The 115,343-nt window shown below is 44.3% G+C and carries 86 protein-coding genes and 3 pseudogenes (1 of these 89 running past the window's edge); 44 read left to right on the top strand and 45 right to left on the bottom strand.

Translation table 11 applies throughout. The annotated features are described in order from the left end of the window. Positions 1 to 150: 150 nt before the first annotated feature. On the bottom strand, positions 151 to 1,263 hold the full coding sequence (locus tag ACT7WV_RS13300; protein ID WP_445103351.1) for an FHA domain-containing protein: 1,113 nt from the start codon (positions 1,261 to 1,263) through the stop codon (positions 151 to 153). A 369-nt stretch (positions 1,264 to 1,632) separates the two neighbouring features. Here ACT7WV_RS13300 and ACT7WV_RS13295 point away from each other — a divergent pair, with 369 nt between their 5' ends. Both ACT7WV_RS13295 and ACT7WV_RS13290 read left to right on the top strand, forming a co-directional pair. Continuing rightward, positions 1,633 to 2,745 (top strand): AbrB family transcriptional regulator, encoded by a 1,113-nt coding sequence (locus ACT7WV_RS13295; RefSeq protein WP_445103350.1) that lies wholly within the window; start codon positions 1,633 to 1,635, stop codon positions 2,743 to 2,745. A 671-nt stretch (positions 2,746 to 3,416) separates the two neighbouring features. Continuing rightward, complete coding sequence (locus ACT7WV_RS13290; protein ID WP_445103349.1) at positions 3,417 to 7,700, top strand: choice-of-anchor I family protein; 4,284 nt, start codon at positions 3,417 to 3,419, stop codon at positions 7,698 to 7,700. A 76-nt stretch (positions 7,701 to 7,776) separates the two neighbouring features. On the opposite strand, the gene ACT7WV_RS13285 is transcribed toward ACT7WV_RS13290, so the two are convergent. Both ACT7WV_RS13285 and ACT7WV_RS13280 read right to left on the bottom strand, forming a co-directional pair. Beyond that, a complete protein-coding gene (locus ACT7WV_RS13285; protein WP_445103348.1) occupies positions 7,777 to 10,155 on the bottom strand; it encodes a PhoX family protein in 2,379 nt (792 codons plus the stop codon). A gap of 417 nt (positions 10,156 to 10,572) precedes the next feature. After that, on the bottom strand, positions 10,573 to 10,947 hold the full coding sequence (locus tag ACT7WV_RS13280) for a c-type cytochrome (RefSeq protein WP_463424256.1): 375 nt from the start codon (positions 10,945 to 10,947) through the stop codon (positions 10,573 to 10,575). A gap of 299 nt (positions 10,948 to 11,246) precedes the next feature. Between ACT7WV_RS13280 and petG the strand changes: the two genes are divergently transcribed. Continuing rightward, positions 11,247 to 11,363 (top strand): cytochrome b6-f complex subunit V, encoded by a 117-nt coding sequence (gene petG, locus ACT7WV_RS13275; RefSeq protein ID WP_445103346.1) that lies wholly within the window; start codon positions 11,247 to 11,249, stop codon positions 11,361 to 11,363. A gap of 9 nt (positions 11,364 to 11,372) precedes the next feature. Here petG and rsmD read toward each other — a convergent pair whose 3' ends face one another. Then, positions 11,373 to 11,921 (bottom strand): 16S rRNA (guanine(966)-N(2))-methyltransferase RsmD, encoded by a 549-nt coding sequence (gene rsmD, locus ACT7WV_RS13270; RefSeq protein WP_445103345.1) that lies wholly within the window; start codon positions 11,919 to 11,921, stop codon positions 11,373 to 11,375. A gap of 81 nt (positions 11,922 to 12,002) precedes the next feature. On the opposite strand from rsmD, the gene ACT7WV_RS13265 reads away from it, so the two are divergent. Beyond that, positions 12,003 to 12,161, top strand: coding sequence for a hypothetical protein (locus ACT7WV_RS13265; protein WP_445103344.1), 159 nt, complete (start codon positions 12,003 to 12,005; stop codon positions 12,159 to 12,161). Between the two features lie 8 nt (positions 12,162 to 12,169). On the opposite strand, the gene hisH is transcribed toward ACT7WV_RS13265, so the two are convergent. Beyond that, entirely contained in the window at positions 12,170 to 12,805 is a 636-nt protein-coding gene (gene hisH / locus ACT7WV_RS13260; RefSeq protein ID WP_445103343.1) for an imidazole glycerol phosphate synthase subunit HisH, read from the bottom strand. A 64-nt stretch (positions 12,806 to 12,869) separates the two neighbouring features. On the opposite strand from hisH, the gene ACT7WV_RS13255 reads away from it, so the two are divergent. Next, on the top strand, positions 12,870 to 13,409 hold the full coding sequence (locus ACT7WV_RS13255) for a pyroglutamyl-peptidase I family protein (protein WP_445103342.1): 540 nt from the start codon (positions 12,870 to 12,872) through the stop codon (positions 13,407 to 13,409). Positions 13,410 to 13,551: 142 nt separating this feature from the next. Here ACT7WV_RS13255 and ACT7WV_RS13250 read toward each other — a convergent pair whose 3' ends face one another. Next, positions 13,552 to 13,767, bottom strand: coding sequence for a hypothetical protein (locus ACT7WV_RS13250; protein ID WP_445103341.1), 216 nt, complete (start codon positions 13,765 to 13,767; stop codon positions 13,552 to 13,554). Between the two features lie 1,116 nt (positions 13,768 to 14,883). Here ACT7WV_RS13250 and ACT7WV_RS13245 point away from each other — a divergent pair. Together ACT7WV_RS13245 and ACT7WV_RS13240 are read left to right on the top strand one after the other, a co-directional pair. Then, complete coding sequence (locus ACT7WV_RS13245) at positions 14,884 to 16,248, top strand: DUF3370 domain-containing protein (RefSeq protein ID WP_445105641.1); 1,365 nt, start codon at positions 14,884 to 14,886, stop codon at positions 16,246 to 16,248. Positions 16,249 to 16,812: 564 nt separating this feature from the next. Then, positions 16,813 to 17,178 (top strand): hypothetical protein, encoded by a 366-nt coding sequence (locus tag ACT7WV_RS13240; RefSeq protein WP_445103340.1) that lies wholly within the window; start codon positions 16,813 to 16,815, stop codon positions 17,176 to 17,178. A 431-nt stretch (positions 17,179 to 17,609) separates the two neighbouring features. Here the strand turns inward: ACT7WV_RS13240 and ACT7WV_RS13235 are convergent, their stop codons facing one another. After that, positions 17,610 to 18,839 (bottom strand): RNA-guided endonuclease InsQ/TnpB family protein, encoded by a 1,230-nt coding sequence (locus tag ACT7WV_RS13235; protein WP_445101398.1) that lies wholly within the window; start codon positions 18,837 to 18,839, stop codon positions 17,610 to 17,612. Between the two features lie 308 nt (positions 18,840 to 19,147). On the opposite strand from ACT7WV_RS13235, the gene ACT7WV_RS13230 reads away from it, so the two are divergent. Beyond that, positions 19,148 to 19,666, top strand: coding sequence for a Ycf51 family protein (locus ACT7WV_RS13230; protein WP_445103339.1), 519 nt, complete (start codon positions 19,148 to 19,150; stop codon positions 19,664 to 19,666). 127 nt (positions 19,667 to 19,793) lie between these two features. Next, complete coding sequence (locus ACT7WV_RS13225; protein WP_445103338.1) at positions 19,794 to 20,954, top strand: iron-containing alcohol dehydrogenase family protein; 1,161 nt, start codon at positions 19,794 to 19,796, stop codon at positions 20,952 to 20,954. A gap of 103 nt (positions 20,955 to 21,057) precedes the next feature. On the opposite strand, the gene ACT7WV_RS13220 is transcribed toward ACT7WV_RS13225, so the two are convergent. Beyond that, positions 21,058 to 22,287, bottom strand: a complete 1,230-nt coding sequence (locus ACT7WV_RS13220) for an RNA-guided endonuclease InsQ/TnpB family protein (RefSeq protein ID WP_445101398.1) — start codon at positions 22,285 to 22,287, stop codon at positions 21,058 to 21,060. A gap of 89 nt (positions 22,288 to 22,376) precedes the next feature. Between ACT7WV_RS13220 and ACT7WV_RS13215 the strand changes: the two genes are divergently transcribed. From ACT7WV_RS13215 to ACT7WV_RS13190, 6 genes and pseudogenes are all read left to right on the top strand, one after another. Further along, entirely contained in the window at positions 22,377 to 22,718 is a 342-nt protein-coding gene (locus tag ACT7WV_RS13215; RefSeq protein WP_445103337.1) for a hypothetical protein, read from the top strand. Between the two features lie 570 nt (positions 22,719 to 23,288). Continuing rightward, positions 23,289 to 24,761, top strand: coding sequence for an MBOAT family O-acyltransferase (locus tag ACT7WV_RS13210; RefSeq protein WP_445103336.1), 1,473 nt, complete (start codon positions 23,289 to 23,291; stop codon positions 24,759 to 24,761). An 11-nt stretch (positions 24,762 to 24,772) separates the two neighbouring features. Continuing rightward, positions 24,773 to 25,930 carry a hypothetical protein gene (locus tag ACT7WV_RS13205; RefSeq protein WP_445103335.1) on the top strand — a complete coding sequence of 386 codons (1,158 nt, stop codon included), beginning with the start codon at positions 24,773 to 24,775 and terminating at the stop codon, positions 25,928 to 25,930. A gap of 905 nt (positions 25,931 to 26,835) precedes the next feature. Continuing rightward, complete coding sequence (locus ACT7WV_RS13200; RefSeq protein ID WP_445103334.1) at positions 26,836 to 27,135, top strand: ferredoxin; 300 nt, start codon at positions 26,836 to 26,838, stop codon at positions 27,133 to 27,135. Between the two features lie 335 nt (positions 27,136 to 27,470). Then, entirely contained in the window at positions 27,471 to 27,704 is a 234-nt protein-coding gene (locus tag ACT7WV_RS13195) for a hypothetical protein (RefSeq protein WP_445103333.1), read from the top strand. A 643-nt stretch (positions 27,705 to 28,347) separates the two neighbouring features. Beyond that, positions 28,348 to 29,673: pseudogene (locus ACT7WV_RS13190) on the top strand (IS701 family transposase). 21 nt (positions 29,674 to 29,694) lie between these two features. Here the strand turns inward: ACT7WV_RS13190 and ACT7WV_RS13185 are convergent. From ACT7WV_RS13185 to ACT7WV_RS13175, 3 genes are all read right to left on the bottom strand, one after another. Next, the gene (locus tag ACT7WV_RS13185; protein WP_445103332.1) at positions 29,695 to 30,396 is read right to left on the bottom strand and encodes a class I SAM-dependent methyltransferase; all 702 of its coding nucleotides are present in this window, start codon (positions 30,394 to 30,396) and stop codon (positions 29,695 to 29,697) included. Between the two features lie 718 nt (positions 30,397 to 31,114). Then, positions 31,115 to 32,839 (bottom strand): diflavin flavoprotein, encoded by a 1,725-nt coding sequence (locus ACT7WV_RS13180; RefSeq protein ID WP_445103331.1) that lies wholly within the window; start codon positions 32,837 to 32,839, stop codon positions 31,115 to 31,117. Between the two features lie 15 nt (positions 32,840 to 32,854). Continuing rightward, the gene (locus ACT7WV_RS13175) at positions 32,855 to 33,217 is read right to left on the bottom strand and encodes a hypothetical protein (protein WP_445103330.1); all 363 of its coding nucleotides are present in this window, start codon (positions 33,215 to 33,217) and stop codon (positions 32,855 to 32,857) included. A gap of 179 nt (positions 33,218 to 33,396) precedes the next feature. Between ACT7WV_RS13175 and ACT7WV_RS13170 the strand changes: the two genes are divergently transcribed. After that, a complete protein-coding gene (locus ACT7WV_RS13170; RefSeq protein WP_445103329.1) occupies positions 33,397 to 33,747 on the top strand; it encodes a hypothetical protein in 351 nt (116 codons plus the stop codon). Between the two features lie 108 nt (positions 33,748 to 33,855). Here the strand turns inward: ACT7WV_RS13170 and ACT7WV_RS13165 are convergent, their stop codons facing one another. The 3 genes from ACT7WV_RS13165 to ACT7WV_RS13155 all read right to left on the bottom strand — a co-directional run bounded on the left by ACT7WV_RS13165 (position 33,856) and on the right by ACT7WV_RS13155 (position 37,154). After that, a complete protein-coding gene (locus ACT7WV_RS13165) occupies positions 33,856 to 35,574 on the bottom strand; it encodes a diflavin flavoprotein (RefSeq protein WP_445103328.1) in 1,719 nt (572 codons plus the stop codon). A gap of 187 nt (positions 35,575 to 35,761) precedes the next feature. After that, positions 35,762 to 36,577: an alpha/beta fold hydrolase gene (locus tag ACT7WV_RS13160; RefSeq protein WP_445103327.1), complete on the bottom strand. Its 816-nt coding sequence runs from the start codon at positions 36,575 to 36,577 to the stop codon at positions 35,762 to 35,764. Positions 36,578 to 36,698: 121 nt separating this feature from the next. After that, positions 36,699 to 37,154 carry an NUDIX hydrolase gene (locus ACT7WV_RS13155; RefSeq protein WP_445103326.1) on the bottom strand — a complete coding sequence of 152 codons (456 nt, stop codon included), beginning with the start codon at positions 37,152 to 37,154 and terminating at the stop codon, positions 36,699 to 36,701. 347 nt (positions 37,155 to 37,501) lie between these two features. Here ACT7WV_RS13155 and ACT7WV_RS13150 point away from each other — a divergent pair, with 347 nt between their 5' ends. Next, entirely contained in the window at positions 37,502 to 37,729 is a 228-nt protein-coding gene (locus ACT7WV_RS13150) for a hypothetical protein (RefSeq protein WP_445103325.1), read from the top strand. 299 nt (positions 37,730 to 38,028) lie between these two features. Here ACT7WV_RS13150 and argH read toward each other — a convergent pair whose 3' ends face one another. The 8 genes and pseudogenes from argH to rpsF form a co-directional block, all read right to left on the bottom strand. Then, positions 38,029 to 39,417, bottom strand: a complete 1,389-nt coding sequence (argH, locus tag ACT7WV_RS13145; RefSeq protein WP_445103324.1) for an argininosuccinate lyase — start codon at positions 39,415 to 39,417, stop codon at positions 38,029 to 38,031. A 101-nt stretch (positions 39,418 to 39,518) separates the two neighbouring features. Continuing rightward, entirely contained in the window at positions 39,519 to 39,758 is a 240-nt protein-coding gene (locus tag ACT7WV_RS13140) for a hypothetical protein (RefSeq protein WP_445103323.1), read from the bottom strand. A gap of 141 nt (positions 39,759 to 39,899) precedes the next feature. Then, positions 39,900 to 41,360 carry a GAF domain-containing SpoIIE family protein phosphatase gene (locus tag ACT7WV_RS13135; RefSeq protein WP_445103322.1) on the bottom strand — a complete coding sequence of 487 codons (1,461 nt, stop codon included), beginning with the start codon at positions 41,358 to 41,360 and terminating at the stop codon, positions 39,900 to 39,902. Between the two features lie 601 nt (positions 41,361 to 41,961). Then, positions 41,962 to 42,063: pseudogene (locus ACT7WV_RS13130) on the bottom strand (DUF938 domain-containing protein); the annotation flags it as partial. A 276-nt stretch (positions 42,064 to 42,339) separates the two neighbouring features. Next, entirely contained in the window at positions 42,340 to 45,108 is a 2,769-nt protein-coding gene (locus ACT7WV_RS13125) for a family 10 glycosylhydrolase (protein ID WP_445103321.1), read from the bottom strand. A 158-nt stretch (positions 45,109 to 45,266) separates the two neighbouring features. Further along, on the bottom strand, positions 45,267 to 47,948 hold the full coding sequence (locus ACT7WV_RS13120) for a DEAD/DEAH box helicase (RefSeq protein ID WP_445103320.1): 2,682 nt from the start codon (positions 47,946 to 47,948) through the stop codon (positions 45,267 to 45,269). 131 nt (positions 47,949 to 48,079) lie between these two features. Then, on the bottom strand, positions 48,080 to 50,260 hold the full coding sequence (locus ACT7WV_RS13115) for a tetratricopeptide repeat protein (RefSeq protein WP_445103319.1): 2,181 nt from the start codon (positions 50,258 to 50,260) through the stop codon (positions 48,080 to 48,082). A gap of 252 nt (positions 50,261 to 50,512) precedes the next feature. Further along, a complete protein-coding gene (rpsF, locus tag ACT7WV_RS13110) occupies positions 50,513 to 50,839 on the bottom strand; it encodes a 30S ribosomal protein S6 (protein ID WP_445103318.1) in 327 nt (108 codons plus the stop codon). A gap of 209 nt (positions 50,840 to 51,048) precedes the next feature. Between rpsF and ACT7WV_RS13105 the strand changes: the two genes are divergently transcribed. Next, positions 51,049 to 51,840, top strand: coding sequence for a fumarylacetoacetate hydrolase family protein (locus ACT7WV_RS13105; protein ID WP_445103317.1), 792 nt, complete (start codon positions 51,049 to 51,051; stop codon positions 51,838 to 51,840). A gap of 81 nt (positions 51,841 to 51,921) precedes the next feature. Here the strand turns inward: ACT7WV_RS13105 and ACT7WV_RS13100 are convergent, their stop codons facing one another. After that, entirely contained in the window at positions 51,922 to 52,401 is a 480-nt protein-coding gene (locus ACT7WV_RS13100; RefSeq protein ID WP_445103316.1) for a Tic20 family protein, read from the bottom strand. 310 nt (positions 52,402 to 52,711) lie between these two features. Beyond that, the gene (locus ACT7WV_RS13095) at positions 52,712 to 52,909 is read right to left on the bottom strand and encodes a hypothetical protein (RefSeq protein ID WP_445103315.1); all 198 of its coding nucleotides are present in this window, start codon (positions 52,907 to 52,909) and stop codon (positions 52,712 to 52,714) included. A gap of 478 nt (positions 52,910 to 53,387) precedes the next feature. On the opposite strand from ACT7WV_RS13095, the gene glyA reads away from it, so the two are divergent. From glyA to aroQ, 5 genes and pseudogenes are all read left to right on the top strand, one after another. After that, positions 53,388 to 54,671: a serine hydroxymethyltransferase gene (glyA, locus tag ACT7WV_RS13090; RefSeq protein ID WP_445103314.1), complete on the top strand. Its 1,284-nt coding sequence runs from the start codon at positions 53,388 to 53,390 to the stop codon at positions 54,669 to 54,671. Positions 54,672 to 54,885: 214 nt separating this feature from the next. Continuing rightward, a pseudogene (locus tag ACT7WV_RS13085) lies at positions 54,886 to 55,116 on the top strand (undecaprenyl/decaprenyl-phosphate alpha-N-acetylglucosaminyl 1-phosphate transferase); the annotation flags it as partial. A gap of 7 nt (positions 55,117 to 55,123) precedes the next feature. Further along, a complete protein-coding gene (locus tag ACT7WV_RS13080) occupies positions 55,124 to 56,383 on the top strand; it encodes a competence/damage-inducible protein A (RefSeq protein ID WP_445103313.1) in 1,260 nt (419 codons plus the stop codon). Positions 56,384 to 56,703: 320 nt separating this feature from the next. Beyond that, positions 56,704 to 56,844: a hypothetical protein gene (locus tag ACT7WV_RS13075; protein ID WP_445103312.1), complete on the top strand. Its 141-nt coding sequence runs from the start codon at positions 56,704 to 56,706 to the stop codon at positions 56,842 to 56,844. Positions 56,845 to 56,853: 9 nt separating this feature from the next. Then, positions 56,854 to 57,330 (top strand): type II 3-dehydroquinate dehydratase, encoded by a 477-nt coding sequence (aroQ, locus tag ACT7WV_RS13070; protein ID WP_445103311.1) that lies wholly within the window; start codon positions 56,854 to 56,856, stop codon positions 57,328 to 57,330. Between the two features lie 85 nt (positions 57,331 to 57,415). Here the strand turns inward: aroQ and ACT7WV_RS13065 are convergent, their stop codons facing one another. Then, positions 57,416 to 58,441 carry a TIGR00341 family protein gene (locus ACT7WV_RS13065; protein ID WP_445103310.1) on the bottom strand — a complete coding sequence of 342 codons (1,026 nt, stop codon included), beginning with the start codon at positions 58,439 to 58,441 and terminating at the stop codon, positions 57,416 to 57,418. Between the two features lie 374 nt (positions 58,442 to 58,815). Here ACT7WV_RS13065 and ACT7WV_RS13060 point away from each other — a divergent pair, with 374 nt between their 5' ends. From ACT7WV_RS13060 to ACT7WV_RS13050, 3 genes are all read left to right on the top strand, one after another. After that, positions 58,816 to 59,769 (top strand): ADP-ribosylglycohydrolase family protein, encoded by a 954-nt coding sequence (locus tag ACT7WV_RS13060; RefSeq protein ID WP_445103309.1) that lies wholly within the window; start codon positions 58,816 to 58,818, stop codon positions 59,767 to 59,769. 576 nt (positions 59,770 to 60,345) lie between these two features. Further along, positions 60,346 to 60,537 carry a hypothetical protein gene (locus ACT7WV_RS13055; RefSeq protein WP_445103308.1) on the top strand — a complete coding sequence of 64 codons (192 nt, stop codon included), beginning with the start codon at positions 60,346 to 60,348 and terminating at the stop codon, positions 60,535 to 60,537. Between the two features lie 76 nt (positions 60,538 to 60,613). Then, complete coding sequence (locus ACT7WV_RS13050) at positions 60,614 to 63,157, top strand: HD family phosphohydrolase (RefSeq protein ID WP_445103307.1); 2,544 nt, start codon at positions 60,614 to 60,616, stop codon at positions 63,155 to 63,157. A gap of 82 nt (positions 63,158 to 63,239) precedes the next feature. Here ACT7WV_RS13050 and ACT7WV_RS13045 read toward each other — a convergent pair whose 3' ends face one another. The 7 genes from ACT7WV_RS13045 to ACT7WV_RS13015 form a co-directional block, all read right to left on the bottom strand. After that, positions 63,240 to 63,794 carry a 5-formyltetrahydrofolate cyclo-ligase gene (locus tag ACT7WV_RS13045; protein WP_445103306.1) on the bottom strand — a complete coding sequence of 185 codons (555 nt, stop codon included), beginning with the start codon at positions 63,792 to 63,794 and terminating at the stop codon, positions 63,240 to 63,242. A gap of 249 nt (positions 63,795 to 64,043) precedes the next feature. Further along, positions 64,044 to 64,988 (bottom strand): GDP-L-fucose synthase, encoded by a 945-nt coding sequence (fcl, locus tag ACT7WV_RS13040; RefSeq protein WP_445103305.1) that lies wholly within the window; start codon positions 64,986 to 64,988, stop codon positions 64,044 to 64,046. Positions 64,989 to 65,411: 423 nt separating this feature from the next. Next, the gene (gene gmd, locus ACT7WV_RS13035) at positions 65,412 to 66,491 is read right to left on the bottom strand and encodes a GDP-mannose 4,6-dehydratase (RefSeq protein ID WP_445103304.1); all 1,080 of its coding nucleotides are present in this window, start codon (positions 66,489 to 66,491) and stop codon (positions 65,412 to 65,414) included. Positions 66,492 to 67,000: 509 nt separating this feature from the next. Further along, on the bottom strand, positions 67,001 to 67,732 hold the full coding sequence (locus ACT7WV_RS13030) for an undecaprenyl-phosphate galactose phosphotransferase family protein (protein WP_445103303.1): 732 nt from the start codon (positions 67,730 to 67,732) through the stop codon (positions 67,001 to 67,003). 54 nt (positions 67,733 to 67,786) lie between these two features. Beyond that, a complete protein-coding gene (locus tag ACT7WV_RS13025; RefSeq protein ID WP_445103302.1) occupies positions 67,787 to 68,995 on the bottom strand; it encodes a glycosyltransferase in 1,209 nt (402 codons plus the stop codon). Positions 68,996 to 69,060: 65 nt separating this feature from the next. Further along, a complete protein-coding gene (locus ACT7WV_RS13020) occupies positions 69,061 to 69,513 on the bottom strand; it encodes a hypothetical protein (RefSeq protein WP_445103301.1) in 453 nt (150 codons plus the stop codon). Between the two features lie 114 nt (positions 69,514 to 69,627). Beyond that, positions 69,628 to 69,912, bottom strand: coding sequence for a hypothetical protein (locus ACT7WV_RS13015; protein WP_463424255.1), 285 nt, complete (start codon positions 69,910 to 69,912; stop codon positions 69,628 to 69,630). An 840-nt stretch (positions 69,913 to 70,752) separates the two neighbouring features. Between ACT7WV_RS13015 and ACT7WV_RS13010 the strand changes: the two genes are divergently transcribed. Beyond that, a complete protein-coding gene (locus ACT7WV_RS13010) occupies positions 70,753 to 71,442 on the top strand; it encodes a hypothetical protein (protein WP_445103299.1) in 690 nt (229 codons plus the stop codon). 228 nt (positions 71,443 to 71,670) lie between these two features. Here the strand turns inward: ACT7WV_RS13010 and ACT7WV_RS13005 are convergent, their stop codons facing one another. After that, on the bottom strand, positions 71,671 to 72,330 hold the full coding sequence (locus ACT7WV_RS13005) for an alternative oxidase (protein ID WP_445103298.1): 660 nt from the start codon (positions 72,328 to 72,330) through the stop codon (positions 71,671 to 71,673). 688 nt (positions 72,331 to 73,018) lie between these two features. Between ACT7WV_RS13005 and ACT7WV_RS13000 the strand changes: the two genes are divergently transcribed. From ACT7WV_RS13000 to ACT7WV_RS12990, 3 genes are all read left to right on the top strand, one after another. Continuing rightward, positions 73,019 to 74,764 carry an ABC transporter ATP-binding protein gene (locus ACT7WV_RS13000; protein WP_445103297.1) on the top strand — a complete coding sequence of 582 codons (1,746 nt, stop codon included), beginning with the start codon at positions 73,019 to 73,021 and terminating at the stop codon, positions 74,762 to 74,764. A 144-nt stretch (positions 74,765 to 74,908) separates the two neighbouring features. Then, complete coding sequence (locus ACT7WV_RS12995) at positions 74,909 to 75,535, top strand: fasciclin domain-containing protein (RefSeq protein ID WP_445103296.1); 627 nt, start codon at positions 74,909 to 74,911, stop codon at positions 75,533 to 75,535. 238 nt (positions 75,536 to 75,773) lie between these two features. Next, entirely contained in the window at positions 75,774 to 76,520 is a 747-nt protein-coding gene (locus ACT7WV_RS12990; protein WP_445103295.1) for a superoxide dismutase, read from the top strand. 95 nt (positions 76,521 to 76,615) lie between these two features. Here the strand turns inward: ACT7WV_RS12990 and murD are convergent, their stop codons facing one another. Further along, positions 76,616 to 78,007 (bottom strand): UDP-N-acetylmuramoyl-L-alanine--D-glutamate ligase, encoded by a 1,392-nt coding sequence (gene murD, locus ACT7WV_RS12985; RefSeq protein ID WP_445103294.1) that lies wholly within the window; start codon positions 78,005 to 78,007, stop codon positions 76,616 to 76,618. 446 nt (positions 78,008 to 78,453) lie between these two features. Between murD and ACT7WV_RS12980 the strand changes: the two genes are divergently transcribed. The 8 genes from ACT7WV_RS12980 to ACT7WV_RS12945 all read left to right on the top strand — a co-directional run bounded on the left by ACT7WV_RS12980 (position 78,454) and on the right by ACT7WV_RS12945 (position 89,447). Next, positions 78,454 to 80,946 (top strand): WD40 repeat domain-containing protein, encoded by a 2,493-nt coding sequence (locus ACT7WV_RS12980; RefSeq protein ID WP_445103293.1) that lies wholly within the window; start codon positions 78,454 to 78,456, stop codon positions 80,944 to 80,946. 252 nt (positions 80,947 to 81,198) lie between these two features. Beyond that, a complete protein-coding gene (locus ACT7WV_RS12975; RefSeq protein WP_445103292.1) occupies positions 81,199 to 82,428 on the top strand; it encodes an HMA2 domain-containing protein in 1,230 nt (409 codons plus the stop codon). 34 nt (positions 82,429 to 82,462) lie between these two features. Then, complete coding sequence (locus tag ACT7WV_RS12970; RefSeq protein ID WP_445103291.1) at positions 82,463 to 84,721, top strand: heavy metal translocating P-type ATPase; 2,259 nt, start codon at positions 82,463 to 82,465, stop codon at positions 84,719 to 84,721. 92 nt (positions 84,722 to 84,813) lie between these two features. Further along, positions 84,814 to 85,113 carry a DUF5132 domain-containing protein gene (locus tag ACT7WV_RS12965; protein WP_445103290.1) on the top strand — a complete coding sequence of 100 codons (300 nt, stop codon included), beginning with the start codon at positions 84,814 to 84,816 and terminating at the stop codon, positions 85,111 to 85,113. Between the two features lie 386 nt (positions 85,114 to 85,499). Further along, positions 85,500 to 87,971, top strand: a complete 2,472-nt coding sequence (locus ACT7WV_RS12960; RefSeq protein WP_445103289.1) for a heavy metal translocating P-type ATPase — start codon at positions 85,500 to 85,502, stop codon at positions 87,969 to 87,971. Between the two features lie 40 nt (positions 87,972 to 88,011). Further along, positions 88,012 to 88,293, top strand: a complete 282-nt coding sequence (locus ACT7WV_RS12955) for a DUF5132 domain-containing protein (RefSeq protein WP_445103288.1) — start codon at positions 88,012 to 88,014, stop codon at positions 88,291 to 88,293. Between the two features lie 104 nt (positions 88,294 to 88,397). Then, on the top strand, positions 88,398 to 88,700 hold the full coding sequence (locus ACT7WV_RS12950) for a DUF5132 domain-containing protein (protein WP_445103287.1): 303 nt from the start codon (positions 88,398 to 88,400) through the stop codon (positions 88,698 to 88,700). Between the two features lie 138 nt (positions 88,701 to 88,838). Next, positions 88,839 to 89,447: an HMA2 domain-containing protein gene (locus ACT7WV_RS12945; protein WP_445103286.1), complete on the top strand. Its 609-nt coding sequence runs from the start codon at positions 88,839 to 88,841 to the stop codon at positions 89,445 to 89,447. A gap of 23 nt (positions 89,448 to 89,470) precedes the next feature. Here ACT7WV_RS12945 and glyS read toward each other — a convergent pair whose 3' ends face one another. The 4 genes from glyS to ACT7WV_RS12925 form a co-directional block, all read right to left on the bottom strand. After that, complete coding sequence (glyS, locus tag ACT7WV_RS12940; protein WP_445103285.1) at positions 89,471 to 91,615, bottom strand: glycine--tRNA ligase subunit beta; 2,145 nt, start codon at positions 91,613 to 91,615, stop codon at positions 89,471 to 89,473. 222 nt (positions 91,616 to 91,837) lie between these two features. After that, positions 91,838 to 92,302: a BON domain-containing protein gene (locus ACT7WV_RS12935; protein ID WP_445103284.1), complete on the bottom strand. Its 465-nt coding sequence runs from the start codon at positions 92,300 to 92,302 to the stop codon at positions 91,838 to 91,840. 132 nt (positions 92,303 to 92,434) lie between these two features. After that, complete coding sequence (locus ACT7WV_RS12930) at positions 92,435 to 93,673, bottom strand: general stress protein (RefSeq protein WP_445103283.1); 1,239 nt, start codon at positions 93,671 to 93,673, stop codon at positions 92,435 to 92,437. 382 nt (positions 93,674 to 94,055) lie between these two features. Then, complete coding sequence (locus ACT7WV_RS12925; protein ID WP_445103282.1) at positions 94,056 to 94,262, bottom strand: CsbD family protein; 207 nt, start codon at positions 94,260 to 94,262, stop codon at positions 94,056 to 94,058. Between the two features lie 860 nt (positions 94,263 to 95,122). Between ACT7WV_RS12925 and ACT7WV_RS12920 the strand changes: the two genes are divergently transcribed. Next, a complete protein-coding gene (locus ACT7WV_RS12920; protein WP_445103281.1) occupies positions 95,123 to 98,725 on the top strand; it encodes a response regulator in 3,603 nt (1,200 codons plus the stop codon). A 7-nt stretch (positions 98,726 to 98,732) separates the two neighbouring features. Here ACT7WV_RS12920 and ACT7WV_RS12915 read toward each other — a convergent pair whose 3' ends face one another. The 4 genes from ACT7WV_RS12915 to ACT7WV_RS12900 all read right to left on the bottom strand — a co-directional run bounded on the left by ACT7WV_RS12915 (position 98,733) and on the right by ACT7WV_RS12900 (position 105,279). After that, complete coding sequence (locus ACT7WV_RS12915; RefSeq protein ID WP_445103280.1) at positions 98,733 to 100,223, bottom strand: hybrid sensor histidine kinase/response regulator; 1,491 nt, start codon at positions 100,221 to 100,223, stop codon at positions 98,733 to 98,735. A 489-nt stretch (positions 100,224 to 100,712) separates the two neighbouring features. Next, positions 100,713 to 101,606, bottom strand: a complete 894-nt coding sequence (locus ACT7WV_RS12910; RefSeq protein WP_445103279.1) for an ABC transporter ATP-binding protein — start codon at positions 101,604 to 101,606, stop codon at positions 100,713 to 100,715. Between the two features lie 263 nt (positions 101,607 to 101,869). Beyond that, the gene (locus tag ACT7WV_RS12905; RefSeq protein WP_445103278.1) at positions 101,870 to 104,176 is read right to left on the bottom strand and encodes a PAS domain-containing hybrid sensor histidine kinase/response regulator; all 2,307 of its coding nucleotides are present in this window, start codon (positions 104,174 to 104,176) and stop codon (positions 101,870 to 101,872) included. Between the two features lie 329 nt (positions 104,177 to 104,505). Then, entirely contained in the window at positions 104,506 to 105,279 is a 774-nt protein-coding gene (locus ACT7WV_RS12900; protein ID WP_463424254.1) for an ABC transporter permease, read from the bottom strand. 241 nt (positions 105,280 to 105,520) lie between these two features. Here ACT7WV_RS12900 and ACT7WV_RS12895 point away from each other — a divergent pair, with 241 nt between their 5' ends. The 3 genes from ACT7WV_RS12895 (at position 105,521) to ACT7WV_RS12885 (ending at position 110,268) form a co-directional block, all read left to right on the top strand. Further along, entirely contained in the window at positions 105,521 to 107,419 is a 1,899-nt protein-coding gene (locus tag ACT7WV_RS12895) for a protein kinase domain-containing protein (protein ID WP_445103276.1), read from the top strand. Between the two features lie 143 nt (positions 107,420 to 107,562). Next, the gene (locus ACT7WV_RS12890; RefSeq protein ID WP_445103275.1) at positions 107,563 to 109,752 is read left to right on the top strand and encodes a protein kinase domain-containing protein; all 2,190 of its coding nucleotides are present in this window, start codon (positions 107,563 to 107,565) and stop codon (positions 109,750 to 109,752) included. A gap of 99 nt (positions 109,753 to 109,851) precedes the next feature. Further along, positions 109,852 to 110,268, top strand: coding sequence for a DUF1824 family protein (locus tag ACT7WV_RS12885; RefSeq protein ID WP_445103274.1), 417 nt, complete (start codon positions 109,852 to 109,854; stop codon positions 110,266 to 110,268). 348 nt (positions 110,269 to 110,616) lie between these two features. On the opposite strand, the gene tnpA is transcribed toward ACT7WV_RS12885, so the two are convergent. Then, positions 110,617 to 111,024, bottom strand: coding sequence for an IS200/IS605 family transposase (gene tnpA, locus ACT7WV_RS12880; protein WP_445103273.1), 408 nt, complete (start codon positions 111,022 to 111,024; stop codon positions 110,617 to 110,619). 61 nt (positions 111,025 to 111,085) lie between these two features. On the opposite strand from tnpA, the gene ACT7WV_RS12875 reads away from it, so the two are divergent. Further along, positions 111,086 to 112,342 (top strand): RNA-guided endonuclease InsQ/TnpB family protein, encoded by a 1,257-nt coding sequence (locus tag ACT7WV_RS12875; protein ID WP_445103272.1) that lies wholly within the window; start codon positions 111,086 to 111,088, stop codon positions 112,340 to 112,342. 153 nt (positions 112,343 to 112,495) lie between these two features. On the opposite strand, the gene ACT7WV_RS12870 is transcribed toward ACT7WV_RS12875, so the two are convergent. Together ACT7WV_RS12870 and ACT7WV_RS12865 are read right to left on the bottom strand one after the other, a co-directional pair. Further along, a complete protein-coding gene (locus ACT7WV_RS12870) occupies positions 112,496 to 113,062 on the bottom strand; it encodes a GIY-YIG nuclease family protein (RefSeq protein WP_445103271.1) in 567 nt (188 codons plus the stop codon). A gap of 361 nt (positions 113,063 to 113,423) precedes the next feature. Then, on the bottom strand, positions 113,424 to 113,642 hold the full coding sequence (locus ACT7WV_RS12865; protein WP_445103270.1) for a hypothetical protein: 219 nt from the start codon (positions 113,640 to 113,642) through the stop codon (positions 113,424 to 113,426). Between the two features lie 360 nt (positions 113,643 to 114,002). Here ACT7WV_RS12865 and ftsH4 point away from each other — a divergent pair, with 360 nt between their 5' ends. Next, positions 114,003 to 115,343 carry the 5' portion of an ATP-dependent zinc metalloprotease FtsH4 gene (gene ftsH4 / locus ACT7WV_RS12860; protein ID WP_445103269.1) on the top strand. The gene runs 543 nt beyond the window's last position, so 1,341 of the gene's 1,884 nt are visible here — the first part of the coding sequence; the start codon lies at positions 114,003 to 114,005; its stop codon lies off the right edge, out of view.

The following is a 115,343-nucleotide window of genomic DNA, read 5'->3' as shown; positions in this document are numbered from 1 at the left end:
TGATTAAAGTCAGCTAAGCAAATTTGGCATTGGTGAATTTGGGTATGGTTTTAATTTTTTTGACGATCGCTAAACTTTTAAATGACAAATATTTAGGATTATTGGGCTTTTATTTTCATACCTTGATTCCCCAACGCCACAAATTTAAACTCAAGGCTCAAATGTCCACTCTTGAGTACCAATTCTGATAACGCTACCTTTAGTGAGCAGGCAAGGTCGATGAGGTTCTAGTTGCTGACCCTCAACAAAAGTACCATTGGAACTGCCTATATCAATTAACTGGTACTGAGGATTGCCCTGAGAGTCGGTATCTTGAACAATGCGAGCATGATTGCGCGAAGATAAAGGATCACTGAGGACTAGGCTATTAGTCGGCTCTCGTCCAATGCCAAAAGGCGTCGGCAAGACGACAATCACTGCACCCGATAGACGGTTTACCAAGCGCGCCAGGCCCCCTCCCTTGGGATTAGGAGTAAGAATTGTCCGAGGAAGCTCTGCCGGCTCTTGAGGAGGTAGGCTAGCTTGAGGAGGAGATTCTCCTTTGAGAGTAAAGCTATGATCTTGGAGATTAACTTCTGCAGTCGTCTCACTGGAATTTGGCTCACGACCAGAGATAATGTTGACCTGCTGTACAGGTGGTTGTGGTAATTCAGGGCGACCAGCTTTGGCAATCTGCATCTTCAGTACTGCTTCGTGTTCGGCTTCCTGTCTAGCACTCATCCCTTCAACCTGACGAATTACACCGCGAGTTTGAGGGAAGCTGATATCGCTGACTCGTACATCTAAAGCAAAACCCAGGGCATAGAAAGCATCAGTATTGTCTAGCAGGTACTGCCTAATCTTCATGCGTCCCTGATTGGTTAGCTGCTCAACATTTAGCTGACCAACCGCAACTCCTAAACTATCCTTGACTTCACTGGTCACAGAAGCAATAGGGTCAGATATTTCTAGGGCTACTCGTCTGGGGTCAACTACTTGGTACATCACATTCAGGGAGACATTAACCAAATAGTGGTCACGGGATAAAAAGTCTCCTTGAGAAATAACTTGCAAATTGCGGATTTTACCGTCTACTAGAACTATTTGGCTTTTTTCTAACAAAGGCAGAGCGAAGCTAATATGACGCCCCGGAAGCAATGTTCGTATGCACCGACCATTTTTCACCAATAGAGCAGTATAGCCTGCCTCGATGAAGTCCATGCTCCAGCCTAACCAGCGCTCTGGGGTTATGATTTGAATTAGAGGAGGAGAGTTGCCCGACATTAAACTTTAGATAGATGAGTAATGGGGTAGTCTTTCCCTTTAAGACTAACAAAGCTGGTTCGAGAGCTGTTTTGCCAACTCAAAACAGTTCTTGTAAGTCAACCATGGGAAGCCATTGCATATTTGGCAGAGAGCTTCAACTGCTGAGTATTTTGACAAAAGTTAAGCAAAATTAAGTTTGCTTAACTTTTTTTTGATAACCTATAGTCAGGGAAATAGTTAAGAAAAACTAAAGTTTTATCGAATTTCAGCCACCTTAACCATCTTCTGCGATTGCTGTAACACCACTTAGGGGGTCTTAATCCTGCTTGTGAAAACCCATTTTGGACAGCAATGGAGAAAACTTTTACTTTTGCACAAAAGATATCTGTGACTAGACTAATAATTATATTCTTAGAAATACTGATCGCGGTTCCCCTCGGTTTAGCGATAGGAAAGCTTGGCTTAGGCAGCGTCGCTTGGATCTTTGGGGGTATGGGAGCTGGAGCGCTAGTACTTGAGAGCTACCGCAATCTCTATAAGGTTTCCTTAAAACCTAACAAAACTGCTAGGAAAATTGGACAAGCTTGCGTCGGTCTTGCCATTGGATTTTCTATAGCCCAAAGTAATCTGCTTGGTCTTTCTTCTAAGTTACCTATATTTATCTTTTTAACATTATTTATGCTGCTGACTGGCAGTTTAATCGGCTATGTTTATTCACATCTTAGCCAAACCAACCTACTGAATGCAATGCTGGCTACAGTCCCCGGTGGCGTAGGTCTGATGTCAAGCATTGCGGCAGACTATGGCAGAAATGTTTCTCTGGTTGCCCTTGTCCAAATTATCCGCGTTACTAGCGTTATCCTGATTATTCCTCTAGTAGCTGGCGCAGCCAATACTAGTAATGTTAGTCAAGCCACTTTTACTATCAGTGACTACTTAATTAATACAGAACCCTACCATTTAGTATTACTGATTATCACAATAATTCTAGCGGTTTTAGGAGTAACAATTGCCGGATTTTTACAACTACCCGCTGCCTCTTTTTTCGGCACCTTAATTGTTGGTATATCCTTTAATTATGTCGTAAATTTATTGCCGTTTACTCCTGATATTAATTTTATGCCGCCCCAGAGCATTAGCCTCATTGGTCAAATATTATTAGGAATCACAGTTGGTGAATACTGGGGAGATAAACAAACCCTTGAAAAGCACACATTATGGTACGCTCTAATTCCGGTAGCAATGACAATTGGAGCTGGTTTCATCGCCGCAGGTATTGCACAATCTTTGACCCCATGGGACTGGCTAACTTGTCTGTTAGTTACAGCACCAGGAGGTTCAACAGAAATGATTTTGGTTGCCCTAGCATTAGACCATAATGCTGAGATTGTGACGGCTGGTCATATTGTTAGACTATTGGCTCTAAACATATCGCTACCACTGTGGATATTTTTGTTTCGTCATTTTGATCGCCGTCTAGCAAGTTCAGTTAATGGTTAGAGGCGCAACCTAACTTCGCAACTGCGCAAAAGGGCAACTTAACCAGTAGATAACTATTTCTTAGTATTTTCGTGAATATTTCTTAATACCAATGCGATAGTCTATTGCTGTTTACCAACTCAACAACGCCACTTTCGAGTTAGTCATGCTCAAGGTAGCTCAGCGATTTCCAGGGTGACTTTCGAGTTGCGTAGCAATCCAGCGAGGTCAAGTCAGATCGGCAAGCAAACACATCCTAACCGTGCTCAAGGATTACCAAACACTGGGTTGTATAGAGTTGAAGTGCCTCGAATTCCCAGAGGCTTAGTTCCGTCGTGTTTAGCAGTAGTGGACTTTGCTTGAGTCAACTTCCCGATTAACCAAGGGTTAGAGGCGTAGTGTCATCTTATTTAGGCAGATCAACTCTGCGAGCGGTGTGGTCAGTATCTAACTTGGCTCTAGCACCTCTTGATGCAAAAAGCTTAACAGGCAGTGCTGACTACTTACCGTACCCTACGGCACAAACATGATGCTCCTGTGTAAAAAACTGTATTCCCTGAACTCTGTGCCAACAACAGCCACAGCACGGCTAGAGGATGACCCTGAAGAAAACCTGATGATTAGGAAATCGCCCAACTGAACCCACTGATGCGTTTGCATCCTGTCCATATTTTGTAGTGTGAGGAAAATCCATGGCTATCGCCCTGAATCAGATTGGGACTTTTGCCACTAACATTTTTGATGATGGTGCTGCTGAGATCGTGGCTCACGATCCGACAACGCAGCGCCTGTTTGTGGTTAATGGAGGCAATAGCTCCATTGATATCCTCGATATTAGTGACCCTGCAACCCCAACTTTACTTAACTCAATTGATCTCACCCCTTTTGGTGCTGGCGCCAATAGTGTTGCAGTTAACAACGGCGTTATTGCTGCAGCGGTAGAGAACGAGAATACCCAAGCCGCTGGTGCGGTAGTCTTTTTCGATGTAGATGGCAACTTTCTTAATCAAGTGCCAGTGGGAGCATTACCAGATATGCTCACCTTTACTCCTGATGGCACTAAGGTGCTGGTAGCGAATGAAGGTGAACCGGCTGAAGGCTCTCCCGTCTTGAGCGGAGGATTTGAAGACGGTTTTAATGGCTGGCAAACTGCGGGTGATGCGCTACTCGCCACCGCAACCTTTGGCAGAGGCCCGGTAGAGGGAGAGGCTCAAGCCTTTCTGTCAACCGCCAATCAAGAAGTTGTTGGTTTAGATGACAACTTCACCGAAATTATTCTGGGCAGTGCAGTTCCTGTTGCTAATTTCCCGCCTGCCTTGACCGCTGGTTTAGCTCCCGGCTCGACTGAAGGCTCGATAATCACCCAGACATTCACCGCAGCAGCGGGAGAGACTCTATCTTTTACCTATGATTTCTTCACCAACGAAGCCGTAGGTCAGAATGCAGTTCTTGGCTTCAATGATTATGCCTTCGTTGCCCTTCAAGGAGCCAATGAAACTTTTAGTGGCATTTTAGCTGATACAACTCGCGCTTCTCGGCAAATCTCCGAACCTAGTATTTTTGACCAGTACCAGTTTGAACGGGAGACGGGGTTTCAAACTTTCTCTTACACCTTCCAAACCGCAGGAGAGTTTACCCTAGGAATTGGGGTTGCTGACATTGGTGACTCGGCAACTGTTTCCGGTTTACTGGTTGATGACCTGAGTATTGCCAATGACCCAGCAGGCTCTGTAAGTGCTGTTGATGTTACCAATGGCGTCGCTGGTGCGACGGTGACTAATCTTGACTTCAGCGCCTTTGATGGGCGTGAAGAGGAACTGCGGGCTAGGGGTGTGAGGATTTTCCCTGGCAAGACATTTTCCCAAGATGCCGAACCAGAGTACATTGCCGTTTCACCCGACGGCAGTAAGGCATTTGTAACGCTGCAAGAAAATAATGCCTTTGCTATAGTCGATGTCCCGAACAACACAGTTTTGGACATCTTACCGCTAGGATTTAAAGATCATAGTCGTGGTTCAGCGACGTTACAACCGATTGAGCTGCCGACTTTACCTCCACTTGGCACCACGGCTGGAGGGCAAGAAATCTTGCTGGGTGGATTGTCTGGCTTGTTCTTTGCCGGCACTGCTGGCAATGGTAACTTGCAGTTTGTTACTGTCCCTGACCGAGGGCCCAACGGCGCACCAACAGACACCAATGGTGATGGTGATGAAGAGCGTCCCTTTGCTTTGCCTGATTACCAAGCTCGTGTGGTCAGCTTTGAACTTAATGAAAGCACAGGTGCGATTGAAAATCTCACCGAGTTACCCCTGGTACGACAGGATGGCACCACACCGATTACTGGTCTACCCAATATTCCCGGTATAGACGAAGAACCGGTAGATCTGTTAGGTAACCCGTTGCCTTACGATGAATTAGGGGCTGACCTGGAAGGGATTGTAATTGCTCCCGATGGCAGCTTCTGGATGGTTGACGAATACCGACCAGCCATCTACCACTTCAGTGCTGATGGTGTGCTGATTAACCGCTTTGTACCTCAAGGTACTGCGGCGCTAGCAGGTCAACCAGCAGACACCTTTGGCCTTGAGTCTTTGCCTGCTGAGTATGGGAATCGACGAAACAATCGGGGCTTCGAGGCTGTGGCCCTGGATACCGATACAGGGATTCTTTACGCCTTCATTCAGACACCACTAGCTAATCCAGACCGCGACACTTCCGATAACTCTAAGACGATCCGCATCCTGGGCATTGACCCAACTACTGGCGTCCCGGTTGAGGAGTACGTTTATCTCTTAGAAGATGCCGAAGTTCGTCCTGGCGGCAGGGTAGACAAAATTGGCGATGCCGTCTACGCAGGCGACGGAAAATTCTTTGTCATAGAGCGTGATGCAGCTACTGGTGAGACTGCCAAAAAGTTCATCTTTGAGATTAACCTCGAAGGTGCCACTAACCTGCTCGACCCCAACGCCCCTAGTTTACCGACTGACTCCACTCTTGAGCAGCTTACCCCAGATGCTTTAGCGGTTTTAGGCATCCAGCCAGTTAACAAGATTAAAGTTACCAATCTACCATCGATTGGCTATCAGGCTGGTGATAAGCCGGAGGGTCTAGCGCTGCTTCCTGATGGACGGCTAGCTGTTCTTAACGATAATGATTTTGGTCTGCTTGACCAACCGATTTCTCTAGATGGCACGGTGCCTATCAACCCTGAGCCAGTACCGATAGTATTGGGTCTGATCAGCTTTCCAGAAGGCAACACTCTTGATGCTAGTGATCAAGACGGCGCAATTAATCTGCAAAACTGGCCGATCTATGGCATGTATATGCCAGACAGTGTCGCCGCTTTTGAGGTAGAAGGCAAAAACTATTTTATTACTGCTAACGAGGGAGATGCTAGGGACGAGGATGCTAGGATTGCTGACCTGACCCTAGATCCAACAGCCTTTCCTAACGCGGCAGAACTCCAGCAAGACGCTAATCTTGGTCGATTGACAGTTTCGACCGTTGACGGTGATCTCGACGGCGATGGTGATTATGATCAGCTCTTTGCCTACGGTGGACGTTCTTTCACCGTCTGGGATGAGTTTGGCAACCTGGTATATGACAGTGGCGATGACTTGGAGAAGCGCACCGCTGAGCTGTTACCTGACAACTTCAACTCTGATAACGACGAAAACACCTTTGATACTCGTAGCGATGCCAAAGGGCCAGAACCCGAAGGTGTCACTGTTGGTGTAGTTGATGGCACACCCTACGCTTTCATTGGTTTAGAGCGGGTTGGCGGAGTGATGGTCTATGACCTGAGTAATCCTGATACTCCGGAGTTTGTGGATTACATCAACAACCGCGACTTCTCTGGTGATCCTGAAGCTGGCACAGCAGGAGACTTGGGCCCGGAAGGTTTCACCTTCATAGCTTCTGAAGATAGTCCCACAGGTCAACCTCTGTTGGCCGTTGCTAATGAAGTCAGTGGTAGCACGACCATCTTTGGTACTAATGCCACGGCTTCTGGGGGATTAACTCAGGTCTCGGACGATGTTTTTACCGTAGGAGGACCGACTACATTTTCGTTGGCCCCTACTTTCCTTGGCTCGGATCCAGACAGTCCAGTCAACGAATATGGATTTTTTACGGTTGATGATGCTGAAGGCACTATTGACGGCCGAGCTCCCGGAGAGGACGGCTATGAGGAAGCAGCCTTATCGCGATCGCAGGTAATTTCTTCCGTTCTTACTAATCCTGTAGGACAGACTCCAGCACGTCAAATTAACTTTCCTGACGGGGAAACCTTCCTCAAGTTTTATCAAGTACCAGGCAGCACTACTGATGCCGTGACGGCTGGACAAGGGGATATTTCTACCAGTCCACCTGTATTCGAGGGTAATCAACTGACTTTTGGTGACGTTGCCTTTACCGCTGAGTCAACTAATCAACCTACTTCCCCAGGAACGGGTGTTCAAGGCTCTCCCTCGGAAAGCGAAATCATTGATTTGCGAGAACTATCGGGTCAGCAGCAAGCTAACTTCGTAGTTGATAGCGAGGCAGACTTTAACAATTTTGCTGGTCTGTATGTGATCAATGACCTTGATGGAGGAATTGATGTTGATCTTGATGGTGTCACCGATGTTCTCCCAGACGATAGTAATTACGCAGCAGCCGCTTTCGCGCGAACTGTACTAGAAGTCAACTTAGGCAATACTAGAAGTGCCACAGGTTCAGTTTCCTTTGATGGGGGGATTCTCTTAGCACCCTACATCATTGCCAACGGCACGCCGGACGACTTTCTTGCCTCTAATCCCGATAATCTAGAAATTGGAGGTGAAGAACCCCAGAGTTACTTTAATTTCCGGGCGGCTAATCCGATGGGACTAGACCATGTCCGTTTGCTAGGGGATAACGCATTCGGTTTTGAGGATTCTCTTGGTGGCGGTGATCTTGACTATAACGATCTCGTCATTCAGATTCAGTTTGTTTAGATATTAAGCAAATACCGCTCTTACTGAGTAAGAGCGGTATTTTACTTACTTACTAGTTTCTAAGAATCTACGACACTTAGACGAACTGACCGCTAGACTGTCTGCGGCGAATAGCAATCACAGAAGGACGTGGTGGCCCGGCTGGAGTACCAGCACTGCCGTTAGGTAGAGGATAGCCAATGTTACTTGGCCAACTACTGCCCAGAGGAACGTTACGAACCTGGTTAAACAAGCTGCCGTCTAACTTCAGCATCTCGATGTCTCGGCTTAGCAACGTCGCGTTGCTTCTGGGAACATCTTCTCCTGGGTGCTGCACCGCGAGAATTAGCGTGTCTCCTAGGAAGGTAGGGCCAGTCATCTCGCAACGCGTTGGACCGTAAGCAAAGGGTAAAACTTGCCCTGCATCTGAACCACTGGTAGGAACGAACAACAGCCAGTTATTGCCAAATACACCAGTTAAATCAGAGACATTACCCGTCTGTGTATGGTCGATAGTATTCGGGGTTCCGGCTGCACCAACATCAAAACCATTGTGGGTACTAGTGGACATGTCGGTGACACCCCAAACGTTCCCCTGAGTGTCAAATGCCAAGTTATCTACGTTAGCGAAACCTGCTCCACTTATTGATCCTGCTTCCCCGCCTTGTTCCAATCTCTGCCAGCGGAAAGTATTACCCGCACCATTGGGACTGTTTTCAATAATTTTATAGAGTCCCCCGGACTGCTGTGTATCGTTGACAGCCGCATTGTATTTGGCAACGACAAAGATACGAGAGTCTGGATAACCATCGCCTCCCGGTGCAGCATCAGTGTAGGCGATGAAAACTTCTTTGGTAAGGGGATGGACTTCTAAGTCTTCAGGGCGAGCAGTGGGAGTACCACCAATCAAATTAGCAGCGAGGAATGCATCTACAAGGACAGCACCTTGGCTAGTGTAGAAATCTGCCAGAGTCTTGTTCTGGTAGTCTGGCAATACTGTCGCTTCGTTGGTGGTATCCACAATAAATGAGCCACCATCAACAGTAGCACCACCGACGCCAACGCGCTGCGGCAAGCGGTTGCGACCATTGCGCTGAGCCTGGCCTAGTGCTGCAATTTCGGCTGAAGCAATTACTGAGGGAGGTGTCGGGTTAGTGGGAGCATTAAAAACTAATGGTAGCCAGACACCTGAACCGTCGGGATTGAGCTGAGCAACGTAGAGAATGCCGTCTTCTAAGAGGGCTGTGTTGGTCTTACTAGCTGGGTCGCTAATTACTCCGTTGCTGACATACTTCCAAGTGTGACCACCCCTTTTATCATCACCCATATAGGCGATTAAAGGCTGACCAGGTTCCATGCGGAAAGCGATATTCTCATGGCGGAAGCGACCCAACCAGGTGTGTTTCTTCGGGCGGAAATTGGGGTCAGCTAGGTCAACTTCCACCATCCAGCCGTATTTTTCTCCCACCTGACCAAAAACGGCGCCGTTACTGCCTTCAGCATAACCGACCTGAGTACCGTTGGGCAGCACGTCTTCTTGAACGCCAACGAAGAACTCTGCGCTACCTTGGAAGTTTTCTTCTGCGGTGAGGATGGTGCCCCAAGGAGTTACGCCACCAGAACAATTAAAGCCAGTGCCGATAATGCGATTTCCTAAACCGTCTGAACTCAGGGGGAATACTTCTGTTGCTGCTGGCCCAGTGCCTTCGAGATAGTTCTGGTCTCCTTGCTGATGAGATCTTGAACCCCATGCTGTTACAGCTTGGAATCCATCAGTTCGTTCTGCATTGATTCCTAGCCCGGAAAGTCCGTGGATACGGCGATTGTTGGGATCACTAGGATTAACTTGAAAGCGTTCGCCGCGACTAGCACGACTAATGCGAACTACTGAACCACCAACGTTGTAGTAAAGTTCGCCTCTGTGTTCCAAGTCGAGGGTTGCAGGTAGAGGATATCCAATTACTTCAGGGAAAGTAGTCGGTAATCCTGCTAAATCAGCCGGGGTGCCAGGAGCAAGTTCCGAAATCGGGTAAGAAACGTATTCGTGGTTAACCCAGAGATAACCATCGTTCGGGCTACCATTGAGGGGAACGAAACCGGTGAAGTCGTTATTGTAGCCAAAATAATCGTCTGGATTGGGGAAGACCCGATCCCCCCAAGAAATGAGTACGTAACGTTCGTACTCAGGTGGCACTACAACGTCATCAATAACGGTATATGAAGGTAAACTAGGATCCGCCGCTGCCTCCATGATGGTTTTTTGCTCAATGCCAGTCGGCATGAAGCTTTGTTTCGTTTGGTAGACAGGTAGTGGATGAGGTAGACGTATTGGAGTAAAACTCAAGGGGCCTTCTACCGCCTGAGCCACACTGGAGTTGTTGCCCAGTATTGTGTTACCTATCTTAGGAGTCAGCACTGTGGCAGCCGCACTGCTCCCAAAGAATATCAGCAGTTGTCTGCGAGTAAACTTGGACATCAAACTCTCTTCAAATTTGTACAGTATTGGAACGCAAGCTTTTAAAAGCCATCTAGGTTTCTAGAAGCCAATGGGAAACAAGCAGCAAAAATCTCTCGACTGACTCAGCCGTGTCATCTGAATTTATTAGTCAGACCTTTACAGAGAAAAGACCTTCAGTTACTACACGTCAGCTTGAACATGGCAGTCAATATTTCCAGAAAAGTCTGAGGCTCGTTGTTTACCTAAACGGTTTATCAGGCTTTACTAGAGTTTTGTACGGATCAATACATGCTTAGATGCAAGCTTGTACTAGTATTTATCAAGTTACATTTACAAAGTTAAGATTCATTAATAATTGGGTTAATAGTATCTGTAATTTAAATTAAGGAAACATCCGCATTCCTATTCACTAGGAAGCTCCACCTTGAAAATTTTTTACAATTCTTTCAAATAACTTAAGAGGTCTGCCATTTCCTGAGGATTGGGCTGGAATTTTGGCATTGGGGGCGTGTTACCACCAGTAACTTGATGGATTAAGTCAACCTTCGACTTTCGCTTAGAGACATGTTGCAAGCTTGGTCCAACCTGGCCGTTCCCTTCAAAGCCATGGCAACCGGCGCAATTGATTTGGAACATTGCACGACCTTGACCAGAATTACCTTTGAGCGATAAAACATTTTGTACATAAGGATCTGAAACCTGAATCAGGTGAATGCCTAGGATAAATACGCCGATTGCCAGCAGCAAGGCAATTACCATTAAGGTAATCCGCCTAACTACGATTCCTGGTTGTGCAAGCTGGTTATCCAAGGGAGCTCCTGTCAAGTCAAGAATTTCCACAACATTTTCAACTGAAGTTGAGATCAGGTCGAAAACCCAACATAGTCACCCATGTAACTACCAAAGTAAAGGTTTATCGAAAAGTATGTCGATTAATAAACATAGCTTAAAATTTATAGAGTCAGTAGGCAAATTGTGACTTGTGCTACCTTTGCCTCTCGTTTATGGCAAAATCGTTTCCGGCTTGTGGCCGTTGTCCGTAGGCTGGTAGCGTCCTTGCTAGTAAGATGAGAGAAAGGTAAAAAAATAATAACTTTAGGAGAACTGACGTGGTTGAACCGTTGCTTGTAGGGATTGTTCTTGGCTTAGTACCCGTTACCCTCGCTGGTCTATTTTTTGCGGCTTATATGCAATACAAGCGAGGCGACCAGCTAGGCGTAAAGTAAAGGATACGGTCAATCCCCCTTCAACAAAGACCGATAGAAGGTTAAGGCGGTGTTGCCGTAAACCTTCTGTCGGCAGATTTCTAGGTTGGAGATCACAGGAGATTTCCAATTATTGGCACTATGCTCGACTGCTACTTCACCCGTGCTATAGAGTAGTTGATAATTAGCGATCGCCTCTAAGACCGGCTGATACAAGTTGCTAGCGTAGGGAGGATCGAAGTAAATTCGGTCAAACTGCTGACCAGCAAGGGCTTTTAATCGCCTTACTACCTCCCCCCGTAACACTTGAAATTTTTGTTCTGGCTGGGCAACTTGCTGCCAGTTTTGCTGAATAATTGAGCAAGCCCTAGTCCATTGTTCAATTCCTACGACCAAGGAAGCACCTCGACAGAGGGCTTCAGCCCCCATTGAACCTGTACCAGTGCATAAATCCAGCCAGCGACAATTAGAAATTTTTCCTTGCCAGATATTAAACACCGCCTCCCGTACCCGTGCTGATGTGGGACGGGTTGTTTGACCAGGTAGAGTTTTTAGTTGGCGGTTACCGTAAATTCTCATTAACTATATACAAAATCATTAGATAAGCTCGTCAGCATTTAAGCAAGAGATAGGAGAAATGAACCTCCAATCAAAGATGCCGTGGCACCTTTTGACCAAAGGAAAGTACGACTAGAGGCAACCGCTTATTTAAGAGATAAACCCTTGCCGACTATACAAGAAAGGGCAAGGGCTGTTCTGTCACTGGCAAGTTCCAGGATTAATTCTGATAATTTGCTCAAACGCCTCTATACCATTTAGGTGTTTGTTTACACCAATACAGTAGTCTTAACTTGTGCTACGAAATTGGATAAAATTTGTAGCCCTAGCGTCGAAGATTTTTCTGGATGAAACTGTACTGCCATCAAGTTATCACGGGCAATTGCGGCTGTCACTGTCTGGCTACCGTGGGTAAAAGTTGCTGCTGTGATCTGGGGATCTACTGGGTCAACATAGTAAGAATGGACGAAATACACTTGCACTTTATCGGGTAAATGTCTCCACAGCGCCGAGTTTGGTTGAGTAAACTCCAATTCATTCCAACCCATATGGGGAATAGTCAGTCCCGGTTCTGAGCGAAAATGGCGCACCTTACCGGCAATAATTCCTAACCCTGGTTCACTACCTTCTTCACTACCTTCAAACAGAATTTGTAAACCCAGGCAAATACCCAAGAAGGGTTTACCACTGGCAATAACTTTTTTAATCGGTTCTTCCAGGCTACGCGATCGCAAATGTTGTACAGCTGGGTCAAAGGAACCTACTCCAGGTAGAACTACGGCATCAGCCTGATAGATTTCTTCGGCTAAATCCGTCACTAGAGTAGTCGCACCAGCTTTCTCTAAACCTTTGCAGGCAGAGTGCAGATTTCCCATATCGTAGTCTACAACAGCAATAACAGGCATCAACCAACTCTCCCTTACCTTGGTTACTCAGGCAGTCTTTATTTTAAGTTACCCTTACTTTTTAATGAACACCAAAATTCTTTTAACTTCCTTTGACACTTGGCTACCCCATCAAGTATCCAACTCTTCAGATGATTTACTAGAAGAGATTGTTCAGTTTAATTCTGGGTCATTTTCCCTGATCTTTTTGAGAAAGCTAACAGTTGATATTCTTGAAGCTAGCACTAAGGTGATCAGCACCATTGAGGAATTACAACCCGATATTATTATCTGTTGTGGTATGGCAGAAAAGCGTAGTAATTTAACAGTAGAATCTTGTGCTACTTGCCAAGACAGCTTACTGACAACGACGGTAGATTTAGAAGGATTGGTAGCTGGTTTAGCTCAGACCAAAATTAGCCACGATACTGGTAAATTTGTTTGTGAGGGTTTATATTTCCAAGTTCTCAAATATTTAGTGGAATACCACCACAATAAATGCTGTATATTTGTCCATGTGCCAGTTTTAACCTCTGCTAATTTAGCCTGTATACAGTCAGATTTTCAGTTAATTATCGAGAGGCTGGCAGCTTTTCACCAAATTAACTCTGATAATTTTAGATAAATAATCAGAAATGAGATACTTAATATCTTGTCGATCTGGAGTTGATTTGTTTCCTGAATCTTTGAGGATTTGTATCTAGCTTTGCTCACAGCTACTAGAGTGGTAGGAAATGCTTTTTACCCTCACTCAACTATACTTTTGGTTACTCAAAATGAAGTGTATAGTAGATAGTTTCTTGCCAACTTTCTAGGTAACTAGTAATTTCTGCTGATAAAGTTTTTTGAGCGCCACTAAAAATGCTAATTATCCAGTAGATGTTTGGTAAATGACCAGTGGAAAGTTGGTAAACAGTAAACAGACGATAAAAACTTAGAGAAAGATTTAACTTGTAAGGCAGCAGAAAACTGAGAAAGTCCATGAGGAAGCGAGCTAACTATTCGGCAGAGAAAGTGAGGAAAAAAAGTTCATTTGCTGTAAAAATCAGCTACCTACGACAGCTAATCGCTGTGGTGGCTAAAATTGACTAGTTAAAGTCACAAACTACAAAATGTGAATTAACAGAACTGGGAGCAAGAATAGATTAGCTTGGCTCCCTTCCAGTTCTGAACACTCTCTTGAGCATCAATTCTGGGTTCTAGGATAAGGAAAAAGCTTCAGTTTCTGCACCTCTGGGCAGAACTTCCTTACCCTTATTATCCCTAGGGTGAGGGACGAGTATCATCAATACTCTTTAATTACAGGTTAATTATAGAGGTTTTTGTGTTGTTTGATCTCATTTAGGTAAAAAAAATCAACAATGTGTACAAATCAACCGAAATAGGGCAAAAAATCCTCACCCTGCCTGCTACATCAGAGCTTATCAGGGTGGGAAAAGGGCAAAGACGATAAGAAAAATGGGCGTTGCTCAATCATCGGGTGATCAGGCTCAGGAAGGCAAGGGAGAAAAGAAACATTCTAAAATCCTCAATCATGCCGCAATTCAGTAACGCCAAAAAACGTAATTTAACTTACAAAAACTCTTCCCCTGTGCAAGGAGCAAAACCTCTCCTGAGTAATCTTTACCCCCAGCTCATGTTTCTCAAGTTTAAGCAACTGCTCTAATTACTGAGAGTAAGATTGGATACAGGTAAGTAACTCATGACAAGATCAACAGATTAGTAATTACTAATCTGTTGATAAATTTCGTTTATTTCCTAGAAATTATCCATGCCGCGTCAACTATTCTCGGAATGTAACCTCGCAGCATGAACAGAATATTTCCCTAAAAGTCAGTGCCAAAACCAACTGGCAAAAATATCCTAAGTAGTGGCAGTAAGTCGTGGCAGCACCATGGAAATTAGGATGCGAATTAAATCGGCTATTAGTTCTTTCCTCTCAATTAATTAATCAACAGACAACTTAATATCCCTTATCCCGATTCCTTTCCAACTCCTAGCAGCTAATTGGGACAGGAAAATTACTGCCCATGCTCTTGATTAGCTTTGGGGTGTAGTCTGTTAATTTAATTAGATTGAACTTCCATTTAACTTCTATGATGTCGTTGTTTTTGCCAATTTTGTCCCTAGCTCAAACAACCCCGGTGCCATCATCAGCACCGCCTCTCCAAGAAATTGTGATTCCTCAGGAAGTCCGCGCTTTACCAGGTCAACTGGATAATATTCCAGTCTTTAACAGTAACAGTCCTGAACTTGTTTTGAAAGAGGGCATTTTACTCTCGACTTTTCCCTCTCCCCTTCAAGATACTTCAGGAGTTCACCTAAATTTCCCTTTTAAAGGACGCTTTGATATCTTTGCCCATCACGTTGCTAAGGCACCTACACCAGAAGATTTGCGGACTCTCTACTTGGGTATTATCTTGCACAATCCTGAGCAGGAGCCAGTAACAGTAGATATTCTACAAGCGGCAAGTTACCTAAGTCAGCCAGACGCACCGTTTATAGAGTTGCCGTCCCAGGTGGATAATAGTTTTGGCAAGGTTTATGCGGGCCCGGGTAGTCGTGTGAGCAGTGATATTTTACGAGGATATCGGCAAGAAATTTTTCCTCCCCAGTTGATAATCCCACCCCAGCAAAGTAGAATGTTGCTGAATTTACCGATTCCTGTTCGGTCTTGGGAACCACCGCTTAATGGTCGCTCAACATTAATGCGGTTGCATAGTGATGGTACTGTATACGCGGCAACGCTAGCTAAGTATGCGCCTCTCGATGCACAAGGGAAAGAAAGATCACCAACCTTGGAAGAATGGCAACAGCTACTAGATCAAAGTGAGTTAGCTCAACCACGCGATCGCACTCCCACTCCCCCTGAAGTTACCACAGGTCAAACTATTTATGGTCGGGTTGCTGGTGTTTCCCAGGGTTCCCAATGGCAAGCTTGGTTAACTGATAGCCCCAGCACTCAAAGTCTAAGTATTCCTCAGGCGGGACAAGCCTTTTCCTACGGACTGAGTACTCTTCCTGGTGGGACTTTAGGCACTGGTCAAATTCAAAGTGCGCCAATGCTGGTGCGCTATCCAGACACTGCCTACTTAGCTCATGGTAACTATGGGCTGCAGTATAGTCTTACTTTACCTTTGGTTAATCCCACTAATGACCATCAAACAGTAACTTTGGCTCTCCAAACGCCCCTCAAACAAGAGCAACTTCACGGCGGGTTAAACTTTTTGTCGCCACCCGCAGACTCTATCTTTTTTCGTGGTTCTGTCGCAATTCGCTACAAAGATGATGCCAATTTACCCCAGACTCGTTATCTACATTTGGTACAAAGGCGTGGTCAAGTAGGGGAAGCTTTGATAACACTGAAGATGCCCCCACTTGACCAACGTCTGGTTAAAGTAGATTTGATCTATCCTCCAGATGCCACACCACCACAGGTTTTGACTATCAGAACCCAAAAGTAATTCACTTCGGGACTCAAGGCTTCTAAGGGTTAGCTTTTTTTGTATTTTTGAAAGGAAATAGAATGAGTCGCACAGAGAACCTAGAAAATCGAGAAAATACATACTTATCAATTATTTTGATCTAGTTACTCCAAAAAATTGTGATAGATTTAGCTCTGGTCACCATGCTCTTGATCTGAATTATTTACACTGAGGAAATGCCTGCTCATCACTTTTCTGGGTTTGAAATCTAGACCCGAAATAGGTTTACTGTTTGGTTTACCGAAAAAAAACGTCATTCTCCACGATCAGTAAATCATCAGATAGTCAATTAGTGAGGGGTAATACCCATCACCCCAAGTGGTTAGCGGATATGCGACACTCTTGCAACTCCCTACTATTCAAAATTCCCACTTTTTGGAAGTAGTCAAAACTATTATTAAAGAACTGGGCTGTAGCTAACAGTATTATTAAAGAATTGGGCTGTAGGAAACGACTTAGCTACTCTAAGCCGTGCTCCTGCAGAACCTAATCCAGGTGAAAGGGTTAGAAGTTTTACAGGGCATCAATTCAGGAGGGCTGGCTATGAATAACTCAGACTGGGAAGAAGATCTAGGAGCACAAAACCTACGTTTAGCACTAATCAGAATCATCAAGAAAGTGGGGACTATTCAAGCCCAACTGGGAAGCCATGGTCACGCATTGAGCCAACTACAGGCCGAAAAATTAGCCTCAAGCTCACATAAGACTGAAATGCTAACTGAGCCGCAAAAATTGCAGATTCCGATTGGATGGTTAGTTGCTGGGATGATAGGAGCTAGCTTGGCGGGGGGTTTGCTAAGTTGGATACTGATTCGAGTCGCACCACCGAGTGAGTTAGGTCGCATCAATGGGCGCGTCAACAATATGGAAATCAGGATGCAGAGATTAGAGAGAAAACTTAACCAATAGACAAGCGCAGCTACCTTTCCCAAAATTGGTTAAGAGAATCTCTGTTGTCTGCTCTTGCCACGAAGAACTTCAATGCTTCTCTTTGACTTCTCCTGCGCTTGAAAGACCGAGGATTCGTCGCAAAGAGAAAATGGTTAATTGAAAATCTCGCTGCGCGTGGCAATAGTTAACTTACTACTATATACCAGAATCTGGGCTATAGTCTCAATTTTCTATTCTTTCGCTTCCCTCAAGGCATACCCTCTCCTCAAAGGAGACAGACGCTAAGCGCGAACCAAGCAAGTGAAGGGATAAGGTTTCAGGGGGCTGGCGGTCATTACTGCTCTCCCTCAAAGAATAGAGGCTTCAAGAGCCGCGAAGAGATTTAGTTATAACTGGATAGCTAATTAGTTGACATCCTCCTCGACCTTTAGGTACGAGGATTCCAAAGATCACTCTTTGGGTTTCCTCTTTCCACGACTCGGCTTACATTGAGGAGTTTCCCCACCAATGCAGAGGTCGATGTCTCCAGAGGCGTTTAACCCTTCGACAAAGCTCAGGGCTGGCGTTCCCGTGTGCCCCACGGTACGTAGTGCTAGTTCCAAAATGTTCCGGGATGCATTCCAGTCTCGGTCTAAAACAAACCCACAATGGTGACAGCGATGTGTTCTTTGACTCAAAGACTTTTTGACGACTTTCCGACAGTTAGAGCAATTTTGGCTGGTGTAGTAAGGTGGCACAGCCACCGTAGCTACACCAAACACCTTGCCGAAATATTCCAACCAGTTACGGAAAGTCGACCAAGCAGCATCCGATATCGACTTAGAGAGCTTTCTATTCTTGACCATATTTCGTACCATCAAGTCTTCATAAGCAACCAAGTCGTTAGACTGGACTACGCATCTTGCCAACTTCACGGCAAAATCTTGACGCTGCCTACTTACCTTGAGGTGTTTTCTGCTCAAACGGTTTCGAGCTTTGGCTCTATTTTTCGAGCCTTTTTGGGTGCGAGAAAGCTTCTTACTCAATCGCTTAAGAGCTTTCTCGGACTTCCTCAGATGTCTGGGATTCTCAACAGTCTGTCCATCGGAATCGGTATAAAAGTGAGTCAAGCCAACATCTAACCCAATGGTCTTACCAGTCGGTTCTCGTTTCTCAACCCGCTCAACATCAAGACAAAACTGAACGTAGTACCCATCAGCACGACGAACAACTCGAACCCGCTTGATTTGACTCAACTGATAGAAATGCAAGTCACGGGTTCCCCACAGCTTGAAGCTTCCAGCTTTGAAACCATCGGTGAAGGTGATGGTTCTTCTATCTTCCGACAGCTTCCATCCCGTTGTTTTGTACTCAACAGAACCGTGAGTTTGGTGCTTTTTGAAGCGTGGAAAACCCTTTTTTCCTGGCTTGCCTTTTTGGCAATTGTTGTAGAAGCGGGTGATAGCAGACCAAGCTCTTTGAGCGGAGGCTTGTCTAGCTTGAGAGTTGAGCTGAAAAGCGAAGGGAAACTCTTTGGCGAGAACAGCGCAATAAGCACTCAACTCGTATTTCCCAATTCCCTTGTTGTCCATCCAGTATCTGAGGCAACTGTTACCAACAAACCTAGCAGTACGAATGGCTTGATTAAGCCGCTCATACTGCCCGTTTGTTCCCTGAAGTTTTGCTTCAAATACCCACATGATTACGCTGACTTACTTAGGGTAAGTATAGCGCAGTTAAACAAAGCCGCGCTAAAAGCACGGGGCTTTAGACCCATTATTTTGGTAAGCTAATCTTCATTCAATTATTCTTGCGTATTGACGTTCAGCTTTCTTTGTCTCCCTCGAGCAACTCGCAGACGGCAACCTCAAAAACGTATCAGTTTAGTCAACAGCCGTGGACTTGTTGCGAAGTTTCTTGGTAGGAACGCTGATAGTATGGAAAAAAGTTAACGATACTCAATACGTAACTAATGGCGTCTCAAAAGTAGCCATCAGTTATTAAAAATATGCCAACAACAGCTGACTTTCTCACCTATACTCAGTGGGCAGGCATTCTAACCATAGTCTGCGCCGTTCTTGCCATACTAGGTTTTATCCTCAAATGGGGCATCCGCTTTCGTTTGGTAGGGATCACTGGCTTTATGGTAGTCCTTAGCAGTGGTTTATTTGCCCTATCTCTTGTGCCTTTCGCTCATACCGTGATCCCAGGCGCAGCTCGCTTTTCTGTGGTTTACGACAACGGCGGCAATCAAACAGTGATCACGGTACCACTGCAAATTAAAGAATCAGAACTGGAGGCGACTCTCCGTCAAGCCGCTGGCGACTTGTATTCCTATGGACGCCTGGGTGGATCAGACAACAAGCTGACAATTAGAGCCCGCACCGTCATTCACCCAAAACCTGGCATCTCTAAGCCGCTTTTCTTAGGTCAGATCAAGCGATCGCTAGGTAGTCGCGAGGATGAGCAAATGGCAATTGACATCTATTCAGAACGCTTTGCTGAACTTCCCAAAAACTCAGCCTAGTTCGAGATAATAGAGGACATGTCAAGGCTGCTTAGCAACAATAGCTACAGCACCCTCGCTACAATTTATTCAATATTTGATTTGTTGACACCAGAGGTGCGCCTCGTTTGACTTTTTTGCTACTGGCATGATCAATCAAGCATCTAGTTCACTGATTTCTCTAACGGTGGCACCGACAAAGGTGTTACGTGGTTTCCAAGCACTGGAACTCTCAAAAGAGGCGATCGCTTCCTTGGGTAAGCGTCCCTTTGTGGTAGGGGGCGATCGCACTTTAGCTACTCTGGCAGCAAAACTACCAAAAATTCTGGGACGGCAAAAGTCAAGCTACGCTCAGGCATCCTATAGTCCTGATTGTAGTGAGGCTTCCTTAGCATCTCTACGAGAAGCCGCCGCTTCACATCAAGCTGACTTGATTATTGGCATTGGTGGCGGTAAAGCTCTAGATACAGCCAAACTACTGGCGCACCAGTGTCAACTACCGATAGTTACAGTACCCACCTCGGCTGCTACCTGTGCGGCATGGACGGCTTTATCTAACATCTATTCTGAGCAAGGTGCTTTTCTGTACGATGTTGCTCTAGATCGCTGCCCAGATTTGCTAATACTAGATTACAGTCTGCTTCAGGCGGCACCACCTCGTTTACTAGTAGCTGGTATTGGTGATGCTCTAGCCAAGTGGTATGAGGCTTCTGTCAGTAGTAGCAGTTCAACCACGACTCTGATTATTGGTGCTGTACAGCAGGCTAGAGTCTTGCGAGATATTCTCTTTCAAAAGTCAGCTGATGCCCTGAAAGAACCAGGAAGTGACGTTTGGCAGGAAGTAGTTGATGCCACGGTTTTGCTGGCTGGCGTGATTGGAGGTTTGGGTGGTGCTCAGTGTCGTACTGTCGCTGCTCATGCGGTTCACAACGGCTTGACGCATCTGATGGCCGCTCACGAGGCTTTACACGGAGAAAAAGTAGCCTACGGTATTCTCGTCCAGCTGCGCCTTGAAGAAATGCTTCAGGGCAATCAACTGGCAGCCTCAGCAAGGCAACAGTTACTACAGTTTTACAGCGAAATTGGTCTACCCCAAACTTTAGATGCACTAGGTTTAGGAAGCATTACCCTGGCAGAATTAAGGCAAGCAGCTGAAGTTGCCTGCAACCCGTCTTCCGATATTCATCGTTTACCCTTCAATGTGGTGCCGGAGCAGCTAATGGCGGCGATGATTTCTACCACAACGCCAGTCGAGAAAAGCCGCAATCAACTGGAGTTGACGATGGCAATTTCCGAGGAACAACAGTAGAGGTATCTCCCTGGACGCTCTTATTTTAAAAGCTATGATGGGGCGTATTAAATACTGAGTAATTGACATCCTCCTCGACCTTTAGGTACGAGGATTCCAAAGATCACTCTTTGGGTTTCCTCTTTCCACGACTCGGCTTACATTGAGGAGTTTCCCCACCAATGCAGAGGTCGATGTCTCCAGAGGCGTTTAACCCTTCGACAAAGCTCAGGGCTGGCGTTCCCGTGTGCCCCACGGTACGTAGTGCTAGTTCCAAAATGTTCCGGGATGCATTCCAGTCTCGGTCTAAAACAAACCCACAATGGTGACAGCGATGTGTTCTTTGACTCAAAGACTTTTTGACGACTTTCCGACAGTTAGAGCAATTTTGGCTGGTGTAGTAAGGTGGCACAGCCACCGTAGCTACACCAAACACCTTGCCGAAATATTCCAACCAGTTACGGAAAGTCGACCAAGCAGCATCCGATATCGACTTAGAGAGCTTTCTATTCTTGACCATATTTCGTACCATCAAGTCTTCATAAGCAACCAAGTCGTTAGACTGGACTACGCATCTTGCCAACTTCACGGCAAAATCTTGACGCTGCCTACTTACCTTGAGGTGTTTTCTGCTCAAACGGTTTCGAGCTTTGGCTCTATTTTTCGAGCCTTTTTGGGTGCGAGAAAGCTTCTTACTCAATCGCTTAAGAGCTTTCTCGGACTTCCTCAGATGTCTGGGATTCTCAACAGTCTGTCCATCGGAATCGGTATAAAAGTGAGTCAAGCCAACATCTAACCCAATGGTCTTACCAGTCGGTTCTCGTTTCTCAACCCGCTCAACATCAAGACAAAACTGAACGTAGTACCCATCAGCACGACGAACAACTCGAACCCGCTTGATTTGACTCAACTGATAGAAATGCAAGTCACGGGTTCCCCACAGCTTGAAGCTTCCAGCTTTGAAACCATCGGTGAAGGTGATGGTTCTTCTATCTTCCGACAGCTTCCATCCCGTTGTTTTGTACTCAACAGAACCGTGAGTTTGGTGCTTTTTGAAGCGTGGAAAACCCTTTTTTCCTGGCTTGCCTTTTTGGCAATTGTTGTAGAAGCGGGTGATAGCAGACCAAGCTCTTTGAGCGGAGGCTTGTCTAGCTTGAGAGTTGAGCTGAAAAGCGAAGGGAAACTCTTTGGCGAGAACAGCGCAATAAGCACTCAACTCGTATTTCCCAATTCCCTTGTTGTCCATCCAGTATCTGAGGCAACTGTTACCAACAAACCTAGCAGTACGAATGGCTTGATTAAGCCGCTCATACTGCCCGTTTGTTCCCTGAAGTTTTGCTTCAAATACCCACATGATTACGCTGACTTACTTAGGGTAAGTATAGCGCAGTTAAACAAAGCCGCGCTAAAAGCACGGGGCTTTAGACCCATTATTTTGGTAAAATGCGGCTATTACTAAAGCTGGTGGGTTTATTTCTAGTTGTTCTAGGAATTTACTTCTTAGGACAAAACATTTTCTTTACTACGCAAATCTCTCCCTATTGGTGGCGCGACGTTTCGGCTGCTGGTTCTGTGATCGCTATTTTAGGCGGTCTTACTTCACTCCTATTTTTCCGGCGTGCAACTGGTGATTTTGGCTGGATTTTAGTAATGCTAGGCATTCTACTAGTCTTTGTTACCGGTAGAGTAATTTTGAGACCAACTAGTTTGTGGTACTTCTTTTTATCTTTCGCTTCGCTAATCGCTGGCTTTAGACTAATTAGAACTGGGCGGCTTGATTTTTGAAAATGACCAGAAACGACAAAAATTGACAAGGGAAAGAGCTTTCAAAAACCTTGTTTCTGGTTTAACTATTTACCCTCAACAGGATTATCAAAAGATGTATCAACCAGTAAAGCTGGGTGATACTTTTCTTAATTTTAAGCATGTCACCTCAGTATCTAGCTGAGGTGAATTGGTTTTCCCTGAGCCTCTTTCAGATTAGCTGTCGGACTTCCCTAACTACTTGAATTAGCGCTCTTCAGCAGCAGACGACCCCAAGCAGTGGCTATCCAAAAGTTCTTAAGTTTATAAATCCTTCATATTACCCGTGCTATAACAATAGCATCATGAAGTTTAAGTAAAGATATGCCCCAACTGTGGTATGGTAACAAAATTTACCTATCGTTATAAGTAAGTGTTTAGTGACTTTTTCAACAGAATCTAGCGTACAAGCGTAATTTGTCTACGTAAAAAATTGGATAAAACAAAGGAGGCATTTTTACTGGTAGCCAATAATTTTCTTTCATTGCTCTAGCACAGCAGTCAACTAAGTTTGATAATTTTTTTGTTGCACTCTACCAAAATTAACTAGCCGTGCTGTTTAACTCGTACGAATTCATCTTTGTCTTCTTCCCCATTACATTAATCGGATTTTTTGGTTTAGCAAAGTTACACTTAAAAACGGCAGCTAAAGTCTGGCTAACCATAGCATCCCTGGCATTTTACGGTTATTGGAGCGTTGCTTATCTACCATTACTATTAATCTCTGTCGTCGGTAACTATTACTTCGGTAGGTACATAGACCGCGCTCAGACAAAAACTCAGAAAGCCAAAATACTACTTTGGTTGGGCATCGGTTTTAACTTGGCAATCTTAGGTTACTACAAATACGCTAACTTTTTCGTTGGCTCCCTCAGCGACTTATTAGAAACTAGCTGGGTGATACCTAAAGTCATCTTACCGCTAGGAATTTCTTTCTACAGCTTTACTCAAATTGCCTACTTGGTAGACGCCTACAAAGGTGATATTAGAGAACGCAATTATGATTTCTTGAGCTATTGTTTGTTCGTCGTGTTCTTTCCGCAGCTAATAGCTGGCCCGATTCTACGCCATGATGAGCTGATACCAGAATTTAATAAGCCTAAGAATTTCCTTTTTTCTAATAAAAATATCTCATTAGGCCTGATTTTTTTTGTTATCGGTCTAGCTAAGAAAGTTCTAATTGCTGATAGCCTCTCCCCCTGGGTAGCAGCAGTCTTTGATCATGCTGGTGTTGTTACCTTCCTGGAAGCATGGGTAGGCGCTTTAAGCTATACTTTCCAGTTGTATTTTGATTTTTCTGGCTACTGCGATATGGCGGTCGGTTTAGGTTTAATGATGAATATTCCTTTGCCGATCAACTTTGACTCTCCCTACAAAGCAACTTCTATTGTTGAGTTCTGGCGTCGCTGGCACATTACACTGTCAAATTTCCTGCGGGATTACTTGTATATCCCTTTGGGAGGTAGCCGTCGTGGTCAAGTCCGCCGCTACATCAACTTACTAATAACTATGCTACTAGGTGGTCTATGGCATGGTGCTGGTTGGACTTATATTATTTGGGGTGGAATGCACGGTTGTTATTTAGCGATTAATCACGGCTGGCGTAGCTTGGGTCGTAAGATGTCATTACCCATAGCATGGGCGATTACGTTTGCTGCGGTACTAGCCAGTTGGGTAATTTTCCGAGCAAACACTCTTCATGACGGCGTTGTAATTCTCCAAGCAATGATAGGAATGAAAGGAATTGTTTTCCCCAGTGAATATCAAGTAGCTTTGCCCTGGTTGAGCAATATAGGTGTGCAGTTTGAACCCCTCAAAGAACTGGCTTATTTACCAGAAAATTTAAAGCTCACGATTACCGTACTCTGCGGTCTGTTATTCGGTGTTATCTTTTTACCTAATACGCAGCAAATAGCTAAGCAATTTAAGCCAACTTGGTGGTGGTCATTACTCCTAGGGAGTTTGGCAATCGTTTGTTTAGTTTCGCTTAACCGTATTTCCGAGTTTCTGTATTTCCAGTTTTAGGAAAAACTGCGATGAAATCCTCTAAAAACATCTACCATCGATTCAATTTAACTTTCTTAGCAGTCACTTTACCTGGTTTATTAGGTTTCGGGACGTTCAATATCTTAGTGGATGGCTCTGGTATTTTTAATAGTCCTAAGATTGCTAATTTCAATGAATTAAAACCAGCAATATACAGTCACGTCAGGCTGTTTAAGGCAGTTGGTGTGAGCCGCAAGAAACCCAAAAATATTATTTTGGGTTCATCCCGCAGTGATATTGGTCTTGATCCGGACCATCCTAGCTTGGCAAGTGATTCTGCTTACAATCTTGCCTTGGTAGGACCGAATATGTATGAAGTTAGACGTTACTTTGAACATGCTCTGGCAAATCAGCCGGAATTAAAAACAGTTGTCCTGGGTATTGACTTTTTCATGTTCAACGAGAACTGGCACAATAGCCCAGATTTTGATGAAGCGAGATTAGGAAGAAAAAGCCCAAAAATCCAAGATTTAATCAACGCGAGTTTATCTCTTGATGCTTTAGATTTGAGTAAACAAACCGTAGGAGCCAGTGTTGAATCTGACGCTTACTATCTTTATAAATCTAATGGTCTGCGCTATGTTTACGGCAATAAACCGGATGAGCCATTAAAAGTTAAATTTGAGAAAATGCTCACAGAATTTTTGCGAGGGGAGCGCGCTTACCCAAACTATAAATCTTCTCAAAGTTTTTTAAATGACTTTCGGTTGCTGGTTGAAACTTGCAAAGAAAAAAATATAGACCTCAAAGTGTTTATTTCGCCGATACACGTAACTCAACTAGAAGCTATCAATACCGCTGGAGTTTGGTCAGAGTTTGAAGATTGGAAGCGTCAAGTGGTGGAAATTACACCCGTGTGGGATTTTTCTGGATACAACAGTATCACTACAGAACCCATCAGTAATCAGATGAAAAACTACTGGGATAGCTCACATTACCGTAAAGAGGTAGGCGATTTGATCTTAAATCGTCTGTTTGAAGTAAATGAAAAAGTTGTGCCAGAGGATTTCGGCACCCTCCTCACTACCCACAACATCGAGTCAGAACTAGAAAAAAGGAGTGCTGACCGTGTAGCTTGGGAAAAAAATGATCCCGATTTATTAAAGTTTGTACAAAATTTGCAACGTCAGGCTAGCAGTCAAAATTAACATCTTTGAGTCCAAGATGTTGCTACTTAGGCAATTCCTGAGTCAAAACGATTCTCCACTAGCTTCGTTTTATGCCAATCTTGCGTACTTTTGGTCTGTTGTGACCGCACACGCAGAACTCACCTAGAGAAAGCGGCAATGTTCCTGATAGTCTATTGGGCGCGAACTAGTGGACTATCTTTTGCCTGTAACTTCCGACTACCGAAGCGTAGTTTTGGATGTAGTTTCGGATACAGCTTTAGGGTAACCTGATTGGGATTAAAAAACCTTATCAAAAGTTAGGGTAACCTGATTGGGATTAAAAAACCTTATCAAAAGTTAGGGTAACCTGATTGGGATTAAAAAACCTTATCAAAAGTTAGGGTAACCTGATTGGGATTAAAAAACCTTATCAAAAGTTAGGGTAACCTGATTGGGATTAAAAACCTGATTATTTCAAGTATGCTCCTCATCAGATAAAGAAACGCTGTATAAAAAAACCTGCACTGGTCAATCTTCCCCATATCGCTGTCTCTTAAGCCAGAGATACCTAAGAAGAAATCATTAATTTCAACTATAAAGATAATTAATACTAATGAGTGCGACAACAAGACGGCGCATCGAAGGGGTATAAAATCCGAATAACTACTGCGAGAGCTAGATTTGAGAGCAGGCATGCTCAAAAACTCTAACTCGACCAGTCCGCTAGACGATATATAAGAATAACTAATTTAATCTTCAATTAAGAATTTCATTCTTAATCTTGCTTAACCCACCTATTGTTTTCCCTTAGTATCAGAAGTGAAGCGGACACGACATAGTTGTAAACCTCACTAATAGTGAGACTAATAGAAAGGATCACTTTATGAGGTACGCTTCAAGATAGTTTTTACCGCAGTTTCCCATCACAACAGAGGAATCACTACATGGCTACTTTCAAAGTAACGCTGATTAACGAAACCGAAGGGTTGAACCAGACAATCGAAGTTCCTGACGATGAGTACATTCTCGACGCAGCAGAAGAACAAGGTCTTGACCTACCCTACTCCTGTCGCGCCGGTGCTTGTTCCACCTGTGCTGGCAAAATCACCACGGGAACCATTGACCAAAGCGACCAGTCTTTCCTAGACGATGATCAGATTGAGGCTGGATTTGTTCTGACCTGCGTTGCTTACCCTACATCTGATTGCACCATCATGACCCACCAGGAAGAAGAACTTTACTAAAAGCCTCGGAAGTACAGCTTTGGTGCGATAGTACCCCTCTTGTTTACATAAGAAGGGAAAAAGCGCCAAAAAAATACCAAACCGGTAGCAAAATATCGAGAATAAAGCAGAAACAGGTCATCGAGGTTTCTGCTTTATTTTTTGGCTGACCCGACGAGATGGGATTCTCTCTGGCTAGGCGTTAGGAGAAGATTGATAAATTACCCGTTAACTTTGGGTCTTGCTGCCTGAGATTTCTCCTTAATCCTTTCCTGGAAGGGTAGGACGGCATCATTGTATTGTTTTTTGTGTTTTTTGTAGTCGAGTTTGATGACACTCCACAACTACTGTAGTTGTTGCCAGGTCGAGCATTTTTGCAGTTGACAGGCAACGGCATTTTGCCATTGTTTGAGCTGGCGGTAGCTGATCAATTGTTCTCCTCAATCTCGGCGGTGGGAGTTACTGACCAAAACGGAAACAATTGGGAAGCCGGCAGATTTGAACCTAGGCTCACGATTAGTCAAATGCAAGCTTTATGCCGCATTTTGCAATGTTGTTTAGACGAATTACCGAGCTTCAGTGATGGCTAGTTTGAGTTTCTCAATTTCACTCTAGAAAAGTTAACGGAGTGATCAGCAAAATGAATCTAGGATAAAAACTACGAGAACGACTGCAAAGTTTAGGTTTAACTCGCTTGCCGGTTGCCCAAGCTTGCGGCGTTGTTGAGTCTACGATGAATTAACTGGGAGGCGGATAGACATAAACATAAGCTACCCAGAACAGACTAAAGCGTTATGTGACCTTCTGAAGTTTACCCTAGAGGATTTGGCAGAGTGGGCAACCAAATAGTATGTAGTATGAGCAACCATGATTGAAGGAAGCTCTCGAAAATGTAAGCGATCGCGTATATTTTCCCTCACCGTAACCTCAAAAAAAAAGCCCCCAGTTAAGGAGGCTTTGCTTTCAATTTAAATTATTAAACTATAGCCTTTCCTCGTCTCGTAAGGTACGTCCTGGGGTCTTACTCTACCTCACATGAGAAAGAACTGCTATATTAACCAAACAAGGCTAAATCTCTGACAGATAAAACTCCAGCTAATGCTGCTAAATCAATAAAATTAAGCGCTATTCCTGCTTAATCAAGGTTTTTGCGCCTCTATCCCTCTTCTGTCACTCTCCGAGAATTAAAATATAATTATCAGTAGTGACAATCTCTACAAGGTAGGCAGAGCAATGGATGTAGAGTTACAGATTATCAAACATTTAGCCAGGGATGCACAGCCAACAGTATCGGTTATTGATGAATATTGTCAGTGCTACAAAGATTTATTTCCCGAGGTAAGAAGCTATGAATGTTTCAAATACTTGCACTTAGGAATAATTGCACCAATCAGAAAGAAAAGCTTACCAGAGATAGCGAAAGTTGTCGGGATAAATTCAGCTCAATCGTTACATCACTTTATAGCCGAATCACCTTGGTCAGCAAGGGAAATAAAAAAGCGAAGACTCACAAAAACCTGAGAAGCCTTAAAGGGCAAGTCAATTACAGTAGTAATAGATGAAACAGGAGACAGAAAAAAAGGTAAGAAAACAGATTACGTAGCGAGACAGTATCTAGGCAGCATAGGAAAAATAGACCAAGGGATGGTTTCAGTAAATGCCTATGGTGTTTATCAAAATATTACATTGCCTCTAATCTGTAAAGTTTTTAAACCCCAATCAAGATTAAAAGGAGAAGATAAATATCAAACAAAAATAGAAATAGCCTCATCAATCATAGAAGAATTAATTGATAGTGGCTTTTGTATAGAATTAGTATTAGCCGATAGTCTCTATGGAGAAAGCAGCTCATTTCTCAGAACATTAGACAAATATAAATTAGCCTGGGTTGTAGCGATTAGAAGCAATCATGGAGTATGGATGTCAGCCCAGCAGAGGGTTAGAGCGAATAAATGGCATAAATTTGAAAGGACGTTTAGTAATCAAACATCTCAAACGAGATATCTCAGAGAAATCGTTTTTGGCAAGAAAAATACTCGAAGTTACTGGGAGATAACTATAGACCCAGAAACGATGCCAGAGAATTCTACTTCTTTCGTAATGACCAATCTCCCAGGCAAAGTCAAAAAAACTTTAGGCAATCTTTATGGACTGAGAACTTGGGTAGAATACGGATTTCGACAATGTAAACAAGAATTGGGCTGGACGGATTATCGCTTTACCAATTTTTCGGATATTGAGAAATGGTGGGAAATCATTTTTTGTGTTTATTTGATGATTAGTTTAAACTCTCCGGCTTTTTTGTCCTTAAATCAACCTGAAGTAGCTGAGTGCGAGAAGAGAAATACTACTACTGATTTCTCTTTTCATCAACAATGGAATCATGAAAGTGGATGGAAAAATATTTTGAACAATCTGCGTTTAATTATCCAACCCACAATGCTCTTGTGGTTAATTGCTCCCTGGTTGGAGATTTTTCCTCATCGGGATTTATTACTTGGGTTTCACGATTTAATTGATGCCATGAATCAATTTCAACATTATTTTTATCAGGGATAATCCGGCTTGTTTGTTACTTGGTTATTTCGGAGAGTGACAGAAGAGGGCTATATATAATGATTCCCATCTTCTTTCTTCTTTATTTTTCAGTAGTCTTTTATCAGTACCTTCTGCAAAATCTACCTGTCTTATATTGATAAATTCGAGTTGCTTTAGGGTATTGATAAGTAGCTCACTATCCCATACTGATATATGTCCCCAGTTCTGGGTAAGTGATCTTACCGGTTCAGCACCAGTTGACCATCTATTAATAACAGTTTCATGAGACTCTGTACCCCTGTAATAACTTATATATTTACTGAGATCGGGTACACTAATGCGCAACCAAGCTTTTGGTTTTAAAGTTCTTCTTATTTCTTTGAGTAGATTAAAAGTATCAAGGGGATACAAATGTTCCAGAGCATGTTCTGTAAACACACCATCCCAATAATCATTTTCACATTTGAGGGGATGTCTCAAGTCCAACATCCATTTATGTTTCGGACAATCCCAAAACTTGAGTGTAAAAAAATCAGCATTTACCCAGCCATCGAACAAGTTACCTCCGCAGCCTAGATTTAAAAGCTTGGTATTTGGATTAATCAGTGGTGGAAATTTGCTTAAAAAGATACGCCCCAAACTACTTTTAGTTTCAAATTTGATGTGTTGTTTCAAAGTAAATTGGTAATCTGTGGAGTAGATAGAGTAGCTTGGTGCTTTTAAACTGGTTTGAGGATAATTCATTTGACTAATCAATCCCAGTCTTCTCTTGACACTTCATCCAATCTTGATGAATTGAATGTATTAATCTACAAATAAACACACTAAATATTCGGATATTTTCTTATTTCCAAAATTTGAATAATCTTGAAATTTAAATGTTGACTATGACCACCATTAAAACGAAACTTGGTCAACCGGCGTGAGATGTAAATAATGTGTGCGTTGCTACCAATTCACAGGACAAGGTATTAGACGCACTCTCTTTACTTCATCTTTAGCCAATGCTCACGAATTCTTTACAGTCACTAACCGGAAAACCCTTGAGGAACTTGTAAAACTACACATACCAAAACCGCCCTTTTTTGGGGCGGCTGTTGTAGATTTAGGAGCTGTAAAAATCTCAAAAGTGGCTCAATTGTCGGTAAAAAGTCAAACTTTGCCAAATTTGAGCAGTTCTTAGAGATTTTCAAGCAGATGAAATTATGGAAACGAGTGACCAAGCAATCCGCTGGTGGACAATTGCCGCTCTCGAAATTGTACTCCTAGCAGTAGCACCGCTCTTAATCCGCATCTTCTCGCAGCTACCATAGAGCAATTTTAGAAAAGGGAAAATATCGCTTCGCGGGCAAATAGTTAATTGAAAAGGGAAAATTGAGCTTTTACACCAGTATTTGGCTAGTAGCATCCATTTCGCATTTTCTATTTTCCATGGGTACGCGCAGCGACAATTTACCCACGATTAGTAATGAGTTCCCGACTTACGATGATGTACCGCAGTTACACCGTCGGATAGAACCTTACCTGTTTTCACGACTCCGTAAACCAGCCAGTGATCACCGCATTCCATGCGATTTTCCACTGTGCATTCCAGATAAGCTAGGGAATCAGCAAGAATCGGACAACCATTTTCTGCTTCTTGCGTTGCCACCTCAGCAAATCGGTCTTCACCAGGAGCAAAGGGTTTGAGAAAATGCTTCATCAAGCCCAAATGCTTTCCTTCTTCCAAAATATTTAAGACAAATTTGTCTCCTGTATACATTAAAGATTCAATTGCCCGGTCTTTAGCAACCGCTATTGTTAAACCTGGAGGCGTAAATGTTGCTTGAGAAACCCAGTCAGCCAACATTGCCCCCGTAAGTTCCCCTTGTTTGGCGGTCACAATACACAAAGAACCAATCAATCGTCCCACCGCTTGTTCAGTCCGGGCAACTGCGGAATCACTGCTAGACAGCCTAGAGGTTCGGGCTTTTTTGGCTTTCTTGAGTGCTTGAGCAAAATCGGTGCCGGCTTCCTCACAATATTTAAGGGTGACTTCTGTCGGCTTGAACTTCACCCGAATTGGCTCAAAGCCAAACTTATAACCTGCATCCTGAAACTTACTCTCAATTAGATCAATTGCTTCACCACTCCAACCGTAAGAACCAAAGACACCTGCCAGTTTGGTTTTCGTAGCAGTAGAGAGTACAATACCCAGGGCAGTCTGAATTTGGGTCGGGGCATGACCGCCAAGAGTTGGGGAACCCATGATAAAGCCGTCGGCTTTTTCTACTACTGCCCGAATCTCTTCCGATTCAGCCGCTTCGCAGTTAATTGATTCTACTCCCACACCAGCTTTAGTAATACCCCGCGCGATCGCACTGGCAATGGTGCCAGTATTGCCGTAGGCTGAAGCGTAGAGTAGGGCAACTGTCATCTCCTGAGCTTTTTGCTGCTCAATCCACTGCCGATAAGCTTGAGTTAGTGGCTGGAGAGAGTAGCGGACTAGGGGCCCGTGACCGGTAGCGTAAAGTCTTGCCTGAAAAGCATCTAATTTTTCTAAAGCTTTTGCCACCTGCCGTGCATGAGGTGCCATCAAGCAATCGAAGTAATATCGTCGGTCTTCTGCTACTGTTGACCAACCTTCGTCTAGTACCTGATCACCGCAAACATGAGCACTAAAAAACTTATCTGTAAACAGAATTTCTGTGTGGGGATCGTAGGTACAAAGGGCATCGGGCCAACGAGGACTGGGAGTCAGGGCAAATTCCAGGCGATGACCTTGACCTAAATCTAGGGTTTCATCACCTCGTACGACGGTAATTTTTAACTCCTGATCTGGTATGATTTCCCGCAAGGCGATCGCCGCTGGATTTGAGCAAATAAAAGTAATCTGAGGTGCTAGGTCTAGCAGGGCTTTGAGAGTAACACCCCGATTCGGATTAACGTGACCGAGAATTACATAGTCAATGCGCTTGGGGTCAAGACGTTGTTGCAGAGCCGCTAAAAAAGTTTCTGTAAAGGATTCACCTGGTGGATCAAATAGGGCTATTTTGTCGGCTCTGATCAGATAGGAATTAGCAGTAGTACCTCGTTGCAGGGCATACTCAATTTCAAACTTGAGCCGCTCCCAAGTGCGCGATCGCATGATCGTTGTATCTGCACCAGTAGGGAAAACTTGAACGTCTTTTTGCTTAGTTTCTCGCATGAGATTAATAGTTAATTAAGTACTTTTTCTTCTTGCCAAAAGTGGCACCAGACCAACAGCAATTAAATAAAACGCATTATCATAGCGACAGATAAAAAGTACTGATCCGGTTACAAAAACTACCGAAGAAAATACAATTCCATAGATTAATCGAGTTTTTTCTAGGACGCGTTGGTGGTTTTCTTCTTTGAGATACTCATTCTGGCGCAGTACCTCGACGCGAACTTTTGCCCAATCCAGACCTTCTTGCGGTGAAGCCGACTTTCCTAATAATTCTTCAACTAATTGAACATTTCTCGTGTGATTTGAAGTGTTTTTTGCTGGAAGTTTCGGTGCAGACACTGGGGTTATCGCAAGTTCTTCTGAGTTTTCTAACATTTTTCAACCTTTCTCTTTGAGCTGATACCTTATTTAGTTAATTTAGATATCAGATGCCAGTTTAATGGTCTTACAAAAATTATTACTTCCTCACTTGGTCGAAATATACACTAATTTGTACACTAATTTGATGAGTAATTAACAATATGCCCTTGCGAGGTTTTTTAAGAGTCTTTCTAGTGTTCTCGATTTCTCTTGTTATTTTCTTAGTGTTTTCCTATTTGACAATTTTTCCTGTGCTTCCGGCCGCCGCACAAAACAACTGGATTCGGCAGGTAGTGGTGCGGATTGTCAATGAGGGTACACAGCCGGTTGTTTTGATGGGAAGAGAGGTTCAATACGACGACAGATCAGAATGGGTGGAAGATTTATGGATCGTTAACCCAGAAAGTGGACAAGTTGAACAGGTGCCTCCCCAAGCTTCCCAGCAAACAACGAGGGATTTAAATGTCTGTCTTAATCCGCCTCGTGGCAAAAGCCCAGAACAGTTAAATTGCCATTATCTGTTTATCGGTCCTCCGAGATTTTAATGACTGACCCAAGGGCAAGGGGTGGGCATTGCCCACCCTAATAATTAGCAGCTTATAGTTATCTTGCTAGGTAGTTTCTCAACTTTGCTCTAATGTTTGGATCAGTTCTTAATAGTGATTCCCCACCTTCCTGTGATGCACAGCTGTCAGAGAATCCACTTTAGAAACCCGCCCTGCATCAACAGTGGAGTAAACAATCCAGTGATCACTACACTCCATGCGGCTGACAACTTTGCACTCTATATAAGCTAGGGCGTCAGTAAGGACGGGAGAACCGTTTTCCGCTGATTGAGTTGTCACACCAGCAAAGCGGTCAGCACCGGGCTTGAAGCGTTTGAGGAAGTGCTTCATTAATTTTTGATAATTCCCTTCCTCCAAGACATTTAAGGCAAAGTGGTCGCCTACTTGCATTAATGATTCAATTGCCCGATCTTTAGCCACAGCGATGGTCAAACCGAGGGGTTGGAAGCTAGCTTGACTCACCCAAGAGGCCAACATGGCGCTTTTCACATCACCCCTCTGGGCGGTAATGATATAAAGACCCCCACTGACACGTCCCAAGGCTTTATCGAGGTCAGAATCTAGGGACTTCATGTTCTTAATGCTGCGATCGCGCATCAGCCATTGCCCCATGTCTGTACCCGCTTCTTCACAAAGCTGGTAGGTAGCCTCTGAGGGTATTTCCTTAATCCTGATAGCAGAAAATGCTTCTTTGAGGTCTAAGGTTTTGAACTGATTCCTTAGCGGGTCTATGGGTTCATCATCTTCCCCGTAGGACTCAAACAGCCCAACTGCCTGCTTAGATTTCGCCGCAGCCAGTACTGTACTCACAGCAGCCGTGGCGGTTTTATTGGAGGCGGGAGGCAGACCAATGACAATCCCCGCAGCACGACCAACCATTTCTTGTACTTCTTGGGGGTCAGCAGATTTGAGATCCATCATCTCAACGCCGACGCCAGTTTTGGTAATCCCTCTCGCCAGGGCTTGGGAGAGGCGATCGCTATAGCCGTAATCCGAGACATAGAAGACGATAACCGATTTTTCCGCTTTTTCCTGGGCTTTACTCCAACGACGGTAGCGGTCAACTAGTTCTTCAACATTATGGCGTAACAGGGGCCCATGACCAGTGGCAATCGTCTTCACGTCTCCCAGCTTTTCCATCCGCTTCAGGGCAGAGAGTACGGAGCGGGCATTAGGAGCCATCAGGCATTCGTAGTAGAATCTGTAGTCTGCCTCAATTGCGCCCAAATTTTCATCGTAGGTTGGTTCAGTGCAGTAGTGCATACCAAAGGCATCACAGGTGAACATGACCTGGGTTCCGGCGTCGTAGGTAAAAATTGTGTCCGGCCAGTGCAGATTCGGTGCATTGACGAATTCCAGCACATGTCCCTTCCCTAAATCCAGTTGATCACCATTTTTGACAATTTGCCGCTTAAAGGGCTGGTGTACTAAATCTTCGAGAAACTGGATTGCGACTTTTGCCCCTACCACAGTCACTTGAGGCGCTAGCTGTAGAACGTCTCTGACTAGGCCACTGTGGTCTGGTTCAGTGTGGCTGATAATTAGATAATCTATTTCTGTGGGGTCGATTAGTCCTTGGAGCGTATCTAAATATAGCTTGCGAAACTTTTCATGAGAGGTGTCAACTAGTGCTATTTGCTCACCTCGAATTAGAAAAGAGTTGTAGGTGGTGCCATTTTGTAATCCAAATTCGATATCAAAACGGTCACGATCCCAGTCCAAGGAGCGAATCGCGGTTGTGTCCGGCGCAATCTCAGCAGTCTGCATTGATAAGCGCTTTTGGACTCGGTCAGTGAGCGTTACCATTGACTTACTCCTTAACCAACTAATGTTATAGCTTTCATTTTTTCTTTATTTTTACACGATTACCTGATGAAACTTATCAAAAAACTTGATTGTCCTGAGTAAAACTACCTATAACTCTACAGGGTGAATAGTAACGGCGTTGCCTAGTTTGGAGATAATTCGGTATACCCCCCCCATCTCCCTTGTCTCAATTATCGGGATTAATAAAATTATCAATCTGCCTAGCTACCAAACCCGGTAAAGCTTCAGGCAAATCATTGCCCCCATGGTCAATCATCCGTAGCTGAGAACCGGAGATTTTGCTGGCATAGATTTGAGAACAAGCGATCGCGTTGGGGCTATCTCTACGACCCTGTAAAATCAGAGTGGGAACTTTGAGTAATTCAAGTTTTTCTTGCAATAATTCTTCTTGAACTTCTGGCTGGCGTCGTTGAAACAAGAGTTGGCAAGCCGCAGGTGAGGAGAGGAATTGTTGACGTTGTTGTAGGGCTTTGTCAATAGACTTGTGGCGTCCGAAAAGTTTTGCCAAAGGACGAATTACTCGCAGAAACCCTGGTGCGAAGGAAGAACGCTGGGCTAACCACCTTGTCCACCAAGCATTTTCCTGCTTCCCTGGTACTTGAACCCCTTGTGGGGCTAATAACACTAGACCACGAACTTGTTCACTATTGTTTAGAGCGTAGCTAGCAGCAACCCAACCACCCAGAGAGTGACCAATCAAATAGACTGGCCAAAGGCGTAGCGCTTCTAGGTATTCGCCCAAGCACTCAACTTCTAACTGTATTGAGTAGTGGAGATTGGGAGCAGGTGAGTCACCAAACCCTAGTAAATCTGGGGCAAAGCAATGATAATCCTGATTTAAAAACTCAATCACCGGTAGCCACTGACTGCTATCGTTCCAGGAACCGTGCAGGAAGATTAGAATCGGTCCCTGACCGACTTCACGCCAGAAAACTTGCCCTGATGATAGCTTAATTCGAGAATTCCTTAAGGGTAAGTCCATCGAAGTTGGTAGTGTTTACCTGTTTTAATAAAAAACGCTCAACTATCTTAGGCTGTGGAAATAGCAAAACTAAAAAATCTGGGTCAATCAGTATTTTAGGAAAATCAGATGCCGTTGCTGCTTAAGCAACGGTGGTTTTGCCCTCAAAGTAATCCTGTAGCTGCTGTTCATGGTCGTGACTCAAGTTCTGCCTTGGCAGAGTTGACCTCTCAAAGGCTTGAACTTCACTAATTTCTAACGGATCCTCTAGCTGTATTGTCCCTTGAACATCGGCTTCTACTAGGATACAAATAGAATGAATTCTGGGGTCGCGATCAGGTGCAGAGTAAACACCAACCAAGCGACGAATTTTGACTAATTCTAGCCCCGTCTCTTCTGCTAATTCCCGCCGTGCTGTGGTTGGAATATCCTGACCCCAGTTGACTATGCCTCCTGGTAGTCCCCATTTACCATCATCGCAACGCCTAACTAGCACAATTCGCCCATCGGGCAAGATTGGGACAATGCTAGTGCCGGTAACAGGATGGCGAAATATAATCCCCAATACCGTTTGTATAAAGAGCCAGGTTCTACGCATCAAGCAAAAGGCTATAAAAGCTTGTAAACGGGTTACTTACCGATTGTTATCATAGACTTTATGGACACCAGTGGATAACGTCACTCAATTTTCAACAAAAGGTTGAGACGTAATTTAACTAAGAGCTAATTCAGTCAGCCAAGGGAAGGATCAGGAATTTCTACTCTCAATTAATTAGTAATTGTGATTTAGCCTACAGTCCTAGTGCTAAAGGGTTTCCTGAGTATCTGACCCACCTGTTTTGAGTTAACTCCTTCTCTGGCTTAACACTGGTAAGATAGACAAGCCAAGCTAAATCTTTTACAAAAGACTAGTAAGGCACCATTTTTTGTTATCAAGAGGTCAACATGGCAAAGCGCCGCAATCTCAAGAAAGAAAAGGCGCAACGGAACCAAGCCTACGCTAGAAAGTTTCGTAAAACCAAAAATACGTCTCGTTTCTCTAGAAACAGGCAGTATAGCAAACCTCCTAGGGATGAGGAACAAGGCGAAGAGGACAACAATCAAGGAGGCAATCAAGGAGGCAATCAAGGAGGCGGACGCCCAGGAGGCAACCGCGAAAATTCTGGATTTTAGTCAAGATTGCCGGATTTGTTCTCAGGCAGTGTACTGTTGATGCCAAATTTTTGAGGCATAGTGTTGCTTAATCTGCCTAGCGATCGGCATTGTTTAGCAAAATATACTCCTTGAGCTTGGCTACCAAGCAAAGAGGCAATAGTATCTCTTTGGTTTCAGAGAACTGGGGTGCTATACGGCGCAGCTTAGATTCGAGAGCTGCCTAGTAGTCCGGTTGGTATGCTTCTTTAAGACAAGCAGCAGTTATTTGCCTAAGCTTGTCTTAAAGCGCTTACTCAGTAGTTTTAAGCAGCTATCATTTATTCGGCAATAATTTTCGCACGGGCGTTTTCTAGAGCTTGTCTGACTTGCTCAAAACCGGTACCACCGTAACTATTGCGAGCTGCTACTACTTGGGTTGGTGTGATCGCTTGATAAATATCTTCCTCAATTGCTGGGTGCAATTCTTGCCAGTCTTGAAGTGTCAGATCCTTAAGGAGTTTCCCCGCCATCAGGCAGGTTCTGACAATCTTGCCGACGAGGTTGTAAGCTTCCCGGAAGGGGACGCCTTTGGCAGCCAAGTAGTCAGCGACATCTGTAGCGTTAGAGAAGTCTTCGTTAACGGCTTGTGCAAGACGCTGTGTGCGAAATTCTAGCCCTTCGCGCAGCAAGATTGTTATGGCTTCTAAGCATCCTTTAACAGTCCTAACGCTGTCAAAGAGAGCTTCTTTATCTTCTTGAAGATCTTTATTGTAGGCTAGGGGCAGTCCTTTCATTAACACCAACAGAGCCTGCAGGTGACCAAAGACACGACCCGTCTTGCCTCGCACTAACTCCGGGACATCGGGATTTTTCTTTTGAGGCATGATGCTCGAACCAGTGGCACAGCTATCTTTGAGGGTGACAAAGCTGAATTCCTGGGACGCCCAGAGAATAATTTCCTCTGACAATCGGCTCAGGTGTACCATAATCAGACTGGCAGCAGACAAAAATTCAATGGCAAAGTCGCGATCGCTCACCCCATCAAGACTGTTGCTGTAAACACTGGCGAAATCCAGCAGGTTAGCACTGTAGTGTCGATCGATGGGGAAAGTCGTCCCAGCCAGAGCACCACAACCCAACGGCGAAATATTCACCCGTTCTTGAATTTGACCTAATCGTACCCAGTCTCGCTCTAGCATTTCAAAATAAGCCAGCAGGTGATGAGCTAGGCTCAGGGGTTGGGCTCGTTGCAGGTGAGTATAGCCAGGAATTAGGGTTTCTACGTTGTCCTGGGCTAGGTTAAGAAGAACTAGTTGGCATTCGCGTAAGTGGGTGCGAATTTGTGAGATCTGATCCCGGAGGTAAAGCCGCGTATCCGTCCCCACTTGATCGTTGCGGGAGCGGGCGGTATGCAGTTTTTTGCCGACATCACCAACTATTTCTGTTAGTCTTCGCTCTACGGCAAAGTGGACATCTTCAGCATCGATCCCTGGAGTGAATTTACCCTGGCGGTATTCTGAGCGGATTTGTTCTAGGCCTACAACTAACTGCTCACCTTCCTCCGGTGAAATGATGCCAACATGGGCGAGCATTTTGGCATGAGCAATAGAACCAGTGAGGTCATACTCAATTAGTTCAATGTCAAAATTTATACTGGCATTGAAGCGTGCGATCGCTGGATGCAGAGCTGATTCAAAGCGCTGACTCCAGGTTGTTTGTTTAGTCACAAAACCTCCTTCGCAGTTGGCTGCCCACGTGCTTTGACCGTAGGATTTATTAGAACAGTTAATTCAGCATATTTGTGGGTTATTACGATTGTTAACAACTCTCAAAAAGCAGTAAAATTCCGAAAAATGTAACCAAGAGCTATCCCAATCAGCAGCGCCCAGACTTGACCAGAGGCAACAAAGTGGTTCCAGGCGTCTCGCATTTGACCCAAAACATCGGGATCATTAATTTGTTGAGCCAACACCAGCCAATCAAACGATAACTGGCTGATTAACCCTCTTACAATATCAGTCTGGTGGCTGATGTTATTTAACCCAACAGTAACTGCTTGTATTTCCATTTCTTTAGTAAGCTCTACAGCCCTGAGGTGATCAACAAGCAATAGGTGGATACCTGGGGCGATTAGATTCTACCAGAACTCTTCAACTCAGACTTACCCAGCTTCAAAAAATCTGGTTAGGATTGGTTTGCACTAAATCAGTCAGGTAGAAGATGTAACCTGCATCACAACCAGTGTCATGTCATCTCCATTGGGGTTTGTTGGCCCGACAAACTGCTGCACCTCTTCAAACAAGTAATCTAAAATCTCCTGAGAACCTTTACCGTGTTCACAAGCCCATTGGAAAGCTTTGCTCAAGTTTTCTTCATCAAAGCGATCGCCATGCTGATTGGCTCCGTCGGTGAACCCATCGGTGTAGTAAATAATCGTATCTCCAGGAGCTAGCTGTATTTGAGCGTCTTCATACTGAGAATCTGCTTCTAGACCAATCAGCATCCCCTCGGTATCAAGTCGAGTCAGGGAACGGGTTGACGGTTGCCACAACAACGGTGGATTGTGGGCAGCATTGCTGTAAGTCAGAATCTTCGTTTGAGGGTCATACTCTGAATAAAACAGAGTGACAAAACGGTGCGAATTTTCTAAATCTGCATACATTACCCGGTTCAAATGTTCAAGAATCCGGGCCGGAGAGTGGCGGTTCAGCACTTCTGCCCGCAGCATGCCCCGTGTCATGGTCATAATTAAACCAGCAGGTACGCCCTTACCCATCACGTCGCCAATGACAATGCTCCAGGGTACACCAGCCCCTTGGGTGTCGGATTCCTCATCTTTGCTGGAGTTTCTTGACCTTAGCTGGTCATAGTTGGTGGGAATGAAATCATAGTAATCGCCGCCAACACGATCAGCCGTCTGGCACTTTGCTGCCAGTTTTATACCCTCGATTTGAGGACATTGGGGCGGTAGTAAGCGTAATTGGATTTCGGCACCAATTTCTAGCTCTCGATCCAGCCGTTCTTTCTTACGCAACTCAACTGTAAGCTCATCATTAGCGATCGCTACTGCTGTTTGATCGGCGACTAAGCGCACTAATTTCTGCCGCGTTTGTGTCCAGCTGTATTGTGGGTCATGGCTAAAAACATACAGCAGCCCTCTCTCAGTATTCTTGACCAGAATTGGGGTGCCAAACAGCTGCACTTCTGTTCCTAAATAATGACTCAAGCACTCGTCAAAAGATTTGTGGAAATTAGTGAACGAGCTTGTAGCCGCCTGATCTTGCTCCTCCCCTTTACCTAGAGGACCAACTTGACGGGTTGCTTTTTCTATCGCTTTACGAATATCCTGTAAGTATCGACCTTCCTGGCAATGCAGCCAATCCAGCCTTACCTGACCATTAGGCTTTAATAGAATTAAGGCACAGCCGTCAGCATCGGTCACCCGCGCAGCCATCAGGGGAATTAACTCCAAAAACTGATTAAGGTTGTTGAAGCTCCGTAAAGCAAAACCCAGTGAACTCAATAGATTTTGAATCTTGTGCTGTTCCCGGTGCAAACGCGCTACTAAGTCTTTGAGAGCAGAGACTGGCGTCGCTGCTGGCGAGGTGGCAGCAAGTTTGCTGCTGGTTTCTCCATTTGATGGCTGTGGGTGAACAGGCCTTGCTTTCATAGCATCAGGCGTTGGAAACATTGTTTGAGCCGAGGAATAATCAAATTAATCTGCTTGATCTGTAAGTAGGAGTCATTTAACTCCTCAGATTTTTGGAAGGAGCCTGGCGGGGTAAGCTTGGTCTAAGAGTTCTCCACTGTTTATTTAGCAGTTTCCGGACAGTTCACCTTGGGGGTTAATTCAACCAGGGAGGTAGCCCGAAAAGCATTATGGCTTTCTAATAGAACCTGTTGTGGTCGATTTTACTTATCTTGCAATCCCGCTCAAACTATTGTATATAGGTTTCGCCAGCTTGAGGTGTCAATCATAGCGCCAAATAGGTAGCTTGCCAATATTTCTTCATAATATTTTCATGAATATTTGTACAGAACTAATGACTCAGAAATCCTGATAACGGGATAACCTCCTGGGACTGACGCCTTAGACACTCTCCTGAAATGCTAGCTTAAAGCTTTAACTTTTCTGAGTCTTTACAGTAGAGCTAAAGATTGTGAGGATGTTGTGTTTAATTAGACATCCTGAACAAAGGTATTACTCAGCAGTCAAATACTAACAGAAGATAGGCGAGAGCAGGAGTATTAACCTCCTGAACAAATCAAAGTTCGAGGGCTCGCACTCCCCACTCAGGATTTTGAGTGCGCAACGTCTGATTAAAGGTAGCATTACTGGGTACGGTATGTTCTCCACCTTGTTCAAACGAACCCTATAACTAGAGAATGCGATCTTTGGAGAGAAGCCGACCAACACCCAGCATTAGAGCGTGTTTTCAAGGTTTTACTATTAGTTAGAACTGGGGTAGTTGCAGTTATAGCCAAACTTAATAATCCTCTAGCTCAAAATTTTTGCTTCTTTACTCCCATACTTTACAAAAATTGCATACCGTCGCACCACGACAGTAGCAGAACCTAGTTCTGCTGCGAGAGTTACCCTTAACTTTTTCGCTAATTTACCTAGATCTAGTGATGATCTTTTGCTTCTCCTATTGTTGTTCGGCCACCTCTGCTCGGTTTTGACCGAAAGCTGCCCGCTCACCATAGCGTAGCAATCTGTCAATTGTCGCGAGACGGTTATCCCAAACTTGGACTTGGTAAGCTTGCTCAATTGCCTGTTGTTGCATCCATTTCTGGAAATCAGACCGAAACGAAGAGAGCGATATTTTTGCTAACAACAAATTCTGCTTTGATGGGTCTTGGGCTAGTTGATTGAGCAAGCGTGAAAGCTCATCTGCTTTTGTGCCCCACTCCGAGAGTGCTGGTTCCTGAACCAAGATTCCACGATGCGCTAAGAGAAAAGTCCATTCTTGCTGCAAAGCCGCATAACGAGCCGCCGCCGCTGGGAAAGGCTGGCGGTAAGGTACTGGTTGAGTGTTAGCACTCTCTGCCTGACCCTGAGTTTGATGAAAGATATTTTGTAGGTGAGTATTGAGATTCTCGGCAGCAAACAGAGCATACCCACCAGCAGGCAAATCCCGCAGCAGTTGAATTTGGTCAATCGCTACAACATTCGGCAAATTCAACAAGCGAATTGCTGGCAAAATCAATGTTGAACTCAGAGAAGGTTGCGTCAGCACAGGTTGCGCTAGATTCTGTAAGCTGTTGGTATCCAAGGCATAAGTCATCGGTACAATCAGATCGAGATCACCTCGGCTTGCCCAATCTTCCCAGTTTTGTTGTAGTCTTTGCAGGCGTTCTCCTCGTGGAGTAGCAAAGACTGCCGCAGATAAAATTAGCTGAGGATTTTTCTCTCGCAGGCGAGCAGACACCGACGCCACAAAGCTATCGATTTGCCTAGTGCGAAAATCAGTCCACTGTTGCCACAATTTACGGTTGTCGGGGTAAACCTTGACCGGGTCAACGCCAGTCATTTCCTTAAACTGCTGACGTGCCGCCTTACCATAGCCATAGGTTTGATTAACCTGGGGGTCTTGAAAGGGATAACGAATGTAGTCTAACTGAATGCCATCCACGTCATAGCGATCGATAATCTCTTCCAATAGCGATGTCAGATAACGCCGCACCTCAGGATTAGCCGGATCTAAGAATGCCTTTTTGCTACTGGGATGAAATGAACGCCCCCGCTGATCAACATTAGCCCAATCTGGATGACGCTTTAGCACTGGACCAGGATAACTGGCTGGTTGGTTCAAGATTGTGTTGTGACGCTGATTAGCTGCTGCAAAGATCCAAACCCAGGCATGTAACTCCATCCCACGCTCATGGGCTAATTTAACCGCTGCTTCTAGAGGATCCCAACCCTTAACTAAAGGATTTTGCTCCGGAGCAACACGGCTGGGGTAAATCGGATAACTAGCATTAACCGTTTCAAAAAATACTGTATTAAAACCAGCTGCCGCCAGTTGGTCAAAAATTTTGACTAAATCTCGCTCTGACTTAGCTTTGACGATGGTGCCTCTGTCTAACCAAATCGCCCGAATCTCAGGCTGAGCAAGTTGACGGTCTAAGGGGTAGTTGTCCCAAAGGGTACGGCGCGCTTGGATCCACTGTTCTCTGGCTTCCCGGTAATCTTTTTGAGCAATAGCATTACGGAAGCTTTGCATGCTTGTTCTTGCCTGGGTTAGTGCTCTGTGAGCAGAGCCTTTGGTTACGTTTTCTCTACTAGTGTGGGTGTGACCTGAAACTGCATCCTCCTTGACATTGGGAGCAATAAATTGCTCAATAGCGGCGCTTGTCTGTAAATCAAGGTCACTGTTTGTTGCATTGGCAGCTAGTAGAGCACTTTCAAATCTACCAATCAAATTTTCCAACTCTTGACCCATCGCCGTTACTTGCACTCCCGTGAGTTGTTCCCTGCCATGAGGCTTTACTAGGATGCTGCTGAGGGGTTTCTCTGGTGTGGCGGTTGCTGCTGAAGATGTCCTAGCAAGAGCATTAGTGGGAGCTTGGGAAGAGATACAATATTGTTGCGATTGTTCTGCCTCCTGTCTATTGGCCTTCAACTCGCTAGGACTTATACCATAGCGCTCTAGAGCTGCTCGTAACCAAGCACTATCCACCTCAACCGAGGCTACACTATTTAAACCCCAGCGCCAGCCAAAGAAGGTAGACTTATCTGTCGTGATCACTGCCGGTGACTTTTCCTGCTCGCTCCAGACAGCAGCGGTTGCAGAATTAGTGTCTGCGGGAATTACTGCGCCTCCGAGAATAGTACCGACCAATCCGTCTTGGTTTACCCAGTTCTGTGTATCGCCTGGTAAAGGTTCTAAAGCAGAGGGTTTTGTCAAGGCAAAACCCCAATAGGCACCCAAAAGCGATCGCAATCTTTGGCGTACTTCTGGTTGAGAAAGAGTACCCATCGGCCCACTAACAATTAATCGACCACCTTGATCCATCCAGGCTCGCAGTGCTGCTAGCTGCGTTGGCTTCAGTAGCTCAATATTGGGTAAAAATAGCAATTGAGTGCTGCCCAGGTCTGATGCTTGCTCAACTTGAGCCAGGTCAACAATACAGTAATCAACACCCGTGGATAATAGGCGTTGGCTGATCCCCGGCCAATGTCCGTTATTATCCAGACTCTTAACCACACCTAGTTGTGCTGTTTGAGCTCCTGCTGCTGGTAACCAAGCTAGAGAATTAAGTAAAGTTCCTAGCAACGTACCGAGGGTAATTTTCCTCAGATGAAGGCTTCTTTTCTGACCACCGCGCCCTGTGAGCAATTTTTTCCGACCCTTTTGCTGGTGAAGCTTCGTAGACAAATGGTCTTGGTAATGGTGACCAGAATTACTGCTCAACAAAATCTGCTCCTTATTAGCTTTTTGCACTCCTGAACACTATTTGGCACCTTAGTAGGTTTCTCTAGAGTAAAGGTTAAGAAATTATAAAACTAAGTCTCGCCCAGTTCCATTAAGGCAAGACTTAAGAGTTCAGGATACATTTTCCCAAGGGAATTTTAACGGACTACTTCATTGACTGGGAAGCGGTCAATTAACTGTATAGCCCGGATCGCGTTGCTTTTTAAAGTGGGCGATAAGTGAGGTACGTGGGGAATTTGCGAGAGTAAATCTACTGTACGACGCAAAATCCGTACAATATTCCCTTCATCTAGGCTGGTATTAGCGCATAGTTCTATCCATTCAATACCTAGCGCCCATTGCTCAACTAAACCGACTAATTCACCAACTATTTGATCAAGAAATCTATACTCTGGCCAAATAGGCAGTGTAACGCCATAGCGATACTGTGACTTGAGCAGATCCTGCCTTGTCTTTTTCGAGCTTAACAAAGCTTCGATTACTGATGGAGCTGGTGAGTAGTTAGTCCAACTATCCGGACGAGGTGTCTCAGTAACCAAAGAACAAGCTGCTCCAGCCAGGTGATGGGGGTCTAAATCATCAAATTTCCCTGACATTAATGCCAAACCCAACCACAGTTCATTATCACCTCTAATAGCGGCTGCGGCTTCCCCCAAAGTTGTTGGTTTGACATCATCAAGACAACCAAAAGCTCGCAAAATTTCAATCAGGTTGATAAATTCTTGCCAGTGATATGCTTGGCGTTCTCGGTATTGAGCTTGCAGTTCATTGATTTGGTCTTGTAGGTCTAATCGGCGTCGGTGACGCTTGATCAACTTAGAAGGGCTACCTGACTGCATTAAAGGATGATCCTCTAATTGTGCTACCACTTCCTCCACAACTTGCTGCTGTTCTAGTACTTCTGCAGCCACCGTAGGAGTTGCGGTGCTAGGAATAGCAGAGGCCAGCTTTTCTGTCTCTGGGGTGCCACGACTAATCTGACCTGGCTTGAGCTTTAGTTCTGCTGGCAGTTCTACAGAACCAATATTGATAGTTTGTGGAGCAGCATGCAAGCCCACAACATCAGCCATACTTGCTACATACCAGCGGTTATTGGCGCTTAAGCAGACCAAGTCAGGTAACTGACCATGACCTTTTTCTTTCTTGACTAGTACTGCTGTGATGGGGAAGGAAACTGGTACGTACTTTCCTTTCAGATAAAGGATAATCCCTGGTGTGGCTGCTTGTAGTACCTGGGTAACTAAGCTTGATTGTGTTGCTTCAGCTTGAGTTTCTAGTATTCTCAGTAAGCGACGTTCCTCTTTGAGACGTCCTTTGAGTTTTTCATAGCTTGAGAGCGCTTCCAGACTTACTGGTGCTAACTGAATGTCAATTTTTGCCAGTTCTGTACTCAGCTCAGTAATCATCTGTTGCTGAGGCCTGAGGTACTGTGTTGCCAGATATTGCCCAAAACTGCGTTCTACCAAATCCTTAGCTTCACTAAGCGTGTGAGTTTGTAGCAGATTTAGTACCATGCCATAGTTAGGCGTAAACTGGCTCACCAGTGGATCAGCGGCAGCAGTTGCTAAGTAAGCCGCTTCTTTTGATCCTTCAAATCGTGTTTGTAAAGTTACTACATGACCAGTAGTATCCATACCTCGACGACCAGCCCGACCTGACATTTGCAAAAATTCAGAAGCCTTGAGCAGTCGATGTCCCTCATCGGTGCGTTTAGACAGGGATGAAATGACCGTAGTACGAGCAGGCATGTTGATTCCTGCCGCTAGAGTCTCTGTGGCAAAGACTACTTTGACTAGACCTAGTTGGAAGAGTTCTTCTACAAACCCTTTCCATACTGGTAAAAGTCCAGCATGGTGGCAAGCAATACCGCGACAGAGGGGTTCTAGTTGTTCGGCGCGACCAGCTTCAGGATTACGAGACAAAAACTCGTCAATTTGCACTCTCACTTGAGCCGCTTCTTGTGGGGAAACCAGTGATAGTAAACCCAACTCCTCTACAGCACGCTCACAACCTCGGCGACTGAAGATAAAGTAAATTGCCGGCAACATATCCCGTTGCTGAAGTTCACTGAGAACCTTAAGCATGCTGGGACTTTCTGGGCGTTCTCTGCGTCCTTTACCTTTTTGGCGCTTTGACTTGAGGACAGGATTGATGTCGGTTTTATTCTGATTCAGCAGAGACACTAGTCCTTGAGAGTTACCGAAGTGAAACTGCAAAGGAACTGGTCGGAAGTCAGAGTAAATTAGCTTGGTTTTACCGTGTACTAAGTTAAGCCAGTCGGTTAACTGCTCGGAGTTGGCAATTGTAGCCGAAAGGGCAACCAGTTGAATTTCCGGTGGGCAGTAGATAATTGATTCTTCCCATACCGTACCCCTCTGCCGGTCGTTCATGTAGTGGCATTCATCAAGTACTACCGCCTCAACACCTTCCAAGGAAGCACCGACTTCCCCAATTGGTGTGCCGTAGAGCATATTGCGGAAAATTTCGGTGGTCATTACTAGGATCGGTGCTTCCCGGTTGACAGAGATATCCCCGGTTACCAGTCCTACATGTTCAGCACCGAACTGCTCGCGAAAGTCCCTTAGCTTCTGGTTGGAGAGCGCTTTCAATGGTGTGGTGTAGAAAACGCGACCGCCCCGCGATAGGGCGCGGTAAATAGTGTATTCCCCAATCAGGGTTTTCCCAGAACCAGTGGGGGCACAAACAACTACAGAGCAACCAGCATTCATTGCCGCGATCGCCTGTTTTTGAAACTCATCAAGTTCAAACGGAAATAGATTATTTAGCTCAAGCTCTGTAAAGGTAGTGGAAACGTTCACACAAAGTTTTTCTAATAAGTGACCCTTGGGGATTTTTCCATCCTAGCTTTATTCCATGCTGAATTTAGTTTTCTTATTGTATTTCGATATATCTTGTGATTTTAAATTTCCCAAACCTACTAATTACTATTTTACAATCTGGGCAAAATATCCGGTAATAGCTGACCGGGGACTTTAGAAAGGGCGCGATTCTGCCCAGTAATCCCGCTTCCATCATAGAAGGTGCGAATTATTCTGGCAGCGTAGGTTACGGCAGTTTGGTAGGTTTCAGATTCTACACTAGAGTTGGTACAAGCTTGCAGGTGTTGGTGCAATGCAGCTTCCAGATGAGTAGACTTAGAGGATTTATTTTGAGATGAGGCAAGCTGTGGTTCGGTTGCTAGCTGATAGTGTGCTAGTCCTAAATTGTTGTGGGTGGCAAAAACATCAAAATTGACTGGTATTGGTGTGCTTTTGTGTTCAGGTTGCTCACTCCCAGCAAAAGGATGACACCCAGCTGCGGCTAAAGCCTTCTCATAAGCTGTGACACATTTCTCTAAATATTCTGCCTTGGCGTCATCTTCTGCCTGAAAGCGGTCTGCTAAGTGCCAATAGGCAGTACCCAAGTTATTCTGCGTGGCGGCGCAAGCGGCTGGTGCAACTTCGGGTGTCCGGTAATTCAGAGCATCTTGATAGGCAAAAATCGCTAACTTTAACCAGGTTTCTGGTCTTTCGTACTGGGCAAGATTCCAGTAACCAGTACCTAGGTTATTTTGAATCATTGCCCAATTTAAGGGTTCAGTTTCAGGATTGTAGTGAGAGAGTGCCTCTTTGTAGGCGGTGATTGCTGCTTTCAAATTCGCTACTGGCGATTGATGCTGAGCCAAATTCCAGTAAGCAGTACCCAAGTTATTTTGGGTGGAGGCATACTTCCTTGGTTCGCTTTCGGGGAGGCGGTAGTGTAGTGCTTGTTCATAAGCACGAACAGAATTTTCTAAATTTTCTACTTGATCTTGGTAACGAGCCAAATCTCCGTAAGCAGCTCCCAGATTGTTCTGAATCATGGAGTAGGTTTGAGGAGCTTCTTGGGCACTAAGCTTGGTTAGGGCTAGCTGGTAGGCTTGAATACCTTGTTCTAGATAGGAGAGTGTATGTTCAGCGCTAGTAGGACAACGGGACAGCATCCAGTAAAGGTTGCCAATGTCATTGAGGATATCTGAGGTTTGGAGCGACTCTTCTGGTAAGCATTGCAGCGCTTGCTCATAAGCTTGGATGGCAATTGCTAGGTTTTCCTCAGAATTGTCTCCTTGTTCAATTACCTGACGATAATAGTTTCCTAGTTCTAAATAAGCTTCAGCCGCCGACTTGTCTTGATTTCCCTGGGGCAGATTAACAGGTTGCAAGTGGTTTGGGGTTTCTACTGGTTCCTGAGCAGAGGGAAGATGATCTGCTGATGGCGTTGGCGTAACCGATCCAGAGGAGTTAGGATAGTTCGTTGGGGGGGGAGCTTGGTAGCCTGGATAAGCTGGTTGAGGGGCATCGGATATCGGCTGAGCAAGTTCATGGACTTCATTGTTAGCTGCAAACTTTCCCTTAATTAAACTCTGTGCCAGATCGCTTGGATGCTGATTTTCCAGGCTAGCTTGGCTCACAGGCGTGAGTTTGGGCATCTGAGTTGAGTCATCAGCCAAAAGCTTGCGTAAGTCTTCCTTGAAGGAAGCTGCGGCCTTATGTGAAGTTTTAGTTTTTGCTGTGGGAGAAGCCTCTGGTCTAGCAGCACCTACTGGTGGTAAGGGTGTCGGCTCCCCTTCAAACTCAAAGATGCCAGTGTGCCACTGCCAAAATTCCGGCACGGACTGCTGAATAGTATGGAACCAAGGTCTGGGTAACCAGAGCAATAACGTTGATTCCAAATGGGCTAAATTGCGCTCAGTAGCCTGTAGACGCCTGAGAAATAATCTTTGCAGTTCTGGTGGTTGCCTTGTTAAGCCCTCTACCCCCAAAATTTGAAATCCTGGTATCTGCTGACGAACTCTTGATGGTTGGTGCTGTAGTAGCCATTGAGCAACGTGAGCCAAGGGATTGGGGTTGCTCAAGTTTAGTTCGAGACTCACCAATTTTGAGCAGTTTTGTTCGCCTGTTGACTCTTTGGCTGCACTAAGAGCCAAGTCAGTTTGCAATTTGCTGGCTAACCGATTGCGCAGGCTGAGGTCATCACACACTGCTACAAACAGTTGACGGCGTAAACCGAGACTTAGCGAAAGTTTCAGGCGTTGATAGGTTTGCCGATTCCAACTTGAAACTTTATGGGAAGCAGTATCTGATACTGCCATCCTAATAGATGGAGGGGCACAGGGACTATTGTTGCTCTTCATCGCTGACAACCGAAGACACAAAGGTGGCGGGGGTGGATTTATATATCTCTTCCTGCCATTTCTGCCTAGGCCAGGATTGGCTCTAGGTGTCCCTCAATATTTTAGGCTTGATTGTCTTACTACAAAAGTGCAGTTGCTGCGCACTTGTGTTGAGATGGAAGCCGCCTGGAAGTCTTTACTTTTTAGAGGTCAAGACTTCCAGGACGTCTGTTAACTCTCTACTTCTGCTGGCTCTGGGGTAGGAGCTAGCACTTCCTGCTTCAGGGTTAGGTAGCGAATCACTTCTTCGCTGAGCCGCATCGCCCGCTCTACTGGTGCCACGTGGTTACCTGGAGCTTTATAGTTCACTTGGACGTAGATTCCTTCACGGCAGCGCTTGATTTCGTAAGCCAAACGACGCCTACCACGATGCTGGATCTCAGTTTCCTGAGCCCCATACTCTCCAAGGAGGTTTTGGTATTTAGTGATTGTTTCATTGACCTGCTCTTCTCCTAGATCGGGACGCAGGACGTACATTAGTTCGTAACTTTCGAGCAATGGTGTTAATCTCCTTTTGGACAACGCAGGCCTCTTCTCTTGAGACATAGACAGCAACCAGAACAGGTTGAGCTGTGCCCCACTCTGAAGAAGCAAGGAACTAAAATCTTACTACTTTCTGCTATTAATTCTAGCTAGCTGGCAAGTTTAACCTGCATCTGTACTTATTTAAATCGATTGTGTTGAGTTAGCAAGGAATATTTAAAGTTATGGCACATCGCTATGTCCGAATCAAAACTGACAAAGGACAAACCTACTACGGTTTGTTGCAACTAAGGCGCAGTGTTAGAGTGCTTGATGCACCCCCTTGGCTACAAGGACAACCTACTGATCTAGAGTTAGAGCCCGGTAGTTACAAGCTGCTTGCTCCCTGTGCCCCCACAAAAATTGTGGCTGTGGGTAAAAACTATACGGAACACGCAGCAGAAATGGGGACTTCTGTGCCTCAAGAACCACTCCTATTTCTCAAACCTCCGACATCTATTACTGCCTCTGGTCAAGAAATCCAGCTTCCTCCTCAGTCACAACGAGTAGACTACGAGGGAGAGTTGGCGCTAGTAATTGGTGAACAGTGTGTTGACTGTACGCCAGCCCAGGCTCAGGGTAAAGTCTGGGGTTATACCATTGCCAATGATGTTACTGCGCGTGATCTACAAAAAAAAGATGGTCAATGGACAAGAGCCAAAGGATTTAATACCTTTTGTCCTTTAGGGCCGTGGATTGTGCGGGAATTGAGTGCTGGGGCCAGGCTGCAGACTTTTTTGAATGACTCCTCTGAACCAGTGCAATCAGCACTGATTAGTCAGATGGTGTTTTCACCGGAATTCCTGGTGTCTTACATTTCTCAAGTAATGACGCTACTACCGGGGGATGTTATTCTTACTGGAACACCTCAAGGAATTGGACCGATGCAGATTGGCGATCGCATTCGTGTGGAAATTGAGGGCATCGGTCATTTGGAAAACACTGTTGTCCCTCGTTCCTTGTCAGTGAAGCTTTAGGCTTGACCTGAAGTAAATACAAATTTTCTGGATCGCTACTGATTAGATACTTGTTAGTACTAATTAGAGAGCCAATTGCTCTTAGCGTACTTGTGCATAAACAGCTTCGGAAAGCGTGGGTATTTCTGCGTAACGTCCCAGCAGTGATTGCACCACTGAGTAGAAGCAAGCAGCTAGTGTACCCAAAAAGACGACGTTGGCAAGGGTTTGTGTTAGTAAACCTAGACCCAGGGGCGACACCACAAATTGAAAAACCAAGGTACACAGAAATAGCAATATATCTAAAAGAATTGCCTGCATTGCATTAAAGCGAATGAAATGGCTAATTCTTTCATTTCTTACTACTAATAAAAATAATAGGAAAAAAATCACTATTCCTGCGAAAGGAATCACTCCATAAATGAAACTTACTGGTCCTAATAGGCTACCTAAGACTACCTGCAACGCGGGAAACTGTCTTAGCAAATAACCACCAAATGGCAGAGCATAAAACAAGGGTAATAGATAGGGGAGAGAAGCGAAAATTCTGTCTTTAGCGTCTGTTGAGCCGCGCCAATTCATTATGTGTACTCCTTGTGGATATGGTTAATTATTTTGTTCGCTAAGTTCAGGATAGCGCAGCTCAATGACCTAATTTAGCTGACCTTGCAGCATATGTTCAGCCGTCCTACAGTTAGGCGAGGCTAAGGTTGGTCTTTTAGATAAAGACTAGGCTGACACGGAAAAATAGCAATACTCAATCAAGCGAAGCCTAATCCTTGCTGACGCTTCAGGTCATCGGGAAAACTGTTTTTGCCCTAAGCACCCACTTCGCTAATAATAGTTACTACTGAGGAGAGAGACAAGAAACTTTAGTTTCGGCTAATTGAGCTTATTCAACCCTGGCAATGCGAAAACCCATCTCACATTCATACTGATCTGGTTGATTTTCGCTGCACTTGCGAAGCACATGACCACAGCTAAGCTTGCCTTGATGCCAGCGGGGTTGCCCTTTTTTGTCTGCAAGTAAACAACCTCGGCAAACTTGAGAAGGGGAAAGAATCTGCTCATCCATAAGAATGACTAACATTTGACGGCTCCCGTCGATTCCTAGGGCTGATTCCTTTATCTTAGGTTACGTCTTTGGAGTGAAGCCTAAATGTAACAAGTAGCTTAACGTTCAACTGCTTAATCTGACTCATCTTCCTCTTTGTCCGGCTGATAGCACAACTCAATCAGAGCAACCGCCCTACGTGAATAGATCCGAAAAAAAGTCAAGATCCTTAAGTCAGAAAAAATATAGGCTAAATTCTAATCACTACTGTATTAGCATCGATTAAGATGGGGCAACTGACCAGAAGACTAGGAGAGTATCTAGTAGCTTACTGCCAGCCTCAAGTTTCTGGGAGGGTTGCAGTAGACAGCTAAAAGAGGTTTACACCAAAAGCAAAAGCTACTAACTAAGAAAAGAAGTTGCTCAAACCTCATCTCTCGAATTTATCTGCCGGGAGTCGTTAACCAAGAAAAACCAAACTGTTCTCCTGATTATTATCTAGGGATTGACTTAAGTGACTCAAAGTAATTTAGATTTTCTTACTCAAACTGATCCTGCTCTAGCTGAGTGTCTCGACGAAGAACTGCAGCGCCAGCGCGACCATTTGGAGCTAATTGCTAGCGAAAACTTTACTTCACCAGCGGTTTTAGCAGCTCAAGGCTCAGTCTTGACCAATAAGTATGCTGAGGGCTTACCAGGAAAGCGCTACTACGGAGGTTGTGAGTTCATTGATAAGGTTGAGCAATTGGCAATCGACCGTGCCAAAGAGCTTTTTGGAGCTGCTCATGCTAATGTACAGCCTCATTCCGGTGCTCAAGCTAATTTTGCGGTGTTTCTGGCATTGCTTGAACCCGGTGACACAATTATGGGCATGGACTTGTCTCATGGAGGACACCTCACCCACGGTTCCCCGGTAAATGTCTCGGGTAAATGGTTCAAGGTTTGTCAGTACGGCGTTAGCCGCGAAACCGAACTGCTTGACTACGACGAAATTCGGGAAATAGCTCTCAAAGAGCGTCCGAAGCTGATCATCTGCGGTTATTCTGCTTATCCCCGTATCATTGATTTTGCCAAATTCAGAAGCATCGCTGACGAAGTCGGTGCCTACCTGATGGCAGATATTGCCCACATTGCAGGTTTAGTTGCCACAGGTCATCACCCTAGCCCGATTAGCCATTGCGATGTTGTCACGACGACTACTCATAAGACACTACGGGGCCCCCGAGGCGGTTTGATTCTCACTCGCGACGCCCAATTGGGTAAAAAGTTCGATAAAGCAGTGTTCCCTGGCACTCAGGGAGGACCTTTGGAACATGTGATCGCGGCTAAGGCAGTAGCATTTGCTGAAGCGCTAGCACCTTCCTTTAAAGCTTATTCTGCTCAGGTAATTCAAAATGCTCAAGCTCTGGCAACGGGTTTACAGCAGCATGGCTTCAAAATTGTTTCCGATGGCACCGACAACCATCTACTGCTGGTAGATTTGCGCTGTATCAGTATGACTGGCAAGCTGGCAGATCAATTAGTGAGTGGTGTCAACATCACCGCCAACAAAAATACCGTTCCCTTTGACCCAGAATCACCTTTTGTTACCTCAGGCCTGCGGCTGGGTTCACCCGCAATGACTACACGGGGTATGGGTGCAGCAGAATTTTTTGAGATTGCTGAGATCATCGCTCAACGGTTGCTTAATCCAGAGGATGAAACAGTGGCAACGGACTGTCGGACGCGGGTTGCACAATTGTGCGATCGCTTCCCCTTATATCCTCATCTGAAAATTCAAATACCTTCTCTGGTTTGAATACCTCTCAAAAAATTGTTGGTTGACCACAGTGTTAGCTGTGCAGGAGACGAAAGAAGATAGTGAGGTGGGAAGATTATTACCGCTAATTACCGCTAAGTTACTAGTAACTTCTGGATACTTGACAAAATTTCTTCCCCTTAGCTATGTCAAATTGAGCGTAGGCAGCGTCAAATCATAGTAGACTCTGCCTGATGCTTCTCTACTCCATTAATTGGTTCAAGTTAGTTGGTTAAGCCTAGCGATCACCATAATTTGGCTAGTAGGAATGGGGAGGGCTGTCAATTGGATTGATGGTCTAGGTGGTTTAGCTGCGGTTGTTTCGGACACTGCCGCCGTAGTTATGCTGATGGTAACCCTGTTTATGGAACAATCAGCAGCAGCACTAATTGTCACCGCCATTATTGGTGGAAATCGAGGCTTTGTGCGCTACAACTTCAACCCTTTAACTCATGACTGCTGAAATCATTTGTGTTGGAACAGAGTTACTCCTAGGTGATATTCTCAACAGCAACGCTCAGTTTTTGGCGCTTGAGCTAGCTTCTTTAGGCATCCCTCACTACTATCAGACAGTAGTAGGAGATAATCCACAACGTCTTCAGCAAGTTTTGGCAATCGCCAGCCAAAGATCTCAATTATTAATTTTTACTGGTGGTCTCGGTCCTACTCCTGATGATCTGACCACCGAAACGATTGCTGACTTTTTTGGTTCTCCTCTGGTTGAACGAGGAGATGTCATCGAAGACATTACCCAAAAATTTGCCCAAAGAGGTCGTCAGATGACGGCTAACAACCGTAAGCAAGCCTTGATTCCTCAAGGTGCTACAGTTTTACATAACCCCGGAGGAACTGCTCCTGGCATCATCTGGCAACCCAGAGCTGATTTAACAATTCTTACCTTTCCGGGAGTTCCCAGTGAGATGCAGCGCATGTGGCGGGAAACAGCCGTTGCCTATCTCAAAAGTCAAGGTTGGGGTCAAGAAATCATCTACAGCCGCATGTTGAGGTTTTGGGGAATTGGAGAGTCAGCTTTAGCAGAAAAAGTCGCGCCTTTTTTCGACTTACCTAACCCCACAGTTGCTCCCTATGCCGGTCAGGGAGAGGTACGGTTAAGAATTTCTGCCCATGCCTCCTCAGAAGCAGAGGCAGAGTCATTAATTGAGCCAGTAGCAAAACAACTGCGGCAGATTGGAGGGCTTGATTATTTTGGTAATGATACTGATACCCTAGCGGCTGTGGTCGGTCAGTTATTAACTCAAGCTTCAGAAACTCTTGGTGTTGCAGAATCCTGCACTGGTGGCTTACTAGGGAGTCTGTTGACTGAGGTTTCTGGCAGTTCTAATTATTTTCTGGGGGGCGTAATTTCTTATGACAATTCTGTCAAGGTTTCGGTGCTGGGAGTTGACCCCTCAGACTTAAACAGATTAGGTGCTGTTAGTAAATCAGTGGCAATACAAATGGCTGCTGGAGTGAGAGAACTGCTCTCCAGTAGCTGGGGAGTTAGTATTACCGGTATTGCTGGCCCAAGTGGCGGTAAAGAGACTAAGCCTGTAGGTTTAGTTTACATCGGTCTAGCAGAACCTGATGGTACTGTTAGCTGCTACAAATACCAGTTGGGTCAAGACCGCTCTCGTTCTTCAATCCGTCTTGCTAGTGCCTGTAATGCCCTCGACCAACTCAGACGCAGATTGATTGCCAAAATTAGGAGTTAGCGTTGTTTCCTCAGTTTGGATGATCAAACTGCCAACTTTTAAGATTTTTTCCTGGTTTACCCTAGTCTAGTGGGATGGAAATGCTTTTCTGTAGTGTGTTAACCTTATATCAATAAGAAATGCAACACTTGGCTTTTTTCTAGAAAGTGTTTATGGTCACCAAAACAAATCTGGTTAAACCAAGCCTCTTGCATTCCTCAGGCGGGGACAAAGCCGCCGCTTTTCAGTCTCAACAAGTGATTCTCGGAGTTGTTAAGCTTGTCCCTTTGTGAAGAGTCTTCATATAAGACGCAGGTTGTCTCACAGGAGCTTTCTGTTTAATGGATTATATTGATCAGGTTTTGGAAAAACTTAAAGAATGGGCTCGCAAGCTCATTGAAACCCTCCTTGGCCCGGAAGCACAGCCGGAGCCAGAGCCAATTCCTGTACCCGTTAATGAGCCGAGGCTTCGCCGTCGGTAGTCATTTCCTGTGCCTAATGACACTTATGAGTTTCTAAGTATCCTGGTTCTGCACGGTCCTAACTTAAATATGCTAGGGCACCGCGAGCCAGGTATTTATGGTGCCGTCACCTTAAATGAAATTAACCGCCTGCTAGAAAGAGATGGTCAAAAGCTACAGACAAAAGTTTCCTCATTGCAGTCAAATCATGAAGGAGTCTTAGTAGACGCAATTCATGATTCTCTAAAAAAGCATCAAGGAATTTTGATCAATGCTGGTGCTTACACGCATACCAGTGTTGCGCTGCGGGATGCTTTGGCTGCAGTTGCCCTTCCTACTGTAGAAGTTCATCTCAGTAATATTTATCAGCGCGAAGCCTTTCGCCATCACTCTTTTATCGCCCCTGTAGCTATTGGACAAATTAGCGGCTTTGGCGCTCAGAGCTATCTATTGGGGCTACAGGCTCTGGTAAACCATATCAGAAAAACAACAGCAGACAGTAGCTAAAAAGGGAAGTCAGCCTCCGTGGCGATTGATAGATATAACGCGATTAATTCGCGTTTTTTTGTATGGGCAAAAAAGCTTGGCGACTTCAATGCCGTCGCCAGACGAAAATGACGCCAACTAAGACCGATAAGAGCAAAAACCATAATCCGAAAGCAATATTTGTCAGCTTCTTGGCTTTGGGGATTGCCCACCATGCTCCAGGACGAACATTCTGAACCAAGAGGGTGACTATACCTGCCAGATTAAGACAAGTCACGTTGGTTATTACCAGCAACATTGACCCAGTAGCAGCCGACCATTGCTCTGAACCGAGTAACAGACCAAATGTGACTAACGGCGGTAGCAGAGCTACTGCTACCATCACCCCGACAATAGCACTAGTCTCACCAGCAGTGAGGGACAAGGCCCCGGCTACACCCGAAGCTAAGGCTAAAACCACATCAGCTAAGCTAACTTTTGTCCTCCAAGCAATTTCCGGCAAATCTGGACTAACGGTAAATATCAATCCGATTAGTACAGAAAAGGAGAGAACAACCAAAATACCAACCCCACCCACCTTGAGCGTACGCTTAGCTAAAGCTGTATCCCCTAGTGTTGTCGCAACCGCTAGGGCCATGTTGGGCTTCAGTAGAGGGGCAATTACCATAGCACCAATAAGCACCGTCTCACTACCTCGCAACAGACCAATAGCTGCAATTAAGGTTGAGAGAAAGACCATCAAAATCTGTTTCCAAGAAAGTTGTATACTTTCGATCACATCTAGATAAAGTTCTTCCCGATTGATTCGGGAAGGCGTATTGTCCGAATTTTGCTCTTTGAGAGATATTTCAGGTTCGGATGCTTCTGATTCCAGTAGTTCTGGTCGAGGAATAGAAGCTTCTACTTGCAGCAGTATCAATCGAAAGCCATCTGTCCCAGAAAATTGTTGTTCTAGAGAATCAATAACTGGTTCAACCTCTTGCGAGTAGAGAAGTATTTTGAGGAGTAGTTGATGGGAAGGCAAGTTTTCCCGCCAGATTCCTAAGAAAGAGTGTTTTTTGAGTAATTCTTCTAGATGTACAGCTTTTTCTTCGGGGAGAAATACCTCAATTAAACGCAGGCTCATGGGCATAAATTATTGTTGTTAAATGATATTTCAGGTAAAAGCTGCCAGCTTCACGACGATAAAATTTGTGAGTAGAAGGGTTACTCTTGAATAAGAATTTAATTACTCCAAATTAAGAAAATTGCGAACCTTAGAACCCCAAAAACCTTAACTAGCCAAGCTTACCGCCCAAAAGTATTAACGGACTTTTAGGATAACTATCACTAGCATAGAAGAGACACTAGCACAGAGGAGAGCAATATAGATAGCTTAGGATAACTAGAAATGTTGATATCTGGCTTCTGGCTATAGGTAGGCAACTAAAACCGTATTTTTTGTCATACTATGACGGAGCAAGGTGACATTTGTTAATTAGTAATTGAATTGGTAAAAAAAAATTGATGCGGTACTCACTTTTGAGCCGATTTCGAGGTGCCTTGCTAGGCAGCTTCATCGGAGAAATACTCTTCAGTGAAATTTATCAGAATCATGTATTCGGTAGCGCCCAATTGAGGCGTCTCCCAGCACGAGGTAGTCAAGATGGTAGTAGGTTATCGGATTGGAGTCAGATTGCTACTAGCAGCACTGAGAGCTTAATTCGTTGTGGAAGTCTAGATTTAGAAGATTTACTGCTTGAGTGCGGCACAAGTCAGCCTTCCCTGCTTTCTTTAAAGAATACTGCTAATAGCAGCCAGCTTGCTGTGGCAACTTTACCAATGGCTCTATTTTTTCATGAAGATCCAGTAAAGTTACGACAGCAGTTGCTCAAGAAATCTGCTGTTTGGCAGCGTGATAGCCAAGAGTCTGAAGGTGCCTTAGCTGTAGCTTATGCGATCGCACTTGCCCTCACTGAAAAACTTGACTTTGCCCAATTAATTCCTCAAACCCTCGCCTACCTAGGAGCATCGCAAACGCCTCTAGGACTACAACTTGGACAGGTACAAGTGTTATTGGAGCAAGGCGCTGGCTTAGAGAGAGTCCTCACCGAGATGCGTTGCTACTTTCAGCAGAGACAGGAGCCACGTCTTTCCTCTGAGATATCGATTGCTCTGGCTTTTTACTGCTTCCTGAGTACTCCAGAAGATTTTCGCCTCTGTGTGATTCGTGCTACCCGTACTGGTTACCAACCCCAAATTACGGCTGCCCTTACTGGCGCATTATCTGGTGCCTATAATAGCATTATGGGTATTCCGGTAGTTTGGCGTCTTGCTACCGATCAGCTCGGTACAGGTCTGGAAAAGCTAGATTTAGCAGACCGCTTGCTTGCGGTTTGGTCCGGTGTGTATGATGTTTCGACCCAAGAGCATTTCCAGGATTTTGCCGTTGCAGCACCACGTGTGATGGGGCACAGATAAACCAGTGAGGATGAAACTAATCGTTGCCCCTTAAGGAGTAAAGCTTTGATTCACTTAGAAATTGCAACGTTTTTAAGACGTTAGCGAGTATGACTGAAACTATTAATAGTGAGCTGTTTTAGGGAGCTTACCCTTGAACAGAGAAATTCCTTGCTATCGCCGGATTATCGTGGGGTATCAAGCAAAAACTATGCGAGGAAATCGCTATAATTTCGCACTAGTGTAGTCTTTTGGGTAAAAAACTCAGCTAAATCGATGAGCTTTAATTTTCTCAAATGCTGAAAAGCAGGCATTCTTCTGATGGGTTTTGTAAGGTAATAAAGAAACTAGTTCGTAAGTTAAGGTCTATAAGTATAGGTAAAGTGTAATTGAAGAGACGTTGAGATAAATTGTCTCAATCTACCTGCAATTAAAGCAAGTCTGCTAGGTGTTCTCACCCAAAGACAGTTGCTCGATATTTATTATGGACACGCTTTCATATCATCCAGTTACTAGTAACATCCCAACGACTCGCAATTACGGCTGCGTATCACACAACTCTGGAAGAGCTCTGCACCAGAATCAGGTCTGGTTTTTGTGCCAAAAACGGACTCGGCAATGCCTGGTTCAGAAGGCATTGCCTCCATAAACTATGCCACACCCCCTGGGCCGGTCTTGCTTGCAGCTAATGCTTATGGCAATGTGCCAACTAGTAACTTTTGTCAGTCAGGGGATATCGTGAACAAAGGCTCCTTGATTATTGATGATGCGTCTCCTGATTTGCGATGATTTCCTCGGCTTATCCATAATAATGCCTGGAAAAGCTTCTCCTGCTCCTCTCACCTGAAATGGCAAGTTCTGTGCTATGAAAACGCTTCATTCTTTGACTGAGCCGATTACACAATTGCGTCGAAAATCTGAACATCTTCGAGCTTGGTTGTCCTTTGGGGGGACTAACTCCTCTCCCTCTGACAATTCTGAGAATAATGAAACCCCAAAAGGTCACTTGTCAAAGCGATATCTACGATCAATAATTTCTCCCAAGCAAGGCAAGTCTCCCCCTCGGCAGCTCAGTAAGCGCAAAAAGCGTCCAGCTTTGATGTGGGTAGTGGCAGTGGTTTCACTCACGGGTGTTATGGGCGATCGCTTCTACGATCAGCCAAAGCTGGATGTTGGAACCAGAGCACCGCAAAAAATCGTGGCACCGTCAGATGCTAGAGTTGAAGACTCTAAAACCACCGAAGAAAAGCGCAAATCAGTACGAGCAGGCTTATTTCCTGTGTTGATGATCGATAAGTCGCTGACACACAAAATTACTCAAGATCTTCAGCAATCTCTGGACAAAACAGAAGAACTTCGGCAAATTAGCGGCTCTTTTCCCTTTGTTGAGACTACTGCTCTTTCAGATTCTACTCAGAGGTATTTGCGCCAAACAAAAGAATCGGAATTGCAAGCTATTTTGGCTCTGGCTCAGCAAGAACCGAATATCAAAGGGTGGGAGCTGCCAGTAGTGTTGCCTAATCAGATTGAAGAGCAAAAGAATATCTTGTTTGCCCAAGCAGTCAGTGAGCTGCAAAGCTATCGCCAACTGTCCTCTTCTGGAGATTTTGCCCATTTGATTGACTCAGTCTCTTTGGCTCGTCAAAATTACCGAAAGGCTTTGCGCCAGCTTAGGGAAGAGATACAAGAGCTAGCACCTGAGCTAGGAAATCAATCGGAACATCCCTATGATGCTTCTTTGCTGGAGTTATCGGATCAGATCTGGCAGGAAACACGAACAGGTATTACTGAAACCTCAAAGCGTATACTTACTCAGGGCATTCCTGAAGGCCTACCACCTCAAGTCTTAGAGCAGGCAGTAGAGGTGCAATTGAGTGTGAATGTTCCCCCCGAAACCAAGCCCCTAGCAACCGAATTGTTAGTAGGTGTTTTAAAGCCCAACTTAAGGGAAGACATCGAACAAACGAAGTCTAGGGCAGAACAGGCTGCCCTAGCAGTCGATCCTGTAATGGTTTCTGTGCTTGCCGGAGAAGTGATTGTCGAAGCAGGAGAAACAATTACCCAGGAAAATTTTGTACTGCTAGATCATTTTGATTTGAGCCGACGAGGGATTAATTGGGCTGGTTTGATTGGATTTGGGGGTGTAGTTACAAGTGCTGTAGGTATTTTTTGGCTCGTAGAGAGGCGAGCGCATCCTGGTCTACGGCGACGTGACCAAATTTTGATATTGTTACTTACTTTGAGCACGCCAGTACTAGTTAGCTTCGGTATCTCTTATACCAGTTTGCCAGCTATTGGTTTATTGATAGGTAGCTTCTACGGTTCTGCTCTAGGCGTGGCTGTAGTCACCCTGCTGACGGGCTTAGTAGGCATCAGCATGGAGATTAAGGGAGTTGCTTTTATTGCGGGTGCCGCTGGTGGGCTGCTGGGTGCTTTGATGGCTGGACGGCTACGCTCGCGTGAAGAACTAGCTCTATTGGGTGTTGGTGTAGGATTAACTGAGGGTGTAATTTACCTCATCCTGAGCCTAATGATCAGTGCTCCGGCTGGTTATATATGGTACACCGTACTCCGAGAAGCTGTTTTATACGGCTTTGCCGGTTTGTCTTGGAGTATTGTGGCGCTTGGTCTTTCTCCTTATCTAGAACGCGTTTTTGACTTAGTAACGCCCATCCGCTTAGCAGAACTTTCTAATCCTAACCGACCTCTGCTCAAACGATTAGCTACAGAAGCACCCGGCACGTTCCAACACACATTATTCGTTGCTTCCCTGGCAGAAGCTGCAGCGCGAGAACTCTCTTGCAATGTAGAACTTGTTCGGGCAGGAACTCTGTACCACGACATCGGTAAAATGCATGACCCGTTAGGGTTCATCGAAAATCAGATGGGAGGACCGAACAAACACGATGAGATTAATGACCCCTGCAAAAGTGCTGAGATTATCAAAAAACATGTCAGTGAAGGGTTAGTCATGGCCCGTAAACACCAGTTGCCTAAAGCGATTAGGAACTTTATCCCAGAACATCAGGGCAAACTGCTAATTTCCTATTTTTATTTCCAGGCTAAACAGAAAGCTGAATTAGAAGGAACTTCTCTCGTGCAGGAGTCTGATTTTCGTTATGATGGGCCAATTCCTCAGTCTAGAGAAACCGGTGTTGTCATGTTGGCAGATGCTTGTGAAGCAGCCTTACGATCGCTTCAAGATGTTACCCCAGAAACTGTCCTATCGATGGTTAAGAAAATTCTCAAAGCCCGTTGGCAAGATAACCAACTAGTAGACTCTGGGCTAACACGGGAGGACTTATCAATCATTGCTGAGGTTTTTGTCAAAGTTTGGCAACAATATAATCACAAACGTATTGCTTATCCCCAAGGAGCATTTAATTGTCAGTCATCGGGAAAAAGCTAAAGTTGAAGGTTGTAGATTTTTACTTTAGTAAAGTGGGAAAACAAACTTTGAATTATTAATTAATTGGTTTGCTGTCAAATAACTAACTAAACTGGTGGTAAGCCGTGTCCGTACAAACAGAATGCAGGGAATTGTCCCATTGATCAATCGGTAACTTGAATAAGTAGGCAAATTCAAAGACAATTCCAATTGTTGGTTTAGATGCACACTCAGATAAACTGAGCATCCGATCATAGAAGCCACCGCCGTAGCCTAATCTATGTCCCCGTTGATCGCAAGCAACAGCAGGGACAAGAATTAAATCTACTTCCTTTAACTGTAGAAGAGGAGCTTCTGGCTCAGGTTCCCAAATACCATAAAGTCCTTTACATAAGGGTTCTCCTCTTTTCCAGCTATGCCAGCAGAGAGATTTGCCAACACATCGAGGAAACCCCCAAAGTTTTTCAGTGTCAGTCAGTAAAGGAGTTAAATCCGGTTCTTGACGGAAGCTGAAATAGGCAAGAACCGTTCGCGCCTGCGTGAATAAGGGCAAAGAGTGGAGATGGCTACAGAGGCGATCGCTTTTTTCTCGCCATTCTTCTACAGGTAAAGATTGGCGTATTTTGATAAGTTTGCGGCGTAAGTCTACTTTTTCCATTCCCTAAATATGGGTAAATTAGGTTATATCCTAGGGGTAGTTTATCCGTTAGTAGACAGTGTGTAAAACTCTTTTGAAACAAAAAAAAGACAAACCTGATTTTATACACGTCTATCTATGGTTCCACATTCTTACTTTTTGATTTTTACAATAACTCTAATGTTTGACCCTCAATACATTTAGCAAAAGTTTTTTCAAATCTGTTGAGGTAACTCGAAAGCTTACCTTTAGCTAAAATTTCTGAAGAGATTATTTACCTCGTATTCCACTATAATTCTCTAAAAACCAATGGTAAGTCATTTCGATACCTTCCTTCAAGGAAGTTTCTGCTTTCCATCCCGCCGCATTTATTTTACTTGTATCTAGGAGTTTTCTAAGAGTTCCGTCCGGTTTAGATGTATCGAATTGCAACTCACCTTCATAACCGACAACTGCCTTAATTAACAAGGCTAACTCTTTTATAGAAACTTCTTCGCCTGTTCCAACATTAACAAATTCTATATCGTTATAATTCTCCATCAAGAAAATTAAGCCTTGAGCCAAATCATCCACATGCAAAAATTCTCTAAGGGCTGATCCGGTTCCCCATACTTCTACATAGGGAGCCTTGGCAATTTTCGCCTCATGGAATTTTCTAATTAGCGCAGGAAGGACGTGGGAGTTTGCCAAATCAAAGTTGTCATTTTTTCCGTAAAGATTGGTCGGCATGGCAGAAATAAAATTTACACCATACTGACGGCAGTAATTTTCGCACAGCTTAATTCCTGCTATTTTGGCGATCGCATAGGGTTCATTAGTCGGTTCTAGAAACCCTGTCAGCAGATGTTCTTCTTTCATCGGCTGCGGACACAATTTGGGATAGATGCACGAAGAACCCAAGAAAAGTAATTTTTGGGTTTTGTGTAAATATGCGCTGTGAATGATGTTTGTTTCCATCATTAGGTTATCGTAGATAAACTCGGCGCGGTAAATATTATTAGCGTTAATGCCTCCAACTTTGGCTGCTGCTAAGAAAACATATTCCGGGCGTTCTTGGGCAAAGAAACTTTCGACTTCAGCTTGTCTTCTTAAGTCGAGTTCTTGGCTTGTTTTTAAAACAAGATTGCCGTAACCTTTCTCGCGTAACATTTCAACGATTGCACTGCCGACCAAGCCTCGATGACCAGCTACGTAAATTTTAGATTCTTTGTTCATCAGACTTTCAGTATTAATTTTCCTTGCAAAATTTTCTCGGTGGCCTACTACCCTGATCATTTTTAAGTGATGCCACATTTTCATTCTTTTGGGACATCATGGTGCAGTAAATTGCTATTTTTTCTGGCTACCAAAAATGGTAATGTTTACAACATTTACCCAGTAAATTTAATAAATAGCAAGTAGGTTCTCATACTATTGAAACCTTTAGTTAAGCCGATGTCCAGAGGTAGTTGGTGTCTGCTTCAGGCTTAGACCAACGATCCGACTTGGCTAAAAGCTATAGTCCCCCGGAGAACCTGCCTTGCCTGTTTTTTGAAGATTTTTCGCTCTTTTTTTATTTAGGCGAAATAGAACAATTATTGGCTGGTGATTAAGTATTGTGTCATTTGAATCGCTAGCTAATCACTAACTGCCCTAGTTTCAATCAACCATACTGCCGACGCCCTGACGAATATAGGCATCATCTTTGAGGTGTGCCGTTGTTTCACTATGGGGAGAGTCTATACCCATTGCCCGCAGATCTGAATCTACCATTAAATTCACTAATTGCTCGAAAGTCACAGAAGGTTCCCAACCCAGTTTCTGTTTTGCCTTTGTGGGGTCGCCGATTAGTAACTCGACTTCAGCTGGGCGTAGATAGCGGGGATCAAACTCAACATAATCATGCCAATCTAAATTGACGTATTTAAAAGCAATATCTAAAAATTTTCTAATGGAGTGGGTTTCACCAGTAGCAACCACAAAATCATCTGCTTCTTCTTGCTGTAGCATGAGCCACATTGCCCTTACGTAGTCCTTGGCATAGCCCCAGTCTCGCTTAGAGTCGAGATTGCCCAAATAAAGTTGTTTTTGTTGACCAGCAACAATGCGGGCGATCGCTCTGGTAATTTTGCGAGTTACAAAGGTTTCGCCCCGACGTGGCGATTCGTGGTTGAATAATATGCCATTACAAGCAAACATCCCGTAGGATTCACGATAATTTATGGTTTGCCAATGGGCATAGACTTTAGCACAAGCATAAGGTGAGCGTGGATAAAACGGCGTTGTTTCTTTTTGAGGTACTTCCTGCACTTTACCAAACATCTCAGAAGAACCCGCTTGATAGTAACGTACATTAATGCCGGTACGATGGCGATAGTCTCTGATTGCTTCTAACAGGCGCAGTGTACCCATTGCCACGGAGTCAACGGTATACTCCGGTGAGTCAAAACTTACCCGTACGTGGGATTGAGCACCCAAGTTGTAAATTTCGATCGGTTTTACTTCTTCGAGGATACGGCGCAAAGTCACTCCATCGGTCAAGTCGCCGTAGTGCAAGAAAAATCTTGCTCCTTCAATGTGAGGATCCACGTAGATATGATCGATGCGATCAGTATTAAAGGTAGAAGTCCGACGGATAATACCGTGAACTTCATAGCCTTTTTCCAGTAGCAACTCACTCAAATATGAGCCGTCTTGACCTGTAATACCAGTGATTAGCGCTCGCTTGCATTGCGTCATATGTTAAACATTCCTGTGACTAATGTTGTTGTTGATGGCAGATGCAGCTTGCTGATTTAAGTAAACTTTCCACAATTTTTTGTGGGAGCGGTTGGTTAATCACTCCCTAAGCTAGCTTAAAATTTTGCTAATGGCTCTAGACATTAATCAAAAATTTTCCTGATAGCTTGAGTAGCCCCTGAGAATGGCTTTTGAGGCTAGACAGTGGCTTTTGACCCTTTGCTAGTTACCTCTGTTATTGAGAAACAGGAGGTTACACACTCAAGGATGATAGCAATCAGGATTAACACAGAGCCTTCAAAATACCCGGTCATCTCCCAACTAGGCAACGAAAAAAAGACACAAAAATTTAGGAGTCAGATTTTAATCTGACTCCTATCTAGTTTTGCAAAGTTTCATTATTGGTAAATGGGTGTATCTTATCTTTCATTGATATAAGACCACAGAAAGACGGACTTGATACACCACTAGTTAATCAATTTTCTCAAGGCTAGTTCATAGTTCGCCCTTCAGTAAGCACCATTATTTTTGGGAAAGCTAATTACACCAATTGTTTTCACAATTAACCATAAATCCAACCAAAAGTTGCGAAATTTAACGTAGTAGACGTCAATCTGCACACGATGATTGTAGGGAATATTATTGCGTCCAGATACTTGCCACAATCCAGTAATTCCAGGACGAATTGTGAGAACTTTGTCCATGTGAGGCCCATATCTGGGTAATTCCTCTGGAACTAAAGGTCTTGGTCCGACGACGCTCATATCTCCCTTTAAAACATTCCAAAATTGAGGAAACTCATCAAGGCTAGTAAGCCGCAAAAATTTCCCGATTGTTGTAATCCGAGGGTCTTGCTTCAGCTTGAAATTATCCTCAAATTCCTCTCGCATATCAGGTGATGTTGCCATGATATCTAGCAATATTTCATCTGCTCCTTCCACCATTGTTCTGAATTTAATGCAACCGAAAGACTTGTAATCTTTACCCACACGTTTTTGGACATAAAAAATTGGTCCAGGAGAACTGACTGCAATCAGAATTGCTAATATTAGGTAGACCGGAAAAAACAAAATCAGAACTGATGTAGAAAACAGAACATCAAACACCCGTTTGGCAAAAACTCCGTCTAGGCGATGTCGAGGCAAACCTTTGTGGCTGCTTAGCGAAGTGAGTGTACCAAAACCCCGCTTCACAAACGCTTGCAACATCTTGACGGAGATAAGTTGGCTTTCGGCAGTCATCTTACTCCTTTAATTCACACCACACGTCATGATCATAAAGCCACGGGACGCTTGCTAGAGAGTATAGGACTCTGGAAAATAAAATTTGCTAGAAGAGAATCCAGTTTGGTGATGCTGATAGGAGCGTTCCAAAAAAGTCAAGTAGCGCTCTGCAAATATTTTTGGGGCAAATCCAGCAGCGTTTAATCGGCTCCTTTGGGGACTAAATGCTGCTTGTGATGCCTCAAAAAATTTCACCGCTTCAATTAAAGCCGCCGGAGTTTGGCTGGAGAAAAATATACCAGTAGCACCCTCTGGATGTTCTCGAATATCTATAACTGTTTCTCGAGCTCCACCAGCACCATAGGCAATTACTGGTGCACCACAGGCTTGCGCTTCTACCAAGGCAATGCCAAAATCTTCACAGGCAGCATAAACAAAGGCTTTTGCTTGTGCCATGTACTGCTCAACTACAGCATCAGGCTGAAATCCTAGTACTTTTACATTAGATTTAGCAAGTTGACGAATCTGTGGTAACTCTGGTCCGTCTCCAATGACTACTAGTGGGTATCCTAGCTGATTGAAGGCTGCCACAATTACAGAGACTTGCTTGTAACTTACTAAACGGGAAACCGTAAGATAAAAATCTTCTTTTTGAGTAAGTAAGTGAAAGCGCTCAATGTTGACTGGTGGGTAAATTACTTCAGCCGGACGGCGGTAGCAGCGCCAGATGCGGCGAGCAGTGTACTGGGAATTAGCAATAAAGAAATCTACCCGATTTGCTGAGATTACATCCCACTGACGCAAACGATGCAGCAGATAGCGAGTGATTAAGCCTTGAGGGCCCTGTCCCATGGGGCTACTGTGTAAATAATCAAAAGTCAAGTCCCAGGCGTAGCGCATGGGTGTATGGCAGTAGCAGATGTGTAGCTGTTGGGGATTGGTTAAGACTCCTTTGGCAACAGCATGGGAAGAAGAAACAATGACATCGTACTCGCGTAAGTCTAGCTGTTCAATAGCTAGGGGGAGTAGCGGTAGATATTTTTGAACACCTCTGTGAGCAAAGGGTAAGTTTTGTAGGAAAGTTGTGCCAATTTTTCGACCGAACAGATAACTCTGGGGATTGGTAGATTCAAAATCAATTAAGGCATAAAGATCAGCATCAATGTATTTCAAAATTTCTTGAACTACTAGTTCTGATCCGCCCGTTGCTTTGGGTGTTAACCATTCATGAACCAAGACAATCTTGCCAGGGCAGGGGTTCCGGGCTTGATACTCACTCACTATATAAAGTCGATAAGATGAATCTTGGACTAGGTAATGTTCGCTGAGATCCCTTAACCAGCTCTTTACTCTGCATCAGTAGCACCTGAGCAGTAAGTATTAATTTCTTCAACTAATTGCCTTTCTGGGTTAGTGGCTTGTTGCAAATTACTCAAAGCAGCTTCCGCTGCTGGACGATCTTCTCTCCGAAATGCTTCTACAAAGTCGCGGGTAGCTTTACTGGTATCGCGATACATATTGGTGAAACCAGTTTGATAGTCTTGGAGTTTTTCATCCCTGACTTCTATGGTAGTCATTTGTTGAGAGGCTTTGTCCATAGCTTCGGCGGCTTGCAACATTGCCTGGGGATCGCTAGTTTGACCACCTTTAGTGACGGATTTTGCTTCACTGACTGCCTTGTTAGCAACCTGAATAATTTTGTTGCATTGGGAAATTTTGCTTTCACCGCAGCCAGCACTCAGTAAACTGAGCGCTACAGTCACTTTCAGCAGGAAGAAGTACCGCGTCGGAAAATGCATCAATGCTCTCCTCATGATTTGTGGGCACTTTCGTTGTCGTAGCATATTTTTCCTTGGCTTGGAAGTCAACCAGGAATGCCAGGAATCTCAAACTACTCTCTCAAAGAGTAGACTTTACTCCTGGGTGGCTTCGATGGCAGCGGCAAGACGCTGTAGCGTTTGATTTAGTTGCCCTAGCTGCTCGATTGAATGACTTTGAGTTTCTGCTAGGGTTTGCACCGCATCACTTAAGGCAAATAGCTGGTATCCCTGTTGTTGGACTTGTTGTCCTTGGTGTTGAACTTGAATCACAAGGTGATCTACTCGGTCAGCAAGACGGTCAATTGTCTCGGTAGTTGCAAGTACTGCATCTCCGATTTGTCCAACAATTGACTCCAAGCGACTGATTCGGGCCTCCATGCCAAGATGCCCTTTGTTTACGGGAGTCGGGTTGTCTTGAGCATTTTCAGTCTGGACGTGTCTATTCACCGGCAATGTTTTCAATCTAATCTAAAAGCAAAAAACAGTAAAAAGCTCTACTTCCCTATCTTGATCTTCCTCGGTTGCCCCTACTCGACAAAGATCCTTCCCTGTCCTTTTCCTGGTCACCGAGTAATTTTACCGAGATCTAAGGATTAAGAACATCAGCCATATCTTTTGTTAACCTTGGCTTAACTGCCAACAGCAATTTGAGAATTGCCACTGTCACTGTGATGATAAGCTACACCCGCGTCCTTGCCTAGAAACCATGAATCTAGTCCTTTCGCTATGAAGCCCATAACCTAGTTTGATAGCCTGAGCAGTCACTGTGGGCGTCTCATAAGTCATTGGCTTAGTAAGCCTACTAGGTGTAGCATGATTTGTTGGTAAGGCATTTTTCCTCGGCACAGTTTGGTACTTAAGCACCAAGCAAAATAAAGTGCCATGAAGCCTTGCAGACTAGCCTTTGACGGGAGACGATTATAGCATAGTCAATAAGTAAAATTAGCAGCGGTACTTCTTGGCGATCAATCTCAGCCAAGGACTCCATGCTCTTGTAGTCCTTAAAAATACTACAAACTCGATTTCTCAACAACATTTATTGCCACCAACGACGGTTATAATGCCCCTGTTAAGGTGAGGTCAATCGTCGTTCGGGTAATTAAGGCGTTCCTGAAACGAGAGTCTCATCAGTTGTTAGTTGTTAGTTGTTATTTTGAGTGGTCGTACTAACAATTAACAACCAACAAATAGCGACCAACTACTCACAATTTCTTAACAATGTTCCTACTACTTACCCAGGTACTTCTGTGGCTGCTGATCACATTCATTCTCTACAATGTGCTTCTCAGATTAGTCCCCAAAGCTTACTTTACTCTGCTTGGGGGCGTGTTTTTGTTTGCGGTCATTGTACTAGCGTTTTTCTTCCCCAATGACCCAGTAGTGTCAGCAGCATGGAGAGTTCTGTCGTTTCCCCTTAAACCACTGGGATTCAGCCTCTTGCTCTTAGCCATTGCTCTACGCATGGGGCTAAAGGACTCAAAGAATCTTGTTATGTCAGCACTCGTGATTCTACTAGTCTTTAGCACACCACTCGTAGCTAGCCTGATGGCTCAAGGAACCGCAAATGTGGCTAATAGCGAGCCACAACGCCAAGAGACCATCCAGTCAGCTACCAATTTCGCTGCTGCTCCAATATCAACTTCGAGAGCTGATACGATAGTTACTCAGGCAAGCCTCAATGGTGTTTCTCGCCCTACTAGTTCACTTAAGCTAGCTCAATTTGGACCTGAATTTACACAAAGAATACCTATTAGGGTTGAATCCTTTATTCCGAGTGTCGATGCGCTAGTTGTAAGCACCCAGATTTGGGAAAATTTTCTAGCTTCTGTTTACTACTTATTACGTGGCTTGGAAACACCACCTGCGGGCGCACCGCCAGTGGCACCCCCAGCTGCGCCGCCAATCTAGTAAGTTGCTTCTCCTACCGCCCTTACTTCTACAAACTAAGTAATTGAAAAGAACAACTGGGCGGGGCTACTTTCTTGATAAGTTTTAATATTTAATCCAGTACACCCTATTGCCGTAAGCGCAGTAGGGTGTATTTGTATAATCAGAATCTATTGGTTATTGATTAGAGGTCAGTAATCTTTACTCTCGACGCTAAAGATATAGTTATTTAGATTCACCTCTGATATATTAGGCTGGTTCTTTGTTAGGGGTTTTTGCCGCCTGGAAATTCAAGTCTGTATCGGTTTCTTGACAAGCAGTCATCGTTTTGACATGCTCAAGTTCGTCATCCCTAATAGCGACAAAAACGTCATAGAGATTTTCAATGGTTGGGCGTCTTGGCTCTACTTTGTGAGTTGTTTGAAAGGCATCAAACATATATAGTTCACCTTCACCGTAGTACTTGAGAGCAACTTCCGGCGCAGGCAGAGTTTTTAGTTCTTCGCCATGCTTTCTCAAAAATTTGTCGTAGGTTGTGTAGGCATGGGATTCCACTTCTTCCATAAATTGGTAAGCTGCTTTCGGTGCAACAGCATAGACAAATACCAAAATCCAGTAGTACAAAGTCGCACAGAAGTGGGCTAAGAAACGGTCAACCCAATAGCTATTGCCTCCCATTGATTCCATAATCAACAAGTGGTGCATTTCATTCCAAGATTCAGCAAAGTGAACCTTCAGCCAATTGCATTTACGCCACAGTCCAACTGTTTCGTAAAAGTGCAGTACTGAAGTATAGGCAAAATAAGGAACACGAGCAACTGTTTCCAGTACATAAAAGCGTGGATATGTACGGTCTTTGTAAAGGTTGTCTAAGACAAAGACTAAAAGGTTTACGAGAAGTTTAATCATTTCCTGTCCTTGTAGTTAAATACCATAATCAGGCAGTATTAACTCAGTAAATTTGAGTTAATAACCTGGTCAACTTCTTCAGATGAACCGCAGTCCTCTTGCCAGCGAATTGAGATTAAGTCCTCAACGACATCACTAGTGATTCTTACACAAACTTAAATATTCATCCTGATAAAGTTGTTACATTTTAGAGATTTTTTTGTAGCTGACATAACTAAGTTTATTGAAGTTTTTGTTAGCTACTTATCTTCTATTTACAGTTGGCAATATCTTGTGGAAGCTTGCGGAAAACTTGGTTTTTCTTTAAGAAATAAACATATCAAGTTAATCAATAATCTATTTGATAACGAAAACATAAATATAGTAAATAACTGCATTCAAATTTACAAAAAAACAGGAAACATCAAAACAAACTTTGATATTTGCCCAAAGACAAGTTTTTGCCAGAATCAAAGAAACTGTTGCTCCTAGGTAACACTAGATACTTTTGTTAAATTAATTGGGGGGTTAAATCCTCATTTGCCAGCACCAATTTTCCATTTCTTCCCTTGGTTCTGGGCATGCTTTAAAGAAACGAAGCTTTCAGAACTGCGAAGAGGGTAAAAATTTACCAACAAAGTACTATAAAAGTAGTACTTTCGGCGTTTTCCTTAAAATCAAAAAAATCGAAAATTGTTAAATTTGTAACATGGCTTACTTGCGTTTCCGAAAACTGCTGGCTTACTTGCGCCCCCACTGGCGACAGGCATCTCTGGGGATCCTGGCACTACTGATTGTCAATGGAATTGGTGCCTACATTCCCTTGTTAATCAGGGATAGTATTGAAGAATTGCGTACAGCCTTTCGGTTTGAGCAAATCTGGCACTTCGTATTACTGATTTTGCTCCTGGCTTCTTTGATGTGGGTGATTAGGATGGCATCACGCCTTCTAATTTTTGGAGTAGGGCGTCAGGTAGAGTTTGACCTCAAGCAAAAGATTTTTCAGCATCTGCTGAGAATGGAACCGTCTTATTTCTCCACCAGCACTGCTGGAGACTTAATTAACCGAGCCACCAGCGATGTTGATAATGTCAGGCGTCTGTTGGGGTTTGCGGTTTTAAGTCTGGCAAATATAGTATTTGCCTATGGTTTGACGCTGCCTGTAATGATGTCGCTTAGCTTACAGCTAACTCTCATGACATTGGCGGTGTATCCACTAATGTTGATTACTGTCGTTTTATTTAGTGACAAGCTGCGCAATCAGCAAAAAGTAGTCCAGGAAGAACTCTCTAACCTGAGTGAGCTAATTCAGGAAGATATGAGCGGTATCTACCTAATTAAAATTTACGCTCAGGAGGAAAACGAGCGTCGAGCCTTCCGAAACCTCAATCAGCAGCTCTTAAAAGCTAATCTCAATTTGGCAAGAACGCGCAATTTGCTCTTTCCCCTGATTGAAGCTCTTGCCTCCATCAGCTTACTAATATTGCTATCCACTGGTCCAGGCTCAATCGCCTCTGGTGAAATTGATATTGGTGATTTTGTCGCGCTGATTCTCTATGCAGAACGCCTAGTTTTCCCTACCGCGCTTCTAGGTTTTACGATTACTGCCTACCAGCAGGGTGAAGTTAGTATTGACCGCATCGAGTCGATTCTCTTGGCTAAACCCCGCATTCAAGATAGCCCAGATGTCATTAGTCTACCGCAGCCGGTTAAGGGTCAGCTCAAGGCAGTGAACCTGAGCTATACTTTCCCGGGAGCTAAAGCTCCCGCATTAAAAAACCTTAACTTTACGATTAACGCTGGTGAAAGAGTCGCGATTGTCGGAGCAATTGGTTCTGGGAAATCTACTCTTGCCAATGCACTCCCCCGCTTACTAGACATTGACACCAATCAACTGTTTCTCGATGGGTATGACATAACCAAGCTAGGCCTCCAAGCCTTGCGGGAAGTAATCGCTTACGTTCCTCAAGATAGCTTCTTGTTCAGCGCTACTATTAAGAACAACATTTGCTATGGTGACCCCATGAGCGAACAGCCAGAAGTTGAACAAGCCGCTAAACAAGCGCAAATCCATCAAGAAATTCTTAATTTCCCCCAACAGTATGAAACAATTGTAGGAGAAAGAGGAATTACTCTTTCCGGCGGTCAGCGACAGCGTATGTCTCTGGCAAGGGCACTACTAGTTGATGCTCCCGTGCTGATTCTCGATGACGCCCTCTCTAGCGTTGATAATCAAACAGCCACTCAAATTCTGGCAAATCTTTCAGAAGGAACTGAGCGCAAAACCGTAATTTTCATCTCTCACCAACTTTCCGCTGCTGCTACGGCTGACAGAATATTTGTGATGGAGGCTGGTCAGATTGTTCAGCAGGGTACTCATGCTCAACTAATGGAAAGTCCCGGTGTTTATCAGTCTCTTTGGATGCAGCATCAGCTAGAGGAAGTTCTGAATTAGGTTTTTTCCTTATTGCCACTACCACTAAGTCCAACTTTATGTATCGGCAAGTTGGTCACAAGGCTTAGTGTCACAGTCACCCCCCACAAAAGTTGACAGTCTTTAAATAATGCTTACGTTCTGTTCAGACAAAAAAGCGGAAAAATGTTCAGTTTTTTACAAAATCATTTCAATTCTCTGAAGCCAGTGGCTGTTGTCCTAGGTCTTGCTGCTGTCAATATCGTGGTAAGCTTGCCAGCCTCCGCTGAACTCAAGCCTGAGTCCAGCACAACTATGCCCGCCAATACCGAGACTCAAATGGTAGAGTCCGAATCCAATCCCATGGCGGAACCGGAATCGCCAGAGTCGATGAGCGAATCTGGGCCAGATATAGTTGCAGTGGCGCTAAATAATGGTTCCTTTACGATTTTGACAGAGCTTTTAGAAACTGCCGGCTTAGTAGAAACTCTTCAAGGAGAAGGTCCTTTCACCGTTTTTGCTCCCACAGACGAAGCATTCGCCGCCTTACCAGAGGGCACTCTAGAAGAACTGATGAAGGAGGAAAATAAGGACGCACTAGTGGAAATTTTAACCTACCATGTTGTCCCCGGTAGCGTGATGTCAACTGACTTAGTAGAAGGCGAAGTTGATACCGTTGAAGGCAATCCTGTGATGATTAAGCTGGGAGATGCAGTAATGGTGAATGACGCTACAGTGGTCACTCCTGATGTTGAAGCTAGCAACGGCGTGATTCACGTCATCGACAAAGTGATCCTACCACCTATTAACTAAGTCACTGGTTCACTTGTCAAAGGCTTAATCAATAATTGAGCTGATTGTAAATTGCGTCCCTAACCGACTCAGAGACGGCGTTCTCTGAGTCGGTTGCTTTAGTTTGGAACCCATGCAATGCTCAAGAAAGTCTCCCTAAATGAGCATTTTCTCTCTCTAGAGCGAAATTAGGAAAGCGCCACTTCAATGTATAATTGGGCGCGAAGGGTCTGGTTGATGTCCATATTTAATATGGTTTATGTCTCTTAATCGTCGTAATTTCCTGATTTTACTGGGTGCCGCTACAGGAACAATGGCTTTGGGAGCTTTTCCGGCTGCTGGTGAGCCTCTTGTGGAAAATCCTTCAGGGGATCAGCCCTTAGTAAACGAGGATACTTTTCAACTGCCACCTCTGCCTTATGATTACAGCGCTCTCGAACCCTACATAGATGCGGAGACAATGCGCTTCCATCATGACAAACACCATGCGGCTTATATTAAAAATCTCAATGCAGCGGTAAATAAATACCCGAAACTGAAAAGCATGAGTGCAGAAGACTTGCTGCGTAATCTCCATCGGGTGCCGCAAGATATTCGTACAACGATTCGCAATAATGGCGGCGGCTACGTGAACCACAAGATGTTCTGGGAGACTATGGATCCTGATGGTGGTGGGGAACCAACGGGCAGTATTGCCACCGCCATTAATGAAACTTTTGGCAGTTTTGAGGCCTTCCAAGAGCTATTCAACGAAGCTGGTAGTAAACTTTTTGGTAGTGGCTGGGCATGGCTGGTACTTGACCCAAAGGGTAAGCTTCAAGTGACAAATAGCCAGAATCAGGACAGTCCTTTGATTAAAGGGATGTATCCCATCATGGGTAACGATGTTTGGGAACACGCATACTATTTGAAATACCGCAATGATCGCCGAGAGTACCTCAAGCAGTGGTGGAATGTTGTCAACTGGGAAGAAGTAAACAGACGTTTTGAGCAGGCGAAAGCTTAACCATTAAGTGGATAAGTGTGCTTTGAACTCAGAACTCAACTTTTCTGCTGTTGTCTATTGCCTATTCCCTATCCCGACATGATGGCAAATCTTTGCTATTGCAGCAATTCTAGGCAAAGTTGACGGAAATGATCACCGCGATGCTCAAAGCTTTGGTATTGATCAAAGCTAGCACAGGCAGGTGAGAGCAAAACGACACTAGCATGGTACTGCTTTGCTAGCTGGGTTGCTCTAGGAACAGCTTCCTCCAGAGTTTCTACAATTTCAGAGGTATCATAGCTAACTTGCTGGAGGCGTTGAGCAAAAACTGGTGCTGCTTCCCCAATGAGAAGAACAGCCGCAGCTTTAGCTTTAATAGTCTTCAGCCAACTGGTATCGTCGCCAGCTTTGGCTTGGCCGCCAGCAATCAAGATTGCTGGCTTTGCCACAGAGTCTAATCCCACTTGTGCTGCGTCGTAGTTAGTAGCTTTACTATCGTTAATGAAATCTATTCCCTGCCAATTGATGATTTTTTCCAGGCGATGGGCAACACCAGGAAAGTTGGCAATAGCTTGGGCGATCGCTTCCTGCTCAATGCCAGCTAAACGCGCTGCTGCCACTGCCATCAGCAAGTTTTGTTGATTATGCTCGCCCACCATCTGCAAAGATGTTACTGGTAGTATTGCCTCTTTCTCTGCAATTACCCAACCGTTTTCAAGATAAATCCAAGGACGAGGGCTTGCTTCCGGGCCTTTAATACTTGTCCAGTAGGCATCCGGCCAGTGTTTTTTACCCATCTGGCGTAGATAAGGATCATCTCCATTAAGAACTTGCAGCTTTGAGCGACGCAGTAAAGATGCCTTGATGTTGTAGTAGTTTTCTAGAGTATGGTGGCGTTCTAGGTGATCTGGAGTAAAGGTTGTCCAAACGCCAATATGGGGTGCCAAATCTCGCGAGGATTCAATTTGATAGCTACTGATTTCTGCAATTAGCCAATCAATGGGGGACGAGGAATTAGTTTGAGGCTGTTTCAGGGCTAGTTCACAGGCAGCATAGCCAATGTTACCGCAGGCAGGAGCTTGGAAACCAGCAGCCTGAAAAATAGCAGCTATTAGAGCAGTAGTAGTGGTTTTACCATTAGTGCCAGTAATACCTACCCAAGGACAGGACTGAATATAGCGCCAAGCTAGTTCCATTTCACCAATCGTATCAATGCCACAATTTCTTGCCTTAATCAAGACAGGCAGATCCCACGGCACACCAGGACTAACCACGATTAGATCGGGTAAATTGGAGGTATCCAGAGTCAGAGAGTGACTTAGCTTAACTATAATTCCTTCAGCAAGAAAGGCTTGTTTTTGCTGTTGCCAACTTTCTGAGGTGCTGCGTGAAGCGATGTTTTCCTCACTAGCCGAATCGCTAAGTGTGACTTGCCAACCTGACTGATTGAGGAGTCTTGCCGCAGCTATTCCGGATCTTCCCAGACCAATTATTTGAACGTTGGGCATAAATAATGATGTAGCAGATATCCCTGGTTTTTGGCTTTTTAGTTTTTGCCTTTTTATAAAACTCAGATAAATGTTCAGACTACGTATTATAGATTGGCAAGAATTTGTTTGTCAATTGCGTCTAACTTCCTAGTCTAGTTCTTTTCGCTATTGGCTACCATTTATGGATTTCGCTATTGTTCAATTTGCTAAGGATCAACAATTTTTATGTTCGTCTTAGGCTTCTAATAGACGGCAATTGGTAGCAGCAAAGATCAAAAATTTTCTCGAATGCTTGTTTTTAAATTTTATGGAAGATTTCTTTAGTAGCCATAGTCATAATTTTTGCATTTTTTAGCACATAAAAATGATTAATTACTATACTAAGTGCATCTTTCTGCTTCAATGTTCTCACCGACCATGGCATGAGAGACAAACAATACAGTTTACTGAACAAGAAAAGTTTTATGGAGCCTTGGCTTAAATTATTAATTCAATATGCCATACCTGTATTCAATAGTCTCGTTGAGCTAAGGAGTAGCAATCAGTTAAGTAAGTTACCTTTCAAGCTAGATGATAAATTGCAAAAAGCGCAGGTGATGCTTGATTACCTGGGAGTTGGCAGTCAAATTATCTTAGCCAAAGATGAGCAAACCTTACCGGAGAAAACGACAAGATCTGGAGAATTAAATGCTAATGAAATTGGAGAATTTGTTGAAAATGTCACTTGTACAATTCAGCAAACAGGTCTAGATTTTCAAACGTGGCGTTTTCAACAGGAGAAAGCTCTACAGCAACAGTTAGTTGTTTATAATCGGGAAACTCTTTTAAAACTGGCAGCCTATCAGCGAGAAACAACATTACAACTACCTGAAGTTCACAAAATTCTGGAAAACTGGCCTTTACGGTTATTTCCTTCCCAACTACTAGAATCCCATGGCGACCGCACGCCCATACCCCTGAGAATTTTTGTTGCTCCCCCCAAGATACAATTTGAGCAATTTGGCGATGCCCTTTCAAGTACGCCAGAAATTGAACTAGGATTAGCTCAAAAACTCCGAGAATTTCTCTCTCGTAATTATCCCTTACAGAGTCAAGTCAGACCTACAGAATTTTTAGGGGGAGCTTGGGAGAGTAAACGTTTTCATAGTGAATCTAGTATTAAGGCTCTATTTAGTATGCTCAGGTCTGAGCCAACTTTGATTCTAGAGTCAGAAATTGATGGTGATTTTTTAAATTTTCGCATGGCTTACTGGGGCTTGGGTCAAGAAACTTATTGCTACGAAACTATTTTTAAGCTGTCTTACAAAGAATTTATTTACGAATCGGCTAAAGCTCGTGCTTTGAAGTGGAAAGTAACGCGCTATAAGCTCTTAGCGTTGGGTAAGAATCTGGAAGAAGTAGAAAGTAAAGGCGGTGATAATGCTGTTAATTTGGCAATTATCGAAGAGACGAAAGAATTACAACGGGCTGGTATAGATATTAGTGATTTGAGTTTTCCTTACAAAATCAGTGATAAGGATTGGGATAACTTCCGTCAATTTTTAGGCACTTGTCACTGTTTAATTGCCGGATGGATAGCAGATATTTACTATCTTATCCACTATGATGTTTCTCCTGTTTTGCCTGAACTGCTGCCCCAGTTGCTCAAAGATGTTTCTAGCCAAAAATTACTACAAGTATTTATCGAAACTACAGTATCAATTTATCAAAATGTCTTTCGTTCTCTGCTTAATGAACGTTCTTATTGGACACCTGAGCTAGCGTTACAATTAGCTCAAAGTTTAACTCATCTACCGGATAAATCTTGGGCGAGAGAACAGATTGACTACTCAACCAAATCCTGGCTACAACAGCGCCAACTACCTTTAAGAGAAGGTGTTAAGGCCTTAGAGGCGATGCAATCAGCTGTAACTACACAAGACCGCGAATATCTCCAAAAACTGAGGGAATGTTTAGCAGATCTACAAGATAAAGTTAGTGTTATTCAAGTACAGCAACTCCTCAACACGGTCGCTTCCCTTAACTGTGAGCCTGCCTTAGCGCATCTTTCTCTTGCCCATACTTTCTCGAAACTATCAGGAAAAGTTGCAGCGCTCGCTATTAGTCCCAACGGGCAAACACTCTTTAGTTGTGGTGAAGACAACGTAATTAAACTCTGGGAACTCTTGACGAATCCTAGCAGTAAAAACTCTCTATTATCTACCCCAACAAAAACTCTAACCGGTCATTCTGGAGGGGTTTTAACAATCACACTCAGTTGTGATGGTAAGCTCTTAGCTAGTAGTGATAAATCTAAGAATAGAAGTTATATTAAAATTTGGGATTTGCCTGCACAAAAGCTACTTTGGACTCTGGTCGGGCATAAAAAGCAGATTTATTCCCTTGCTCTAAGTCCCGATGGGCAAACTCTTGCTAGTGGTAGCCACAAAATCAAACTCTGGAATTTACAAACAGGCAAACCTTTTCGGACTCTTTTTGGACATAAAGAATGGGTTTATTCCCTAGCTATCAGCCCAGATGGACAAACTTTAGTTAGTAGTAGCGAAGACAAAACTGTTAAGCTTTGGCATCTGGAAACCGGAGATTTACTACGCACTTTGAGTGGACACCAAAACGGTGTCAAAAGTATTGCCATCAGTCCCGACGGGCAGACAATTATTAGTGGTAGCGCCGACAAAACCATCAAAATTTGGGATTTTGATAGTGGAAAACTACTGCACACCTTAAAAGACCACTCAGGAGCAGTTTCTGCTGTTGCCATTGCTTCAGATAGTAAGTATCTGATCAGTGGTAGTGAGGACAAAACCATCAAAATTTGGGATTTACTCACAGCAGAAGTACTGCAAACACTCTCAGCTCACACGGCTGGAGTATCTGCGATCGCTATTAGCCGAGATGGACAAACTTTGGTCAGTGGCAGTGAGGATAAGACTATCAAAATTTGGCGCTCTCTTTAAAGTTACTTTTGCTGTTTTCCTAACACTATGGATCCCAATCTGTGGACTCCGCCAGTAATTGCCTAGGATGAGCAAATAGGTAAGGGGGCTAAGGTGCCAAGTAGGGATGAAGCAATTCGTTACGTTTTGATTGACTAAATTAATAATCTGCGCTACAAAGATAATTCCGAAAAAAAACCGTAAACTTTAGTTAGGGTAAGGTTAAATGTTTCTTAACCAAAACCCCGCTATCTACTTGGGTTAGTGCAATAAATGGTTGATTTAGCGGTACCCCGCTCAGAGGGAGGGGTGGAAGTGGTGCATGCTGTAGCTGGTCGCGTAAGACTCCGTGCTTCTGAGAATAGTTCCAGAGACATACTGGAGAACTTAGCAAAACAACTACAGCAGCTTCGTGGTGTACGCCAAATCTGCACCAATGAGACAACCGGCAGTTTGCTGATCAGATTTGACACCAGTAATTTGTCTTTGTCGCAACTGTTTGAAGCAATCCAACGGCAGGGTATATCGGTTGGTGGAGAGTCTTCAAGTGGAGTCAGTGAGCAATTGATCCCCTCAGAAGCCTTTTCTCAGGTCTACGGTAAACTTCATTCGCTGCTCCCCTTATTTGTGGGAATACTGACTACTCGACAGTTAGGAATTCAAGGCTGGCAGAGTCTTCCAGTTTACCTGATGACCACCAGTCTCACCCGCCAGGTCATCAAACAATTTGATCCTGGATTATCCTTAGAGGCAACTAGTGACATATCCCAGGAAAATGCTGCCCGAACCAACAGCATACTAGTAGCAACAGAGGCGGTAACTGACAACCTGGTAAAATCAGTAAAGATTGCCTACAGCCTTGTCCATGCAATTCCTGGACGTCTTCGTTTTCAAATACCCCTTATTGCTCAAGATAGGGACTACGCTCAGCGACTCCAGAAGTTGATCACAGCGGATGCCAGGGTTACAAATTGTCGCTGCAAACCCGCCGCCGAATCTGTAGTTATTATCTACAAAGCTGAGAGTGCCTCAACAGCAGTCATTAGTGCGCATCTGATTACTCTGATTCAGGCTGCCGCTGCAAGAAATGTATCAGAAAGCACAAAAGCTCCTGCGGCGGAAGAAGTATGTTTAAGCACAGTCAAAGAAGTAATTACCAAAACTGAAAAACCCAAGGCAGCCTTACCAAAGCCCACCGCAGACTATCCAGAGGATCAAGATCCTCCAAACAACTCATCTGGGGAGGAACAACCTCCACTACCAGAAAATTCAGAGGTAGATCCAGATCACATCGCTTCTCCAGAAGTCGAAGTAACATCATCCAAGCAGACGACTCTAGACAATGCTCGCCAAGCCATTACCTCATCAGAGGAAAAAATGGAGTTGTCTAAGGTAAAGATTCCTAACCAGACAAACCCTTGGTCTTGTTTTAAACCGGCCGCACTTTGTGCCATGCTGCGCTTTTTGGCTAATCAGCCCCTAAGAAGGTCAGCATCTTTGTAAACAGAAACAATTAAAAAAAATAGGGGGGGTGAAAATGACCAACGTAGCGGTGCATTTCAACGATGTGTCCCGTAGGTCAACCAAAAAACTGAGGGAAAAATCTACAACCTTCACTGGGATAGCTTACCAAGCAGGGAGACTTTCCCAAGTTTCCTGCAGCATTGTCAACGCTACTCCGGGAAGAGTGCGCTTTCGTGTCCCTCGCCTAGTTCATGATCTGGAATACACTCAACGGCTGAAAATGCTGTTGGCAGCAGATAGCCATGTAACTAGCATCCGTTTCAAGAGGGCGGCATCCTCTGTGGTTATTCGTTACCTTCCTGGAACAATGGCAGATGCACTTGTGCATTTCCATTTTGCTCAGCTAATTCAGCAAGCCAGTGAGGTATTGGTGTCAGTTCCCTCAAAGGGAGCATCGACTCAGAAGCCAAGTGCTAGAGATACAGAGCAAGCCAGTTCTTGGGCAGGGCTCAAACTGCCTGCTTTAGTTAGTACCCTTTCTCTGCTGGGCGGACCATTGGGATTATCCATTCCTCCAGCGATTATTGGGGGAAGTATTGCCCTGGCTGCTATGCCTGTAGCACGTCGCGCTCTCAACAGCATTATTAGGCAGCGCCGACTAAATGTCGATTGTCTGGATCTAACTGCCATTTCGCTCATGACTGCTCAGAGCCACTTTATCACCTCGAGCACCATGATCACGATGATCCAACTGGGAGAGGCAATTCGTTCTCGTACTGCCCGTTCCTCTAAGAACCAGACGTTAGATCTACTGAGCTCTTTGGCACAGTTTGTCTGGGTTGAACGGGAAGGTGAAAAACAACAGATTCCCCTGGAGGAAGTGGAACTAGGGGACACAGTTATCGTTTATCCAGGTGAGCAGATTCCGGTAGACGGTCACATCCTCCGGGGTAAAGCCATGATCGACGAGCAGAAACTGACGGGTGAGTCGATGCCAGTGGTACGCACTCAGGGAGAAACCGTCTATGCCTCAACCCTAGTGCGAGACGGACAGCTTTATATCCTGGTCGAACAAACAGGTGCCAATACCCGCGCTGGACGTACACTCCAGTTAATCCAAGACGTCCCTGTTCACGACACCCGTGTGGAAAACTACGCAGCCAAGATTGCTGATCGGGCAGTTATACCAACTCTACTGCTAGGAGGTGCTGTCTTTGCTGCCACTGGTAACATTGCTAGAGCAGCCTCAGTACTGACTCTCGACTTTGCCACTGGTATTCGCGTTTCGGTGCCAACAACAGTAATGGCTGCTCTGAGTGCTGCTGCACGACGCGGCATCCTGATCCGCAGTGGCCGAGCCTTAGAAAAATTGGCCCTAGTCAATGCAGTCGTTTTTGATAAGACGGGTACTCTCACTCAAGGAGATGTTGCCATTATCGGCATTAAGACTCCAGATCCGTCGATTTCGCCACTGTGTGTCCTGAAACTAGCCGCTGCCGCTGAGCAACGAATCACTCATCCAGTAGCCCTAGCGATAATGCGCCATGCAAACTACCATGAATTGATTGTACCCAGCCGGGGTGAGTGGGAGTATCAAGTTGGTCTAGGCATTAGGGCAGAAATAGAAGGGCAGCACGTCTTAGTAGGTAGTGAACGGTTCCTACTCAAAGAAGGGGTTAGTCTAGAGCGGCTTTATCAGAGCCATCCCGACCTGAAAATAACAGGTTACCCTGCAATCTATGTGGCCAGCAATGGCGAAGTTCTAGGCGTGATTCAGTATACTGACCCGCTGCGTCCAGAAAGCCGAGAAGTACTGACAGTACTGAAACAAGAAATCGGTGCAGATATCCATATGTTGACTGGTGACATCCAGCAGCGAGCTCAGACTGTTGCTAGGGAACTAGATATTAAACCGACTCATGTTCACGCCGAAGCTTTTCCAGAACAAAAAGCAGAAATCATTCAGAGATTACACAATGAAGGTAGAACAGTAGCCTTTGTTGGAGATGGTCTTAATGATTCAGCCGCTCTGGCTTATGCAGACGTTTCGGTTTCTTTCCGTGATGGTTCGGAAGTTGCCCGCGAAACGGCTGATGTTGTGCTGATGAATAATGATTTGCGCGGTCTTCTAGAAGCGATCGCTATAGCTCGCAATGCTAAAAAAATCATTCATCAAAATACGAGCATCATTGCTATTCCTAATATTTCTGGATTAGCTATTGCTGCTACTTTTGGTCTTAATCCTATGGCAGCTAACTTGATCAATAATGGTTCGAGTGTGATTGCTGGAGCAAATGGTTTGCGACCAATGCTCAATGCCCATAAAGATTAAAATTGTTCAAGGGTTGGAAACCCTTGAGGGAGTGAAGAAAATTTTCTCCTAGTGCAAGTTTTGTTTATCTGTTTAATTATCGGAGGTGTTTCATGGCATTTAAAGTTGAAGATATTTTTGGTGACTTAGTTAAAGACATGGGAGTTCCCGGTGTAGCCGCAGGTGTCGGCGCTGTGGTACTCGCACCTTTGCTGATTCCTGCTTTTGCCAAAGTAGGAAAACCCGTAGCTAAGGCAGCTATCAAAGGTAGCATGTTCCTCTACGAAAAGGGTAAAGGCGTGATTGAAGAAAGTGGTGAAATCTTTGAAGATCTTGTGGCAGAATCAAAAGCTGAACTGGCTGAGCAACAAACTCAAACAGCAATTGAAACTGTCCAAAATCCTACTGAATAAAGCCAGCTAGATGGGCTGTTGATTAACCTGAGAATTTAGCTAAAAGTTTAGGCAAGATTGCAGAACTAAGCACGCTAATTTTTTGCCTTGTTTTTTTCTTGTCAGCAAGTTCTAACTAGCTTAAAGGGATGGACAAAGTGTTCATCCCTGGGGTTTATTACCGAATAACCGAAAACCAGAGCAACTAAGAATTAGGGTGATTTTTCTGTGATTAAACATCTTCATTGATAAAAATTAACGAAGCAGTTTTGCCTTTAGATAATTAAGTTTTTTATATTCAAATTGCCAATCTTTTTTAGTAGAAAATTGTCAAAGTATCTTAGAATACTAGAAGGGTTTAACGTAATTGTTAACCTCCGCACTACATCATATTGGGGTTCAAGCAAATGATTAGTGTAGTTGCACCTCCCAAGGGAGTAGAAGTAGTCCATTCTGTGGCTGGTCGCGTCAGGCTCCGCACGGCAAACGCCGAAGACAATGTAATCAAAGTCTTAGCGCAACAACTTAGACAAGTTCAGGGTGTGCTAGCAGTCCGCACCAACAAGACAACTGGCAGCTTGCTAATCATCTTTGATCAAGACCAACTATCGCATTCCCAGTTGCTCACAGTACTACAGTATTGTGGAACATCCCGAACCTTCACCAAGCAAAGCCATCGGGCAACCGTCTCTGCCAAAGTAACTTACAGCTTCCTCCAGATGCTTCCTGGAAGAGTGCGTTTTCGGGTTCCCCGGATTGCCTGCGATGCAGAATACGCCCAGCGACTCAAGGCGCTGCTACTAGCAGATGCTCAAATTATTGGTGTTTGCATGAAGCGTGCGGCAGCGTCTGTTACCATCCGCTATATTCCTAGCTCGGCAGAAGACAATATTCCTTCCCTAATAGTTAAGCTAATCCAGCTTGCCGATGATCAGGTCGCGTCAATTCCAGCACAAGCTTTATCTACAGGGGAAGTCACCTCGGAACAAACCAGTCCCTGGTCAGGAATGAAGTTGCCTGCTCTAGCCACTTTACTATCTCTTTTGGGCGGGCCCTTGGGATTCTCTGTTCTTCCTCTACTGGTCAGAGGAGTCATTGCTATTGCCGCCTTGCCAGTGGTACGACGAGCCTGGGAAAGTATTAGTGAGGAACGGCAACTAAATTCTGATTTTCTCGATCTAATGGCAATTGTCATGATCACTGCCCAGGGTCACTTCCTCACTTCCAGTGGCATGATTGCTCTAATTGAGCTGGGAGAGGCGATTCGTGAGCAAACTGCTCGTTCTTCTAGAAGTCGGACATTAGATCTGCTCAGTTCTCTAGGACAGTTCGTCTGGGTCGAACGGAATGGGCAAAAGCAGCAAATTCCCATTGAACAGGTGCAGCCAGAGGATACCATTATCGTCTATCCCGGTGAGCAAATTCCGGTAGACGGTCATATCCTGGGGGGGAGAGCCGTTATTGATGAGCAAAAACTAACGGGTGAGTCGATGCCCGTAGTACGCACGACGGGACAGGCAGTCTATGCTTCGACTTTGGTGCGGGAGGGTCAGCTCTATATCCTAGCAGAACGCATCGGTGCTGCTACTCGTGCTGGGCGTACTATTGAACTCATCCAAGCAGCCCCTGTTCACGATACCCGTATTGAGAACTACGCAGCCAAGATTGCTGACCGAGCAGTTGTACCCACGATACTGCTAGGAGGAGTTGTCTTTGCCATCACCCGCAGTGCGGCTCGCGCCGCCTCAGTACTAACTATCGACTTCGCGACTGGTATTAGGGTTTCTGTACCAACCACGGTTATGGCAGCGATGCTCCAGGCAACGCGCCGTGGTGTCCTGATTCGCAGTGGGCGGGCGATCGAGAAACTGGCCCAGGTTGACGCGATTGTTTTCGATAAAACCGGAACTCTGACTCAAGGAAATGTTTCTATTGTCAGTCTCAAAACAGCAGAACCGTCAATTCCTCAATTGCGCTTACTAGAACTAGCGGCGGCGGCCGAGCAACGGATCACTCATCCTGTCGCTGAGGCGGTGACGCGCTACGCCCTGTCACAAGAGGTGCAAATCCTGCCACGTGGAGAGTGGGATTATCAAGTAGGTCTTGGTATCCGGGCGCAGATTGATGGCCAGAGTGTCTTGGTAGGAAGCGATCGCTTCCTACGTCAGGAAGGGATTAGCCTAGAGAGCTTCTTAGAGAATCATCCTGAACTCAAGACGTTAGAATATCCGACAATCTACGTCGCTAGCAACGGCGAACTCCAAGGTGCACTTCAGTACACAGACCCCTTGCGCCCAGAGAGTCGCGCCGTAATTACCACACTACGGAAAGCCCTCGGCGCTCAAATTCATCTGCTCACGGGAGACAACCAACAACGGGCAAACACTGTGGCCAGAGAACTTGGCATTGAACCTACCCAAATTCACGCCGAAGCTTTTCCTGAAGACAAAGCCGAGATAGTTCAGAGGTTACATAATCAAGGTAGAACCGTGGCATTCGTCGGAGATGGTCTTAACGATTCAGCGGCTTTGGCTTACGCAGATGTTTCGATTTCTTTCCGAGACGGTTCAGAGATTGCCCGCGAGACCGCTGATGTTGTGCTGATGAATAACAATCTGTGCGGTTTGGTGGAAGCGATCGCCATTGCCCGAGATGCTAAACGTATCATTGATCAGAATACGGGAGTCGTTGCTGTCCCTAATCTGTCAGGCTTAATACTCGCCGCAACAGTTGGTCTCAACCCTATGGCAGCAACCTTGATCAATAACGGTTCCAGTGTGGTGGCGGGGGTTAATGGCTTGCGACCAATGCTTAAAGGTAGAAGTACCATGGATGAATTTGCTGGCGCAGATTTCTGCCAATTAGCCTGCCTAGGATAAGTAAAAGTTTTGTTGTTTTGTTGAATATTGGAGGTGTATCATGAGCCTGGATCTGGGAGATTTCGTTGAAGAATTGGGGGTTCCTGGTCTATTTATAGGCGTCGGTGCGGTAATTTTGGCACCGATTTTCGGGCCAACACTGGCAAAGGTGGGCAAACCTCTGGCCAAAAGCGCAATGAAGGCTGGAATTATCGCCTATGGCAAGAGCAAGGTTATTTTTGCTGAGGCCGGTGAAGCCTTTCAAGAACTCTTGGCAGAAAGCAAAGCCGAATTAGCTGGGGATGAGATTAACAAAGCTATCGAAGGCTCTCAAGCCCCATAAAAGACTACTTATGCTGCTATTTCTAGCGACATAGGTACACCTTAAACTCTCAGCATCAGTTGAGCAGATTGTTTGATTCAAACCTTTTATCTTGGAGATGTGTCATGGCAGTTTTAGAAGATCTATTTGAAGGTGTTACAGAAAACATGGGTGTCCCTGGTATTGCGGCTGGCCTGGGCGCTGTAGTGCTGGCACCTTTGCTAATTCCTGCTGTAGCTAAAGTGGGTAAACCCTTTGCCAAGGCAGCAATTAAAGGCGGGATTGTCCTTTTTGAAAAGGGCAAAGGTCTGGTCGAAGAAACTGGTGAGTTGTTTGAAGACCTAGTGGCAGAGTCAAAGGCTGAACTAGCTGAGAAGCGAGTGCAAGCAGAACTCGAAGGTCTTCAACCCCATGCCGAGGCAAACTAGAGATTCAATCATTTTTAGTCTCAAAGCCTTTAGCCAGGAAAGGTAATATTGCTTCTTGGCAGAATGATCCGACTAGTTACCAGGGATGGGTCTGTTTCCCATCCCTTTTTTGATCAGGATTTAGGAGTTTTCTAGCAAATGGTTATCGGCAATAATGCCAAGATAGTGCAAGCAATGCCAACAGAATGGGAGCAGGACACCGGAGTAATCCCCGCTTCCATAGTAAGTCGGACTCCAGGGCGAATCCGGTTTCGAGTTGTTCCTTGCTCACGGCAAAAAGATCAACTCGAACAGATTACCAGATCACTAAAAGAACGTCTGGGGATTTATCGGGTGCGTACTAATGCCGCTAGTGGCAGCATCACCGTTTTCCATGCACTGGAACACTTGAGTTTTGATGATGTCAAGGCTATTTTGCGGGATTTGGGCATTATTTTTCTTGAGGTCACTCAAAGAGAACCCATCGAGACCAAGGGCAAATCGGAAGTTGCGGCAGGGATAGCTAACACAGTTACCGACCTGAACCAGCGAGTTGGACAAGCGACAAGTGGTGTGGTTGACCTGCGTTTCCTGCTCCCCCTCGGCTTTGCTGCACTATCTTTGCGACAGTTAGTCGCAAAAGGACTGCAATTGGAGATTATTCCCTGGTACGTTTTAGCTTGGTACTCTTTTGATAGCTTTATTAAGCTGCACTACACTAGCGAACCGCAAGGGAAAAACAACTACAGACCACGAGAATCTAATTAGACGCTAAGGGCAGTTTAGTTGTCTTATCTTTTGACAATTAAACCAAAATCTCCCAAAATACGGGCATGATTGCGCAGCAAACCTAACAAATTCAGTCGGTTACGCCGGATTTCTGGGTCAGGATCCATCACCAAAACACTCTGAGTGCCGTCAAAAAACTCACTAACTGTGGGGGCAATCTCACTGATTGCTTCCACTAACTTATGATAGTCTCGCTCCTCCTGGGAGGCTTGAGTTTTTGGCACCAGTCTGACCAAGGCATCGTAAAAATATTGCTCTGAGGACTTCTGGAATAACTTTGTTTGTACTACAGCAGGTGGTTCTAGTTCGGCAGTATTCAAATCACCTTGACCCGCTAGACGGGCAGAACGGTTGACCGTTTCGTAGATTTCGTCTAGCTTACCGTTATTACGGATTTCTTGGAGGAATAAAGCGCGATCGCGTACATCCAATAAGTCTGTTAATGCCCTCTGTGTATACTCAGCATCATTTTCTCCCAGAACAGCATTCACTAAATCGTAGTCAATATTTCGTTCCTCTTGTAGTAAAGTGCGGAGGCGTTGTAAGAAAAACTCCTCTAACAAATCCACAGGCGAATTTTTGCCGGGGAAAGCTGTCACAAAGTCAGTGGCAATATCACCCAACAACTGCTTGAGATTAATCGGCAAATCTCCATGCCAAGTAATATTAACCACCGCATTTGCTGCACGGCGTAGGGCAAAGGGGTCAGATGAACCTGTTGGCAGTATTTCTAAGCCAAAAATACTCACTAACGTATCCAATCTATCGGCTAAAGCCACGACTTGACCAGTGAGAGTTTGAGGTAGAGAATCATTAGCCCCTCTCGGTAAATAATGCTCAAAAATTGCTGTTGCCGCCGCCTCTGGTTCTCCACTGGCAGTGGCATATTTTTGTCCCATTACCCCCTGTAATTCAGGGAATTCGTAGACCATCTGGGTAACAAGGTCAGCCTTACAAAGTAAAGCTGCTCGCAGAATATTAATGCGCTCAGCATCTGAGAAAGCTAATTGCTCTGAGATTTGATCAGCAATCTTTTCCAGCCGCGCCACTTTATCCCGCACTGAACCCAATTGTTCTTGAAAAGTTACTTTTTCTAATTTAGGTAAGTAGCTTTCTAGGGGTAAGCTTAAGTCAGCTTTATAGAAAAACTGAGCATCAGCTAAACGTGCCTTAATCACCCTTTCATTCCCTGCGGCAATAATCTCAGATTTAGCAGGATCACCATTGGAAATCGTGATAAAATAAGGGATTAATTCCTGGGCTGCTGTGTTTTTAAATACTGGAAAATAACGCTGATGAGTCACCATTACTATGGTGACTACTTCTGGAGGAAGACTCAAGAATTCTGGTGCAAATTGGCCAACTACTGCCGTTGGCCATTCCACCAGGTTAGTAACTTCTGTCCATAAATCTGGATATAAAGGCACATGACCCTTTAAGTTCTTGGCAGCGACCTCTACTTGCTCTTGAATTTTGCTGCGACGTTCCTCTTGTACCACGGCAACGTAAGCGCTACGCAGATAATCTACATAATCTGCTGCTTGGGAAAGCTTAACCGGTTCTGGATGCAAGACCCGATGCCCACGGGAGAAGCGATCGCTGGTAACTGTCTCAGAACCATTTTCCAGTTCTATAGGCAGCACCTGATCATCCAACAGCGTTACTAACCAACGAATTGGTCGAGGGAACCTCAAATCCCCGTCTGCCCAATGCATAAAACGCCTGCCTTCCAAGCCAAAAATCCATTGAGGAATCAGTTCCCTCAGAATTTCTCTGCAAGGGCGACCGACAATTTTTTTGAGAACAAAGACAAATGCTCCTTTCTCGGTGTCTCTTACTTCCAGGGCATCTAATTCTACTCCCTGCTTTCTGGCAAAGCCTTCTGCCGCCTTAGTTGGTTTACCATCCTTAAAGGCTGCTTGGGCTGGTGGTCCTTTCACCTCTTCCTCCCGGTCTGGTTGCTGTAGCGGTAGTCCTTGAATGAGTACCGCGAGGCGTCGAGGAGTGCCATAAACCTCAATTGTCTCTGGCGTCAGGAATTGCTCATCAAGGGTTTTGGGAATGCGCGATTGCCACTGAGCGATCGCACTATCAACAAAATCTGCGGGCAGTTCTTCTGTACCAACTTCGAGTAAAAATTTAGGCATAGCTTACCGATGAGAGGCGAGATGAGCGAGTAGTCTAACGCATTAATTTTGACTGACTCTGGGGACTTATAGCAAAAATAGCTGGTGATTGCTATCCCCTATTCTCCTCAAGAAAGTTGGCAGCCTCCCTGAGAATCAAGGAAACTGCCAAGAATAGTATTTAACATTAGTGGGTGTTCCCTGGGTACTCTAGGCAAACTAAACGACGATTCTAGTTACTTTTTAGTTAGTTTGAGGCTGAGCTTTAACAACAGTTACCTTAACGTTAACAGCCTTAACTCCCTTGATTTCCATAGCCAAAGGCTCAATCCGTTTTAACTGCTCTTCCGTAGGAACAGTTCCTGATACAGTAACCGTGCTATCTTCGGCTTCAACAGCTAGCGTACTAGCTGGAAGGTTAGCCTCAAGTTTACTGCGGACTTCACTTTGAAGGTCACCTTCCGCTCTTACTTGGTCGCCTCCAGTAATATTATTGCGCTCCTCTCGTGCTTGGATATCGGCATTAAGCTGGTCTCGGCGAATTTCACTAGTCGCATCTTCTTTGTTCTCTTGTGCTTGCTCTACCGTAGGAGCATCAGCAGCATTTTCCACGTCATTAGGAGCATCGGCACTGGTTTTTGCACTCTCGCACGCCGCTACTCCAAACAATAAGGCACTACTAAGGAGAACGGTCATTAGCCTTTTCATTTCTTGCTTACCTCTACCTTTCTGATTAAAGTGAAAATTACTTGTGGGTTAAGAAGTGATCCGGAGCAAGCTTTCTTGCTCAACTTGCTCCAGGGATATTTTCGGTAATTTGGGGCTACTGATTATTACCGATCACAACGTCGGCTTCCGGTGGTCAATAATTTGGACATTAGGTTTGTGACCGGCAAAGTTACCTTCGTCCGATATCACTTTGCGCTCAGCAGCAACAGGACTGGGAGCAGAGGCATCAACCTCTGATGGATCATAGACACCCCACTCTTGAACGCCGTGATGGTTGAGAATATCTTCGGCATGGTGGATTTCTTCTGGTGTACCATCAACCATGACCAAATAGTCACCTCTGGTTACCCGTTCGTTATAAACTCTGGCTCGGTTTTCCGGAACGCCTAAACCAATCAGTGCACCACCTACACCACCAGCAGCCGCTCCAATGGCACCTCCTGCAACCGTTGTGGCTAGGGCAGTCGCTAAAGCACCTCCTGCTAAAACTGGGCCGACGCCAGGAATGGCTAAAGTACCTAAACCTACTAGCAAACCGCCTAAACCACCTAGAACACCACCTGTAGAAGCACCAACTTTCGCGCCTTCGTCGGTCATTGTGCGATCAGCTAAGTTGCTATCATGATGCTGTCCCGGCGAATTGGTATCTTTACCCACTATAGAGATCTGACCCATGGGGAAATCGGCTTCTCTCAACTCTCGAATCGCCGCTTCGGCATCTAGACGGTAGGGGAAGACACCAACAGCACGCCGATAATTACCTTGCATGGCCGTTGTCTGACTCGTGGCTGCATGAGTCTCTGGTGTATCATAAACTTCCCATTCCTGAATGCCGCGACGACCCAGAATCGCCTCGGCGCGGTGGATTTCTTCCTGGGTTCCATCAACTATTACTAAATAATCACCCCGGCTCACGCGCTCGTTATAAACTCTAGCTCGCTCTTCCGGAATACCTAAACCGACCAGTGCACCCATAATCCCGCCCGTAGCGGCTCCAATTGCGCCTCCGGCTAAGGTAGTTGCGATCGCTGTAGCAGTAGCTCCAGCTAGCATAATTGGTCCTATTCCGGGAATTGCTAGAGTGCCCAACCCTACTAGTAGACCCGTGAGACCACCTAAGGTGCCACCAGTAAGAGCACCAGCGGCTGCTCCTTCGTCGGCTTTATTTCCAGCATGATCTCGGACATCAGCCCCAGCAAACTTATCATGATCCTGATGTTCGGCATCACGTGCCACTACGGATACGTGATCCATGGGAAACTTAGAGTCTTTGAGTTCTCTGAGAGCTAATTCAGCATCCCGACGGCTGGAAAAAACGCCTACTGCCCTTCTGTCTCGTCTTAAAGTCATTTACTTATCCTCCTACAAAGGGAGAATTGTTGATGTTGATTTTTTTTATATCTGCCTATTTGGCCTCATCTATTAACATTTACTCACCTTTTCTTCAAATTATTCTCATCCTTAGGAAGTAAATTATTTCCTTATTTAAAAGCTTTTAAATCCACGGCAATTTTGCCAGACAACAAAAGGGGTCTAGTAACTTTATTCAGGAAGAGATTTGCCAATCCCCAAATTACTAGATAACTGGTTGTGAAACATTGGTGGCAGTAAGCACAAGATATGTTAGCTCAATAATTTAGATTCAATAGTTGCTTATTGATTGTTAGTTATGGATTGAGTGACTATTGGAAATCAGCTCTAAAATATTCGCTTCTGTTGCAGGCAAAGATTTTCATTTATCAAATATTCTATAAGCCCTATTAATTATTGTTTTGGCTCGCTCTTTGATGTTTTCTTGAGTATGTTCGAGTGAAGCTTCTACTTGCTTCATCTGGCCTTCTATTTTTTGGTTTTCGTTACCTCTTATTTTCCCAAAAGTCTCTTTTAGCTTACCTTCAAGGTTTTTAGCGGTTGCTTGAATTCTCTTTTCAATGCTCATTTTTTATCCTTTAATTATTTGCCAAATTTTTTTAATTAAATACCACCGTGTCTGCTAACTTTTAGCCAGATTAATACGATAAAAATTGCTTTTAAGCCAAATAGCAATCATCTCACAGGGTTGCCGTCAATTCAAGTACTAATGATGTCTAATAAGATGCCTAACAAAATTAAGCATGGAGTCTCATCACCTGGACAATTAGGATAAATGGCTGTTCTGATCGCACAGTCAATTAAGCCCAATGCTATATCAATCAATAATGTTTATTTTGCTTTCATTTTAAGAAACTTCCCTAATAGAAGTACATTATCAGAAGCGTCAAGGTTTTTTATCTATCTTGAGAAATATTTTTTTACTATCGGTAATGTCAATTTTCCAAGGGTAGTTTTACAAAAAAGACAATAAATCTAGATTAAAGAAGGCTAAGTATATATATGAGTTAATTTTTTTGGCTTTTTAACTAATTAAAAAAGTTTTTTTGTTAATACTTGGTTACTACTTGGGCTTTTGTCGCACATAAAAACTTGTTATTATTTAAGTTGTAAAACTTTTTTATCTATAAATTACTTAATCTGAAGAGGAAAAGAGAAGAGTTTAAAGCGTTGCACTTAAAAACTACAATCAGAGAATATTTATTTAACAAAATTAATACTTAATGTCAATAGTTGCCTTTAACTTTCACTGCTTATACAGCCAAATGAATATCGCGAGTTATCTTGCTCAAGTAAAACCTCAAATCAATGAAAACGTCAGGCAAATGACGTCACACATTTATTTGTCTAAATCTTGAAGTAATTAGATGTTTTTCTCAAAAGTTATACTTAATTATCAAGTTGAGCTTAACTATAAAGGAGAAGTCTATGAAGCTTAAGACCAAGTTACTTGTCAGTTTTTTAGGTATTGCTTCACTGGTCGTATTATTAGGCTTTATTAATATTTTTACGAAGAATATTGTTAATAGTCAGATCAAAAGAATTACCAGCCGAAGAACTCCAGAACTGATTGCTCTAGAGCAAATCAAAGCTGCATCTCTGAAAATGATTGCAGAAGTATATAGCTATGCTTTGATTGAATCAGAGTCAGCTAATTTAGCTTCAGAAGCCTTAGATACTCAGAACAAAGAAAATAAAGCCAGAAAAGAGACAGAAGAATTTACAGAAGCCAGTGAAAATTTACAAAAGTGGCTATCTCAACTTGACAAAATTGCCGACACCCCAGAACAGCAAGCTATTTATCAACAACTTGAACAAGAAAAAAAACAGCTTGAAAAAGTTGGCAAAGAAATTATTATATTAAAAGCTCAAGGAGTTAAAGGCAATGGAATACTTATTAAGTATCAAAATTTTAAAACAGCAGAAGAAAATTTCCTGCAAGTTGTTGACAAGGGCTTAGATATTAATTTAACAACACTAAATTTTGCCAATGAAAAAGTAAATAGCATCGCCAATTTTTCTGTATTGATCAATTTATTAGCTGTTTTAGTAACAATCATCACGTCTGTAATACTTGGACTGTTACTTTCAAAAAAAATTCTCAAGCCAGTTAAGCAGCTCCAAAACGCAGCCAACGAGATAGGGGAAGGAAAACTCAGTACTAGGGTAGACGTAAACACCCAAGATGAACTGCAGTTTTTAGCTGAGGCTTTCAATCTTATGGCTGGACAGTTAGAAGAAACAACTGTCTCTAAAGCTTATCTTGATAACATCATTGGAGTTCTCAGCGATTCTTTGATTGTTCTCAATAAAGATTTCAGAATTCAGAGCTTCAATCAAGCAACTTTGTCTTTGTCAGGCTATCAGCAGGAAGAACTACTTAATCAGCCCTTAAATATATTACTTAACCAAAATACTTGTCTAAGCTCCTTAGCCGAAAATCAAGCAAAACAGAATAATTTTCTCGGTAGGAAGGAAACCAGTTTATTAACTAAAGACAGCAAACGAATCCCTGTATCTGTTGCGGTTTCAGCGATGAAGAATACGGCTGGTCAACTTGAGGGTATTGTTTGTCTAGTACAAAATATTTTGGCTCGTAAAGAGGCGGAGGCGGCGCTACGTAGGCAAGGACTGATGTTTGAGACAATTTACGATGGCGTCATTATTACCAACCTTCAAGGGCGCATCGTTGACTGGAACCCAGCGGCCGAAAGGATGTTCGGTTATCAAAAAGCTGAGGTACTGGGTAAAACCTCAGAATTTATCTACCCTGGGCTAGAACCCATGTCGCTAACCAAGCAGATGTTCGACACCTTCATTGGTGAGGGGCGCTGGACTGGTGAACTCGAATTTGTCCGTAAAGACGGTACTAAGGGGATTTGTGAAACAGTTGTTGTACCCCTGCGGGATGAATATGGTCAGCTAAGGTCTACTATCGGGGTTAATCGCGATATTACTGAGCGCAAGCAGTACGAAAATCAATTAGTCGAAGCACGGGAAGCAGCCTTAGAAGCCGCACGGGCTAAAGCTCAATTCTTGGCAAACATGAGCCACGAAATCCGCACTCCGATGAATGGAGTTTTGGGTATGAGCGAATTACTCTTAACTACGGAACTTACTCCCCGACAAGTGGACTTTGTACGCACCTTGCAGATGAGTGGTGAACACTTACTGACAGTAATCAACGATGTTCTCGACTTTTCTAAACTTGAAGCCGGGGAAATGCGGTTAGATACGGATGAGCTTGATTTAAACCGTTGCCTGGAAGAAGTGCTAGACTTATGTTCCCCACAAGCTCATGCACGAGATCTGGAACTAGCTTTGTTGGTGAATACTGAAGTGCCACGACAAGTTAGGGGAGATGCGGGTCGCCTGCGACAAGTTCTTACCAATCTAGTAGGCAATGCCATCAAATTTACCCACCAAGGAGAAATATTAATCGAGGTATCTTTGATTACTCAGTTGCCAGAGAATGGAGAAACTCAGGTTTTATCTGAGAACTCTCAATCCGAGGAGGTACAACAGATTCAATTGCGATTTGCCGTCAAAGATACTGGCATTGGTATTGCTCCAGAAGACCAAAACAAGCTGTTCCAATCCTTCTCGCAAGTAGATACCTCCAACACTCGTAAGTATGCTGGCACCGGCTTAGGTCTAGCTATCTGTAAGCAACTGGTAGAATTAATGGGAGGAGAAATTGGCGTAGACAGTCAGTTGGGAGTTGGCTCTACTTTTTGGTTTACTGGCACTTTTAGCAAAGTTGCCACCGACAGCAGCCAAGAAGCAATCGCTCAAGTTGCTCCCGGCATCCCTGTTTCCCCGGAAATTCTGGCAGGCAAAAGAGTCTTAGTCGTCGATGACCGCCTGGTCAATCGTCAAATTGTGCAATACCAGTTGCAAGCTAAGGGAATGGAAGTGGATGAAGCAGAAAACGGCATGGTTGCTCTCTCCGCCTTGCAAGCAGCTACGGAAGCGGGAAAACCTTATGATGTTGCTCTGCTGGATATGAAAATGCCCAAGATAGATGGGTCAACTCTGGGACGGCTGATTCTAGCTGAACCGGACTGGTCACAAACTAAGCTAGTATTGATGACCTCTATGCACGCCGGTGATACAGGTCAACCACTGCTCAAAAGCGGATTTTCCGATTATTTAGTCAAGCCAGTCAAAGAATCTCGGCTGCTACAGTCACTGCTCAAAGTCTTCTCTCCTCAACAGCAGTTGCCAACCGTTGATCGACAGTGGTTAGATAAATTGCTTCCAGAGCAAAAACAACACAAAAGTCTCAAAATTCTGCTCGTGGAAGATACCCCGGTAAATCTCAAATTAGTGCGGCATCAAGTGCGACTACTAGGCTACCAGTCGGACTCGGCAGAGAACGGTCAACAAGCCCTGGAAAAATTAGCCACGCATCAATTTGATATTGTACTCATGGATTGTCAGATGCCAGTTATGGATGGCTATAAGGCAACACAACTTCTGCGTCAACGAGAAGGTCTCCACCGTCATACAATAGTGATTGGCATGACCGCTTATGCCATGCAAGGCGATCGCGAAAAATGCTTAACTGCTGGTATGGACGACTATCTGAGTAAGCCAGTGATGGTGAAAGACTTGCGACCAGTGCTACAACAATGGTCAGATGTCGTTAAGAGAAACTCGGAAGCCGACAGTAGTTCTTCTCTGGGTGAAACCAATTTTGATGCTACACAGTTGATCGATTGGCCTCGCCTCAAGGAAATCTCTGGCTCAGCAGATGCTTCTTTTCAACTGGAACTAGTGCAGGGATTTGTCAAGGATGCAGAAACTTTAATTGCCGAGGCAAGGCAAGCACTAGCGGCTCAAAACAGTTATCTTCTGGCCAACAAAGCTCACCAACTCAAAGGGGCGAGTTCCTCGGTAGCAGTGCCAGCTATGGCGGAGTTAGCTGCTAAATTACGCGATCGAGTAGAAGATGGTGATCTTGAAGGTGCCAGCGAGCTAGTTACTGAGTTAGAAAAATTGCTAGAGCAGCTTAAAGAGTTGTCGTAGCTAGATATTATTGCATGGGCAATTTCACGATGAACGTGGTGCCCACTTCAAGCGTACTGGTAAACTTAATTTCTCCTTGGTGTCGTTCAACACACCGTCGGACAATTGCTAATCCTAGTCCAGTACCCGCAATTTTCCCCACGTTTCTGCCTCGATGAAAGGATTCAAACAGTTGAGATTGGTCTTCTTCAGGAATACCAATCCCTTGATCTTGAATACGGAAGATTGCCAGATGCGGCTCAGTTTCTGTAGTCAATTCAAACTCCACGGTGCTGCCGCTAGGAGAGTACTTAAGTGCATTTGAGAGCAGATTAACCAGAATGTAGCGCAGCAATTTCTCATCCATCCAGGCTTCTTTGTATTTACCCTCAATTTTCAAGACAATCTTCTGTTCACTATCCTCACTCAAGGATAATTCTTCAGTTAAATCGCGGCAGAATTGCTCTAGATCTAAGGGAGTAGGGTTAAATTCCAGCCTACCTGATTCCGCTTGACCAATAAGCAATACATCTTCCATGAGTTCCGTCATTCGCTGTACAGAAGCTTTAATGCGTTGCAGATAGAGCTGTTTCTGCTCTTTAGTAATTTTCTCTTCGTAGCGTGTGAGCAACTCAGTAGCCGTCAAAATGGCGCTAAGGGGATTGCGGAACTCGTGGGAGACAGTGGAGATGAACTGAGAGCGGAAAGTGTTTACTTCTTGCTCTTTTTTCAGAGATCTTTCCAGCAATTCTGTTTGGCGCAACTGACTGATATCCCAAAAAACGACAACAGTTCCACTAATTTCTCCAGATTTCTCTGTCAGGGGTGAAATGCTATGACCAATGGGAATTTCATTGCCGTTTTTGGTAATCAAGACATTATAATCCCCCTGATAGAGAACTTGCTCTCCCTGAAGTACCTGTACAATGGGATGTGGCGCTGAGCGACCTGTGGCTTCATCAAAAATTTGAAAGATCTCTATCACATCCTTATCCACAGCTTCTCTGAGTTGCCACTCTGTCAATGCTTCTGCTGCAGGATTGATAAAAGTGATTACTCCTTGCGGATTAGTAGCAATTACCCCATCATTCATTGACTGCAAGATGGTTGCTAGTTGTTCTTGACTCTCTCGCAACGCCTGTTCCATCTGATGTTGGTAGAGGGCAATTTCAATGGCAACTCGTAAATCTTTTTCGTTAAATGGTTTAATGACGTAGCCGAAGGGCTTTGTAGTTTTAGCCCGATCTAGAGTTTTATTATCGGCAAAGGCACTCAGGTAGACTACGGGAATGTTTAACTGCTCACGGATTTGGTTAGCAGCAGCTATGCCGTCCATCTTACCCTTGAGTAAAATGTCCATTAATACAAGGTCAGGCTGAGTTTCTATCGCCATCGCCATCGCCTGGGAAGCTGAGTAAGCCGTAGCGGTCACAATATACCCCAGTCGTCTTAACTGGACGGCAATTGCCTGGGTAACAATTACTTCGTCTTCAACTACTAAAATCCGGGCTGAGACCATATCTTATTCCGCCTTTACAATTCTTGCCCAGAAAACACCATCCTGAAAGTCTTGTCCTGATTGTGGTCAAGCTCTGTACTACTTTCCACTAGTCTAGGTACTGGGTCATTAAGGGTGATCCTAAAGGTTTGCTATTTTCACTGCTCCAACCTAGCAGCTTTAGCAAACCCCAGTGAGATTTACTTTTGGGTTCTTGCTAAGGCGGTCTGAAAAAAATAACGGTGCAGCCAGTGAATTCTGCGCCCTCCTGAATTAGATTAGTCGGCGCTGCAAAGTTGAGTATAGTTGTCAACTTCTTGGACAGTATCATCAAATTCTACAAAGCTTCCTCATCATCTTCCCAGAATTAACGAAAGAAACTGATAAACTGAGCTTCACTAAATAAAGCCTACAATCGAGCATTTCTCAAAATTAGACACTGACTGCTATCAGGAGTAATTAGTGATATTTTTACTAGCAGATAATGATCTAGATCACTTACATTAGTTTTTAACTTCGAGTGATCTCTAAGTAAATATGCTCCAACTGCACCGGACCATGGGAGATTGAGTCGAGGGGAATGCCCTCAAAACAGCTAATAATTTCTGGGAGTTCCAGCTTTTTAGGCAACCAAAAGGCGAGGTCATTACTACTATAGCGTCGATGGACAAAGCCAAGCTGTTGAGCACGGGCGATCGCTTCTTCTTCTTGAAGCGTTTGCACGATGACGACTTCTTGAGCCGCAATCTTTTGCCGCAACTGAGTTAAATTACCTTCTGCTAAAATACGGCCCCCTTTGAGAATACCGATTCTCTGACAAAGACGTTCTGCCTCATCCAATAAATGAGTTGTCAGCAACACTGTAATTCCTTGATTTTTTAGGCATCTAATTAAGTCCCAAATTTCATAACGTGCCTCAATATCTAGACCAGTAGTCGGTTCATCTAAAATGAGTAACTTCGGTTGATGTACTAAAGCAACGGCAATGTTGAGGCGTCGCTGCATGCCTCCGCTCAAAGTTTCTACGGGACTTTTGGCTCTGTCTGCAAGGTGAACAGCCTCCAAACAAACCTGCACTCTTTGTTTTCTTTCTTTGGCTCTTAAACCGTAGAGTTTAGCGTAGAAATTCAAGTTTTCTTCACAACTAAGAGTTTTATACAGTAAATTTTCTTGGGGCGCGACACCGATTAAAGCTTTTGTTGCTTCTGAAACTGACTGACCATTGAGTTGAATTGTTCCACTATCAGCTTGTAGCAAATTACAGAGAATATTAATTGTAGTAGTTTTTCCAGCTCCATTAGGACCGAGCAATCCGTAGATTTCTCCAGGAAGGATGTGCAGACTCAAGTCTTGAATAACTTGTCTTTTTCCGTAAGACTTACTTATTTTTTCGATTTTTAACACTATTTCAACATCTATGAAGATCTAAAGATATAGATAGAATGCCCCTCATATAAGTTTTCTATAACTATGTACTCCATTGATTACTCCCTGTAGTCCGCCTTGCTCTAAGTTCTTGATTCCCCGAAGGCTTTAGGGGGACGTTAACAGGGGGGAGTTTCATCAAGTCCAGCTTCAAAGAGAGTTAGTTTTACTATACTGAGCATCATTTGCAATCAAGGCAGCTGGAGGTTTCTTAAGCTAACCAAGCACAAACATCTTCATTGTCACTTTTGTCGGGCTAGCTTTGCCACTGCAGCCACTAACTCGGTAGGTTCAATTGGCTTGGCTAAATGTATCTGAAACCCAGCATTTAAAGCACGGGTGTGTTCTTCTTCCCTAGCAAAGGCAGTTAAAGCGATCGCAGGAATTTGACCTCCTTGCTTAGCTTCGAGGCTTCTTATTTGGCTAATTAAAAAATAGCCATCTTTTTCTGGCATACCGATATCACTGATGAGAATTTCTGGTTGAGATGGTGCGATCGCTTCTAAAGCCTCTGTTGCTGATGCAGCTGTTGTCACTTGTGCCTTGCACTGTTCTAGCACCAAGGTAATTAATTCTAGAGTATCAACATGGTCATCTACGACCAGGACTCGCAAACCCTCTAGTTCGGGATAGTTATCTATATCTTCTGTTGGTTCTGTAGGCTGCTGCCACTGGGATGAATCTACTATTAGAGGCAGGTATATTCTAAAGGTGGCTCCTTTACCTTCCCCTTCGCTAAAGACTCCCACAGAGCCGTTGTGCATGTCTACTAAATAGCGCACAATTGCTAGTCCCAGTCCCAATCCGCTATGGTTTCTGGTGGTTGTGGCATCAGCTTGGCGAAAGCGCTCAAAAATAAAAGGGAGAAACTGAGAAGTGATACCTTTCCCTGTGTCTCTAACCGTAATCTGAGCCATGGAGTCAACCTGCTCAAGTTGAACTTCAATCAGTCCTCCCTGAGGTGTAAACTTGATAGCATTAGATATAAGATTCCAAACAACTTGCTCCAAGCGCTCCACATCTCCTAGAAGCTGGCCTGCCAAGGGTTCGTAGATAGATTCCACTCGCAACCCTTTGAGTTCCGCTGTAGGCTTCAGGTTCTCAATAACTCCATCCAGAAGCCTGGTTAACTGCACTGGACGGATATTCAGGCGAATTTTACCTCGGATGACCCGCGAGATATCGAGAATATCTTCAATTAGTTTCCCCTGTAGTCTGGCATTGCGATCAATTGTGGTGTAAGCCTTAGTGGTGGTTGTTTCATTCAACTTCCGGTTAAGGAGTAGATGAGTCCAACCTAGTATGGCGTTGAGGGGTGTGCGTAGTTCGTGAGAGACAATTGCTAGGAACTCGTCCTTAAGGAGATTAGCTTCTTGGAGCTGGCGGTAAAGTCGTGCATTATCAATCGCTAGGGCAGCTCGTTCGGCAAGTTCCTCTGTCATCGTCAAGTCGGCTTGGGTATAACAGCGCTCCGGTTGTGCTGAGGCTAATGCCATCGTACCCAGCTTGCGCTGATGAGCAATTAGTGGCACGATTATGTAGGAATTAACTTTAAGCTGGCGCAGTATTCCTAGGTGTTCTGCATCACGGGCAATAAATTGCAAAACAGACTCAGAAACTTTTGTAACTAACTCTGGCTTGCTAGTCCTTAAAACCTTTGGCACTCCGTAGTCGGAATTGGTAAGAAGTGGATAGCGTCGCCTAAGTTCTAAAACCAACGCCTCTTGCTCTGGGTCAGATGCTGCAACTACCGGTTCCTCAAAGTTGCTGGAATTAGTCTCATTAATATCAATTACACACCAATCAGCTAGAGATGGCACTGCCAGTTGAGCCACCCTAGTTAGGGTAGTGCGGTAGTCAAGAGAGGAAGCTAGCAGGTGGCTTGCCTCAGCCAAGAAAGTAGAGCGTTTTTCTTGAACCTCGGCTGCTGCACGGGCTTCTTGCTCACGGATTAGCAGTTTGTGTTGCTCTTGAGCTTGCTTACGCTCAGTAATGTCCCGCACTAGCCAACGCAAAGCAACTACTTTACCTGAAGTGTCACGGACAGGGTTAACGCTCAAAGCAGCATCAAGCAACTTACCTTTAGCGATTTGTAAGCGAGCTTCCCACTCCTGTCGCAACTCTAACCGTTCTAGTCGATTTAGTTGAAGATAAAAATTCTGGCGTTCCTCTGGAGCCATTAATACACTAAGTGGTTTACCTAGCAAGTATTCCTGCTTTCTCTGAAGTATTTGAGCGGCAATTTGGTTGACTTCCTGGATGATTCCTTGATCATCAGTTACTAGGTAAGCATCCGGTGCAAAATCGAATAAATCTCTATACTTGCACCGTTCTAACTCCAAAAGATGTTGGACGAACTGCAATTGCTCGTTTTGTCGCAGCAACTCTTCTTGAGCTACCCGCAACTCTTCCCAACCAACTTGCAGTTCCCCGAAAAATTCCTGCAATTGCTGCTGCCCTGGTACGGGTATTTGATCAGATTGTGGCAGTAGTGCAGCTACTCGCGAATGCCATTCCTCTATCTTCCAGGTAAAGTCTTCTATATTCATTTTTAAGCTAGGTTTTCCTAAATTAAAGCAGTAGATAAAGCCTTATAGTACAATCCTGGGCTATAAAAGAGGTCTATTGTTTGGCAAAGCTTTGTCAAGTTCACTTAGCCGATTGTTTATCTGGTAGCACGATGACTGCTAATTACTCCTACTCCCTTTCTTGGATAAAACTGTCGAATGTTCACTAATGCCTGATGCCTCACCTACTTTACTGATAATAGTTATTCTACCGGAATAGTTGGTAGGTGGATAAATAACAAGAAAGCAAAATTAAGTGCTAATTTAATCCAAATTTTTACCCAGAAAATTCCTTAATTTTCAATTTTTAGTTAAAGTCTCCTCTCAACTCGTAACATCCGTTGATAAGCAAGCCATCCCCCTGTGACCATAGCTATTGCAAACACACATAAAAACCCAAAATGCCCTTGAATTTCTGCCAAACTACTACCAGTATCCCAGACAGCTAACAAGGCTTCATTCATATGATAAATTGGGTTGTATTTAGCAATTGCTAGCAACTTCTCTGGAAAGAATGATGCAGGAATAAAGGCTCCCCCCAGCAGTAAGAGAGGGACACCAAAAGCTGCTACTAAAGAATTGACATCCTCAGTCCGCCTGGCAAACTGTGTACCCAAAATAAATCCGACGCCGACGTAAGACAGGATACTTAGTGAGATAATCAATATTCCCAGCAGTGCCGAACCCCGAAACTGAGCCCCCCACAAAGCAGATATATTGTAAACCAAGAGTCCTTGACCAATACCAATACAGCTATGGGCTAAAAAGATACCAAAAAAGTAAGAGGTGCCGCTTAAGGGTGAAATAAATAAACGCTTGAGAGTTTGTTGTTCTCGCTCTGCCACTACTGTTGCTACACTACCGCCCAGACAGCTAAAAAATAAAGCAGCACCAACAAGAGTTAGAGGTGCGGCACTTTCAAAAGCTTCAGCCAGGGAAGGCTTAGCTTGTTCAGCCAAAATAAAGCCGTTGAGTAAAAGAATAGAAATCGGAAAAATTGCCCAACAAATCAGGCTACGGCGTCGTCGCCACAATTCAATCAAAATTCGCTGTGCTACTGCTAGAGTTTCGTACCAATATTTCATGTGAGGAGAAATAGTCAAGACTGATTATATCAATTGTTACAGAATTTAACTCAGCTCTCAGTAAATTGAGAGCTGGTTGAACAAAAGAGCAAGGCAGCAGTAAATAAACGCCCCAGAGTAGAGGTAATAGTTAGGACATAAACTCATTTTTGCCGGACAAAAACTGAGACTGGCTGGAGAAAGCGACAAATCAGCTCGTCTAGAGAGAAAATAGAAGCAGACCTGCTGATGGCTTTCCCGTATGAGCTGCTGCCTCAATCCCGATTGCCAAAATCCCCATAACCTATGTGGCGAAAAATTTTGTCGAAGTTGTGGGGCCCCGTTAGTAGCATTACGGAATCGCTACTATATTATCCAGTTGCTTTCTGATCAGGGAGGATTTGGTAGAACTTACCTAGCTAAGGATGCAGACAAACTCGATGAATTTTGCGTTGTTAAACAACTAGCGCCGAAAACCCAGGAAACTTGGGCAATTGAGAAGTCTGTAGAGTTATTTGAGCAAGAGGCAATGCGTCTGCAACAGTTAGGGCAACATCCCCAAATTCCCAAGCTGTTAGCTTACTTTCGGGAAAACCAATACCTGTACTTAGTGCAGGAGTTTATTGAAGGGCCCACCTTGCTGCAAGAGTTGGTACAGCAGGGGACGTTTAGTGCTCTCAAGATTCGGGAGTTATTAATTGATATTTTGGGCATCCTCCGGTTTGTCCATCAGCACCAGGTTATTCACCGAGATATCAAACCAGACAACATCATTCGTCGCCAAACAGACGGCAAATTGGTGCTCATTGATTTTGGGATAGCTAAGCAGTTGAGTGCCAAGACGGTAGCAAGAATCGGAACAACCATCGGTTCCTTCGGCTACGTACCAATGGAACAAATGGAGGATGGCAAAGTCTACCCCGCCAGCGATTTGTATGGTTTGGGTGCCACTTGCTTTCATCTGCTTAGTGGGATTCACCCCTGGGAACTGTGGAAAATGCAGGGTTATCGCTGGGCTTCTGACTGGCGCGAGTATCTCAAGCAGCCTGTCAACCGCACCTTAGGACATATCCTTGACCAGCTACTAGAAAAAAATTATGCTCAACGTTACCAGTCAGTAGAAGAAGTTTTAGAAGATGTTTTAAGGGACTGGAATCTTCAAGCCGAAAAGACCAAGTATCGTAACCCCTGGCTGGTAGTGGGTGCTTTTATCTTGGTGGGGTTGGGGGGATATGGGATTTGGCATATTCCTTCACCCAATACTGCCCCTAATCCTCAAGCAGCGCTAGTCAATAGTAATGGTGGATATTCCATTCACCAACCTGTGTCTATTGCCCTAAGTCCAGATGGCAAAACTCTAGTTAGTGGGGGTAACAAAGAAATCCAGATTTGGAATTTGCAACCATGGACACTCAACAAGACTCTCATGGGGCATGTTGGCTGGGTTAGTTCCCTCGTGATTAGTCAGGATAGCCAGACGTTAGTCAGTGGGGGTGATGACGCCGTTATCCAGATTAGAGATCTTAATACAGGGGAACTCAAAAACGAGTTACTGGGACAGAAAAAAGAAATTCTTGCCCTTGCCATTAGCCCAGATGGACAGACGCTGGCGAGTGGTTGTAGGGACAAAATTATCAAGATTTGGGATTTGCAGACGGGAGCACTCACCAATACCCTCACTCTACACAGCGATCAAATTCTTGCCCTAGCTATTAGCCCCGATGGAGAGACTTTAGTCAGTGGTAGTAAGGACAACACCATCAATATTTGGGATTTAAACACGGGAGAACCGAAAAACACTCTGATTGGGCATGCTGGATGGGTGAGTTCTCTTGCCATTAGCCCGGATGGACGGATGTTAGTTAGTGGCGGTGGGGATAGTAAAATCAAGGTCTGGGATTTAAAGACGGGAGAACTAAAAACTACTCTAGTCGGTCACACTAGCCGAGTTAATTCCCTGGCTATTAGTCCAGATGGAGAGACTTTAGTCAGTGGATCTCAAGACAAAAGCATCAAGATTTGGGATTTAGCCACAGGTCAATTACGAGATACTCTGATTAAACATCAAGATGAGGTTATTTATGTCGGGATTAGCCCTGATGGTCAGACAATTGTAAGTGGGAGTTACGACGCCACTATTCAAGTTTCGCCCATGCCATAACTTTCTTAGGACAGTCATGGGCTAAGTATTTTAAGATTACTAATCACCCGACTAGGCTGGGAATTAATTAGGTTGTCAAAATCCGAGATTAATCAAGAGCAAGATGACCATCCTAGAGGCAAAATAAATGCAAACCTTTTGATATGCCTTCAAGTATGCTTTGCTGTCTTAATCCCAATTGCCAGAATCCCTTAAATCCAGATCAGTTGAAGTTGTGTCAGAGTTGTGGCACAAAACTGGTGGTGCTGCTCAATAACCGCTATCGTCTTCTAAAGCCTATTGGGAGTGGGGGATGTGGCAGAACTTATTTAGCCCAAGATACAGAAAGGCAAAATGAACGGTGTGTAATTAGGCAGTTTACCGCACCAGGAGAAGGCAGTGAAGCACTAGTTGAGTCAACGGACTTGTTTGAGAAAGAGGCAAAACGTCTCGAAAAACTAGGACAGCATCCCCACATTCCCAGTTTATTGGCTTACTTTGCAGAAAACAACTACCTGTATTTGGTGCAGGAGTTTATTGAAGGGCGCAGCTTATTCCGTGAGTTACAGCAGCAGGGAACTTTCCGTGAATCCAAAATTCGCAAACTGTTGCTTGATTTGTTGAACATCCTCAAGTTTGTCCATCAGCAAGGTGTAGTTCACCGAGATATTAAGCCGGCAAATATTCTGCGCCGTTCCTCTGTAGATAATCAGGGTCAGTTGGTACTAATTGATTTTGCCATAGCTCCAGAATTGCAGGCGATGGCAATGGCAAAATCAGGGATAACCGTGGGTTCTTTGGGGTATGTACCTATAGAACAAGTGCAGAATGGAGAAGCGTATCCAGCTAGCGACTTATTTAGTTTAGGTGTCACTTGCTTTCATCTACTAACAGGTATTCACCCCTGGGAATTATGGAGAATTCAGGGCGATAGCTGGGTTTCTAACTGGTGGGAGCAGGTGCAGCAATCTTTAGGAACAGAGAATGCCCTATCGCCGAAATTAGAGCAAATTCTTGATAGATTACTGCAAGAAGATCAGCAGCAGCGTTATCAATCAGCAGAAGCTATCTTGCAAGATTTAAATCCTCAACCTCCAGCACCGCCTCAACTGGCTAATACTTTCTTCTCTAGCCCTGAGTCAGACTTGCCTCGACCTCAATTACTATCTACAATAATCCCACCTACTCCGTCAACAACCTCACTACCTCGACTAATTCCTACAGAAGTGCCAACTCAGATATCTAGCGAAGTAGTTTCTCCGTCTCAAACACCACCACAAGCTGTAGCTACTGTGAAACAGAAGATTAAATCTAAGTCTAAAAAACCCTGGCTGCTAGGAGGTGCTGTTCTGTTACTGGGATTATTAGGTATCTATGGATATAGGCAATTTACTACTGATGGTAACAGTGGGTTGTTTGGTTGGTGGCCTCAGAAAACTTCTAGTTCCCCGACAACTCTCTCTTCAGCAAATATCTCGAATACAAAAACTCTTGAAGACCATAAAGACTATGTTTATGCCCTCGCCATTAGTCCTGATGGCAAGACGTTAGTTAGTGGTGCTGGTGACAAAAGCATTAAGATTTGGAGTTTGCCCAGTGGTGAGCCACAAAATACTTTCACGGGGCATAGCGGTGAGGTTTATGCTCTTGCTATGAGTCAGGATGGAGAGACAATTGTTAGTGGTAGTTATGACAATACTATCAGGATTTGGAACCTCAAAACTGGCGAACTCAAGAAAACTCTAACGGGTCATAAGAGCGATGTTTTTTCCGTTGCTATCAGCCCCGACGGGAAAACTATTGCTAGTGGCAGTAACGATAAAACTATCAAAATTTGGGATGTCGATACTGGTGAAGAAAAAAGAACTCTTACTGGACACGATAGTTTTGTTTATTCTGTGGCTATCAGCCCTGACGGAGAAACTGTTGTTAGTGGTAGTAATGACAACACAATTAAGATTTGGAATCTTAAAACTGGGGAGCTAAAAAAGACTCTAACTGGACATAAAGACTGGGTGAGAGCAGTTGCTATTAGTCCCGATGGAGAGACTTTAGTAAGTGGGAGTAGCGACGATACAATTAAGCTTTGGAATCTCAAAATTGGCACGCTCAGAAGGACTTTAAATGGTCATAAGGATTGGGTAAGAACTCTAGCTATTAGTTCTGATGGAGAAACTTTAGTGAGTGGCAGCGATGACGACACAATTAAAATTTGGAATCTGAGTACTGGGGAGTTAAAAAATACCCTTACGGGGCATACTGGTTACGTTATTTCCTTAGCTATTAGTCCCGACAAGAAAACTATTGTCAGTGGTAGTCGGGACAAAACAATCAAAATCTGGTCAATTCCGTAAGGATTTTGCCAATTTTTTAATTAAGGTTAATCCGCCAAAATTGTATTACTCTCTAAATGAAAACAATTAGTTAATTGACCTTAACTGAAATCCCAATTTATGTCTACCCAAAACACAACTAACCCAACTCTTGAAGAAGCGCAAGCAATCCTTAAACCGTTCAACTGTATCGAAGGCAAAACAGTAAACTCCGAAGCAGAAAAAGCCCTAGTTCGTCAAGCACTACTGCTATTAACTGAGCATTCGGACTACCAAATCTTGGGAATTTGTGCCAGTACCACAGCCCAAGCTTTATCAGCTCTCAAAACCTATTCTTCTGCTTTAGGTTATCAGCCGCCTTTAGAATTAGACTCAGTTGATGGCTCAGTTTATCTCAAATTCAATCCTAATTCGGGATTGTGTTATCTTGATTCCTACCCAGGAGAACATCGCGGTGTCTTGGTATCTTGCCAGTCTGCCTACGAAGCTGGAATTAATGATATGTACGGTCATTTACCATTAGATTTGTTTGAATGATTAGGGTTAGTTACCGCTTGCTGAATACTACTTACCCTCTGGGGTGAGTCTCCCCTCATCCCTGAACCCCCCATAGTGAAGTATTGATAGTAAGGTGGCTCTAGGAGCTATTTGCAAACTCCAGTGTTGTTCCGAGTAAGTCGGTCAACTTGACTGCGCATTATCAGGGTGCTTTTGGGTCGCGCAGGCCTCGATTTTTTGCAAATAGCCTCTAGTTTGCTACTTGAATTAGTTGTCCGGGTATTCTGTCGGGGGTTTTCTATCTTAATGGAGCAAGAGGACTCCCGTTACAGTCGCAGACTTAACGGGAGATGAATTGCGACCAGTATAAAAATTGAGCGTAGCGAATCATTGTTTTGGTTGTTCTTGGTTCTCAACGTAATTCTTTAATTGCTCAACTGTGACACCTCCGCAACTAGCTACAAAATACGCACCAGTCCAAAAGTAAGGCTTGTTGTCAAAGTATTTTTTAGCCAGCCAAGGAAACTCTTTGCGAATCAATCTACTGCTCACTGTTTTGATATTCCCAATCAGTGTTGAGAGTGGTTTGTTTGGTTTGTAGTCAATTAATAAATGCACATGGTCTGCCTCGCCATTGAAGTCTAACAATTCACAGTCCCATTTTTTTAGGGTGTCTGTGATTACTTCTTTTAGTCGTTTTAGTATTTCTGCATTAATAGCTTTTCTGCGGTACTTTACAACTAAAACGATATGAGCGTTAAGTCGGTAAACAGACCTAAAACCATGGTTGTACATAGATTGACAAGAGATAGCGGTAAATAGTAGATTACCACAATAGTTTCTCAACGCTGTATTGATGTTAGATGTACTAAAGGTTAGGATTTATCCAAACAAAGAGCAAGAAATATCCCTAGCTAAGAGCTTTGGATGTTCTCGCTTTGTTTGGAATTTCTACCTTAATAAAACTAATACTCAATATGAAGAAACGGGTAAAGGTATGACTTACTGTCAGATGGCTAAAGACCTTACCCAGTTGAAGAAATTAACTGATTATGAATGGCTACAAGAACCGACTGCTGCTGTTTTACAGCAATCACTCAAGAATCTGGAAACTGCGTTTAAAAACTTTTTTGCCAAACGTACAGGATTTCCAAAATTCAAAAGTAAACACTCTAAACAGTCAATCCGATTTCCTGAAAGTTGTTCAATTAAGGATGGTAACTTAAAGCTACCTAAGCTGGGCATTGTTAAAGCTAGTCTTTCAAAAAATATTAACAGCAAGATTAAATCTGTAACTGTTTCTCAAACAAGTACAGATAAATATTTTGCTGCAATCTTATTTGAAACCGGAGATTTAACAAATACCAAGGAAGGGAAAATATCAGGAATTGACCTTGGGTTAACCAGTTTAATAACTGTGTTTGACGGTGAAACTTGTTATAAGGTTGACCCAATCAAGCCAACTAGAAAATATGCCAAGCGACTACGAATTAGACAGAAGGCTTTATCTCGTAAAGTTAAGGGGTCTAACAAGAGACGTAAAGCAGTTAAAGTAGTTGCCAAAGTTCACGAAAAAATATCAAACACAAGACAAGATTTTCTCCATAAACTCTCACGAAAGTTAGTTGACGATAACCAAGTCATAGTAGCGGAGAACCTTTGTGTTAAAGGATTAGCACGTACCAAGTTAGCGAAGTCAATACATGATGCTGGTTTGGGTATGCTGCTTAATTTTGTCAGCTACAAACTAGAAAGAGAGGGAGGTAAATTTGTTCAAGTTGACAAATTCTTTCCTAGTTCAAAGCTTTGTTCATGTTGTGGACATAAAAATGATTTACTGAATTTAAGTATTCGTGAGTGGATTTGTTCAGGTTGCCAAGCAACTCATGATAGGGATGAAAATGCCTCACGGAACTTAAGAGCAGAAGGGATAAGAATACTAGAAACAAATACTGCGGGACACGCAGAAATTCAAGCTTGTGGAGAAGCAGTAAGACTCGTTGGTAATTGTGCCAAAAAGCGTGTTTCTGAGAAGCAAGAATCTCCCGCTACACCGCGAAAGCGGTTAGCGGGGGAGTGTCAATTCTCGGTTCTGAAATTCCTGGAATCCTAAAATGTTGGGAGTGATAACTGATATCAAGTGTAGTTGATTAATGTTCAGGAAAAACCCTTACCTCCTCTTCTCAGACAGCCCTCTCCCAAATGGAAACAGGGACTGGCGGTGAAGGCTAATACAATAACTAATCAAACTGATTTGGTATCACAACTAGGAGAATGATTCCCAGATGAAAAATACAACGAATATCAAGATTGCTACCCAAGCCCAGAAGTTAGGTTGTTTTTGCAATTGACCTACTGACTCAGGAACTACGTCAAATAATACTTCTGCCCTTGGTCTATCGGTGGAGTCTACAGGTGAAGGTGATGGTTGAGCTTCCTTTTTGTCCTCAAAAACTATAGTACCTTCGATGAGCTGTTGCTCACTAGGCGCTGCGTAGTCATCTGGGAGGGTTAATTCATTAATTGGTGGTCTGAAGCGTTTGATTAAGATTTGCTCTTGTTGGCTTAAAATTTCGGGAGTTGCATAAAATTCTAACCAAGCGAGATTAACTTGAGAGACGACACAAGCTACAATCTGCAAATCCCTGAGTCGATTGTGATTTAACCATTGCTCCCTAATATTTTCAGCTTTGCCAATGTACAGAAGTTGACGGTCGTCATTCAAAGAATAGACAAAGTACAGTCCTGGACATTCTGGCAGCAATTCCCTATGCTCTAAAGGCAGAGCTGGCAGAGAAAAAATCGTTTCCAGTGTAATTGGTAGGTCTGTCATTAGTCAGCCGTCAGCTCCTGTTATTTGGCATCAGCTTTTTGGGATACCCTAGACAAAGTATTGAAGTTATGCGCTCAATAAATTATCATAATCCTTGAGAGGTAATTATGTAAAAAAAATGTCCGTTAATTGCTAGTAGTAAATATATTAGTAGTTTAGGGATTTTAATTATTATCGTCTTCGGTTAAACTTAAAGTAGTAAAGCTGTCTAAAGTTAGATAAAGAGAGAAACTTTTTTAGACAAAGATTTGTTGATTAGGCTGGATAGGTTGAAAGTAAAGACAGACCTACAACAAATAATTAATGCTAAAAACCAAACTCAATACAAACTAGAGTATTAGCACAAGAACAACTAGAATAGCTAGGCTTCTACTTTGGTCTTGATGCTGATTCGGAAATCAACAAGATTATCCATCACAATATTGCATTTCTGGGAGACACAACTGGCGATCGCTAATGACGCAATCAATGATTGAGGGGATTTTAAGCCCAGTACTTGAGCAATCTCCGCTAGAGATTTTCTTTGAATTGTTGAAATTATTTTAATTACCCCAGAGTGACAGAAGAGGGGTAAGCTCATACTGAGCGAACAGTCAGTAAAAATACTCTCAGCTCCCCCCTCGAAGCAATTGCCAGGAGCCAGAAGATACTTATATCCTTTCCTAGTAGGCGCTTTAGGGATTGCTACCAACCCATCAAAACTTGGTTAACAAAACAGTAGGAAATTCCTGTAGGTCTCTTTACGGAAAACACTACCAACTACTACATGTCAACCTCTGTAAATAAAAATTTACATTAGTTACTATTTACCTACGAGAGCAAAAAAAGCAGATTGACACACTCTTCTAGGGCAAACGTCCCTAGCTTGGCTGGTAGTCTGAGAATATGGTCTTCTGACCCAACTAGATAAAAACACTTTAACTGAAAAAAATAGACGCCAATGGCTATTAAAGACAAACCTCAACAACCCCGCAATCGACAGATTGCCAACATCCTGTTTTTGCTAGCGGGTTTGTTCCTCCTGGCAAACCTGATATTACCTAACTTGTTCGGACCCCAGATGTCTCGGGTGCCTTACAGTCTATTCATCGACCAAGTGCAAGACGGTAAGGTCGTCCGTGCTCAGGTTGGTCAAGACGAAATCCGCTACCAGCTTAAAGGTCAAGATGAGCAGCAAGGGGAAGTACTCTCTACTACTCCCGTATTCGACCTTGAATTGCCCCAACGACTAGAGAACAACGGCGTTGAATTTGCAGCAATCCCACCTTCGAGAGGTAACTGGTTTACAACTCTCCTCGGCTGGGTTGTCCCCCCACTAATTTTTGTGGCTATCTTGCAGTTTTTTGCTGGGCGCTTTGGCGGCGGTGGCCCGCAAGGAGCACTTTCCATTACCAAGAGTAAAGCTAAGGTATATGTTGAAGGTGAGTCTACCAAAGTCTCCTTTGCTGATGTGGCCGGAGTAGAAGAAGCAAAGGCTGAGCTAGTGGAAGTGGTTGATTTTCTCAAATCTCCCAAGCGCTTTACCGACATTGGAGCACGCATTCCCAGAGGTGTACTGCTAGTCGGGCCTCCAGGAACGGGTAAGACGTTACTAGCCAAAGCAGTAGCCGGGGAAGCTGGTGTGGCATTCTTCAGCATCTCTGGTTCTGAGTTTGTGGAACTGTTTGTTGGTGCTGGTGCAGCGCGAGTGCGCGACTTATTTGAGCAAGCCAAACAGAAAGCTCCCTGTATTATCTTCATTGATGAGCTAGATGCCATTGGCAAATCCCGCGCTAGTGGTATTTATGGCGGTGGCAACGACGAACGGGAACAAACCCTTAACCAGTTGCTGACTGAGATGGACGGTTTTGCTGCCGGGGATGCCACAGTTATTGTGCTGGCCGCAACGAACCGCCCCGAAAGCCTAGATCCAGCCCTGTTGCGTCCAGGACGCTTTGACCGCCAAGTCTTGGTAGATCGTCCCGATTTATCGGGTCGCTTGAAAATCCTCGAAATCTATGCCCAGAAGGTAAAGCTAAATGCAGATGTCGAGCTGAAAGCAACCGCCACTCGTACCCCCGGTTTTTCCGGTGCTGATCTGGCTAATCTGGTCAATGAAGCCGCATTACTTGCCGCCCGTGCTCGGCGCGAAACTGTCGCTCAGGCAGACTTTTTTGAAGCTATTGAGCGAGTTGTGGCCGGTTTAGAGAAGAAAAGCCGCGTCCTTAATGAGAAGGAGAAAAAGATTGTTGCTTACCATGAGGTTGGTCACGCCTTAGTTGGCGCATCTATGCCTGGTGGT

This window comes from Symploca atlantica LB2515 (genome assembly GCF_052546295.1).
This window is presented reverse-complemented; position numbering and strand designations above follow the sequence as displayed.

Coding starts and splice junctions, on each gene's coding strand:
- ACT7WV_RS13300 (WP_445103351.1), bottom strand. CDS start 1,263: ATGTCGGGCAACTCTCCTCCTCTAATTCAAATCATAACCCCAGAGCGC.
- ACT7WV_RS13290 (WP_445103349.1), top strand. CDS start 3,417: ATGGCTATCGCCCTGAATCAGATTGGGACTTTTGCCACTAACATTTTT.
- ACT7WV_RS13285 (WP_445103348.1), bottom strand. CDS start 10,155: ATGTCCAAGTTTACTCGCAGACAACTGCTGATATTCTTTGGGAGCAGT.
- rsmD (WP_445103345.1), bottom strand. CDS start 11,921: ATGAGAATTTACGGTAACCGCCAACTAAAAACTCTACCTGGTCAAACA.
- hisH (WP_445103343.1), bottom strand. CDS start 12,805: ATGCCTGTTATTGCTGTTGTAGACTACGATATGGGAAATCTGCACTCT.
- ACT7WV_RS13255 (WP_445103342.1), top strand. CDS start 12,870: ATGAACACCAAAATTCTTTTAACTTCCTTTGACACTTGGCTACCCCAT.
- ACT7WV_RS13250 (WP_445103341.1), bottom strand. CDS start 13,767: ATGGACTTTCTCAGTTTTCTGCTGCCTTACAAGTTAAATCTTTCTCTA.
- ACT7WV_RS13245 (WP_445105641.1), top strand. CDS start 14,884: ATGTCGTTGTTTTTGCCAATTTTGTCCCTAGCTCAAACAACCCCGGTG.
- ACT7WV_RS13240 (WP_445103340.1), top strand. CDS start 16,813: ATGAATAACTCAGACTGGGAAGAAGATCTAGGAGCACAAAACCTACGT.
- ACT7WV_RS13235 (WP_445101398.1), bottom strand. CDS start 18,839: ATGTGGGTATTTGAAGCAAAACTTCAGGGAACAAACGGGCAGTATGAG.
- ACT7WV_RS13230 (WP_445103339.1), top strand. CDS start 19,148: ATGCCAACAACAGCTGACTTTCTCACCTATACTCAGTGGGCAGGCATT.
- ACT7WV_RS13225 (WP_445103338.1), top strand. CDS start 19,794: ATGATCAATCAAGCATCTAGTTCACTGATTTCTCTAACGGTGGCACCG.
- ACT7WV_RS13220 (WP_445101398.1), bottom strand. CDS start 22,287: ATGTGGGTATTTGAAGCAAAACTTCAGGGAACAAACGGGCAGTATGAG.
- ACT7WV_RS13215 (WP_445103337.1), top strand. CDS start 22,377: ATGCGGCTATTACTAAAGCTGGTGGGTTTATTTCTAGTTGTTCTAGGA.
- ACT7WV_RS13205 (WP_445103335.1), top strand. CDS start 24,773: ATGAAATCCTCTAAAAACATCTACCATCGATTCAATTTAACTTTCTTA.
- ACT7WV_RS13200 (WP_445103334.1), top strand. CDS start 26,836: ATGGCTACTTTCAAAGTAACGCTGATTAACGAAACCGAAGGGTTGAAC.
- ACT7WV_RS13185 (WP_445103332.1), bottom strand. CDS start 30,396: ATGAATTATCCTCAAACCAGTTTAAAAGCACCAAGCTACTCTATCTAC.
- ACT7WV_RS13180 (WP_445103331.1), bottom strand. CDS start 32,839: ATGCGAGAAACTAAGCAAAAAGACGTTCAAGTTTTCCCTACTGGTGCA.
- ACT7WV_RS13175 (WP_445103330.1), bottom strand. CDS start 33,217: ATGTTAGAAAACTCAGAAGAACTTGCGATAACCCCAGTGTCTGCACCG.
- ACT7WV_RS13165 (WP_445103328.1), bottom strand. CDS start 35,574: ATGGTAACGCTCACTGACCGAGTCCAAAAGCGCTTATCAATGCAGACT.
- ACT7WV_RS13160 (WP_445103327.1), bottom strand. CDS start 36,577: ATGGACTTACCCTTAAGGAATTCTCGAATTAAGCTATCATCAGGGCAA.
- ACT7WV_RS13155 (WP_445103326.1), bottom strand. CDS start 37,154: ATGCGTAGAACCTGGCTCTTTATACAAACGGTATTGGGGATTATATTT.
- ACT7WV_RS13150 (WP_445103325.1), top strand. CDS start 37,502: ATGGCAAAGCGCCGCAATCTCAAGAAAGAAAAGGCGCAACGGAACCAA.
- ACT7WV_RS13140 (WP_445103323.1), bottom strand. CDS start 39,758: ATGGAAATACAAGCAGTTACTGTTGGGTTAAATAACATCAGCCACCAG.
- ACT7WV_RS13135 (WP_445103322.1), bottom strand. CDS start 41,360: ATGAAAGCAAGGCCTGTTCACCCACAGCCATCAAATGGAGAAACCAGC.
- ACT7WV_RS13115 (WP_445103319.1), bottom strand. CDS start 50,260: ATGGCAGTATCAGATACTGCTTCCCATAAAGTTTCAAGTTGGAATCGG.
- ACT7WV_RS13105 (WP_445103317.1), top strand. CDS start 51,049: ATGGCACATCGCTATGTCCGAATCAAAACTGACAAAGGACAAACCTAC.
- ACT7WV_RS13100 (WP_445103316.1), bottom strand. CDS start 52,401: ATGAATTGGCGCGGCTCAACAGACGCTAAAGACAGAATTTTCGCTTCT.
- ACT7WV_RS13095 (WP_445103315.1), bottom strand. CDS start 52,909: ATGTTAGTCATTCTTATGGATGAGCAGATTCTTTCCCCTTCTCAAGTT.
- ACT7WV_RS13080 (WP_445103313.1), top strand. CDS start 55,124: ATGACTGCTGAAATCATTTGTGTTGGAACAGAGTTACTCCTAGGTGAT.
- ACT7WV_RS13075 (WP_445103312.1), top strand. CDS start 56,704: ATGGATTATATTGATCAGGTTTTGGAAAAACTTAAAGAATGGGCTCGC.
- ACT7WV_RS13065 (WP_445103310.1), bottom strand. CDS start 58,441: ATGCCCATGAGCCTGCGTTTAATTGAGGTATTTCTCCCCGAAGAAAAA.
- ACT7WV_RS13060 (WP_445103309.1), top strand. CDS start 58,816: ATGCGGTACTCACTTTTGAGCCGATTTCGAGGTGCCTTGCTAGGCAGC.
- ACT7WV_RS13050 (WP_445103307.1), top strand. CDS start 60,614: ATGAAAACGCTTCATTCTTTGACTGAGCCGATTACACAATTGCGTCGA.
- ACT7WV_RS13045 (WP_445103306.1), bottom strand. CDS start 63,794: ATGGAAAAAGTAGACTTACGCCGCAAACTTATCAAAATACGCCAATCT.
- fcl (WP_445103305.1), bottom strand. CDS start 64,988: ATGAACAAAGAATCTAAAATTTACGTAGCTGGTCATCGAGGCTTGGTC.
- gmd (WP_445103304.1), bottom strand. CDS start 66,491: ATGACGCAATGCAAGCGAGCGCTAATCACTGGTATTACAGGTCAAGAC.
- ACT7WV_RS13030 (WP_445103303.1), bottom strand. CDS start 67,732: ATGACTGCCGAAAGCCAACTTATCTCCGTCAAGATGTTGCAAGCGTTT.
- ACT7WV_RS13020 (WP_445103301.1), bottom strand. CDS start 69,513: ATGCATTTTCCGACGCGGTACTTCTTCCTGCTGAAAGTGACTGTAGCG.
- ACT7WV_RS13015 (WP_463424255.1), bottom strand. CDS start 69,912: ATGGAGGCCCGAATCAGTCGCTTGGAGTCAATTGTTGGACAAATCGGA.
- ACT7WV_RS13010 (WP_445103299.1), top strand. CDS start 70,753: ATGTTCCTACTACTTACCCAGGTACTTCTGTGGCTGCTGATCACATTC.
- ACT7WV_RS13005 (WP_445103298.1), bottom strand. CDS start 72,330: ATGATTAAACTTCTCGTAAACCTTTTAGTCTTTGTCTTAGACAACCTT.
- ACT7WV_RS13000 (WP_445103297.1), top strand. CDS start 73,019: ATGGCTTACTTGCGTTTCCGAAAACTGCTGGCTTACTTGCGCCCCCAC.
- ACT7WV_RS12995 (WP_445103296.1), top strand. CDS start 74,909: ATGTTCAGTTTTTTACAAAATCATTTCAATTCTCTGAAGCCAGTGGCT.
- ACT7WV_RS12990 (WP_445103295.1), top strand. CDS start 75,774: ATGTCTCTTAATCGTCGTAATTTCCTGATTTTACTGGGTGCCGCTACA.
- murD (WP_445103294.1), bottom strand. CDS start 78,007: ATGCCCAACGTTCAAATAATTGGTCTGGGAAGATCCGGAATAGCTGCG.
- ACT7WV_RS12980 (WP_445103293.1), top strand. CDS start 78,454: ATGGAGCCTTGGCTTAAATTATTAATTCAATATGCCATACCTGTATTC.
- ACT7WV_RS12975 (WP_445103292.1), top strand. CDS start 81,199: ATGGTTGATTTAGCGGTACCCCGCTCAGAGGGAGGGGTGGAAGTGGTG.
- ACT7WV_RS12970 (WP_445103291.1), top strand. CDS start 82,463: ATGACCAACGTAGCGGTGCATTTCAACGATGTGTCCCGTAGGTCAACC.
- ACT7WV_RS12965 (WP_445103290.1), top strand. CDS start 84,814: ATGGCATTTAAAGTTGAAGATATTTTTGGTGACTTAGTTAAAGACATG.
- ACT7WV_RS12960 (WP_445103289.1), top strand. CDS start 85,500: ATGATTAGTGTAGTTGCACCTCCCAAGGGAGTAGAAGTAGTCCATTCT.
- ACT7WV_RS12955 (WP_445103288.1), top strand. CDS start 88,012: ATGAGCCTGGATCTGGGAGATTTCGTTGAAGAATTGGGGGTTCCTGGT.
- ACT7WV_RS12950 (WP_445103287.1), top strand. CDS start 88,398: ATGGCAGTTTTAGAAGATCTATTTGAAGGTGTTACAGAAAACATGGGT.
- ACT7WV_RS12945 (WP_445103286.1), top strand. CDS start 88,839: ATGGTTATCGGCAATAATGCCAAGATAGTGCAAGCAATGCCAACAGAA.
- glyS (WP_445103285.1), bottom strand. CDS start 91,615: ATGCCTAAATTTTTACTCGAAGTTGGTACAGAAGAACTGCCCGCAGAT.
- ACT7WV_RS12935 (WP_445103284.1), bottom strand. CDS start 92,302: ATGAAAAGGCTAATGACCGTTCTCCTTAGTAGTGCCTTATTGTTTGGA.
- ACT7WV_RS12930 (WP_445103283.1), bottom strand. CDS start 93,673: ATGACTTTAAGACGAGACAGAAGGGCAGTAGGCGTTTTTTCCAGCCGT.
- ACT7WV_RS12925 (WP_445103282.1), bottom strand. CDS start 94,262: ATGAGCATTGAAAAGAGAATTCAAGCAACCGCTAAAAACCTTGAAGGT.
- ACT7WV_RS12920 (WP_445103281.1), top strand. CDS start 95,123: ATGAAGCTTAAGACCAAGTTACTTGTCAGTTTTTTAGGTATTGCTTCA.
- ACT7WV_RS12915 (WP_445103280.1), bottom strand. CDS start 100,223: ATGGTCTCAGCCCGGATTTTAGTAGTTGAAGACGAAGTAATTGTTACC.
- ACT7WV_RS12905 (WP_445103278.1), bottom strand. CDS start 104,176: ATGAATATAGAAGACTTTACCTGGAAGATAGAGGAATGGCATTCGCGA.
- ACT7WV_RS12900 (WP_463424254.1), bottom strand. CDS start 105,279: ATGAAATATTGGTACGAAACTCTAGCAGTAGCACAGCGAATTTTGATT.
- ACT7WV_RS12895 (WP_445103276.1), top strand. CDS start 105,521: ATGAGCTGCTGCCTCAATCCCGATTGCCAAAATCCCCATAACCTATGT.
- ACT7WV_RS12890 (WP_445103275.1), top strand. CDS start 107,563: ATGCCTTCAAGTATGCTTTGCTGTCTTAATCCCAATTGCCAGAATCCC.
- ACT7WV_RS12885 (WP_445103274.1), top strand. CDS start 109,852: ATGTCTACCCAAAACACAACTAACCCAACTCTTGAAGAAGCGCAAGCA.
- tnpA (WP_445103273.1), bottom strand. CDS start 111,024: ATGTACAACCATGGTTTTAGGTCTGTTTACCGACTTAACGCTCATATC.
- ACT7WV_RS12875 (WP_445103272.1), top strand. CDS start 111,086: ATGTTAGATGTACTAAAGGTTAGGATTTATCCAAACAAAGAGCAAGAA.
- ACT7WV_RS12870 (WP_445103271.1), bottom strand. CDS start 113,062: ATGACAGACCTACCAATTACACTGGAAACGATTTTTTCTCTGCCAGCT.
- ACT7WV_RS12865 (WP_445103270.1), bottom strand. CDS start 113,642: ATGAGCTTACCCCTCTTCTGTCACTCTGGGGTAATTAAAATAATTTCA.